The sequence below is a fragment of the Shinella sp. BE166 genome, from assembly GCF_051201095.1.
Lineage (GTDB): Bacteria > Pseudomonadota > Alphaproteobacteria > Rhizobiales > Rhizobiaceae > Shinella > Shinella lacus.
The window spans coordinates 1-115,343 of sequence record NZ_JBPEHL010000001.1; the positions used below are offsets into that span (position 1 = coordinate 1).

The 115,343-nt window shown below is 64.1% G+C and carries 98 protein-coding genes and 1 pseudogene (1 of these 99 running past the window's edge); 48 read left to right on the plus strand and 51 right to left on the minus strand.

All coding sequences use genetic code 11. The features are described 5' to 3' along the window. Positions 1-93, plus strand: a pseudogene (locus J2Y63_RS00005) (electron transfer flavoprotein subunit beta/FixA family protein); the annotation flags it as partial. A 23-nt stretch (positions 94-116) separates the two neighbouring features. Further along, on the plus strand, positions 117-1,046 hold the full coding sequence (locus J2Y63_RS00010) for an electron transfer flavoprotein subunit alpha/FixB family protein (protein WP_435264348.1): 930 nt from the start codon (positions 117-119) through the stop codon (positions 1,044-1,046). Between the two features lie 9 nt (positions 1,047-1,055). On the opposite strand, the gene J2Y63_RS00015 is transcribed toward J2Y63_RS00010, so the two are convergent. Continuing rightward, positions 1,056-1,670 (minus strand): GntR family transcriptional regulator, encoded by a 615-nt coding sequence (locus J2Y63_RS00015; RefSeq protein ID WP_435265013.1) that lies wholly within the window; start codon positions 1,668-1,670, stop codon positions 1,056-1,058. Positions 1,671-2,057: 387 nt separating this feature from the next. Here J2Y63_RS00015 and J2Y63_RS00020 point away from each other — a divergent pair, with 387 nt between their 5' ends. Genes J2Y63_RS00020 through atzF form a run of 8 tightly spaced genes read left to right on the plus strand, consistent with a single transcriptional unit; the run spans position 2,058 to position 10,349 of the window. Then, positions 2,058-3,188, plus strand: a complete 1,131-nt coding sequence (locus J2Y63_RS00020) for a BMP family ABC transporter substrate-binding protein (RefSeq protein ID WP_435264349.1) — start codon at positions 2,058-2,060, stop codon at positions 3,186-3,188. A gap of 19 nt (positions 3,189-3,207) precedes the next feature. After that, positions 3,208-4,335 carry an ABC transporter permease gene (locus J2Y63_RS00025; RefSeq protein ID WP_435264350.1) on the plus strand — a complete coding sequence of 376 codons (1,128 nt, stop codon included), beginning with the start codon at positions 3,208-3,210 and terminating at the stop codon, positions 4,333-4,335. Then, positions 4,335-5,255 carry an ABC transporter permease gene (locus J2Y63_RS00030; RefSeq protein WP_435264351.1) on the plus strand — a complete coding sequence of 307 codons (921 nt, stop codon included), beginning with the start codon at positions 4,335-4,337 and terminating at the stop codon, positions 5,253-5,255. The genes J2Y63_RS00025 and J2Y63_RS00030 overlap by 1 nt, the downstream gene beginning before the upstream one ends. Before the next feature lie 28 nt (positions 5,256-5,283). Then, on the plus strand, positions 5,284-5,982 hold the full coding sequence (gene biuH, locus J2Y63_RS00035; protein ID WP_435265014.1) for a biuret amidohydrolase: 699 nt from the start codon (positions 5,284-5,286) through the stop codon (positions 5,980-5,982). 2 nt (positions 5,983-5,984) lie between these two features. Further along, positions 5,985-7,532, plus strand: coding sequence for an ABC transporter ATP-binding protein (locus J2Y63_RS00040; protein ID WP_435265015.1), 1,548 nt, complete (start codon positions 5,985-5,987; stop codon positions 7,530-7,532). After that, positions 7,532-8,200 carry a cysteine hydrolase family protein gene (locus J2Y63_RS00045; protein WP_435264352.1) on the plus strand — a complete coding sequence of 223 codons (669 nt, stop codon included), beginning with the start codon at positions 7,532-7,534 and terminating at the stop codon, positions 8,198-8,200. The genes J2Y63_RS00040 and J2Y63_RS00045 overlap by 1 nt, the downstream gene beginning before the upstream one ends. Beyond that, positions 8,193-8,540 carry a cupin domain-containing protein gene (locus J2Y63_RS00050; RefSeq protein ID WP_435264353.1) on the plus strand — a complete coding sequence of 116 codons (348 nt, stop codon included), beginning with the start codon at positions 8,193-8,195 and terminating at the stop codon, positions 8,538-8,540. The genes J2Y63_RS00045 and J2Y63_RS00050 overlap by 8 nt, the downstream gene beginning before the upstream one ends. Before the next feature lie 3 nt (positions 8,541-8,543). Beyond that, positions 8,544-10,349: an allophanate hydrolase gene (atzF, locus tag J2Y63_RS00055; protein ID WP_435264354.1), complete on the plus strand. Its 1,806-nt coding sequence runs from the start codon at positions 8,544-8,546 to the stop codon at positions 10,347-10,349. Positions 10,350-10,384: 35 nt separating this feature from the next. Here atzF and J2Y63_RS00060 read toward each other — a convergent pair whose 3' ends face one another. The 12 genes from J2Y63_RS00060 to J2Y63_RS00115 all read right to left on the minus strand — a co-directional run bounded on the left by J2Y63_RS00060 (position 10,385) and on the right by J2Y63_RS00115 (position 24,096). Next, positions 10,385-11,080, minus strand: coding sequence for a GntR family transcriptional regulator (locus J2Y63_RS00060; RefSeq protein WP_435264355.1), 696 nt, complete (start codon positions 11,078-11,080; stop codon positions 10,385-10,387). A 104-nt stretch (positions 11,081-11,184) separates the two neighbouring features. Continuing rightward, entirely contained in the window at positions 11,185-12,513 is a 1,329-nt protein-coding gene (locus J2Y63_RS00065; RefSeq protein WP_435264356.1) for an aspartate aminotransferase family protein, read from the minus strand. Between the two features lie 2 nt (positions 12,514-12,515). Then, complete coding sequence (locus J2Y63_RS00070; RefSeq protein ID WP_435264357.1) at positions 12,516-13,682, minus strand: phosphotransferase; 1,167 nt, start codon at positions 13,680-13,682, stop codon at positions 12,516-12,518. A gap of 48 nt (positions 13,683-13,730) precedes the next feature. Further along, positions 13,731-14,522: an SDR family NAD(P)-dependent oxidoreductase gene (locus J2Y63_RS00075; protein ID WP_435264358.1), complete on the minus strand. Its 792-nt coding sequence runs from the start codon at positions 14,520-14,522 to the stop codon at positions 13,731-13,733. Between the two features lie 9 nt (positions 14,523-14,531). Then, positions 14,532-15,614 (minus strand): ABC transporter ATP-binding protein, encoded by a 1,083-nt coding sequence (locus tag J2Y63_RS00080; protein WP_435265016.1) that lies wholly within the window; start codon positions 15,612-15,614, stop codon positions 14,532-14,534. Positions 15,615-15,627: 13 nt separating this feature from the next. After that, positions 15,628-16,056 carry a diol dehydratase small subunit gene (locus tag J2Y63_RS00085; RefSeq protein WP_435264359.1) on the minus strand — a complete coding sequence of 143 codons (429 nt, stop codon included), beginning with the start codon at positions 16,054-16,056 and terminating at the stop codon, positions 15,628-15,630. A 123-nt stretch (positions 16,057-16,179) separates the two neighbouring features. Then, on the minus strand, positions 16,180-18,321 hold the full coding sequence (locus J2Y63_RS00090; protein ID WP_435264360.1) for a propanediol/glycerol family dehydratase large subunit: 2,142 nt from the start codon (positions 18,319-18,321) through the stop codon (positions 16,180-16,182). 1 nt (position 18,322) lies between these two features. Continuing rightward, a complete protein-coding gene (locus J2Y63_RS00095; protein WP_435264361.1) occupies positions 18,323-19,240 on the minus strand; it encodes a carbohydrate ABC transporter permease in 918 nt (305 codons plus the stop codon). A gap of 82 nt (positions 19,241-19,322) precedes the next feature. Then, positions 19,323-20,624: an extracellular solute-binding protein gene (locus tag J2Y63_RS00100; protein WP_435264362.1), complete on the minus strand. Its 1,302-nt coding sequence runs from the start codon at positions 20,622-20,624 to the stop codon at positions 19,323-19,325. A 61-nt stretch (positions 20,625-20,685) separates the two neighbouring features. Continuing rightward, complete coding sequence (locus tag J2Y63_RS00105; RefSeq protein ID WP_256115264.1) at positions 20,686-21,507, minus strand: carbohydrate ABC transporter permease; 822 nt, start codon at positions 21,505-21,507, stop codon at positions 20,686-20,688. Positions 21,508-21,739: 232 nt separating this feature from the next. Then, the gene (locus J2Y63_RS00110) at positions 21,740-23,224 is read right to left on the minus strand and encodes an FGGY-family carbohydrate kinase (RefSeq protein ID WP_435264363.1); all 1,485 of its coding nucleotides are present in this window, start codon (positions 23,222-23,224) and stop codon (positions 21,740-21,742) included. Further along, entirely contained in the window at positions 23,221-24,096 is an 876-nt protein-coding gene (locus J2Y63_RS00115; RefSeq protein ID WP_435264364.1) for a DeoR/GlpR family DNA-binding transcription regulator, read from the minus strand. The genes J2Y63_RS00110 and J2Y63_RS00115 overlap by 4 nt, the downstream gene beginning before the upstream one ends. Before the next feature lie 310 nt (positions 24,097-24,406). Between J2Y63_RS00115 and J2Y63_RS00120 the strand changes: the two genes are divergently transcribed. The 4 genes from J2Y63_RS00120 (at position 24,407) to J2Y63_RS00135 (ending at position 29,590) form a co-directional block, all read left to right on the plus strand. After that, positions 24,407-25,213 (plus strand): BtpA/SgcQ family protein, encoded by an 807-nt coding sequence (locus J2Y63_RS00120; protein WP_435265017.1) that lies wholly within the window; start codon positions 24,407-24,409, stop codon positions 25,211-25,213. Positions 25,214-25,371: 158 nt separating this feature from the next. Then, positions 25,372-25,872 (plus strand): NUDIX hydrolase, encoded by a 501-nt coding sequence (locus tag J2Y63_RS00125; RefSeq protein ID WP_435265018.1) that lies wholly within the window; start codon positions 25,372-25,374, stop codon positions 25,870-25,872. Between the two features lie 102 nt (positions 25,873-25,974). Beyond that, on the plus strand, positions 25,975-27,237 hold the full coding sequence (locus tag J2Y63_RS00130; protein WP_435264365.1) for an MFS transporter: 1,263 nt from the start codon (positions 25,975-25,977) through the stop codon (positions 27,235-27,237). A gap of 151 nt (positions 27,238-27,388) precedes the next feature. Beyond that, a complete protein-coding gene (locus tag J2Y63_RS00135) occupies positions 27,389-29,590 on the plus strand; it encodes a methyl-accepting chemotaxis protein (RefSeq protein WP_435264366.1) in 2,202 nt (733 codons plus the stop codon). A 70-nt stretch (positions 29,591-29,660) separates the two neighbouring features. On the opposite strand, the gene J2Y63_RS00140 is transcribed toward J2Y63_RS00135, so the two are convergent. The 7 genes from J2Y63_RS00140 to J2Y63_RS00170 form a co-directional block, all read right to left on the minus strand. Then, positions 29,661-30,767 carry a hypothetical protein gene (locus tag J2Y63_RS00140; protein ID WP_435264367.1) on the minus strand — a complete coding sequence of 369 codons (1,107 nt, stop codon included), beginning with the start codon at positions 30,765-30,767 and terminating at the stop codon, positions 29,661-29,663. A gap of 91 nt (positions 30,768-30,858) precedes the next feature. After that, positions 30,859-32,790: an SWIM zinc finger family protein gene (locus J2Y63_RS00145; RefSeq protein WP_435264368.1), complete on the minus strand. Its 1,932-nt coding sequence runs from the start codon at positions 32,788-32,790 to the stop codon at positions 30,859-30,861. A 3-nt stretch (positions 32,791-32,793) separates the two neighbouring features. Beyond that, positions 32,794-33,933, minus strand: coding sequence for a VWA domain-containing protein (locus J2Y63_RS00150; RefSeq protein ID WP_435264369.1), 1,140 nt, complete (start codon positions 33,931-33,933; stop codon positions 32,794-32,796). Further along, positions 33,930-37,880: a DUF4132 domain-containing protein gene (locus tag J2Y63_RS00155; protein WP_435264370.1), complete on the minus strand. Its 3,951-nt coding sequence runs from the start codon at positions 37,878-37,880 to the stop codon at positions 33,930-33,932. The genes J2Y63_RS00150 and J2Y63_RS00155 overlap by 4 nt, the downstream gene beginning before the upstream one ends. Positions 37,881-37,902: 22 nt before the next feature. Beyond that, positions 37,903-40,233, minus strand: coding sequence for a DUF5682 family protein (locus J2Y63_RS00160; RefSeq protein WP_435264371.1), 2,331 nt, complete (start codon positions 40,231-40,233; stop codon positions 37,903-37,905). Next, the gene (locus J2Y63_RS00165) at positions 40,205-41,290 is read right to left on the minus strand and encodes an ATP-binding protein (protein WP_256115251.1); all 1,086 of its coding nucleotides are present in this window, start codon (positions 41,288-41,290) and stop codon (positions 40,205-40,207) included. The genes J2Y63_RS00160 and J2Y63_RS00165 overlap by 29 nt, the downstream gene beginning before the upstream one ends. A gap of 215 nt (positions 41,291-41,505) precedes the next feature. Continuing rightward, positions 41,506-43,398 carry a sigma-54-dependent Fis family transcriptional regulator gene (locus J2Y63_RS00170; protein WP_435264372.1) on the minus strand — a complete coding sequence of 631 codons (1,893 nt, stop codon included), beginning with the start codon at positions 43,396-43,398 and terminating at the stop codon, positions 41,506-41,508. A gap of 226 nt (positions 43,399-43,624) precedes the next feature. Between J2Y63_RS00170 and J2Y63_RS00175 the strand changes: the two genes are divergently transcribed. Both J2Y63_RS00175 and J2Y63_RS00180 read left to right on the plus strand, forming a co-directional pair. After that, positions 43,625-44,677 (plus strand): NAD(P)-dependent alcohol dehydrogenase, encoded by a 1,053-nt coding sequence (locus J2Y63_RS00175; RefSeq protein ID WP_435264373.1) that lies wholly within the window; start codon positions 43,625-43,627, stop codon positions 44,675-44,677. Between the two features lie 93 nt (positions 44,678-44,770). Next, entirely contained in the window at positions 44,771-45,064 is a 294-nt protein-coding gene (locus tag J2Y63_RS00180) for a ribbon-helix-helix domain-containing protein (protein WP_435264374.1), read from the plus strand. Between the two features lie 74 nt (positions 45,065-45,138). Here the strand turns inward: J2Y63_RS00180 and J2Y63_RS00185 are convergent, their stop codons facing one another. The 4 genes from J2Y63_RS00185 to J2Y63_RS00200 are packed head-to-tail and all read right to left on the minus strand — an operon-like array spanning position 45,139 to position 47,215. Beyond that, positions 45,139-45,318: a hypothetical protein gene (locus J2Y63_RS00185; protein ID WP_435264375.1), complete on the minus strand. Its 180-nt coding sequence runs from the start codon at positions 45,316-45,318 to the stop codon at positions 45,139-45,141. Positions 45,319-45,330: 12 nt separating this feature from the next. Next, complete coding sequence (locus J2Y63_RS00190; RefSeq protein ID WP_435264376.1) at positions 45,331-46,431, minus strand: hypothetical protein; 1,101 nt, start codon at positions 46,429-46,431, stop codon at positions 45,331-45,333. Between the two features lies 1 nt (position 46,432). After that, positions 46,433-46,732: a hypothetical protein gene (locus J2Y63_RS00195; protein ID WP_435264377.1), complete on the minus strand. Its 300-nt coding sequence runs from the start codon at positions 46,730-46,732 to the stop codon at positions 46,433-46,435. Positions 46,733-46,759: 27 nt separating this feature from the next. After that, positions 46,760-47,215, minus strand: a complete 456-nt coding sequence (locus tag J2Y63_RS00200) for a hypothetical protein (protein ID WP_435264378.1) — start codon at positions 47,213-47,215, stop codon at positions 46,760-46,762. 487 nt (positions 47,216-47,702) lie between these two features. Between J2Y63_RS00200 and J2Y63_RS00205 the strand changes: the two genes are divergently transcribed. The 7 genes from J2Y63_RS00205 to J2Y63_RS00235 all read left to right on the plus strand — a co-directional run bounded on the left by J2Y63_RS00205 (position 47,703) and on the right by J2Y63_RS00235 (position 55,645). Further along, entirely contained in the window at positions 47,703-49,376 is a 1,674-nt protein-coding gene (locus J2Y63_RS00205) for an aromatic/alkene/methane monooxygenase hydroxylase/oxygenase subunit alpha (RefSeq protein WP_435264379.1), read from the plus strand. An 86-nt stretch (positions 49,377-49,462) separates the two neighbouring features. After that, complete coding sequence (locus J2Y63_RS00210) at positions 49,463-50,548, plus strand: NADH:ubiquinone reductase (Na(+)-transporting) subunit F (protein WP_435264380.1); 1,086 nt, start codon at positions 49,463-49,465, stop codon at positions 50,546-50,548. 49 nt (positions 50,549-50,597) lie between these two features. Continuing rightward, positions 50,598-51,656 (plus strand): aromatic/alkene monooxygenase hydroxylase subunit beta, encoded by a 1,059-nt coding sequence (locus tag J2Y63_RS00215; RefSeq protein WP_435264381.1) that lies wholly within the window; start codon positions 50,598-50,600, stop codon positions 51,654-51,656. Positions 51,657-51,673: 17 nt separating this feature from the next. Next, a complete protein-coding gene (locus J2Y63_RS00220) occupies positions 51,674-52,042 on the plus strand; it encodes an MmoB/DmpM family protein (RefSeq protein WP_256115241.1) in 369 nt (122 codons plus the stop codon). A gap of 71 nt (positions 52,043-52,113) precedes the next feature. Beyond that, positions 52,114-53,136: an amidohydrolase family protein gene (locus J2Y63_RS00225; protein ID WP_435264382.1), complete on the plus strand. Its 1,023-nt coding sequence runs from the start codon at positions 52,114-52,116 to the stop codon at positions 53,134-53,136. A 5-nt stretch (positions 53,137-53,141) separates the two neighbouring features. Continuing rightward, on the plus strand, positions 53,142-53,939 hold the full coding sequence (locus J2Y63_RS00230) for an iron-sulfur cluster assembly protein (RefSeq protein ID WP_435264383.1): 798 nt from the start codon (positions 53,142-53,144) through the stop codon (positions 53,937-53,939). 77 nt (positions 53,940-54,016) lie between these two features. Beyond that, complete coding sequence (locus J2Y63_RS00235; protein ID WP_435264384.1) at positions 54,017-55,645, plus strand: molecular chaperone GroEL; 1,629 nt, start codon at positions 54,017-54,019, stop codon at positions 55,643-55,645. A 49-nt stretch (positions 55,646-55,694) separates the two neighbouring features. Here the strand turns inward: J2Y63_RS00235 and J2Y63_RS00240 are convergent, their stop codons facing one another. The 7 genes from J2Y63_RS00240 to J2Y63_RS00270 form a co-directional block, all read right to left on the minus strand. Then, positions 55,695-57,671: a sigma-54-dependent Fis family transcriptional regulator gene (locus tag J2Y63_RS00240; protein WP_435264385.1), complete on the minus strand. Its 1,977-nt coding sequence runs from the start codon at positions 57,669-57,671 to the stop codon at positions 55,695-55,697. A gap of 149 nt (positions 57,672-57,820) precedes the next feature. After that, a complete protein-coding gene (locus tag J2Y63_RS00245; protein WP_435264386.1) occupies positions 57,821-58,300 on the minus strand; it encodes a hypothetical protein in 480 nt (159 codons plus the stop codon). A gap of 247 nt (positions 58,301-58,547) precedes the next feature. Then, positions 58,548-59,348, minus strand: a complete 801-nt coding sequence (locus J2Y63_RS00250; protein WP_435264387.1) for an inositol monophosphatase family protein — start codon at positions 59,346-59,348, stop codon at positions 58,548-58,550. 18 nt (positions 59,349-59,366) lie between these two features. After that, a complete protein-coding gene (locus J2Y63_RS00255; RefSeq protein WP_435264388.1) occupies positions 59,367-60,428 on the minus strand; it encodes an ABC transporter ATP-binding protein in 1,062 nt (353 codons plus the stop codon). After that, the gene (locus J2Y63_RS00260; protein ID WP_435264389.1) at positions 60,425-62,647 is read right to left on the minus strand and encodes an ABC transporter permease; all 2,223 of its coding nucleotides are present in this window, start codon (positions 62,645-62,647) and stop codon (positions 60,425-60,427) included. Before J2Y63_RS00260 ends, J2Y63_RS00255 begins: the two co-directional genes overlap by 4 nt. 135 nt (positions 62,648-62,782) lie before the next feature. After that, positions 62,783-63,808, minus strand: a complete 1,026-nt coding sequence (locus J2Y63_RS00265) for an ABC transporter substrate-binding protein (protein ID WP_435264390.1) — start codon at positions 63,806-63,808, stop codon at positions 62,783-62,785. A gap of 116 nt (positions 63,809-63,924) precedes the next feature. Then, entirely contained in the window at positions 63,925-64,947 is a 1,023-nt protein-coding gene (locus J2Y63_RS00270) for an ABC transporter substrate-binding protein (RefSeq protein ID WP_435264391.1), read from the minus strand. Between the two features lie 220 nt (positions 64,948-65,167). Between J2Y63_RS00270 and J2Y63_RS00275 the strand changes: the two genes are divergently transcribed. The 3 genes from J2Y63_RS00275 (at position 65,168) to J2Y63_RS00285 (ending at position 70,068) form a co-directional block, all read left to right on the plus strand. Further along, positions 65,168-65,908, plus strand: coding sequence for a response regulator (locus tag J2Y63_RS00275; protein ID WP_435264392.1), 741 nt, complete (start codon positions 65,168-65,170; stop codon positions 65,906-65,908). Beyond that, positions 65,905-68,001: a two-component system sensor histidine kinase NtrB gene (locus J2Y63_RS00280; protein WP_435264393.1), complete on the plus strand. Its 2,097-nt coding sequence runs from the start codon at positions 65,905-65,907 to the stop codon at positions 67,999-68,001. Before J2Y63_RS00275 ends, J2Y63_RS00280 begins: the two co-directional genes overlap by 4 nt. Before the next feature lie 330 nt (positions 68,002-68,331). Next, positions 68,332-70,068: an ABC transporter ATP-binding protein/permease gene (locus J2Y63_RS00285; protein ID WP_435264394.1), complete on the plus strand. Its 1,737-nt coding sequence runs from the start codon at positions 68,332-68,334 to the stop codon at positions 70,066-70,068. A 9-nt stretch (positions 70,069-70,077) separates the two neighbouring features. Here the strand turns inward: J2Y63_RS00285 and J2Y63_RS00290 are convergent, their stop codons facing one another. The 5 genes from J2Y63_RS00290 to J2Y63_RS00310 are packed head-to-tail and all read right to left on the minus strand — an operon-like array spanning position 70,078 to position 77,070. Beyond that, positions 70,078-71,586, minus strand: coding sequence for a mercuric reductase (locus tag J2Y63_RS00290; RefSeq protein ID WP_435264395.1), 1,509 nt, complete (start codon positions 71,584-71,586; stop codon positions 70,078-70,080). 2 nt (positions 71,587-71,588) lie between these two features. After that, positions 71,589-72,878 (minus strand): glucoamylase family protein, encoded by a 1,290-nt coding sequence (locus J2Y63_RS00295; RefSeq protein ID WP_435264396.1) that lies wholly within the window; start codon positions 72,876-72,878, stop codon positions 71,589-71,591. Between the two features lie 32 nt (positions 72,879-72,910). After that, the gene (locus tag J2Y63_RS00300; RefSeq protein WP_435265019.1) at positions 72,911-73,588 is read right to left on the minus strand and encodes an ROK family protein; all 678 of its coding nucleotides are present in this window, start codon (positions 73,586-73,588) and stop codon (positions 72,911-72,913) included. 14 nt (positions 73,589-73,602) lie between these two features. Beyond that, positions 73,603-74,604 carry a phosphogluconate dehydrogenase (NAD(+)-dependent, decarboxylating) gene (gnd, locus tag J2Y63_RS00305; RefSeq protein WP_435264397.1) on the minus strand — a complete coding sequence of 334 codons (1,002 nt, stop codon included), beginning with the start codon at positions 74,602-74,604 and terminating at the stop codon, positions 73,603-73,605. A 51-nt stretch (positions 74,605-74,655) separates the two neighbouring features. After that, positions 74,656-77,070, minus strand: coding sequence for a glucan 1,4-alpha-glucosidase (locus tag J2Y63_RS00310; protein ID WP_435264398.1), 2,415 nt, complete (start codon positions 77,068-77,070; stop codon positions 74,656-74,658). 154 nt (positions 77,071-77,224) lie between these two features. Between J2Y63_RS00310 and J2Y63_RS00315 the strand changes: the two genes are divergently transcribed. Continuing rightward, entirely contained in the window at positions 77,225-77,575 is a 351-nt protein-coding gene (locus tag J2Y63_RS00315; RefSeq protein WP_435264399.1) for an AraC family ligand binding domain-containing protein, read from the plus strand. Positions 77,576-77,581: 6 nt separating this feature from the next. Here the strand turns inward: J2Y63_RS00315 and J2Y63_RS00320 are convergent, their stop codons facing one another. From J2Y63_RS00320 to J2Y63_RS00350, 7 genes are all read right to left on the minus strand, one after another. Continuing rightward, positions 77,582-78,418: a sugar phosphate isomerase/epimerase family protein gene (locus J2Y63_RS00320; RefSeq protein ID WP_435264400.1), complete on the minus strand. Its 837-nt coding sequence runs from the start codon at positions 78,416-78,418 to the stop codon at positions 77,582-77,584. Continuing rightward, positions 78,415-79,710, minus strand: coding sequence for a DUF6005 family protein (locus J2Y63_RS00325; protein ID WP_435264401.1), 1,296 nt, complete (start codon positions 79,708-79,710; stop codon positions 78,415-78,417). Before J2Y63_RS00325 ends, J2Y63_RS00320 begins: the two co-directional genes overlap by 4 nt. Next, positions 79,707-82,694, minus strand: coding sequence for an IucA/IucC family protein (locus J2Y63_RS00330; protein WP_435264402.1), 2,988 nt, complete (start codon positions 82,692-82,694; stop codon positions 79,707-79,709). The genes J2Y63_RS00325 and J2Y63_RS00330 overlap by 4 nt, the downstream gene beginning before the upstream one ends. Beyond that, positions 82,678-84,465, minus strand: a complete 1,788-nt coding sequence (locus tag J2Y63_RS00335) for an IucA/IucC family protein (RefSeq protein ID WP_435264403.1) — start codon at positions 84,463-84,465, stop codon at positions 82,678-82,680. The genes J2Y63_RS00330 and J2Y63_RS00335 overlap by 17 nt, the downstream gene beginning before the upstream one ends. 492 nt (positions 84,466-84,957) lie before the next feature. Next, positions 84,958-85,803, minus strand: coding sequence for a hypothetical protein (locus tag J2Y63_RS00340; protein WP_435264404.1), 846 nt, complete (start codon positions 85,801-85,803; stop codon positions 84,958-84,960). A gap of 119 nt (positions 85,804-85,922) precedes the next feature. Continuing rightward, entirely contained in the window at positions 85,923-86,228 is a 306-nt protein-coding gene (locus J2Y63_RS00345; protein WP_256115215.1) for a hypothetical protein, read from the minus strand. Between the two features lie 80 nt (positions 86,229-86,308). Then, the gene (locus tag J2Y63_RS00350; protein ID WP_435264405.1) at positions 86,309-87,217 is read right to left on the minus strand and encodes a LysR substrate-binding domain-containing protein; all 909 of its coding nucleotides are present in this window, start codon (positions 87,215-87,217) and stop codon (positions 86,309-86,311) included. 112 nt (positions 87,218-87,329) lie between these two features. Between J2Y63_RS00350 and J2Y63_RS00355 the strand changes: the two genes are divergently transcribed. The 9 genes from J2Y63_RS00355 (at position 87,330) to J2Y63_RS00395 (ending at position 95,815) form a co-directional block, all read left to right on the plus strand. Then, positions 87,330-88,082 (plus strand): SDR family NAD(P)-dependent oxidoreductase, encoded by a 753-nt coding sequence (locus J2Y63_RS00355; RefSeq protein ID WP_435264406.1) that lies wholly within the window; start codon positions 87,330-87,332, stop codon positions 88,080-88,082. A 23-nt stretch (positions 88,083-88,105) separates the two neighbouring features. Further along, positions 88,106-88,561: a nuclear transport factor 2 family protein gene (locus tag J2Y63_RS00360; RefSeq protein ID WP_435264407.1), complete on the plus strand. Its 456-nt coding sequence runs from the start codon at positions 88,106-88,108 to the stop codon at positions 88,559-88,561. A 187-nt stretch (positions 88,562-88,748) separates the two neighbouring features. Further along, positions 88,749-89,927 (plus strand): PfkB family carbohydrate kinase, encoded by a 1,179-nt coding sequence (locus J2Y63_RS00365; protein ID WP_435264408.1) that lies wholly within the window; start codon positions 88,749-88,751, stop codon positions 89,925-89,927. Positions 89,928-89,964: 37 nt separating this feature from the next. After that, positions 89,965-90,738 carry a glutamine amidotransferase gene (locus J2Y63_RS00370; protein ID WP_435264409.1) on the plus strand — a complete coding sequence of 258 codons (774 nt, stop codon included), beginning with the start codon at positions 89,965-89,967 and terminating at the stop codon, positions 90,736-90,738. A 12-nt stretch (positions 90,739-90,750) separates the two neighbouring features. Further along, complete coding sequence (locus tag J2Y63_RS00375; protein WP_256115209.1) at positions 90,751-91,521, plus strand: ATP-binding cassette domain-containing protein; 771 nt, start codon at positions 90,751-90,753, stop codon at positions 91,519-91,521. Positions 91,522-91,560: 39 nt separating this feature from the next. After that, entirely contained in the window at positions 91,561-92,547 is a 987-nt protein-coding gene (locus J2Y63_RS00380; protein WP_435264410.1) for an autoinducer 2 ABC transporter substrate-binding protein, read from the plus strand. A gap of 29 nt (positions 92,548-92,576) precedes the next feature. Then, on the plus strand, positions 92,577-93,542 hold the full coding sequence (locus J2Y63_RS00385) for an ABC transporter permease (RefSeq protein WP_435264411.1): 966 nt from the start codon (positions 92,577-92,579) through the stop codon (positions 93,540-93,542). Next, the gene (locus J2Y63_RS00390; protein WP_435264412.1) at positions 93,539-94,495 is read left to right on the plus strand and encodes an ABC transporter permease; all 957 of its coding nucleotides are present in this window, start codon (positions 93,539-93,541) and stop codon (positions 94,493-94,495) included. The genes J2Y63_RS00385 and J2Y63_RS00390 overlap by 4 nt, the downstream gene beginning before the upstream one ends. Positions 94,496-94,498: 3 nt before the next feature. Beyond that, entirely contained in the window at positions 94,499-95,815 is a 1,317-nt protein-coding gene (locus J2Y63_RS00395) for a M20 family metallopeptidase (protein ID WP_435264413.1), read from the plus strand. Between the two features lie 6 nt (positions 95,816-95,821). Here the strand turns inward: J2Y63_RS00395 and J2Y63_RS00400 are convergent, their stop codons facing one another. The 6 genes from J2Y63_RS00400 to J2Y63_RS00425 all read right to left on the minus strand — a co-directional run bounded on the left by J2Y63_RS00400 (position 95,822) and on the right by J2Y63_RS00425 (position 102,965). Then, on the minus strand, positions 95,822-96,955 hold the full coding sequence (locus tag J2Y63_RS00400) for a hypothetical protein (RefSeq protein WP_435264414.1): 1,134 nt from the start codon (positions 96,953-96,955) through the stop codon (positions 95,822-95,824). Beyond that, on the minus strand, positions 96,952-98,196 hold the full coding sequence (locus J2Y63_RS00405) for a lysozyme inhibitor LprI family protein (protein WP_435264415.1): 1,245 nt from the start codon (positions 98,194-98,196) through the stop codon (positions 96,952-96,954). Before J2Y63_RS00405 ends, J2Y63_RS00400 begins: the two co-directional genes overlap by 4 nt. A gap of 22 nt (positions 98,197-98,218) precedes the next feature. Next, positions 98,219-99,625 (minus strand): caspase family protein, encoded by a 1,407-nt coding sequence (locus J2Y63_RS00410; RefSeq protein ID WP_435264416.1) that lies wholly within the window; start codon positions 99,623-99,625, stop codon positions 98,219-98,221. Between the two features lie 260 nt (positions 99,626-99,885). Beyond that, positions 99,886-101,652: a uracil-xanthine permease family protein gene (locus J2Y63_RS00415; RefSeq protein WP_435264417.1), complete on the minus strand. Its 1,767-nt coding sequence runs from the start codon at positions 101,650-101,652 to the stop codon at positions 99,886-99,888. 163 nt (positions 101,653-101,815) lie between these two features. Further along, entirely contained in the window at positions 101,816-102,430 is a 615-nt protein-coding gene (locus J2Y63_RS00420) for a TetR/AcrR family transcriptional regulator (RefSeq protein WP_435264418.1), read from the minus strand. A 100-nt stretch (positions 102,431-102,530) separates the two neighbouring features. Then, positions 102,531-102,965, minus strand: coding sequence for a pyridoxamine 5'-phosphate oxidase family protein (locus J2Y63_RS00425; RefSeq protein ID WP_435264419.1), 435 nt, complete (start codon positions 102,963-102,965; stop codon positions 102,531-102,533). A gap of 237 nt (positions 102,966-103,202) precedes the next feature. On the opposite strand from J2Y63_RS00425, the gene J2Y63_RS00430 reads away from it, so the two are divergent. Both J2Y63_RS00430 and J2Y63_RS00435 read left to right on the plus strand, forming a co-directional pair. Further along, the gene (locus J2Y63_RS00430; RefSeq protein ID WP_435264420.1) at positions 103,203-104,078 is read left to right on the plus strand and encodes an SDR family NAD(P)-dependent oxidoreductase; all 876 of its coding nucleotides are present in this window, start codon (positions 103,203-103,205) and stop codon (positions 104,076-104,078) included. 52 nt (positions 104,079-104,130) lie between these two features. After that, positions 104,131-104,934 carry an MBL fold metallo-hydrolase gene (locus J2Y63_RS00435; RefSeq protein WP_435264421.1) on the plus strand — a complete coding sequence of 268 codons (804 nt, stop codon included), beginning with the start codon at positions 104,131-104,133 and terminating at the stop codon, positions 104,932-104,934. A gap of 87 nt (positions 104,935-105,021) precedes the next feature. Here J2Y63_RS00435 and J2Y63_RS00440 read toward each other — a convergent pair whose 3' ends face one another. Together J2Y63_RS00440 and J2Y63_RS00445 are read right to left on the minus strand one after the other, a co-directional pair. Continuing rightward, a complete protein-coding gene (locus tag J2Y63_RS00440) occupies positions 105,022-105,987 on the minus strand; it encodes an SDR family NAD(P)-dependent oxidoreductase (protein WP_435264422.1) in 966 nt (321 codons plus the stop codon). Between the two features lie 60 nt (positions 105,988-106,047). Further along, the gene (locus tag J2Y63_RS00445) at positions 106,048-106,809 is read right to left on the minus strand and encodes an SDR family NAD(P)-dependent oxidoreductase (RefSeq protein WP_435264423.1); all 762 of its coding nucleotides are present in this window, start codon (positions 106,807-106,809) and stop codon (positions 106,048-106,050) included. Between the two features lie 126 nt (positions 106,810-106,935). Between J2Y63_RS00445 and J2Y63_RS00450 the strand changes: the two genes are divergently transcribed. From J2Y63_RS00450 to J2Y63_RS00495, 10 genes are all read left to right on the plus strand, one after another. After that, entirely contained in the window at positions 106,936-107,535 is a 600-nt protein-coding gene (locus J2Y63_RS00450; RefSeq protein ID WP_435265020.1) for a TetR/AcrR family transcriptional regulator, read from the plus strand. A gap of 5 nt (positions 107,536-107,540) precedes the next feature. Next, a complete protein-coding gene (locus J2Y63_RS00455; RefSeq protein WP_435264424.1) occupies positions 107,541-107,975 on the plus strand; it encodes a GFA family protein in 435 nt (144 codons plus the stop codon). A 110-nt stretch (positions 107,976-108,085) separates the two neighbouring features. After that, a complete protein-coding gene (locus J2Y63_RS00460; protein WP_435264425.1) occupies positions 108,086-108,307 on the plus strand; it encodes an AraC family transcriptional regulator in 222 nt (73 codons plus the stop codon). 6 nt (positions 108,308-108,313) lie between these two features. After that, positions 108,314-109,249 (plus strand): IclR family transcriptional regulator, encoded by a 936-nt coding sequence (locus tag J2Y63_RS00465; RefSeq protein ID WP_435264426.1) that lies wholly within the window; start codon positions 108,314-108,316, stop codon positions 109,247-109,249. A gap of 134 nt (positions 109,250-109,383) precedes the next feature. After that, positions 109,384-110,157, plus strand: a complete 774-nt coding sequence (locus J2Y63_RS00470; RefSeq protein ID WP_435264427.1) for an enoyl-CoA hydratase/isomerase family protein — start codon at positions 109,384-109,386, stop codon at positions 110,155-110,157. 51 nt (positions 110,158-110,208) lie between these two features. Beyond that, complete coding sequence (locus J2Y63_RS00475) at positions 110,209-111,735, plus strand: AMP-binding protein (protein ID WP_435264428.1); 1,527 nt, start codon at positions 110,209-110,211, stop codon at positions 111,733-111,735. 49 nt (positions 111,736-111,784) lie between these two features. After that, positions 111,785-112,888 (plus strand): Zn-dependent alcohol dehydrogenase, encoded by a 1,104-nt coding sequence (locus J2Y63_RS00480; protein ID WP_435264429.1) that lies wholly within the window; start codon positions 111,785-111,787, stop codon positions 112,886-112,888. Between the two features lie 26 nt (positions 112,889-112,914). Further along, on the plus strand, positions 112,915-114,348 hold the full coding sequence (locus tag J2Y63_RS00485; RefSeq protein WP_435264430.1) for an NAD-dependent succinate-semialdehyde dehydrogenase: 1,434 nt from the start codon (positions 112,915-112,917) through the stop codon (positions 114,346-114,348). An 87-nt stretch (positions 114,349-114,435) separates the two neighbouring features. Then, on the plus strand, positions 114,436-115,131 hold the full coding sequence (locus J2Y63_RS00490) for an acetoacetate decarboxylase family protein (RefSeq protein ID WP_435264431.1): 696 nt from the start codon (positions 114,436-114,438) through the stop codon (positions 115,129-115,131). A 54-nt stretch (positions 115,132-115,185) separates the two neighbouring features. After that, on the plus strand, positions 115,186-115,343 hold the start of the coding sequence (locus tag J2Y63_RS00495; protein WP_435264432.1) for an SDR family NAD(P)-dependent oxidoreductase. The gene runs 604 nt beyond the window's last position; only the first 158 of its 762 coding nucleotides appear in the window; it begins with the start codon at positions 115,186-115,188; its stop codon lies beyond the right edge, outside the window.

The window sequence follows — 115,343 nt, forward strand, 5'->3', positions numbered from 1 at the left end:
ACCGAGGAGCCGTCCGGCCGCAAGGCAGGCGTCAAGGTCAAGAGCGTCGCGGAACTCGTCGACAAGCTGAAAAACGAAGCCGGCGTGCTGTAAGGCAGGAAAGGGAGAACATCATCATGGCCATTCTTCTTCTGGCAGATCACGACAATGCCCACCTTTCCGACCAGACGGCAAAGGCGCTGACGGCGGCAGGCAAGATCGGTTCCGACGTGCATGTGCTCGTCGCAGGCGCCGGTGCCAAGGCAGCAGCCGAGCAGGCGGCGAAGCTCGCAGGCGTGACCAAGGTCCTCGTTGCCGAGGATCAAACCCTTGCCAACAATCTCGCAGAACCGCTGGCAGCGCTCATCGTGTCGATTGCCGGCAGCTACGAGGCAATCGTCTCGGCTGCGACCTCCGTCGGCAAGAACGTGCTGCCGCGCGTGGCAGCGCTGCTCGATGTCGCGCAGGTCTCCGAGATCATCGAGGTCGTCTCCGCCGATACGTTCAAGCGTCCGATCTATGCGGGCAATGCCATCCAGACGGTCCAGTCCACCGACGCCAAGAAGGTGATCACGGTGCGCACGGCGTCCTTCGCTGCCGCAGCCGAGGGCGGCAGTGCTGCCATCGAGAGCGTCTCGGCCGCGGCCAACCCCGGTCTCTCGACCCACGTCAAGGACGCGTTGTCCTCGTCGGATCGTCCGGAGCTGACGTCTGCGAAGATCATCATCTCGGGTGGCCGTGCGCTTGGTTCGTCTGAAAAATTCCAGGAAGTCATCCTTCCGGTTGCCGACAAGCTCGGTGCGGCGGTCGGCGCTTCCCGTGCTGCGGTCGATGCCGGCTATGCGCCGAACGACTGGCAGGTCGGGCAGACGGGCAAGGTGGTCGCGCCGCAGCTCTACATCGCCTGCGGCATCTCGGGTGCCATCCAGCATCTCGCCGGAATGAAGGACAGCAAGGTGATCGTGGCGATCAACAAGGACGAGGAGGCACCGATCTTCCAGGTCGCCGACTACGGCCTCGTCGCCGATCTCTTCGAGGCGCTGCCGGAGTTGCAGAAGGCGCTCTGACCGCCGCCCCTAATCCGCAGCGAAGACGGTGCTGGCGTCGCTGACGATCGACACATGGGCGTAGGCGGCTTTTCCGGCTGCCTCGCCGTCTCCGCGCAGGATCGCGGTGACGATGTCCTGGTGCTCGCTGTAGGATTTGGAGAGGCGGCCGGGGAGACGGAACTGCGCCCTTCGGAACGGGGAAAGGCGCGCGCGGGTCTGCGTGACCAGTTCGAAGACATGGTCATTGTGCGCGCCATTGTAGAGCCTGGTATGGAACTCGACATTATAGGCGGCATAGTCCTCTTCGGCGCCGTCCCGTACGAGCCGCATGGAGGCGTGGTGCGACAGTTCCAGTGCGCGCCGCTCGGCCACCGTCATGCGCCCGGCGGCGAGGCGCGCGCAGACGCCCTCCAGCTCCGCCATCGCCTCGAACATCGAGGATAGATAGCCTCCCGATACCTTGGTGACGACGGCGCTGCGGTTCGGCTGGCGTTCCACCAATCCCATGGCGCCGAGCTCCCGCAGGGCCTCGCGCACGGGCGTGCGCGACACTTGAAAGCGCGCGGCGAGCGAAAACTCGTCCAGTTTCTCGCCGGGCTGCATCGTGCCGGTCACGATCATGTCCGCGATCGCCTTCACCATCTGTTCGACGGTGGTTCCGGCGCGTACGACCTGTCTCTGCCTTTTCTCTGCCACGCGCGAATCTTTCCTCGATCTGCATACAGATGCATTCCCGTTGAGCGGCTGTCAAATATGGCAATTAAGTATATGATTAGAATAATGATTATTTCAAAAGACTTTGGGGGTTGTCTATGAGGCTCGACAAGAGACGATTAAATTTTAGCCATTTAATAGCATGCGTCTGAAAAATAATCACGCAAGCCACAAAACTGCATGCACTTTTCGCAGCGCTGGATCCGATCCCAAAATAAATCCATTTCAAACAATGGTTTATGAATCTGGCATAGGCGTTGCATTGCTTTCTTGCATTGCCAGACCTGGCTTCCATTCCTCGCAAGGAGCATTCCGATGACCAAACTCCTTCCTTTTTCCCGCCGCGATTTCCTCAGGACCTCCGTCATGGGCGCCGCCGTCGTCGGCCTTGCGCCGTCCGGGCTGTTCTCCCCCGCCATGGCGCAGGCGGCCCTTACCGTCGGCTTCATCTATGTCGGCCCCAAGGATGACTATGGCTACAACCAGGCCCATGCCGAAGGCGCCGCCATGCTCAAGAGCATGGAAGGCGTCACCGTCGTCGAGGAGGAAAACGTGCCGGAAACGGTCGACGTCCAGAAGACGATGGAATCGATGATCAACCTCGACGGCGCCGGGCTGCTGTTTCCCACCTCCTTCGGCTATTTCGACCCCCACATGCTGGACATGGCGAAGAAATATCCTGACGCCCAGTTCCGCCATTGCGGCGGCCTTTGGAAGGAGGGTACGCATCCGGCCAATACGGGTTCCTATTTCGGCTATATCGGGCAGGGCCAGTATCTGAACGGCATCGCGGCCGGCTACGCATCGAAGAGCAAGAAGATTGGCTTCGTCGCCGCCAAGCCGATCCCGCAGGTGCTGCAGAACATCAACTCCTTCCTGCTCGGCGCGCGCTCGGTCGACCCGGCGATCACCTGCCAGGTGATCTTCACCGGCGAATGGTCGCTTGCCGTCAAGGAGGCCGAGGCGACGAACGCGCTGATCGACCAGGGCGCCGACGTCATCACCTGCCATGTCGACAGCCCCAAGGTCGTGGTGGAGACGGCGGCCGGTCGCGGCGCCTTCATCTGCGGCTATCACGCCAACCAGAGCCCGCTCGCACCGGAAAAATACCTGACCGGCGCGGAATGGGCCTGGGGCAACGTCTATACCGACTTCGTCAAGAAGGCGCAGGCCGGCGAAAAGCTCGGCAATTTCGTGCGCGGCGGCCTGAAGGACGGTTTCGTCAAGATGAGCCCGCTCGGCCCGGGCGTCTCCGAAGAAGCGCGCAAGACCTTCGATGCCACGCTTGCCGAGATGATGGGCGGCAGCTTCTCGGTCTTCAAAGCCGGCATCAAGGACAACAAGGGCAATGTGGTGGTCGCCGAGGGTCAGGCCTTCGCGGAGGACGCGATCGAGCTCGAAAGCATGAACTATCTCGTCGAAGGCGTCGTCGGTTCGACCTCGTAAGCCGGGCGGAGGCGACGTCATGACGATCGAAGCCAACATGCCCATCACACCGCTCTCGGAGCGGGCCGGACAGATCCGGCCCCTCCTCGAATGGCTTGCGCGGCGCGCGGAGCCGCTGGCAATCGCGCTCTTTGCGATCCTCGTCGGCCTCGCGCTTTTCTCGCTGTTCATCGCCTTGCTCGGCAAGTCGCCGGTGCAGCTGTTCCAGCTGATGTATGCCGGCGGCTTCGGCAGCTGGTTTTCGGTGCAGAACTCGTTGAGCCGGGCGGCACCGCTTCTTCTGACGGCGCTCTGCGTCGCGCTTCCGGCGCGGCTCGGCCTCGTCGTCATCGGCGCGGAGGGGGCGGTGGTGCTGGGCGGCGTCGCGGGGGCGGCGATCGCGCTCCCGATGATCGGCACGGCGCCGCCCTTCGTCGTTTGGGTGGCGATGGGGCTGGCCGGCATGGCGGTCGGTGCGGTCTGGATCGGCCTTTCCGGTTTCCTGCGCCATTATCGCGGCGTCAACGAGACGATCGCCTCGCTGCTGCTCGCCTACATCGCCATCGCGCTGATGAACCACCTGATCGAAGGGGTGCTGCGTGATCCGGCGAGCCTCAACAAACCGTCGACGACGCCCTTGCCGGCGGAATACATGCTTGGCAACATTCCCGGCATGGACGTGCACTGGGGCCTCGTCATCGGCGTCGTCGCCTGCATCGTCTCCTATATCCTCATCGAGGCGACGAGCTTCGGTTTTGCGGCGCGCATTGCCGGCGGCAATGTCCGGGCAGCGCAGATCCAGGGCCTGCCGGTCGGGCGGCTGATCGTTGGCTTCACGGCGATCGCCGGTTCCTTCGCCGGGCTGGCCGGCATGATCGAGGTGACGGCGGTGCAGGGCAGCGCCAATGCGTCGCTGGCCGCCGGCTATGGCTATACCGGCATACTCGTCGCCTTCCTTGCGCGGCACAATCCGCTGGCGATCATTCCCGTCGCGATCCTGCTCGGCGGCATCGACGCCTCGGGTGGCCTGATCCAGCGGCGCATGGGCCTGCCGGATGCCACGGTGCTCGTGCTCCAGGGCACGCTCTTCGTCGTCATCCTGTTTTGCGAAACGCTCTACGGGCGCTTCCGCCTGTTCAACCCCGATCTCTGGAAAAGGAGCGCGTGATGGAGGATATCGGTCTCTGGGGCGTTCCGCTCGCCATCCTCGCCGGCGCCATCCGCGTCTCCACGCCCTTCATCTTCGTCTCGCTCGGCGAGGCGATCACCGAGCGCTCCGGCCGCATCAATCTCGGGCTCGAAGGCACGCTCGTCTTTGGCGCGATGACCGCCTATGGCGTCGCCGTTATGACGCTGTCGCCCTGGCTCGGCGTTCTGGCGGCCATGGCGGCGGGCGCGGTCTTCGGCCTCGTCCACGGCTGGATCTGCAAGTTCCCCAAGGTCAATGACATCGCGATCGGCATTGCCATGATGCAGTTCGGCCTGGGGCTCGCCTTCTTCCTCGGCAAGCCTTTCATCCAGCCTTCGGCGCCGAAACTGCCGTCCATCCCCTTCGGCGGCTGGTCGGATGTTCCGCAGGTACAGGCCGCTCTCAACATCAATGTGCTGTTCCTGATCGGCGCGGCACTGGCTGTCTTCCTCTGGTGGGCGTTTCGCAACACGCGGATCGGCCTCATCCTGCGGGTGGTCGGCGACAGCTCGGATGCCGCGCGCGCCATGGGCCTCAACCCGGATACGGTGCGCCTGCTGGCGACGGCCGTCGGCGGCGCGCTCGCGGCGATCGGCGGGGCCTATCTGTCGCTGTTCTATCCGGGCTCGTGGAACGAGGGCATCTCCTCCGGACAGGGCCTGATGGCGATGGCGCTCGTCATCTTCGCGCGCTGGAACCCGATCGGCTGCTTCCTCGCCGCCATGCTTTTTGGCGGAGCAGGGGCGCTCGGGCCGGCGCTGCAATCGGTCGGCGTCACGCAGGGCTACTACCTATTCTACGCGGCCCCCTATGTGCTGACGCTCGCAATCCTCATCGCCACGTCCTCGCCGACACGCTCGCTCGCCGGTGCCCCCGGCGCACTCTCGATCACCAAATAGGAGCGACCCCATGAACAGCCTCGCCCCCATGCCCGCCGACACCGAGACGCTGTCCTTCATCGAAGGCGACCCCTATCCCTGGCCCTATAACGGCAAGCTCCGGCCCGACAACACCGCCCTCATCATCATCGACATGCAGACCGACTTCTGCGGCAAGGGCGGTTATGTCGATCACATGGGCTATGATCTGTCGCTGGTGCAGGCGCCGATCGAGCCGATCAAGGCTGTGCTCGCGGCCATGCGCGCCAAGGGCTACCACATCATCCACACCCGCGAGGGCCACCGCCCGGACCTCGCGGATCTGCCCGCCAACAAGCGCTGGCGCTCGCGGCGCATCCATGCCGGCATCGGCGATGCGGGACCGTGTGGCCGCATCCTCGTCCGCGGCGAGCCGGGCTGGGACATCATCCCGGAGCTCTATCCGCTGGAAGGCGAGGTCATCATCGACAAGCCCGGCAAGGGCTCGTTCTGCGCCACGGACCTCGAACTCATCCTCAATCAGAAGCGCATCGAGAACATCATCCTGACGGGCATCACCACGGACGTTTGCGTTTCCACCACCATGCGTGAGGCGAACGACCGTGGGTTCGAATGCCTGCTTCTGGAGGATTGCTGCGGGGCGACCGACCACGGCAACCACCTCGCGGCCATCAAGATGGTGAAGATGCAGGGCGGCGTCTTCGGTTCCGTCTCCAATTCGAAAACGCTGGTGGAGCAGCTGCCATGACCATGCTTGTCGGCAATATTCCCCCGTTCAAGACCGTGCCCGCCGTCGGCATCGAGACGGTCGGCATGACGATGCGCTTCGGCGCCTTCACGGCGCTGGACAATGTCTCGATCAAGGTGCCTGCCGGCACGTTTCATGCCCTGCTTGGAGAAAACGGCGCCGGGAAATCCACCCTCGTCAAATGCATCATGGGCTTCTACCACCAGACCGCCGGCCAGTTGCAGGTGGATGACCGCGAGGTGGCGGTCGCTTCGCCGCGCGATGCGGCGGCGTTCGGGCTCGGCATGGTCTACCAGCATTTCACGCTGGTTCCGTCGCTGACGGGGGCCGAAAACCTCGTCATCAACCGCACCGACGTTCCGGCCGTCATCAACTGGGCGAAGGAAAGGCAGGCGCTTGCCGCCTTCATGGAGACGATGCCCTTCACCATCCCGCTCGACCGGCCGGTCAGCGAGCTTGCGGCGGGCGAAAAGCAGAAGCTGGAGATCGTCAAGCAGCTCTATCTCGGCCGTCGTTTCCTCGTGCTCGACGAGCCGACCTCCGTTCTGACCCCTGCCGAAGCCGACGAGATGCTCGGCCTCGTGCGCGGCATGACGGAGCGCGGCGAACTGACCGTGCTGATGATCAGCCACAAGTTCCATGAGGTGACGAAATTCGCCGATGCGGTCTCCGTGCTGCGGCGCGGCAAGCTGACGGGCACGGGCCTCGTCTCGGACCTTTCGACCGCCGACATGGCGGCCATGATGATCGGCGACGTGAAGCTCGCCGAACTCGACACACGCCTGCCAGTCAGCGACGGCGCCAGGGCCGTCCTCTCCGTCAGCAAGGTGCGGGCGCCGGACCGCACGGGCCTCAAGATGATCGATATCGAAAACCTCGTCGTGCGTTCCGGCGAGATCGTCGGCATTGCCGGCATTTCCGGCAACGGGCAGAAGGAACTGGCAGAAGTGCTTGCCGGTCAGCGGGCGGCGGAGACGGGCGAGGTGACCGTCAAGGGTCGGGCCTATGGCGCGACGCGGCCGGAGACGCGGGCGAACAATGTCCGCTTCATTCCGGAGGAACCGCTGGCAAACGCCTGCGCGCCGCGCATGACGGTGACGGAGAACCTCGCCTTCCGCACCTTCGATGTAGCAAAGGGCGGCAAGGAGGCGATCTGGCTCGACGGGCGCGGCATGAAGAAGCGGGCGTCGTCGCTGATCGACGACTTCAAGGTGAAGACGGCATCGCCCGCCTCGCCGATCGCCGCCCTGTCCGGCGGCAACGTGCAGCGTGCGGTGCTTGCCCGCGAACTCACCGGCGACGTTGACCTGCTGATCGTCTCCAATCCCTGTTTCGGGCTCGACTTCTCGGCCGTCGCCGAGATCCGCGCGCGCATCATGAAGGCGCGCAATGCCGGCGCGGCGGTGCTGCTGATGTCGGAGGATCTCGATGAGCTGATGGAAATGTCGGACCGCATCATGGTGATGTCCGACGGCAAGCTCGTTTATGAGACGCCGGCGCGCGAGGCCGACATTTCCGTCATCGGGGCGCATATGGCGGGGCATCATTGATGGCGGAGATCAGGGCAGAGCCGTTCGCGTTCCCGCTGAAGAAGGACGCCGTGGCGCTCGTCGTCATCGACATGCAGCGGGATTTTGCGGAGGAGGGCGGTTTTGGCGCGAGCCTCGGCAATGATGTGTCGCGGGTCACTGCGATCGTGCCAGATGTCAAGCGGCTGATTGCGGGGTTCCGCGCCGCCGGACTGCCGGTCATCCACACGATGGAATGCCACCGGCCGGACCTCTCCGACCTGCCGCCCGCCAAGCGCAACCGCGGCGCGCCGAAACTGCGGATCGGCGATGAAGGCCCGATGGGCCGCATCCTGATTGCCGGCGAGCCGGGCACGGCCATCCTGCCGGAGCTTGCGCCAGTCGCGGGCGAGGTGGTGATCGAGAAGCCGGGCAAGGGTGCCTTCTACGCGACACCGCTCAGCGATCTCCTCGCTGAAAAGGGCATTGCCCAGCTCGTCTTTGCTGGTGTGACGACGGAGGTCTGCGTGCAGACCACCATGCGCGAGGCGAACGACCGGGGTTATGAATGCCTGCTCGTGGAGGAAGCGACGGAGAGCTATTTTCCGGAATTCAAGGCCGCGGCCATCGCGATGATCCGCGCGCAAGGCGCGATCGTCGGCTGGACGGCGAAACTGGACGACGTGCTGGAGGGAATAGCCGGTGCCTGAGACGACCCGCGAAAACCTAACGTCGGGCGGCTGGAAGGACCTTGAATTCGGCCCCTTCCGCGACGGCGTGACGATCCACTGGATCAAGCCCTTCGAGAACGACCAGCCCGGCGTGGCTCTGCTGAAATACGAGGCCGGCGCGGGCGTGCCGCGTCACCGGCATGAGGGGCTGGAGACGATCCTGGTGCTGACCGGAACCCAATCGGACGAAGCTGGCGACTATGGCGCCGGGTCCTATATCGTCAATGCCATCGGCACGGAACATTCGATCTGGAGCGACACGGGATGCGTGGTGCTGATCCAGTGGGATCGGCCCGTGACCATACTGGAAGCGGAGTAGAGCATGAGCATGGACCAACCCTTCGACATCGCCTCGCTGCACGAGGCCTATGCGGCCGGGCTTGCCGTCGATGTCGTGATCGACCAGGCCTATGCGCGGATCACTGCCGCGGACGACCCGGGGATTTTCCTGCATCTTGCCGAAATCGACACCGTGAAGGCCGCAGCCGCCGCGCTCGGCCCGTTCGATCCCGCCGCAAAACCGCTCTGGGGTATCCCCTTCGCCGTCAAGGACAATATCGACGTCGCCGGCATGCCGACGACCGCGGCCTGCCCGGACTATGCCTACATGCCGGACGCGGACGCGACCGTCGTTCGACTCCTCAAGGCTGCCGGCGCGCTCGTCATCGGCAAAACCAATCTCGACCAGTTCGCAACCGGCCTCGTCGGCGTGCGCACGCCCTTTCCGGTGCCACGCAACGCCATCGATCCGACGCTGGTGCCGGGCGGTTCCAGCTCCGGCTCGGCGGTCGCAACTGCGCGCGGCATCGTCTCCTTCGCGCTCGGCACAGACACGGCCGGTTCGGGCCGCATTCCGGCAGGCCTCAACAACATAATCGGCCTCAAGCCCACGGTCGGCGCGCTTTCCACCAGCGGGGTCATCCCCGCCTGCCGCACGCTCGACTGCGTCTCGATCTTTGCGCTCACCGTCGACGATGCCTGGCGGGTCTTTTCGGTGGCGGCGCAGGCGGACGCGACCGATCCCTATTCGAGGACGATCCCGGCGATTGGCTACGGTGCTTCCCCGCCGGTGCTGAAGATCGGCGTTCCGGCGCTGGCCGACCGGCAGTTCTTCGGCGACGACGCGATGGCGGCGGCCTATACAGAGGCGTTGTCCAAGCTGTCAGCCATGGGCCATCAGCTCATAGAACTGCCCTTCGCCGACTTCTATGCCACCGCGAACCTGCTCTACGAAGGCGCCTGGGTGGCGGAACGTTATGCGGCGATCCAGCCCTTCTTCGACGCCCACGAGGCAAGCCTTCATCCGGTGACACGCAAGATCTACGGCGGCGCCAAATCGCTTTCCGCCGCCGATGCCTTCAAGGGCTTTTATGCCCTACAGGCGCTGAAGAAGAAGCTGGAGGCACTGATCGCCTCGGTCGACCTGCTGTGCGTCCCGACAGCGCCGCGGCACTTCACGCTGGCCGAACTCGCGGCAGAACCAATCCGCGAAAATTCCCGCCTCGGCACCTACACGAATTTCGTCAACCTGCTCGACCTCTGCGGCATGGCCGTGCCGACCGGCAAGCGCACGGACGGACTGCCGGCCAGTATCACGCTGCTCGGGCCGGCCGGCAAGGATGGCCTCGTCGCTTCCCTGGCGCGTGATCTTCATGAACGCAGTGGGCTGGCGCTCGGCGCCACCGCATGGCGGCTCCCGAAAGCCGAGCCCGGCCTGCCCACCTCTCCGGAGGACCGGATCGAGCTCGTCGTGGTCGGTGCCCATCTCTCCGGCATGCCGCTCAACGGCGAGCTCAAGGCACTCGGCGCCCATTTCCTGCGGGAAACCCGAACGACCGCAACATACCGCCTCTTCTCGCTTGCCGGCACGGTGCCCCCGAAGCCCGGACTGCTGCGCGTCTCGGACGCCGCCGGCGGCTCCATCGACGTGGAGGTATGGAGCCTGTCACCCGACGCCTTCGGCCGCTTCGTCGCCGCAATTCCCGCCCCGCTCGGAATCGGCACGCTGGCCTTGGAGGACGGAAGCTCGGCAAAAGGCTTCGTCGTCGAAGCTTCCGCCGTCACGGACGCCCTCGACATCACGGCCCACCGCGGCTGGCGCAGCTATTTGCAAGAAATAACGGCCTGAAAATCTTCAAACGCCGTTGCACGTGTGGCGATCTGTCATAGACGGAGCGAGCCTAGGAGCACGCGATCATCCTTCGACGCCAGCTCCTGAATGCGTGGTTCCAGCACCTCGGCCGCGCTGGCGATATCGGCGACAATATGCTTGCGAACGCCGGCGCCATCCCTTGCCCTCAGGCTTTCGAGAATGAGCACATGTTCGGTGTTTGCGACGGACTCGTAGACAGGATCGCTGAACAGTTCCAGGAAGTAAGGGCCGACTTGGCCCCAGACGTCCTGGATCATCTGCAGCAAGCGTGGTGAATTCGCGCTCTCGTAGATCGCGAAATGGAACTGCTGGTTCAGGTTCACGTAGGCCGAGATATCTTTGGCCGAGATGGATTTCTCGATGTCGAGAAGCACCTTCTCGAGAGCCCGTATCTTCTTGTCGGTGATGTTGGCAGCCGCCAGTTCGGCGGCCAGCCCTTCGAGTTCACGACGGATGCGGGCGAGCTCGAGATACTTCTCGACATCCCATGCCGGGACGGCAACCGAGCGGTTCGGCAAAAGGACGAGCTGACGCTCGCCAACCAGCCGCTGGAGCGCTTCGCGGACCGGCGTTGTCGAAATGCCATAATATTCGGCGAGGGTACGGGTTACCAGGACATCGCTCGGACGAAAATGTCCGGCGATGAGCGAGCGCTTGATTTCATCGTAGGCGCGCTCATTCAGGGTCCTGTTCTCGATCTTTCCCATACAGCTCTCCGATATCGGGTGGCCAATATCAAAAAAATCCCCCTCCAGCTAGCTCCGCCCGATATGCAATGGAAGTTGCAGGCGAACCGGCGCTATTCGAACCGCTAGCGGTCGTCGCTCGATGCCTTCAAGGCGGTCTCGACCGCTGCGAGGAAATGGTCGGCATCGTTCTGTTTCATGACGAGTGGCGGGCGGATCTTGAGGATATTCGCACCCGGGCCGGTAGCGCTGATCAGGACGCCGTTGCGGCGAAGGTGGTTGACGAGCGAGGCGGCAAGTCGGGCATTCGGTGCACGGTCTTCCGCGGGCAGGACGCATTCGACAGCCAGGAAGAGGCCTGCACCGCGAACATCGGCTATGTCGTCCCGGCCGGCGACGAGCGCTGCCAGCCCATCCTTGAGTTGGCGGCCGATATCTCGCGCATTGGCTTGCAAGCCCTCGTCTTCGATCACATCCAGCACGGCCATTCCCGCGGCGCAGGCCACGGGATTGCCACCGAAGGTGTTGAAATAACGGGCCTTGATGCCAAACTCCGCCACGAGATCCGGCTTCAGCGCGACGCCCGCGACCGGAAAGCCGTTGCCCATCGGCTTTCCCATTGTGACGATGTCCGGCACCACGCCGTGACGCTGGAAGCCCCAGAAGGTTTCACCCGTACGGGCAAAACCCGGCTGCACCTCGTCGGCAATGAACAGGCCACCCTCCTTGCGGATGAGATCGACGGCCGGCGCCAGGAATCCGGCCGGATCGGGATAGAGGCCGTCGCTCGAAAAGATGGTGTCCACGATGAAGGCCGCAGGCTCGATCCCATCTTCGCGCATGGCGGCGCTGGCGGCCGCGAGATCGGCTGCGAGCTTGGCGCCCTGCTCGGCCGGAGGAACGAAAAGGGCGTTCGGGGCGGGGATGAACCGCACCCGCCCGCTGCGCTGCCCATGGTTTCCGAGTGAGGGAGAGATTTCCGCAACGGCCTCCGTCAAACCATGGTAGGCGAGGCTCGTCACGATGACGCCCTGCCGGCCGGTGAAGGCGCGGGCTATTCTCAAGGCGAGGTCGTTCGCCTCCGAGCCGGTGCAGGTGAACATCATATGGCCGAGTGCGGACGGCATCGTGGCGAGTAGCCGTTCGGCATAGTCGACCACGCCATCGTGCAGGTAGCGCGTATGCGTGTTCAGCGTGCTGGCCTGGCGCGAGATCGCGTCGACGACCTTGGGATGGCAATGTCCGACCGAGGCGACGTTGTTGTAGGCGTCGAGATAGGCCCTGCCGTTCTTGTCGTAAAGCCAAACGCCTTCGCCGCGAACCAGGTGCAGGGGCTCCTCGTAGAACAGCCGGTAGGCTGGCCCGAGGGCTTTCTCCCGGCGCTTGATCAATCCCAGATCTTCGGGATCAAGCATGCCGACGCGGGTGGGGTCGAATGCGTTCACCATGCTCATGGTCAGTTGTTTCCTGCACTTGCCGTTAAGGTGCCTCGCGCCGCAGCACGCGCCAGGGCGTCGTTCGTCGCGGAGGGGTCGAGGGAATCGAGGATCTCCAGGCCGCGGCGCGATGCGGCGGCATTGCGAAGGATATAGGCTGCGTTTTCCGGGTATTTCCGTGCACGCCAGGACGTGATGGCAAGCGTGGTGGCATGGCGCAGGCGGATCAGATCCGGAAGCAGGTCCAACTCCTCGGGTTCAAGGGAAAGGACCGAGGCGTAGCCCGCGACCAGATCCTCAACGGGCTTAAGCGAGCCGGTTTCGCCGATGAGATGGTAGGAGCAGGCAATGGCGAGATCGCAAACATTCGGTGTCGTCACCATGTCACCAAAGTCGATGACGCCGGTGACACGCGCGGCATGCGGGCCGTCGACGACGATGTTGTGCGGGTTGAAGTCGTTGTGCACCGTCTGCGCACGCAGATGCGGCAGGCGCGGCCCAATCTCGGCGTCGAAACGTTCAAGCAGCCGGGCGACCCTTGCCTTCAGCGCCGGCTCTTCGACGGCCTCGAGCATTGGCCGCAGCCTGCCGGCATGCTTGATATCCCATTGCAGGAAGCGGCCGCTGGAAGGGTGGAAGAAGCCGCGCAGCGCCCGAGTGAGCCGTGCAAGGGTGCGGCCGATCTCGAAGTGCAGGCCCGGCAACGGCTCGGCAACACTTAGCATTGTGCCTTCGATATAGGACATCAGGCGCACGATGTGACGGTCGCCGAACGGACCGTCGATGAGAACCCAGGCAGAGCCGTCTTTTGCCGCGTGGATACGCTGCACGGGCAGGCCCGGATCGACCGCCGCGATATGCATCAAGGCTGCGGTCTGCATGCCGGTCTCGGCCCTGTCCTCCATCGAGTTGCTGACCTTGAGCAGAGCCTGCTCGCCGCCGGGAAGCTGGATGTGAAAGTTGGCGTCCCGCTCCGAGGAAAGCATGCGGACCTTGCCGTCCACACCGTAGAACTGGCGAGCGAGATCGGCCGCATCGCCTGGGCTGATCCTGGGGCCGGAGCTCGCAAGCAGAGAGTGGCCTTCCCCGCCTGCCCTGTCCGGCGCGCGGGCCGGATCCGTCGTGGCGAGGACCGGAGGCAGTGCGCTGCTCTCACCGCCGGCGGCCCGATTGATTTGACTTTGCAAGAACGATTTCCTTCATTTGGCGCCTCTCATCGATTGGCACCGGGATCTTCACACCGACGAATTGCTGCCACCGGCCAGGCATTCACCACCGTCCACCACGAGCGCATGGCCCGTGATGAAGGCCGAGCGGTCGGAGCACAGGAAGAGAACGGCCTCGGCGATCTCCTCGGGGCGGCCGAAGCGGCCCATGGGAACCAGATCGCGCACGACCTTTTCGAGCGCCGCCCGGCCGCCAAGCTGGGTTTCATAAGGTCCGTTGAACGAAGTATCGACCCATCCGGGGCAGATCGCGTTGACGCGAATGCCGTCCTTTGCATAGTCGAGGGCGATCTGCTTGGTCATGGTGATGACCGCCGATTTCGTCGTGATATAGGCAAGCATCCCCTTGTCGAGGAAGACGCCGGCATTGGACGCCGTGTTGAGGATCACGCCGCCGCCTTGCGCACGCATATGAGGCAGTGCGGCGCGGCAAGCTGCAAACTGGGCGACCACGTTGACCTCATAAGACTTGCGCATATCGTTGCTGTCGATTTGTTCGAGCGCGCCCGCCACTTGGATGCCGGCATGGTTGTGCAAGATGTGCAATCCGCCATGTGCCTTCACCACGTGATCCAATAACGACGCGACGGCCGCTTCGTCCGTCACGTCGAGGGCATGCGCCTGCGCCAGCCCGCCGTCGGCGGCAATGCTGGACGCCGTCTCCTCGGTGCTGGCCACATCGCGATCCGTAACCACGACGCGCGCACCGTGCGCGGCGAGGATCCGCGCGGAAGATCGCCCGATGCCGGATCCAGCCGCCGTCACCAGAGCGACCTTGCCGTCGAGAAGGGGTTTGGCCATGGCTGTCTCCTATGTCCGCAGTGTCAGTTCGCTGTCTTTGTCGAAGAGGTGCAGGGCGAGAGGGTCGGCGTAAATCCGCCGTGTCTCTCCGCGCGCAGGCTGCGTACCTGGGCTCAGCCGGATCGTGACATCGCGCCCGGCGACCTCGCCGATGACGTAGACTTCGGCGCCGCAGGGCTCGATGAGCGACACGGTCATCTGGAAAGCCGGCGCGTTTTCCGAAGGCGGATTGAGATGGAACGCCTCCGGGCGAATGCCCAGCAGAATGTGGCGTCCGTCCCGTGCGCCCAGCCCTTGGAAAGCCTGTGGCAAATCGAAGGATGGGCCGTTCTCAACGACGATCTTGCCATCACGGATGGTCGCCGGAAGCACGTTCATGGCAGGTGAGCCGATGAAGCGGGCGACGAAAATCGATGCGGGGCGATTGTAGAGGTCGTCGGGACTTCCGATCTGCTCGATCTTGCCGTCGCGCATGGCAACGATCCTGTCGGCAAGCGTCATCGCCTCGATCTGGTCGTGGGTGACGTAGACCACCGTCTGCTTCTCTTCGAGATGCATCCGCTTGATCTCGGCACGCATCGTCGTGCGCAGCTGGGCGTCGAGGTTGGAAAGCGGTTCGTCGAACAGATAGACCGCCGGTTGGCGCACCATCGCGCGGCCCATCGCCACCCGCTGGCGTTGGCCGCCGGAGAGATCCTTCGGTTTTCTGGCGAGAAGATGCTCGATATGCAGGAGTTTTGCCGCGCGCTGCACCTGGTCGGAAATCTCACCGGTCGGGACACCTGCGAGCTTGAGGCTGAAACCCATGTTCTCGGCAGCCGTCATGTGAGGGTAGAGAGCATAGGACTGAAAGACCATTGCGATATCGCGGTTTTTCGGCGAAAGCCGCGTGACATCGCGGTCGCCGATCCTGATTTCGCCCTTACTCGACGCTTCAAGGCCTGCGATCATGCGCAGCAAGGTCGTCTTGCCGCATCCCGACGGGCCGACAAGCACGACGAATTCACCATCCGCTATCTTCAGGTTCAGGTCTTCGATGATGTTGACTGTTCCAAAGCTCTTCGACAGTCCAACGACTTCCACTTGGGCCAAGGTCGTCCCTTTCCTAAAATCTCTTTGAGAACAGGCCGCGCCGGTCATAGACATCGGCCGCTTCCTCGATCAGCGTGGCGATGCGTTCGGCACCGAATTCTTTCCGCAGCGCCTGTGCCCGCTCGCGAAGCACCGCCGGGGAGCTGGCGCGACCAGGTCGCAGAAGTTCGTATGTGCTGAGCAACAGGTCCTGCGGTACGGCCACGAGTTCGGCGGCGCGCTCGAAATTCTCCGCCAGCTTGTCGCGCCCGGATGCCCGCGCGATCCCGGCCTGCAATCTAAGGATTTCCGGCGTGATGGCGAGGTCTGCAGCGCCAACCCGGCCCTCCAGTACCGCCTCCAGGGTGAAGTCTTTGAGAGGAAGGCCGGTCGTGGTCCTGACGAGTTCGGGTGCCTTCTCGGAGAGCGGATAGATATCGGCGTGGTTTTGCGGCTGGTTCATGCGTTGCGCTCCGGTGTCGCAAAATACTGGTCGACCGGCTCGGCGCCGGGCACCGTCATCTCGGTCTCGATTGCGTAGAGAAGTGCGACCTTCGTGTGGAACCGGGCGCTGAGCGCCTGCCCGTCATTCGTGACGATGACCGGCTCGGGAACCTCGCCGCGCTGCGTTCTGGCCCATCCGTCGATAGTGCTCGATCGTCACGAGGGGCGCGTTGGAAAAGAGCTCCAGGTTCAGGTGCGGCAGCCGGTCACGCTGGTGAATGATCGCGGTGCCTTTGGCCTGGATGCCGATGCCGTAGCCCGAACCCGACAGGCGCGCTGCCGTCAGCCCTAGAAACGACGTGTCAGCGGTGTGCATAATGCGAACCACCCGAGGCAGTCCGCCGCCGGAGAGAATGCCGGAGTAGAGCGCGTCCAGCACATCGGTGACTGCGTGGCCCGCTGTCGTCTGATGCAGCCGCTCGCCGAACGCGGGACTGATGCCGATGATGACTTCGTGCGGATCGCGGCCCTTTTCCGCCCGGCCGATGCCATAGAGCGTCGGCGTGCCGGTCGGCGCCTCGTGGCGGCCTTCTGCCTTAAGCACATGTTCGCGATTGATCGTGCCGCGGATCGATTTGATCCGGTTCCATTTCTCCGGGCTCATACGGTAGCCCGTCCCCGGTCCCGTATAGTTGTTCGGTTCATTGACGGCGCTGACGACCTTGCCGTCTCGGATCACCGCTGATGTCTGGAGGTAGTCACCGCTCACGCGCTGGCGCAGCATGACAAGGACGTTCTCCGCCAGCCGCTCGTGGCCGCGCTTTGCCAGTGCCCGAATGATATCGAGGGCCGTCAACCCGCGAGCAGCGATGCTGTTGCTGATTGCAAGCGTCGTTGCCGGCGAAAACGTCTCGGTCTCGTTAGATCCCGAGGCATGGACAACGCTTTCCTTCATGGCCTGATCGGCCTGAGCGAGCCCAAGCTCCTCCAGCACATCGCTCAAGGCATCGACGGCCTGGCGGCGGAGCTGAAGGGCGTCATCCTCCATGATGGGCACGAGGCCCCCATCTACCTGAAAATCGCGCTGGAGGACGAGGTAGTCCTCAAGCTCCTCACTGTTGAATAGCGAGGGGTTGAACGAATTGTCATAGGCTTTTATCGAGCCGAAACCCGATGTGATGAGATCGGAGCCGGCAAGAAGGTAGGGCGTGATCTTGGCCCCGACGCGAATTTCCGATTCCGAGATCCGGGTATCGTTGCCGGACGCGCATTCGAGCCCGAGCCAGACGGCGAGCAAATTCTCGGCCAGGAGTTCATGGACGCCCGCCGGCATCGAAGCCGTGAGCGGCGCGCCGTCGATGCCGCCGTTCTGCGTGCCCTGCACGCCCATCGCCCGCTGGAGGCAAAGGCAGCGCGCTTCGAGATAGAGCACGGAGCGCTTCTCATGGAACCCCATGAGGAGCTCCGACGACGCGCCCGATGTGCAGCGCGCCTTGATGCCGCGCGAGGCATAGGCGGCCGTCAGGAAGGCTTTTGACCAGGGCGTATCGTCGCCATCGACGAAGGATCGCTCGGTGCCGTAGACCGAGACGGTTTCCGCATAGGTCGCAAGGCCCGCGAGGCCGATCTTCAGCTCTTCCGCCTCCTCGATGGAGCATTGGAAGAGCGTACTTCCCCGGCCGGCTGCCGCCCCCACGGTGCAGGCGAGCGCATTCGCCCAAGCATTGCCCGCCACCCGCATCGTCGTCTCGATTTCGTCGAAGCCGAGCGCGACGGCGATCGCCGCATCCGCCGCTAGCTGCAGCGGGTCATCCTTTGCATTGGTAACATGCGCCTGGTTGCCGGGGCTGTGTCGCTGGCGCATTTTCGAATAGGCGAATGTGGTCTCCAGCGCGTTCAGGTGACCCAGCACATCGGTGAGCTTGGCTGGCGTCATGCCCCGCGCAAGATGTTCCAGACGGGCGCGTGGCACGTTGATGTCCACCAGCATGCGCGCCACTTGCGCGCTGTCCATCGCCATGGCTTCCGCCGCGACGGTGGGGTCGATGTGGTGATGGGCGATGAATGCGTCGAGGATGTCGAAATCCGCAGCAAGACGCCCGTCCATCTCCAGCACGGAGCCATCCGGTGCAAGCCGCAGGCTCGGGCTTGGATCATAGGGACTGTGGAAGACGGCGAAGCCATCCTCCGGGTTCTCGTCTGCAAAGCTGTCCAGCCTGAGCGGCCGCGCATCCCATTCCTCGAAGCGGTGCCAGCGGCGCTTGCCGGTTGAATTCTCTTCCATCTTACCTCTCCCTCAGTATGCGCAGCAGGACGAGCGTGAGCGCAACGACGGCAATAAGCAGGATGAACGAGACGGCCGCGGCTTGCCCGATATCGAGAAAGCGGAAGCCCAGGCGATAGGCGTAGAAACTGATCGTTTCTGTCGTCTTTCCGGGGCCGCCCTGGGTGAGGATATAGATGAGGTCGTAGCTCTTTAGGGCCGTGATCATGCGGATCAGCAGCGTGACAAGGATGACGGGTCGAAGCGTCGGCAGCGTGACGTGCCGGAGGATCTGCCAGGCATTCGCGCCATCGATCCGTGCCGCCTCAACCGGATCCTGCGGCAGCGACCGCAAGCCGGCATAGAGCATGATCAGCATCAGCGACGTCTCGGTCCAGGCATCGACGAAGATGACGGTCGCGAGCGCCAGGTTCGGATCTCCGAACCAACCCTGTGCTGGGATGCCGACGAGGCTCAGGAGCCAGTTGATAATCCCGAGATTTGGATTGAACATCAACCGGAACATCAGCGCGACGGCGACCGGCGTCATCAGCATGGGAAGCATCAGGATGACGAGGTAGAACTCGCGAAACCGCAGCCAGGATTGATTGAGCATGAGCGCCAAACTGAAGGCGATCAGGAACTCGATCACCACCACGCTGACCGTGAGTTTCATCGTGACCCATGAGACGCCCGCAAACTCCCGTCCCATCAGAAGGACGTAGTTGCCGAGGCCGATAAAGGGTCCCTGGCCATAGGTCACGATATACTCGTGCAGGCTGAGGTAGAACGAGTAGAGCAACGGCGCCGCGACGACCAGCATCATGACGAGAATGGTCGGCGTCATGAAGACGAACTTGTAGAAACCGAGGGAAAGTTCGTCGCCCTTTCGAGCGAGGTGTGGCGCCCGCAGATTCATGGAGGTGGTCGCAGATTTCATGTCATCATGATCCAGCTACAGTCAGACCGGCCCGCCGCCAGTTCGAGCGTGGCGGCGGGCGTGAGCGCAGGCAGAGCCTGGCTTACTTCAGGAGCGGATCGCCTCGGGTAAGCGCCGCAAGCTTGTCTTCCGCATTGGTGATGGCCGTCGCGGGATCGGTGCCGTTCGCCAGCACGTCGCCCATCACTTCCGCAAACACTTCGACAAGCTGGGTCGCACGCGACATGACCGGAAGGCCCTTCGCATGGGCGAGCGCGTCACCGACCGCTGTCATCGCCGGCCACGCCTTGATGAAGTCGGCGTTTTCATAGATCCAGGTCTGCGTCGGCTGGCCGCCTGCGATACCGCGCTTCAGCGCGATGTCCTTGGATTCCACCCACTTGATGAACTCCCAGGAGCAATCCGGGTTTGACGCATTGCTCGGAACGGCCCATCCCCATGCACCAAGCAGACTGTCTTCGCCGGGCATCCTGGCAAACCCGATCTTGTCTACGACGAGCGATTCCTTCGGATCCTGGAGCGTCGGCATCAGGAAGAGGTAGGTGATCGCGAAGACCGCCTTGTCCTGCTTGAGGGCATTGGCGACGTCGTCGAAGTTGGCGCCCAGGGCGCCGGGCTGCGCGGCATTGTTGATCAGATCCGCGTAGACGGTGACAGCCTTGATTCCTTCGGGGGAGTTCAAGGTCGGCACCCAGTCCTCGCGATTGTAGAAATCGGCACCAAGCGAAAAGACGTAGTTCGTTGCTTCCATGACGACGGGGTCCGCGCGCTGGCCGGACATGGCAGCGCCCGCCTTGCCCGTGAACTTACCCGCCCATTTCGCAAGCTCCGCATATTCCTCGAGCGTTTCCGGCAGGCGCCAGTCGCGGCCGAACTCGGTCTTGTAGGCCGCCTGGAATTCGGGCGCTTCCACGATGTCCTTGCGGTAGAGAAGGCCCATGGCATACTGCCAGAACGGCAGCATATAGGTCGTTCCCTTGATCTTGCCGTTGATATCCATCAGCGCCGGGAAGTAGACGGACGTATCGACGCCATCCTTGGCGATGCGTTCGTCGAGCGGTTGGATCCATTTTGCCGTGACGAATTCGCCGACCCAGTAGCTGTCAACGACGAGGACGTCGTAGGCTCCGGACGAGGCCGTGAGGCTTGGGACCAGCTTTTCATGCATGAGCGAGTAGTTGACGGCCTCGATGTTGACCTTCGCGCCCGAAAGTGCCTCAAATTCCGGGGCGACCTTCTGCAGCGCGACGGTGTCTGGAACCGTTTCGAGCAACATGTTCAGGGTCACGTCCTTGCAAACCTCTGCCGGATTGGCGAAGGCGGACGTGGCACCAAGGACGCAAGCGACCGTGGCCAGCAGGCTGGCTTTATAAAACCGTGACATAAACGTTCTCCATCTGAAGGGGGTTGCAGAGCTTTTTGCTCCGTTCTGTCTTGTTATTCGTTCATCCTTTGACCGCGCCCGCATTGAGCCCCGCCACCAGGAACCGGCGGACTGCGAAATAGAGGAGCGCCATGGGAAGCATGGCGAGGATGGTGGCGGCACTTACCGCGCCGATTGCCGTTCCCTGCTGGGTCACCAGACTTGAGACCGCAACCGGCAAGGTCTTCGTCTGCTGGCCGGTGAGCATCAGGGCGAAAAGGAACTCGTTCCAGCAAAGCACGAAGCTGAGGATCGTCGCGGCGCCGATGCCGGGCAGCATCGCCGGAACCACGATCCGCACGAAGGCCGTCAGCGGCGTGCAGCCGTCGATGAGAGCTGCCTCGTCAAGCTCCCGCGGCACACGCTTCATGAAGCTCAGCAGCAGCCAGACGACGTAGGGCAGGTTGAATGCGAGATAGGCGAATATCAGGCCGAGGCGCGAATCCGTCAGGCCGATATTCTTGAAGATCAGAAAGAAAGGGATGACGAGGACGATCGGCGGCATCATCTGTGTCGCGAGGATGATCATCGGCATGGCGCTGCCGCCAGCCCTGTACCGATCGATCGCATAGGCCGCCATCGCCCCGATGATGACCGCCAACAGCGTCGACGTCGATGCGACGACCATGCTGTTCAGGAAGAACTTCCCGAATTCCATCTCCGTCAGGATCGTCCGATAATTGTCGAGTGTCGGCGTGAAGAAGAGCTCCGGCGGCAGCTTGTAGGCGATGACGCGATCGACGAATGAGGTCCTCAGAACCCAAAGAAGCGGCAGCAGAATGACGGCGCTCGCGAGCCCCAGAACGAGGTGCGTCAGGATCTTCACGTACAAGGGGGGTTGCATGTCGATCGCTCGTTTCTTGTTATAACATGCAACATGTAACGACGGAATTTTTGCAGTGTCAAGGCGCGATTAAGCCTGATCATTCGTGGTTTCGAGAAAATCCGTCATTCTCTCGCCGAGCACATACTCCACGTTGTCGCGCCGGTCCTTATGCGATCAAACGTCGTCGGGAATGGCGCCGAGAACGAGCTAGCGACGCAGTTCCATCTCAGCCGGCGTCAACGGCTGATCCTCATGATTGCACGCTTTGCAGGCGGCGGTAGAGGTCCCGGAAGGCGGCGTAGCCGCGGTCGTATGTTTCGCGATTGCCGGGGGTTGGGTTGAACACTGTGTCCCTGGTGGTGAAGGCGGCGATGCCATTCCATTCTGCGGCGCCGAGGCCGACGGCGGCCACCCATGCTGCACCGAGGCAGGAGCCGGGATGTCCGGTGAGGCGTTGCAGCGGCTGGCCGAGAACGTCGGAGACGACGCCCATCCAGACGGAGGATTTCGCTCCGCCATCCGAGACAAGAAAACGGCTGGTCCGATGCCCTGCCTCGTTGAAGGTTTCGATATGGTGGCGGATTGCATAGGCATAGGATTCCAGCACCGCGCGCCAGATATGGCCGAGATCGTGCGAGAGCGTCAGTCCGTTCAGCGAACCCCGTGCCCAGGGATCGTGCAGCGGGGTCTTTTCTCCCAGCAGATAAGGCAGGAAGGTCAGGCCCATAGCCCCGGCCGGGCGGTCGGCGGCCATTGCATCCAGCGCCTCGTGGCGCGAGCCGTTCAGGGGTTCGATTGCGCCGGCAAACGTGTCGACAAACCAGTTCAGCACGGACCCGCCGGTTGACATGCAGCCGTTCGGCATCCAGAGGCCGGGGACCAGATGGTAATCGAGAAAGAGGCGGGGATCGGGACGGAGCACGTCGGTCGCCGTCAGAATGTCCACGGCGCCGCCGAATTTGAGAAGCACGTCGCCATTGCTCACGACGCCCGCCCCGAGGCAGGACGCGATCATGTCTGCCGCGCCGCCAACCACCGGCGTGCCTTCTGCAAGCCCGGTCTCGTGGGCGCATGCTGCGGTGACCCGGCCCAGAACCGCCGAAGACCTGATCAGCGGCGGGAGCAGGTGCTTGGGGATTCCGGTTCCTTCTGCCTGGGCGAGATCGATCGCGCCGCTTGCAAGATTGATGATGCCGGCCTCAAGCGCCCAGTTCTGTTCGACAGCCGCTTTGCCGGTCAACCGGAAATTGATGTAGTCGTAGGAGCCGAGCAACGTCTTTGCCCGCGCCAGCACCTCCGGCTCATGTCGTGCGATCCAGCGGATCTTGGCACCGACAAGCTGTTGGTTCACGCCGCAGCCGGCCGCCGCGAGAAAGGCGGCCTCGTCGATTTCTCGTCGGATATCCTCGACCTCGGCTCCGGCACGGGCATCGCTTTGCTGAATAGACCGGCGCAGCGGACGCCCTGCATCGTCCAGCAGCACGGTTGCGGGGAGCATTCCCGCCACGCCGATTCCTGCTATGCGCGTGGCCTCGATGCCCGATTGGGCCAGCAGGTCCGGGATGATCGCGCAGCAGTTTTGCCACCACTGCTCCGTTTCCTCTTCGGCCCATCCCGGTTTCTCGGAGTAGAGTGTCACCGGCCGCGAAGCGAGCGACAGGATGTTGCCTGCGGTATCGACAAGGATGCCGATGGTCGAGGTGGTGCCGATGTCGAGGCCAAGAAAAACGGTCATTCCAGGGATCGTTCCGGAAGGTGCGAGGGATCGGCGAGGAGCACGCGTACGCCCGCCGAGGCCAGCACGGTGGCCAACTCCGGCGGCGGCGGCGCATCGGTGATCAGCGTCGAGATTTCAGAAAGCGTGGCGATGAGAACTGTCGAGATCCGGCGGAACTTGCTGCTGTCCATCAGCAGCACACGCTCGGCCGAGCGCTGAAGGAAGACGGACTTTACCGCCGCCTCCTCGGGAGAATAATCGAAAACGCCTTCGGCCGTCATGCCCGAGGCGCCGAGCAGCACGACGTCGAAATAATAGCGGGAGAACCCGTCCACAGCCTCCTTGCCGGTCAGCGACATTTCCTCGGCGCGGATCAGGCCGCCGCTCATGTAGGTGGCGATGCCGGCCCGTGCCATGGTCATGCCGACGTGAAGGCTGTTGGAGAAGGCGCGCAGTTGCGGGTCGGGTCCAGCCTTTACGATGGCATTGGCGGCAGCCAGAACCGTTGTTCCGAGGTCGAAGGCGATCGCTTTGCGCCCGGCGACATGGCGGGCGGCGGCCTGCGCGATGCGGGCCTTGCGCTCGGCGTTCTGGCGCGTCCGGGCCTCGAAAGCCGGCTCGGCATCGTCGATCACCTCAAGCGGCCCGCGTTTCAGCCCCACCGCCCCGCCGTGAACACGTTCGAGCAATCCGTCGCGCTCCAGCTCCGCCAGGTCGCGGCGCACGGTCATGTCCGAAATGCCAAACTCCTGCGCGATATCCGTGACCGAGATCGATCCGCCTTCGTTCAGTCTTTCCAGAATACGGGCCAGACGCGCGCGCGCCGGCGCTCGTGTGCGCTCTCGCGCGGACGAAGGGGAGGTGGCGATCTTCTGTTCGGGCTGCGTCATCTGTGTGCCTGTCTCAAGGTCTGGCGGGGCGTTTTGTTTACCAGCGGGTAGCACATCTATCAGGCGTTCTCCCAGGATTTCCGGCGTTCAGTGTGGGAAGTCGGCACGTATCGAACATAATATAACACATTTTTCGACTATTTCGAACATAATAAAACATTTTTGTTGCGCACTGAAAAGATTTTTGTTTGGTTATGTTCAAATGGATATCGACAGGCAGGCCGGACTGACCGAATGCCGGAAAAGCGGATCCCTTTCCCCTGCAATCATCGCCGCCCGCGCCTTCGGCTGGCGGACAACGGAGTGTATAATGACGAAATTCGCCCAGCTTTTTCCCGGCATTAAACCGGTCATCGCGATGGTTCATTTGAACCCGATGCCCGGAACGCCGCTTTACGATGCCGATGCCGGGATCGAAGGCATCTACCAGGGCGCCTTGAAGGATCTGAAGGCTTTGCAGGCAGCGGGCGTCGATGCCGTAATGTTCGGGAATGAAAACGATCGTCCCTATGAACTGAAAGTCGATATCGCCACCACCTCGGCCATGGCCTTCGTGATCGGGCGTCTTGTCGAAAAGATCGAAAAACCCTTCGGCGTGAATGTGCTGTGGGACCCGGACAGCACCGTCACCTTGGCCGCGGCGACCGGCGCATCGTTCGTGCGCGAGATTTTTACCGGCACCTATGCCTCGGACATGGGGCCGTGGACCCCGAATGCCGGCCGCGCCATGCGGCGTGCGCGGCAACTCGACCGCAGGGACCTGGTCATTCTCAACAATGTCTCGGCGGAATTCGCGGCCTCGATCGACAATCGTCCCCTGGCGGACCGGGCGCGTTCGGCCGTTTTCTCGTCGATCCCGGATGCCGTTCTGGTCTCGGGCGCAATCACCGGGGAATCGGCCAAAATGGTCGACCTGCAGTCGGTGAAGAACGCCCTGCCGGATACCCCGGTGCTTGCCAATACGGGCGTAAAACATGCCACGGTGATCGATGTGCTGAAGGTCGCCGATGGTTGCGTCGTGGGCTCCTCGCTCAAAGTCGATGGCCATACCTGGAATGCCGTCGATCCGCAGCGGGCGAAGGCGTTCATGGACATCGTGCGCAAGGAGCGTGGCTGACATCACGGCCCGCCGGCAATTCTCCTGCCTGCACGCCGCTGCAACTTGTCTTCGCCCGCATCGTTCGCGTATGGAATGGACAACCCCGCTCTCGTCGCCTTGCCCCTGCAGGTGCGGTAAAGTGGCCGAATTGCCCCGCGGATGAGGAGCCCAAAGCGATCAAGAAGGCGAAGGCGCCGAAGGCCGCCAAATCCAAAACGCTTTTGCAGAAGCTCGCCGAAACCCCCGAGAAGCTGTTTTCGGGGGCGTTTCGCCAGCAATATGGTGCCCTGTGTTTTCGCTATGTGCCGGACGGATCGGGTTTCGAGCTCCTGGTCGTCACCTCGCGCGACAGCGGCCGGTGGATTATTCCCAAAGGCTGGCCCATGAAAGGCAAGAAGCCGTTCGAGGCGGCGGCGATAGAAGCCTTGCAGGAAGCCGGCATCAGCGGGAAGATTCGCAAGAAACCCGTCGGCTGCTACACCTATCTGAAACTGCTGGACGACGGTGACGTCGCCCCTTGCATCGTCGATGTCTTCCAGATCGAAGCGACGGCCTTCGCCGAGAAGTTCAAGGAAAAAGGCGAGCGCGCGATCGCCTGGGTCACTCCGGACGAGGCCGCGCGCCGCGTGCGCGAAATCGAACTCAAATCGCTGCTTATCGAGTTCAAACCGCGTTGAGGTCTTGATCTGCTGTTCACGCCGCGCCGCTCCAAAGCGGATGATCCTTGACGGCAGTCCAAGAACGTTCAGTGTGCAGACTGAGTCGAGGAGAGACCAAGCATGGCATTATCGGGAAAGCAAATTGGGGCGCCAGGGGACCTTGGCTCCGGCGAGGTCGATTCCGCTTATGCATGGCTGCGGCTGGCACTCACGCTCGTTCTCGGCACTGTTGCCTGCGTCGGCAACTGGTCCGTCGTGGTGCTGCTGCCGACCCTCCAGATCGAGTTCGACACGGTGCGCGGCGGTGCCTCGCTGCCCTATACCTGCACCATGCTGGGCTTTGCCTTCGGCGGGGTGGCGATGGGGCGCCTGGCCGATCGGGTCGGCATCGTCCTGCCTGTGTTGCTTGGGGCATTCCTGCTCTGCATCGGCTATGTCCTGGCTGCCTTTACCAGCAATATCTGGCAATTCGCCGCTCTGTCGGTGGTGATCGGCCTTGGTTCGGCTGCCGGTTTTGCGCCGCTGATCTCCGACCTCTCTCATTGGTTTCGCAAGCACCGGGCACTGGCGGTCGCTTTTGCTGCCTCGGGCAGTTATCTCTCCGGCGCGGTGTGGCCGCTGATCATCGAGCATTTTCAGGCGACGCAGGGCTGGCGGGCGACCCATATCGGCATCGGCCTCTTCATCCCTCTGGTGATGGTTCCGATCGGTTTGTTGCTGAAGCGGCGCGTACAGACCGCCAGCTACGCCCAGGCCGAGGCCGCAACCGAAGCGGCGCGCAACGAGCTCGGCCTGAAACCGAACGTGTTGCAGGCCATTCTCGTCGTCGCCGGCTTTGCCTGCTGCATGGCGATGTCGATGCCGCAGGTCCATATCGTCGCCTATTGCGGGGATCTCGGCTATGGCGTGGCCGTGGGCACGCAGATCATCGCGCTGATGCTCGGGCTCGGCGTCGTCAGCCGCCTGGCTTCAGGGGTCGTGGCGGACAGGATCGGCGCAGGCCCGATGCTGATCCTCGGCTCGTCCATGCAGGCGGCGGCGCTGCTGCTCTATCTGTTCTTCGACAGCCGGTCGTCGCTCTACGTGATCTCCGCCCTGTTCGGGCTGTTCCAGGGTGGCATCGTGCCGATGTATGCGGTGATCATCCGCCAGTTCTTGCCGCCGCGCGAGGCCGGCATCCGCATCAGCCTGGTTTTGATGGCGACCGTGCTCGGCATGGCCTGCGGGGGGCTCGCCGCCGGCTATATCTTCGATGCCACCGGCTCCTACCGTCTCGCCTTCCTGCACGGCTTCCTTTGGAACATCGTGAACCTTCTCCTGGTGAGCTGGCTGATCTTCGGGCCGAAGCTGCGCCAGTGGAGAAGGGAGGCGATGGCGAGCTGAAACGGCTCGTCGGCTACAAGAAATTGCGATGCATTTTTCGCCTGGAAGAATTTACTCAAAATTGAAGGATTACTCCCCATCAGTAATGCAACTCAAGTTGTGCCAAGGTGGGGATTCAATGCCTGAAGTCGAGATTAGACGTCCTCTGTGGATGACGATCACGGCCTGCGGTTTCGCAGCCGTTCTGTTTTCCAGTGTCGCGATCGGAGGCACGGCGTGGTATCGGCAATCGATCGCGACCAAAGACGCCTTGCAGCGCGAAATCGCGAGCGACCTCGCCCTCATCGAAACGGACATGGCGGCCCAGCGCAAGGCCGCATCCGCCCTCGCGCTGATGGTTGCGGGCGAGCCCGAGGTTGCCGACCTGATTACCAAGAACGCTCGCGACGAGATCGTCGCCCGGCACGCGCCGACCTTGCCGGCCGTCGTGCGTGACGGCGGCCTGCAATTGATGACGTTCGTCAATGCGAATGGCGAGGCCGTCGCCCGCATCCACACGCCGGACAAATTTGGCGACGACATGAAGGGGCGCCGCAAGACCATCGTGGAGGCGCTGTCCAGCGGCAAGCTCGTGGCGGGCATAGAGCCCGGCCGCACGGCCGTCAGCATGTTCGCTTCGGCTCCGGTCATCAGCGGCGGCCAGACGGTCGGTGTTGTCGACGTTGGGACCAGCCTGGTGAACGCCTATTTCGAGCCGCTTGCGAAACGGATCGGCGGCGCTGTCGTGGTCCATATCCTCGTCGATGGCAAACTGGAAAAGCAGGCCTCGACCACGGATTCCGTGTTCCTGTCCGACGACGACCTGAAGGCCGCCTTCGACGGGGAGGCGCTTGAAAAGCAGGTTGTGTCCAACGACGCGACATTTGTCGTCAAGGCGGTGCCGTTCAACAATTATTCCGGTGCCAAGATCGGTATCCTGGAGATCGCTTCCGACGTCAGCTCGATCGTTGACGAAGGAAAGACGGCCCTGTGGATGACGGTCATCGGCACGGGCGTGGTTTCGCTGCTGTCGCTTCTCGGCTTCCTTCTCTTCGCCCGCTCGCTGGCCGGCACGCTCGGCCGCCTGACGGGAACGATGACGAGCCTGGCTGCCGGCGATCTCACGGCGACCATCGAAGGCGATGCCCGTCGCGACGAACTCGGCGCGATGGCCCGCGCCGTCAAGGTGTTCAAGGACAATGGCCTGAAGACGCGTGACCTGGAACGCCAGGCGGAAGCCCAGCGCAGCGAGTCCGAGGAGCATCGGCGTCTTGCCGCCGAGCAGGATCGCGTCCGCGGGGACGCGATGGCGCAGGCGACCAACGGCCTTGCTTCCGGGTTGCAACAGCTTGCCTCCGGCAATCTCGGCATCCAGCTGAACCAGCCGTTTACTGAGGAGTTCGAAAGCCTGCGCAGCGACTTCAACCGTGCCGTCGCGCAGCTGCGCGATACGATGGCCGCGGTTGCGGACGCGACCGGCTCCATCGACAGCGGATCGCGCGAGATCAGCCAAAGCGCCGATGATCTTTCCAAGCGCACCGAGCAGCAGGCTGCCTCGCTTGAGGAAACGGCCGCGGCGCTCGACCAGATCACGACCAATGTCGGCAATTCCTCCAAGCGCGTCGACGAGGCGCGCACGGTCGCCATTCAGGCGAACCAGAGTGCCCGGCAGTCGGGGGATGTCGTTGCGAACGCGGTCGATGCCATGGGCAAGATCGAGCAGTCTTCGAACCAGATTTCCAGCATTATCGGCGTCATCGACGACATCGCCTTCCAGACCAACCTGCTGGCGCTGAACGCAGGCGTCGAAGCCGCGCGTGCCGGCGATGCCGGCAAGGGCTTCGCGGTGGTCGCACAGGAGGTCCGCGAACTCGCGCAACGCTCCGCGACGGCCGCCAAGGAAATCAAGGACCTGATCCGCAATTCGTCGGCCGAGGTTGGAAACGGCGTTCATCTGGTGAGCCAGACGGGCGAGGCGCTGCGAACGATCGAGGGCTATATCGTCTCGATCAACCAGCACATGGACGCGATCGCGACCTCGTCGCGCGAACAGTCTATCGGGCTGACGGAGGTCAATACGGCCGTCAACCAAATGGACCAGGTGACCCAGCAGAATGCGGCAATGGTAGAAGAAGCCAATGCCGCCGGCGCCACGCTGGCCAATGAAGCGACGCGGCTGCGTGAACTGGTCGGACAGTTCCAGTTGGGAAGCGGTGCGTCCGCAGGTCACTCCGCGCGGCGGGCTGCACCCGTCGCCAAGGCCGCTCCATCGCACTCACCCGCCCGCAACATGGTCAACCGCATCGCCAGCGCCTTCGGGACAAAGGGTTCGGCCGCCGTGGCAGTCCAGAACGACTCCTGGGAAGAATTCTGAGCAGGATGAGCTGTGCGTTTGTCGAAGCCCATGACGTTTTTCATGGGCTTCGACGCGTGTAGTGGTTTCGTCATTTCCAGCTCTGATAATCAGCGGCAGTGCATCCGAATGGCGCCGGTCCATCGCCGAAGCGTTTTTGCAGCTCGCCGCAACCCCATCGGTTGAGCGCCTCGGGCATCATGTTGTTGATGTCCATGCCGGGCGAATTGTACTGTGAAGGTGCGCTCGTGACGTACCAGAGCCAGTAGCCGAAGATGCCGGCGACGAGCAGAATCAGCACGATGAGAAACAGGCCAATGCGCCGTGCCAGGGACATTCCCTTGAGCGGCGCCGCGACAGGTCGTGCGACCGCCGGCTGACCAGCGCTCGATGCGGCTGCTGCCAAAAGCGGTGCGAGCGCATCGGCGCGCTCCTGGTCGGACATGTCGATCCGCTCCAGCCGGTCGTCGAGAAGAACGGGCAGGGCGGTGTTGCCGTGCCAGACCGCCAGTGCCACCGCGTTGTTGCCGGCATCGCCTACGATGATCGGCTCCTGCCCGGCCTCGAAACGGGTATAGGCCACGCGTTTCGTTTTCCGCTCGCTCAGTCTGTCCGCATAGGTGACCGACAGGCGCTTGCGCTTGTTGTCGATGGCGGTGATCTCGACAGGGATGGGCGTCAGGAGTGCGGGGTGCCGCAATTGTGCGCGCACACGCAGGATGCGCAGGGCCAGGAAGATCATCGCCAGCGACCCGCCGCCCAGCAGGATGGCGAAGGCGGAAAGCGTGATGATCCGGTTCCACAACATGTCGAGACCGAGGCTGATCGTGGCGAGATCCGGCTGGTCCGCTGAAATCACGGCGCCGGTCTCGTAGTCGCCGGTGTGGAAATCGACGAACATCACCTCGACGTCTTTTTCGTACCGCTGGCCGTCGTAGTCATAGGTAAGATCGACCTCGCAGGTGGTGAAGACGGCTTTGCGCGTCGTGCACTTGCCGTTGATATCGGCATTCTGGAGGACAAGCGGATTCTGGCTGATCTTGTAGTCGCGAAGGATGCCTGGGCCTTCGGTCATCACCATGAACACGGCAATCACGAGCAGGATCGGCGTGGAGAAATAATAGGCGAGCGGCGTGGAAATGGCCCCGCGCTTGATGGTGAGAGCGCGGGCTGGAAGCGTGATGGTTGGAAATGTCATGATCTGCCTGGAAATTGTTTCGCTTATGGTGTCGGCAAGGTGGAGACGGCGGGACAAACCGATAAATTCGCGAGCAAAGACATCTCTCTAGTCACTCGATACGGTCGCTGGAGGTCGTTTGGTTCCATGCGCGGCTTTCCTGCACTGTCAGAAGCCAGATCGCGGCACGGCAAAACTCGGTGTGGTCCGCTGCCGGCGCTTGTCTCCAAAGGGAAAGCCGCTCGGCCATGGCGCGGTAGCCGGCGCCGTCAAGCCGGGCGTGGAGCGAGGCGGCGAGGGCATCGACGGCACTTCGCGCGCGGCTTCCGGCGTGCAGCACACCGCTGAGGAGCCGCTCGGTCTCGTCCAGCAGGTCAGACCGCGCATCCATCGCCGCAGGGATCACGCTATCCTGCTCTTCGGCGACATCGAGATCGGGAACGATGAAGCGGTCGGCCGAAAGCGACCATGGCGTGCAGACGAGCGCGCCGCTTTCCATTCTCACCGGCCCTGCCACTTGGCGGAGCGCGCCCCACGCGCCGTCGAGCGCGGCAGCCAGCACGCCGGTCGCACCGGGAGCGCCGGCATCGAATTCCCGCTCCAGATAGAGCGTGCCGCCGTCGCCCTTGAGGCGCACCGCAGCCTCCCATATCTGGCGTCCGGGCGCCCACGACTGGCCGAGGACGGCCTCCACCTCGAAGACATGCACCGCATCGCAGAGCCTGCGTGGCCGCAGCAGCGCGATGGGACGGGCGGAAAGCGCGTCCGCGAGATCAGCAAGCCTGGTCGTGGCGAGCGGCCGGGGGAAAGCGAAGACCGCGTCGCGCGGCATGACCTGCGTGCGCCCGCCGCTGCCGCTGCCGACGCCGAGCAGGCCGTCCGCACGGCGGCGCGCGACGCTGGTGAGGATCTGCCCGCGGCCAATGCCGGCGACCGGCAGGCCCGGCGCCATCTGCCGGCGCACCACCGAGGCCTGGAAGGTGTCGCGGTCGGCGGGCAGCGGCGAGAAGAGTCTCTCGATCAGCATGGTGGCGCCCATGTCGCTGTCGGCAAGCAGGATGGAGGCGCGGATATCCGTGCCCTCCTGCCGGAGCCGGGCACCGAGCGAGACGAGGCGCGATTTGCCCATGGCGGTTTCAAAAGGCTCGCCGATGCCAAGCGCGCTGGCGGCGTCGCCGGCCCGCGTGCGGGCGTACAGCTCTGCGGCAAGCCGGAGCACGGCCCGCTCGTCGTAACGGGCGCTCCTGCGTTCATAGGCCTCGATCTGTTCGCGCAGTGCGCCGAGAACGAGAAGCATCTGTGCCGCGCCGAGCGCTTCGGCATGGCGGTGCGCGGCCGCGAGCGATTGCTCATAGGCAGCCGGTCCGGCCGTGATGCCGGCCTCGATGAGGCGGGAAACGACCGCGTCGCACGCTTCGCGGAGCTTTTCCCTGGAGCCGCCGCTGTCCGCCGCGCGCCCGCCGCCGATCGTCGTTTCCCTGCCGCCGTCGGCGGCCCGGAAGGCGCGGATTGCCAGCGCGATATGCGCGCAGCCCTGGCCCTCCACGCAGTCGCAACGGGCATAGGACAGGTCGTCCGGCACGAGGAAACGCACGCTTGCCATCGGCAGGTGCGCCGTGGGTGTCTGTCCGTATTCGAGCCGCACCGTGTGGCGGGACGCCATGAGGCGGGAGAGTTCCGCTTTCGTCGATTGTGCCAGCGTGGCCTCGAAGACGTCCGGGTCCCGCGCGGCGGGGTTCCAGTTTGGCGTTGCCGGCGCATCCGAGCCCGTCGCTTCCGCCCGATAGGCGACGGCCAGCATGATGCGGTGGCGGCACACACCCGAGGACGGGCAGGTGCAGCTTGCATCCGCGAGGCCCTGGCCGGGGGAGAGACGGGTCAGCGTGCCGTCGGAAAAGCGGGCTTCGATCGTGCCGTCGGCCGCTTCCGCGATGGCGGGTCCGCTTCCGGCGGCAAGCTCGCGAACGGCCCGCTTGACGAGGCCCGCATTGGAAAGCTGGACCAGCCCTTCGTCGGTCAGCGCGATCAGGTCGGAACGGGCCATGCGCTAGCGTCCGATCTTTTCGGCGAGCCAGCCGGCCAGCTCGCCGGGTGTCATCGCGCCCACTTCCGCCCCGGCGGCAACCAGCCGGCGCGCCATCTCGCGATCGTAGGCGGGGGCCGCTTCCGAATCGAGCGCGGCAAGGCCGAGCACCAGGGTGCGCTGGGCGGTGAGCGAGGCGACACGCTGTTCGAGCATGGCAGGGCTTGCGCCCTCGTAGAAGTCCGAGATGAGAACGACGATCGCCCGCTCCGGCTGTTCGATGAGGCCGGCCGCATAGGCGACGGCGCCTTGAATGTCCGTGCCGCCGCCGAGCTGCACCTTCATCAGCAGCTCGCACGGATCGTCCACATCCTTCGTCAGATCGACGACATTCGTGTCGAAGGCGACGAGGTGGGTGCGAACGCCCGGCAGCCCCCAGAGGCAGGCGGCGGTCACCGCCGAATGGATCACCGAATCCAGCATGGAGCCGCTCTGGTCGACGAGCAGGATGATCTGCCAGGTCTTCATGTGCCGCTGGTTGCGGGCGAAGAAATGCAGCCTTTCGACCGTCAGTTTGCGTGTTTCGGGATCGTAGTGCTTGAGATTATCCTTCACCACCCGGCGGAAATCGAGGTCGCTGGCGATGCGGAACCGGCTGTGACGCCTCCGATCCACCACGCCGGAAAAGGCGAGCGTCAGTTCGCGGCTGAGCTTTTCCATCAACTGGCGCACGACCTCCTGCACCAGCTTGCGCGCCAGCACCAGGATGTCGGGCGACATCAGGTGCTTGGTTCGGAGCACCGCTTTCAACAGCGTCTCGTTCGGCTCGGCGCGCGCCAGCACCTCCGGGTTCGTCACCACGTCGTCGATCGCATAGCGCTCGATGGCGTCGCGTTCCAGCCGCTCGATGGTCTCCTTTGGGAAGAGCCGATGGATGTCGTTGATCCATTGCGGCGTCGTCAGCGCAGAGCCGCCGCGCCCGCCCTGGCGCGCGATGTTGCGCGTGCCGTCCTCCTCCTCGCGCCCGTAGAGCCAGTCGAGCGCCGCGTCCATGGCAAGCGTCTCGCCGGCAAGCGCGCCGCCAGCGGAGCGGCACGCCCCATCCGCCGCCTCGCCGAGGACGAGGCGCCACCGTGTCAGGGCATCGAGCGCCGGCACCGTCATTTCACCGCCGTTTCCGCAAGCAGCGCCAGCCCACGCAGCATTTCGCTCGCCGTCACTGGATCGAGTTCACCGAAGGTCCGGGTGCCGCCCTTGTTGCCATATGGCTGCTCCAGCGAGAGTTTGCCGAGGGTCTGGAGCTTGTCCTCGAAGTCTGCCGCGCCGGCGAAGAGGCCGTCGCTGAAGTAGAACATGGCGTCCTTCGTCGTGCCGTCCGCGAACCGGACCGGCCGCTCCAGCCACCAGATGCAGCCTGAATCCTGCGGCGAGCCGAGCTGCCAGCCACGGGACGCCATGCCGCGAATGCGGGCCGATTCCACCTTGAGGTTTTCGAAGCGGTCGATCTCGCGCGTCGTCTTCTCCGCCTCGCTCAGCGTGTGGATCTCGCGGCCAAGCTGCGCGAAGGGCTGCGATATCTCGTAATCGCCGAACAGCGCACCCCAGGCATCGAGCCCGCCTGCTGGCAAATGCAACGGATGGACAAGCCCGATGAAGCCCGGCGCGCTCGCCGAAAAGTCGAGATCGAGCGTGTCGTCGGCGGCATCGGTAACGGAAAGATCGTCCGAGACCCGGAAGACCGTCGTCGGCACGGTGCGCGGATCGCGGTCACCATAGATGCCCCAGACCAGGCGCTGGGTGAGATGGCGGATCAGCGGATGGCTGGCGAAGAAGGTCCAGAAGACATCCGGGGCCACGCGCCGCGAAGTTGACAGCATGTTTTCCAGCCGCGCGATCTGGAGGCTCGCAACCGCGCGGGCATCCTTCTTCAGGGCCGCCCATGTCTTGACGGCGGTCGCGGAAAGCTCTCCGTCGTCCGATTTCGCGGGCTTCGGCAGGTCCTTCAGCCGCTTTCCGGTTTCGTCCTTCACCCAGGGCTTCAGGAACTCGTCGAAACCGACGCGGAAGCGGCGGGGACCGAAGTCGAGGTCCATGCCGCCGCGCTCGTCGAGGTCGAGGTCCGGCGCCAGCCGGTCGGCCAATTCTTCCGGTGTCAGGTCGCGTGCTTCGGCGAGGACGGCGATCTTTTCGCGCGCCCGCTCCTGGAGGCCCTTGAACTTCAGCTTCTCGGCGATGCCGTTGAGGTTCATCAGGGCGACGTCGGTGCCGATATCGGCCAGAACGTCGAGGCCGGTCACGGCACGCTGGTGGGCGGATTCGCCCGGCCACTTGCGGATCAGCCGGGTCAACTGGCGGGCGCATTCATCGTCGCCCAGCCAGCCGATCGCCCGCAGCGCCCAACCGTCCTTGCCCGGCGCACCCTCCGCCAGCCAGGCGGAAAACAGGTCCCAGGAGAAGCGGGCAAGGCTGTCGGCGGTCGCCGCGTCCTTGACGACGTCGATGCCGGCATAGATCGCCTCCGGCGTGGAAAACGACACCATTTCCGCAAGGGCGGTGACCGCCTCGTCCGGAAACGCGCCGCCTTCCTTCAGAGCCGGGCGGGCAAGAGCAGCGGGCTTGAACCAGGCGGGCAGCTTGGCAATGCGCGCCGGATAACGGCCGAGCGGGTCGCGGTCCAGAACCTCGGCGAGCGCCTTGTGCACATCGGCGGACTGCGCCTCGTAGGTGCGGGCGATCGTTTCGATTTCTTCGCGTGTCTCCGCCCGGTCGGCAATCAGCCAGCGCAACGTATGCTCCGCGGCGTCGCGTGCCGCGCCCTTCCTGCCGACGGCGTCAGGGATGAGCCGTGTGATCGCCGTCTGGCGATGGCTCCGCAGCCAGTGCATGGCCGGCAACCGTGCCTTCTTGAGCTTGAGGAGCGCGCGGGCGGCAAGCGGGGCGAGCTCCGCCGCATCGACGTCCTTCACCTTGTCGAGCATGCCGATCGGGTCGCTTTCGACCTGGCGCAGCAGGCCGGGAAGCGCCCTTTCGCCGAAGCGCGCCATCATGCGCGGATAGACATCGCCCATGAAATAGCTCGCCAGAACGCCCGGGCATCCCCAGAGCGTCATCGCCAGCCCGTCGGGCTGCTGCTCGACGGCATCGATCAGCGTGTTCCATCCGCTCACGGTCAGCGCATAGGAACGCGCACTGTGGATTTCGCTCACGCGCTGCGCGACGAAGGCGAGCACCTGCTCCTCGTCATCGCCGGGCTGCGGCACCGATAGCGACCGCGGCACCTTGTACCAGTCGGAGAGTTCCTTCGCCTCGAACTCGCGGATCGCCGCGATCAGCTCCTCCGTCGTCTTGACGATGCGGGCGCGCGAATGGCGCCAGCGGTTTTCTTCCGGGAGGGGCTCCTCGCGGTGATAGCGGAAAGGTGTTGCGACCGGCTTGAGATCCAGCACCGTGTCTTCGTTCCTGACGGCCTTCTTGCGCCACGGCGGGTCCTTCAGGACCGCTGGCAGGCTTTCGGCCGCGGCAAGTGGCACATTGTTGGTTTCAAGCAGCCGTTCCAACTGGGTGAGCGGCCGGCCGCTGCCGGCCCAGGCCTTCAGGGTTTGTGCCGGATATTGCTTGATGAGGTCCATCACCCGGGCGCGGACAACCGGTTCGTTTCGTCCCGCGGCGAGCGTTACGAGATGCTGGCGCAGGCCGAGCGCCGGATTGGCCGCCATCGCCTCGTCGAGCGCAGCGCGGATCCACTTTTCATGCAGATAGGGCAGCAGCACGGTCAGCGCCGTATCGTCGCCGGTGGCGAGTATGATGCGGGCCAGCGTCGTGCGCTGTGCTTCGTAGCCATAGTGGAGCATCCAGTCGAGCATGGGCAGCGGCGTTTCGCCGTAATGCCGCACATTGGCGATGATGCTGGCCGCGATGTCCGAGAGCGGGACGTCCAGATAGGTGAAATACATGAAATAGGAGCGCTTTGCCCGCCATTTGCCCGTCGCGGACGGCGGCGCGTCGACGATCAGCGGCACCATGCAAAGCCACGCACCGATATCCTCGCCGCTGGCGGCAGCCTGGTTGAGGACGGAGAGCGGCGTGAGGTCGTGTGTGACCGGCCGGTCATCGCCCAGGACGAAGGCGTAGATGGTTTTCTTCATCCAGTCCTGCTCCGCGTGGTAGGCCGGCGTCAACAGGCCGATCGCCTGTTCGTAATCCTGCTGCGGCAGCGACGTCAGCACATCGCGCAGGGCAAGGTCGAACGGCGCGCTCCAGGAGGAGGTGTCATAGCCGTGGCGGCCCTTGCGGACATTGCCGATGGAGGGCAGCACGGCTTCGATAAGGGCCTCGACGCCGCCCGTGCCGACGAGCCAGAAGAAGAAGGCGCGCAGGGTGAAGAGGCTCGCCGCCCGCTTGTCCTCGCGGCCCTTCTGCCCCATGACCAGGCCGTCGCTCGCAAGAAGGATCTGCGAGATCCATTTCTGCGCCTCCGCGGGATCGAGGCTCGTCGCTGCCTTTCCGGCAAACTTCGATTTCAGCCAGCCGACGGCGCCGCCGGAGGCAGGGTCCTTCGGGCCGGTCTCGCCCATCCTCTCCGAAAGCCAGGCTAGGGCCTCGACACCTTCCTTGCGAACAAGCGGCTTGATGCTTTGCAGGTCGGTGACGAGCTGCGCCCAGGCACCCGCCGGGTCCAGATGTGGATGCGGACGTGAGCGGGTGGCGAGCGGCTCGCCAAGCAATGTTTCTAGCTGGGTTTCGTCCAGATGGATCTCCGGTGGAGCCGGCTCCGGAGTGCTCTCGTGAGGCGTCTCGGCGACCGGCTTTTCCTCGATCTCGGCTGCCGCTGCCGGCGCGGGCTTTTCCGTCTTCGCTTCGGCGGGTTGGGGTTTCGGTTGAGGGGCGGCGGGCGCGGCCGCACCGTTTGCCGCCAGCACATAGCCCTTGCCGGTCTTCTCCTTGACGAGCTTCTTCTTTTCCTTCTCGGCGTCCTCGGCGCTGTCGAAGTCCTTGTCCTTCGTCTGGCCCTGCGTCCCGATCCGCCCGAAACGCACCGTCAGCCGGTTTCCTGCGACGGCGGCTTCCCAGAATTTGGAGGAGGTTCCCTCGACGAGTTCGTAGCGTTCCATGCTGTCTATCCTCATCTCATCATCAAACCAGCCCGGCATCGGCAAGACGCCGGGCGACGATTGCTTCGAGTGCCAGTGCCGCCGCCTGGTCGGTGGCATGTGCCGGCTGGCGCATCCATTCCAGCGCCTGGATTTCCGCCTGCGCCTCGCTTGCGCCGTGGGCGCGAAGGATGACGCGCGACAGCCGCTCCCGCTCGCGCGGCGGGAAAAACGCGAAGGCCTGCCGAAGAGCAGGAAGCGCTGTCAGGAAGGCATCGTCGTGCCAGCCGTCGATCAGGGCGCGGACGGCATCGATGACGGCCGTGTCGGCAGCAATCTCCTCGCGCGCCAGCGCAAACAGCCCTGACAGGAAGTCGCCGAGCTGGTCGGGCCGGCTGAAACGGTGCATGCGGCCGGCGACATCGTAGGCGCCGGCTTTACCGCAGGCCACGAGCGTGCCCAGGGCCGCGCCGGCAATGGCAGGCGCCGTTTCCGCATTCGCCAGGCACCGGCCGAGCGTCGCCAGAAAGGCGTCGCGCTCGATGTCGAGGTCCGGGCAATCGCGCAGCATGTCGCGGCAGGCCGCGAATGCCGGGACGGCGCGCAGGCCCTCCTCGTCGTTGTGAATGGACTCTGCGGTCTGCAGCACCTTGTCGAAGACGGCCTCGCACAACTCGCCGAGTGCTTGCTGCGCGGCGACGCCGAAAATCTCGCCGAAACGATGCAACTGGACGGCCAGACGGCCCGCCGCGCCGATGGCACCCATGTCGTGCGAAAGCGCAATGCCTTGCGCGAGCTGTGCGGTCAGGTCGTTTTCGAGAACGAGCAATCCGGCAAACAGCGCGTCGGCCAGGCAAAGGGAGAGGATCTTGAGGTCGCCCCCGGCTTGCGCCGCGCGGTCGCTGAGGAGGGCGGCGGCGGCCATCGGCAGCGTGCCGCCCCAGCGCGAAGCCTCGATCAGCATGCCTTCCGCATCGCGATGGAGGACCAGCCGGAAGGTTTCCCGCGGGGCGGCGGTGCGGGGCGCCAGCGGACCTTCAAGCCGTTCGAGACCGGGCATGCCGAGAAGCCGCAGCGCGTTCAGCGTGTGGGCGCGCTCCCTGTCGGCCGCGATGCTCCAGTCGAGTTCGATCCGGCGGGCGCGATGATCGGGCGTAAGCCCCGCCTCTGCCAGCCGGATCTCGATGTCGGTGATCAGCGGCGGCCGGCGCGTTCCGGGCGCCAGCCGGCCGCGGCGTTCGCCGGTCAGCGCCTTCAGCATGGCAACGAGGGCGGGATGGGTGCCGGCACGCACAGCGCCGTCGCGGGTCCAGGCGGCGGGCTGGTCGAGCCCATCCTTGACGAGGGTCGCGAGCGCCGCGTCGAGCAGATCCGAACGCAGCCTCGCACGGTGGCCGCGTGCCATGGCGAGCGCCTGCGCATGGGTGTGCCAGGCCACCCGATCGGCGGTGGAGACGACCTGTCCGGCGGCCCGCATCGCCTGCGCGATCGCGTTTTCCGCCCAGTCGGCGGCGGCATCCAGCCCACGGGCGAAAACCTGTTCGTAATAGGCGGGAGAGGGCATGCCGGAGGCGTAGCCGGTGAAGCGGTCGAGCCGGCGGTAATCGTAAGGCACAAGGTAGCTTCCGGCGCGCTCGTCGCCGGTCGGGGCCGGGACGGCGGGCCGTTCCCCATCCGCCTCCCTTGCCAGCCGCCGTATCGCCTCGGCATGCCAGCCGCCGCAGACGAGGACCACCTTGCGGTTTTGCGCCTCCTTCAGCGCCCAGGCGGCATGGGCGGCCATGAAGCGCTCGCGGGCAAGCTCCTGCGGGTCCTCGCCGCCCTCCGGGCGCAGCAGGTCGAAATAGCGGTCCAGTCGGCGCTCCAGTTCGCCGCTCGGCGCCTGTTCGGCCAGCGCATCCCAGACGGCATCGCGGCCATCCTCGCCAAGCGCACCGGCCACGGCAGCCTCGGCCGCGGCAGCACGGCGGCCATGCGGGTCGGCATAGCGGTTGGCCCGTTCGCCGAAATCCGGATGCCAGGCCGGCAGGTCGCAGAAAAGGGGCGTCGCGCCGATCTCCCACGATACCTGCAAGGCCTCCCATTCCGGCGAATAGGCGCAGAAGGGGGAGTAGGAGGCGTAGCTACGGTGCCGGCTCGCGTGATAGCTGAAGATCGCAAGCGGCAACTGGTGTTCGAGCCGGAGATCGGCCAGATGCGGATTGAAATCCGCCGGCCCCTCGATCAGCACGAAGGCTGGACGGTGGCGCGCGATGGCCTGGCGGACCAGGCGCGCGCAGGCAGGCGAATGGTGCCGGACGCCGATCACGACGAGCCGTTCCTCCGCTGCCGGTGCGGCCTTGCGCTCAGGGCGTGAGAAGATGCCGAGCCGCATAAAACGCCTTCCAAGCTTCGCCGGACCGCTTCGATACCTTCTGCTCCAGATAGCGCCGGAGCTTTGTGAGATCTTCCGCATTGTCCTTGGCGGCGGTGCCGGCAAGGCATTCGATGATGTCTTCGGGCCGACCCCGGTCGCCACGCATGTAATGGCCGCGCACGCCGACGGCGTGGGCGACGCTGACGGCCTCCGCGGTGCTCATCACGGAACTCAGCCGCTCCATGCCCCCTTCGGCCGAAAGACCGTCGCGCAATTCGCGAAAGCAGGTGACGAGGACCTCCAGCACGTCGTCGTCGGGTGCGGCCGGCACGCCGGAGCGCGCGAGCAGCTTTGCCGCCTCGCGCTTGACCAGCGCCAGTTCCTCGTCCGCGTCGCGGATGGGGAAGACCGTTTCGAAGTTGAAGCGCCGCTTCAGCGCCGCCGACATTTCATTGACGCCGCGGTCGCGGGTGTTCGCGGTGGCGATGACATTGAAGCCGTCGCGGGCGAAGACCATGCCGTCTTCGCCGGAAAGCTCCGGCACGGCCATGACCCGGTCCGAGAGGATCGACAGCAGGGTATCCTGCACTTCCAGCGGGCAGCGGGTGATTTCCTCGAAACGCACGATCTTGCCGTCCGACATGCCGCGATGCAGGGGGGCCGGAACAAGCGCGCGCCGGCTCGGCCCCTCGCTGACGAGGAGTGCATAGTTCCAGCCATATTTGATCTGGTCCTCGGTGAGCGATGCGCCGCCCTGGATCGTCAGCGTCGAATCCGCGCCGATGGCTGCGGCAAGCAGCTCCGAGAGAAAGCTCTTGGCCGTGCCCGGTTCGCCGATGAGGAGAAGGGCGCGGGAGGTGGCGAGCGTGACCATCGCGCGCTCGATGAGCGCGGGGGAAGCGACGAGCTTGGCGCTCGCCCCATCGCCACCGAGCACGAAGGATTTGACGGCGCGCAGCGAAAGCGCCCAGCCGGGCGGACGCGGCCCTTTGTCGGTGCGACGCAGGGCGTCCAGTTCCTCTCGATATGCGATTTCGGCAGGGGGGCGTTGGATGGCGGCGGTCTGTTGAGGCATGCGACAGATCGGTCCTGTTCTGGCGGGCTGCGTCGAAACGGGATCAAGGCCCGCGACTGCCTGAAGGGTAGCCAAGGGCAATGTATTGCGCCTGGGTTACGTTTCAAGGCGCAGTTTTCTTCGTACGTTAATGAAAAATTCGAGCTTAGTGCGCCGCCGGTTCGCCTTCGTGAGTATAGTCGTTATTTAGGTATATTTTAAATTAGCGGCCATTTTTATATTTGCTGAGGCGATGCTTCCACGGTCCGCACATGCTTGTAGACCGTGGTGCGCGACAGCCCGAGTTCCCGCGCCGTGCGGGAGATGTTCTGCTGGGTCTTGTCGTAGACCGAGCGGATTTCCTGGCATTTTGCGCGGCTGAGCGGCCTGTCCCGACACTCGTCGCAGCAATCGCGGGCAAGATCGGGGACGAGGCTGGCCTCGTCGAAGCAGCTTTCATCGATGTAATCGGCGCAGCGGCGCACCAGCGCGCGTTGCAGGACGGTCCTGAGCTCTCGAATATTGCCCGGCCATTTTCGCTGCGAGAGCGTGGCGATCGCCGCATCGGTCACTGGCGTTCCGGGTGCCGTCTTCTCCATGAGGTGGCGCACGATGCTTGCAAAATCGGTGCGGCTGCGCAGCGGCGGCAAGCGGATGGAGAAGGCGTTCAGGCGGTAATAGAGATCCGCCCGGAACTGCCTTTGCGCCACCATGTTTTCCAGGTCACGATTGGTGGCCGAGACGATCTGGACATCGACCTTCTGCGTCCTTTGCGCGCCGACGGCGCGGATTTCCATGCTGTCGAGAAACCGCAGCAAGGAGGTCTGCGCCGCCAGCGGAATATCGGCGACCTCGTCGAGGAACAGCGTGCCGCGATCGGCCATGCGTGCCAGCCCGATGGAGCCTTCGGCGCGCGCATTGGTGAAGGCGCCGCGCTCGTGGCCGAAGATTTCCGCGATGAACAGCTCTTCCGGTACGGCGCCGCAATTGAGCGCGACGAACTCGCCCTTGCGCGCGCTGACCTTGTGGACATGCTGCGCCATCAGCTCCTTGCCGGTGCCGGTTTCTCCGGTGATGTGCACGGGCATGCGCAGCACCGCCGCCTCGGCGAGATCGCCGAGCGATCGTTTGACGGCCGGATCGTGCGAAACGAAGTCCGGCGCGCTTTCCTGTCGGATGAGGGCCGGCATCGATGGCGACGGGCGCTTCCCCACCGGGGCATCGTGCTCGCCGATCTGCCGGCAGACCATGAAGACGCCGCTGCCCGCCCGGTCACGGATCCGGATGACGCCGCCCTTCAGGAGACCGTCCACCGCCTGGCCGAAGCCGGCTTCGAACAGCATGTCGAAATGATTTCCCAGCAGGGCTGGCAGGCCGTCCAGCAGGGTCTTGCCCGGGCGGTTGATCGATAGGATTTCGCCATCGAGCGAGACCGAAACCAGGCCGGCGGAGAGCGTGTCGAGATATTCCACGCGCGGATGGAAGGCGAAGACGAAGCTTTTGGAGTGGCTCTGGTAAAGGAGGCCGTTTTCGATCTGGGCGGCGGCCATGCGGACGAGGGCATGGGTGTGCTCCTGCCGGGCTTCATGGGCGCAGGAGGCGTCGAGCAGGCCAAGGACCTTGCCGTCCGAACTGAAGATCGGGGCGGCCATGCAGCTCAGATGGCCGTGGCAGGCGAAATAGTGCTCCCGGCCATAGATCGCCACCGGCTTTTCGACGAGAGCAGCAAGCCCCAGCGCGTTGGTGCCGCGCTCGCTTTCGTTCCAGATGCTGCCGGGAATGATCGCGCGGCCCGCCTCGCTGTCGGCGAAGTGCTGGTCGCTGATCGTATCCAGCACGACGCCGTCCGCGTCACCCAGCGCGATCATGAAATTGGAACCGGCGATCTGGGAATGCAGGAGTTGCATCTCGGCCAGTGCCAGCAGGCGCATGGCGGCGTTCGCCTCGCGCCGCTGTTTCACATCGGCAAAGGCGACGACGTTGTGGCGTGGCGTGCCGCGAGGGTCGAGGTCGAAATCGCGGCATCGCTGCCAGCTGTCGGCCACGACGGGATGCAGCGTGCCGATGGGAAAACGCTCTCCCTTTTCCAGCGCGCTGCGCGCGCGGTCCATTCCCGATAGATGCTGCATGTCTCCTCCTCATGCATCATTTCAAGCAGGGTAACTGCTTGTCGCGCGCCTGCGCAATGAACAGAAACTGGACAGGCCCGCTGTCCACGCCGTTCAGGCGGTGAACAGTCTGTGCGTCGTTTATCCAGATTATCCTTTTGATATTGCTTGTATTATCCATGTGGCATGGCGCTTGCGAATACTCCCCTGCAACGGGCACTGGCCCGCCGAAGGAGGAGACATCAGCATGAAGGCGCAAGTTCTGACGCAATATGACGACAAGCTCGAAACGGGACGGTGGGTCTCGCTTCAGGATGTCCCCGACCCGACGATCAAGAAATCCACCGACGTGATCGTGCGCATCGGCGGGGCCGGGGTCTGCCGTACGGACCTGCACATTATCGAGGGCGTCTGGCGCCCGCACATGGACCCGAACGGCAATGCGCTTCTGCCGCTGATCATGGGGCATGAGAATGCGGGCTGGGTGGAAGCCATCGGCAAGGAGGTCGAGGGCATCAAGGTCGGCGATCCGGTGATCGTGCATCCGAAAATCTCCGGCGGCACCTGCCTTGCCTGCCGGCGCGGTTTTGACATGCACGGCCCCGGAAAGTTCCCCGGGCTGGACTGCGACGGCGGCTATTCCGAATATCTCTGCACCTCCGAGCGCAACATCGTGCCGCTGCCGAAGACGCTGGCGCCCAAGGAGGTCGCGCCTTACGCGGACGCCGGCCTCACCGCTTACCGCGCGGTCAAGAAGGCGACCCGCCATCTGCTGCCCGGTGAATCCGTCGTCGTCATCGGCGCCGGCGGGCTTGGCCATATCGGCATTCAGTGCCTGAAGGCGATGTGCGCGGCCGATGTGATCGTCGTCGACATTTCCGACGCTTCGCTGGCGCTTGCCGGCAGGATCGGCGCCGACAAGCTGGTCAAGGCCGACGGCAACGAGGTGGAAGCCGTGCTCGAACTGACCGGCGGGCAGGGCGCCGAAGCCGTCATCGACTTCGTCGGCGAGAAGGGCACGACGCTGAAGGGCCTGAAGATGACCCGGCCGATGGGGAGCTACTATGTCGTCGGCTATGGCGAGGACATCCGCATTCCGACCGTCGACATGGTGATTACCGAGAAGAACATCATCGGCAATCTGGTCGGCACCTGGGCGGAACTGACGGAGCTGATGGCGCTCGCCGACCGCGGGCTCGTCGATTTGACGACCGTCGAATACCGGCTTGCCGATGCCAACCAGGCGCTCAAGGACCTGCGCGACGGCAAGATCCACGGGCGCGCCGTGCTCATCCCCTGACATGCCGATCAGCCGCAGACCTTCTCCCGCTCCCTGCCGCGACAAACGGCGGGGAGCGTCTGTTGGAGGCGCGAGGAAGCGAAGGAAGAAACCATGATGTGCAGGGTATTGACGGACCAGAGCCCGCGACGGTTCGCGAAGGTCAGCCGATCGGTGCGGATTTCGGGGCACTCGACCAGTGTCCGCCTGGAGACGGCCTTCTGGCAGGTTCTGGAAGGCATAGCGGAGACGGAGGGGCTTTCGACCTCCAAGCTGATTTCGCAGCTTTACGCCGAGGCGATGGAACTGCCCGGCGGCATCTCCAACCTGGCCTCCATCCTGCGGACCGTCTGTCTCCTCTACCAAGAGGAGCGCCGGGGCGGGATCGAGGCCGCAAACCGGGCCTGACGGCCGGCATCGGCAGACAAGCAACATCCGCTGATCCCGGCCCCGCCGGATCGGGCCGTCGCGTTGCGCGGCGCTCAATTGTCCTTGCGGTCGGGTTCGACACGGCCCTCGGCGATCCACCGCGCGCCGAGCACCAGCGCACCCATGCTGAAATCCTTGCCGTGCGCGGCGATCATCTCCTCCGACAGTTTGGCAATCCGTTCGAAAAAGGCGTCCTTGCTTGTGTCTTCATTCGTGCGTTGTTCTGCTTTCATGATGTCCTCCTGCTATTTGAAGATTTCGTTGGGGAAGGTGATGATGGCGGCGTTGCCCAAGGCGTCGCCCGCCGCCAGATAGCGGCCACCCGCCGACCATTGCAGCGCCGTGACGGGGCCGCCGATATCGCGGATGGTGAGTTCCTCGGGTGATCCAATCTCGGCGACGGCAATCCTGCCGTTTGCGTAACCTGCTGCAACCAGCGCCTTCGCCGGATGCGCCGCCACGGCCTCCACCATGACGAAGCCCGCGCGTCCCGTTGCAAGCGCCTTGGCAGGCGCCGCCGTCATCGACCAGCCGGCGATGCGATAGGCTCCGGACGCGACAACCGTGTTCGTCGCCTCGCTCCAGTCGACCGTCCCGACCGGACCCGGAAAATCGCCGAACACGATGCTCTCGCCGGTTTCCGCATCCAGCAGACAGAGGCCGCCGGTTTGTAGCCCGCAGACGAGCCATCGGCCATCCGCGCTCCATTTCAACGACAGCGGTGGTGATGAAAGGCCGGTTTCCCATAGCGGGCCGGAATCATCGTCGATGTGCCGGATGCTCAGCCTGTCCGGGCCGGCAAGCGCGATCAGTCCGCCATCGTCCGATATCGAGACGAGCACGGGTGCCAGGTCGCCGAGATCAATCTCCCGGGTCGATTGCGCCTCGCCCGGCTGCAGGCGTAGCCGCCGCCTGACGACCACCGCCGTCAGGTCTGCCGCGTGGTTATGGGCGAAGGCGGAAACCGGGGTCCTGTCGGACAGGACCTTTCCCGTAATCTCGCCGGAACGTGTGACATGGAGAAGTTCGCCGCTGCGGGTCGAGACAAGGAAGGTGCCGTCCCGATAGGCCGAAAGGGCAGCACCCTCCTGGATACGGGTGCTGATCAACGGCGAGGGCTTGCCCTTTCGCGGCGAGATCGTCGTCTGGCCGTTGTCGATCGCGATGCGCGATTCCGGCGGTTCGTTGTCGCCGATGCGGGCGAGGGCGACCGCGCCATCGGCGGAGCCGATCGCCAGGATCGTGTCGTCCTCGTTGAAACAGAGCTGGCGGATCGCTGCCTGGCGCTGCCAGTTGCGCGCCAGGAGATCGAACAGGGTGACGTTGGGAATGGTCTGCTGGTTCATTTCATCCTCCCTTTGCGGCCGCGATCAGCGCGTCCAGTGCGGCGACCTCCCGTTCCGCCGCAGCGATGTCTTCCGCGCAGTCGGCCTGTTCCTGGCGGATCGCCGCGGCGCTCTCCTCCTGGTCATGCAATTCCTGCACCAGTTGCCCGTTTGCGGGATCGCGGCCGATTGCCAGCTCAAGGCGCAGGATGTCCATTTCCACCCCGGAGACCGCCTGGGTCAGCTTCAGGGCTTTCGCGGTCAGCGCCGATACGGTGCCGACGAGATCGACGCGGCGGCGCATGAGATCGAGAGCGGACATGGAAAACCTCCTGAGTGTGACGGGTGTTCAACGGCGGGCGGTGCCGCCGGCCTCCGGTGCTCTCCAGGCTTCCAGAATGGTCGGCAGGTCCGGTAGCTGGGTCCTGAACTGCTGTTCGGCCATGGAAACGTGGCTGCGCAGCTGGTCCCAGACATCGACGCGGATCAGCATGTCGCCGGTCAGCTGCTCCATCTCCCCGACGCGGAACTGCCGGGAAAGCGAGACGCCGGAGAAGACGAAATCGCGCAGCATGAGCGCGTGTTTTTCCGCAAAGGCGTGGAGCATCGGATGGGTTTCCGGCGTGATGCCGGCCATGGCCAGTTCCTGCAGAATGAACTGCTGGAAGTGGTTCTGCATCAGGTGCTGGCTCTCGCCCATGAAGCGCATCGAGAAAACGAGATCCCGCGGCATGAGCTGCGCGAGCGCAGTGCTGACATCCTCGCCTTCGCTTATTCCCGCGATCGGATCATCGTTGTTTGCCATGGCTGTCTTCCGAATTGAGAAGGAAGTGGTTTATATAGGTAAAGAATAAAATCATGTCCAATATTGTTTTCCCGAGCCTTTGAATGAATTTATGCTGCATGTGCTAAGTATTGAAGGCGTTACATGTTGTAATTTACACTTGTAAAATAACGTTACACTTTTGATTTTCCGATCGCGTCGAGGCGCGGATTGGCGGGTGTTTCCAAACTGGCACGGGCCTTGCAACGTCTATTTCACAAGAAGCCATCGCGCTTGAAGCGACGCCAGAAGAACGAAGGAGTGGGGGATACAGGTTCGCAACAGTCCGTGTTCGGAGTGACTGGGCCTTTCCCCCAATAACCTTTGCCGTGATCCACTTGAATGGTCGGACCTTGGTCGCGCCCCGGGCGCCACCCTTTGCCGTGCCATGTCAACTTTCGCTTGCGGTGCTGATGGCGCCGTTCCAGCCGGAGCCGGGAGGCTCGCGGTTCAAACACAGTGGAGGCTAATGACGATGTCGTCTTTGACGCTCAACAAGATTACTTCGCAGCGCGGCATATCCGTCGGCGAGGCGACGAAGAAGATTTCCGACCTCGGTTGGAACCCGACCTATGTCCAGGAAGCCATGACGTTTCCGACGGACTACAAGATCACCAAGGCGCCGCGCGATCCGATGAAGCAGGTCCTGCGGTCCTATTTCCCGATGCAGGAGGAAAAGGACAACCGCGTCTACGGCGCGCTCGATGCGGCGCTGCGCGGCGACATGTTCCGCAACGTCCAGCCGCGCTGGGTGGAGTGGATGAAGCTGTTCCTCGCCATCATTCCCTTCCCGGAAATCTCGGCCGCCCGCTCCATGGCGATGGTGGCGCGCATCGCGCCCGGCGAGGACCTGCGCACCGGCTTCACCATGCAGATGGTCGACGAGTTCCGCCACTCGACCATCCAGATGAACCTCAAGAAATGGTACATGGAGAACTATATCGACCCGGCGGGCTTCGATATTACCGAGGAAGCCTTCGGCAAGTGCTACGCCACGACCATCGGCCGCCAGTTCGGCGAAGGCTTCATCACGGGCGACGTGATGACGTCGGCCTGCATGTACCTGACGGTGGTCGCCGAAACGGCCTTCACCAACACTTTGTTCGTAGCCATGCCCTCGGAAGCCGCCCGCAACGGCGACTACGCGCTGCCGACCGTGTTCCTGTCCGTCCAGTCCGATGAAAGCCGTCATATCGGCAACGGCCACTCGCTGCTGATGGCCGCCCTGAAGGAGCCGGAGAACCACCTGCTTCTGGAGCGCGACCTGCGCTACGCCTTCTGGCAGAACCACGCGATCGTCGATGCCGCCATCGGCACGCTGATCGAATACGGCACCACCAACCGCGACAAGAACAAGGAATCCTACGCGGAGATGTGGCACCGCTGGATCTTCGAGGACTATTACCGCACCTACATGCTGCCGCTCGAAAAATACGGCATCAAGGTCCATCACGACGACGTGCACGAAGCCTGGAACCGCATCACCAAGAAGAACTACGTGCACAAGGTCGCCCAGTTCTTCACGGTCGGCTGGCCGCTGAACTTCTGGCGCATCGAAGCCCAGACCGACAAGGACTTCGAATGGTTCGAGCACAAATATCCGGGCTGGTATGCCGAATTCGGCGACTTCTGGAAATGGCATGCCAAGCTCAGCAAGCGCGGCGAGAAGATCATCACCTTCAACGAGGACGTCGGCTACGTCTATCCGCATCGCTGCTGGAGCTGCCTGGTGCCCTGCCTTATCCGCGAGGACATCGTGGTCGACGAGATCGACGGGCAGATCCACACCTTCGCCCATGAACTGGACCGCTGGACCGCCGTCGAGGCGTTTTCCGACGAATACCAGGGCCGGCCGACGCCTGCCATGGGCCGCTTCAGCGGCAAGCGCGAATGGGAAACCGTCTATCATGGCTGGGATCTCGGCGATGCGATGAAGGACCTGAACTTCATCCGCTCCGACGGCAAGACGCTCATTCCGCAACCGCATCTGAGCTTCGACGCCAAGGACATGTGGACGCTGGACGATATCCGCGGCCACACCATCCTGTCGCCGCTGACCCTGCTTCGCGAAATGTCGCCGGCCGCCCGCGAGCAGCACCTCGCCGAGTACCGCGCGGGCTTCAAGATCAACGCCATCAACTGAAGCCTTTTCACCGGGTTACGACCCGCGGAGGCCGGTTTCGGCCGGCCCCCGCAACAGTCCGGGATCGGGAATTGGGAGGTTCCAGCATGGCAGAAGCTCAAAAACGACATCAGGAAGCACACAAGGTCCGCCTCGAGCCGGTCGGCGTCGAGTTCGAGGTCGAACATGGCGAGACGGTTCTCAACGCCGCGTTCCGCCAGGGGATCGCGCTGCCGCACGGCTGCAAGGAAGGGCAATGTTCCGCCTGCAAGTGCGTGCTGCTCGACGGCGAAGTCGAGATGCTCAAATACTCGACCTTTGCGCTCAACGACATGGAGAAGGATACCGGCCACATTCTGTTGTGCCGGTCGATCGCCTATTCCGACATGGAAGTCGAACTTCTCAATTACGACGAGGAGGTTCTGGCGAAATCGATTGCCGTCAAGACATTCAGCGGCCGGATCTCCGCCAAGGAGAACCTGACCCACGATATCCGCGGCATCGAGATCGAGCTCAGCTCCCCGATGAAGTTCTGGGCGGGGCAATATGTCGACATCACGGTCACCACGGAAAAAGGGGAGACGATTACGCGCTCGTTCTCCATGGCAAATACGCCGCACGAAACCCAGAAACTCTCCTTCATCATCAAGAAATACCCCGAAGGAAAGTTCTCCGGAGAGCTCGATTCCGGAGGCATCCGCGTCGGAGCCGAGGTCACCGTCGTCGGACCCTACGGAACCTGTTTCCGGCGGGAGGAGCGACAGGGAGCACTAGTGCTGGTCGGTGCCGGTTCCGGCATGTCGCCGGTCTGGTCGATCCTCAACGACCATGTGAAGAGCGGCGAGACGCGTCCGGTCTACTTCTTCTACGGCGCCCGCACGCCTGACGACCTGTTCTATCTCGACCGGATAGAGGCGCTCCTCAGCGCCTATCCGGACGTCACCTTCATCCCGGTCCTGTCCCATGCCGACGAGGCGAGCGGATGGGAGGGCGAGCGGGGTTTCGTGCACCAGAGCGTCGACGCCATCCTTAAACAGCTCGGCATCGACGGCGAGGGCGATGTCTATGCCTGCGGCCCGCCGCCGATGATCGACGCCCTGCAGCCGGTTCTCTTCATGAACGGCTTCGAGCTGGAGCGCATCTTCTTCGACAAGTTCACCACCTCGTCCGGCGCCACCACGCCTGGCCACTGAACGGACCCGGGAAGTCCGAAAACCACCTGCAACAAGGGAGTGAGAAACTATGACAGCGACAGCGACTTCAATCGGATCGGGTGCGGCGGGTTCCGCGGTCTTTGCCGATTCCGACAGCCGGAAATACCGCTACTACGATCCCAAGGGCCAGCGCGCCACGCATTACGAGGACGTGACCGTCGACGTCCAGCCCGATCCGGAACGCTACCTGATCCAGGACTGGATCATCTCGTTCGCCGATGGCAAGGGCGCTTACGTCAAGGACAACACGGCGGCGAAAAGCTCCAACTGGCATGCCTTCCGCGCGCCGGACCAGGAATGGGAGCGCACCCACTACCAGCGTCAGTCGAAGATCGAGACGATGGTGCAGAGCGTCATCGCCAACGCCCGCCGGGCCGGCGCGCCGAAAACCTTCGACAAGACCTGGGTCAAGATTCTGCAGGCGCATCTGGGCGCATGGAAACATGCCGAATTCGGGCTGGGCACCTCGCTGATGCAGGCACAGCGCTACGGCTACACCCAGATGATCAACAACGCCACGCTGACCAACTCCTCCTACAAGCTCCGGCTCGCGCAGGACATCACGCTCTATCTCGCCGAAATCGGCATGGATATTCCCGGCTGGGACGACGAACTGGGCAAGAAGCACTGGCTGGAAGACAGCGTGTGGCAGGGCACGCGCGAAGCCATCGAAACCATCATGGGCGCGACCGACTATCTGGAACAGTATTTCGCGATCAACATCGTCTTCGAACCGCTGGTCGGCGAACTGTTTCGCTCCGGCTTCCTGATGCAGGCGTCGGCCGCCAATCACGACTTCATCACCCCGCCGGTGGTGTCGGCCGCGGAAGCCGACTACGAGCGCAACCTCGCCAACACGATCGACCTCATCTACCTGCTCGCCAATGACGAGGTCCATGGTGCCGCCAACAAGGCGCTGTTCCAGGGCTGGATCAAGAAGCACGGCGCGCTCGCCGACAAGGCAGCCATCGGCCTCCAGCCGATCTGGTCGATGCCGCATTCCAAGCCGATTTCCTTCCAGGACGTGCGGGCCTCTTCTGAAGAGCGCATCGCACAGATCCTCGGCGAACTCGGCCTGAAGCGCTAATCAAGGGAGAATTCAGCATGTCTACAGCAGCACGCGACGCGTCGCAGTCCAACATCTTCAAGGCGATGAAGGACATCACCTTCGAACAGACGATCTCCCACCAGTGTGGCGTCACCATGAACGATTCCGTCGAGGCGCGGGCCATCGCCGAGTTCATGGGCAAGAAGCCTGGCGTCACCGTCACCTACCAGCCGGCGATGATCCGCATCGACGGCAACGGCAAGCTGATCTTCAAGATGGACGACATCAGCGAATATCTCGGCCGCGAAATGACCGCGGAAATCTTCGAGGTGAACACCTCCACCCACTACGGCCGGATGGTGCGTATCGACGACAACGAGGTGATCCTGTTCGGCGATATGGACGAGGTCTTCGAATACATCTGACGACCCCTTGACCGGCGCGTCGCGATTTCGGTGCGCCGGATTGCTCAACACATTCGTTTTGGAGGCAGACAATGTTCAGGACACCGGAAGGCAAGGAAATCTTCATCGTCGACGGCCACACGCATTTCTGGGACGGGAGCCCGGAAAACCAGCGCAACATTCACGGCAAGCAGTTCGTCGAATGTTTCTACGCCTATCACACGGCGCTCAGTCCCAAGGAACAGCTCTGGGAAAAGAGCAAGTTCGAGAAATACACCGCCGACGACCTCTATCACGACCTCTTCATCGACGGGCCGGACGACGTGGCGATCGTGCAGTCGACCTATCTGAAGGATTTTTACAAGAACGGCTTCAACACGGTGGAGAAGAATGCCGAGATGGCCAAGCGCTATCCCGAGCGCTTCATCGTCAACGGCTCCTTCGATCCGCGCGACGGCGAAAAGGCGCTGGAATACATCCATTTCATGAAGGAGACCTACGACATCAAGGGCGTGAAGATGTACACGGCCGAGTGGAACGGTGCCTCCAAGGGATGGAAGCTCAACGATCCGGATGCCTACCGGTGCTTCGAGCTGTGCGAAAAACTCGGCATCAAGAACGTGCACGTCCACAAGGGACCGACCATCCTTCCACTCAACAAGGATGCGTTCGACGTGCATGACGTCGACTATGCGGCGACGGATTTCCAGAACCTCAACTGGATCGTCGAGCATTGCGGCTTGCCGCGCCTCGACGATTTCTGCTGGATCGCCGTGCAGGAAACCAATGTCTATGGCGGCCTCGCCGTGGCGCTGCCCTTCATCCATTCGCGGCCGCGTTATTTCGCCGAAGTCATCTCCGAACTGCTGTTCTGGGCCGGCCCGGAAAAAATCCTGTTTGGGTCGGATTACGCGATCTGGACCCCGCGCTGGCTGGTCGAGAAGTTTTGGGCCTTCGAACTGCCCGAGGACATCAAGCAGGAGCGCGGCGTCGATCTCACGCCGGAGATCAAGGAAAAGATCCTCGGCCTGAATGCGGCCCGCCTCTACGATATCGACATCGAGGCCAAGAAGGCGGCACTCGCCAATTCGCCCTTCAGCGTCGCGGCGGAGTAGGGACGATGACGCCGGTCCGTATGTCCGCAGCCCGCCGGAGCGAGGAGCTCTGGCGGCGTCTCGAACAGGTGAACGACCCGGAACTGGACGAGCCGGTCACCGCCATGGGGTTCGTCGAGCGCGTTCTCATCAAGCTCGACGGCAGCGTGGAGATCGATTTCCGCCTGCCCACCTACTGGTGCTCGCCGAACTTCGCCTTCCTGATGCTGGACGGCGTGCGCCAGGCGCTCGATTCCCTCTCGTGGTCGCCCGCCTACCGCGTGACGCTGCACGATCACATGTTCGCCGAAGAGGTGAACAGGGGCATCGCCGAAGGGAAGGCCTTCGGTGAGATCTTCGGCGAACTCGCCGGCGATCAGGATCTTGAAAGCCTGCGCGCGATCTTCCGGGCGAAGGCCTTCAAGCGGCGCCAGGAGGCCGTGTTGCTGGGCCTGCGTCAGCAGGGCCTTACGGATGGCGAGATTGTCGGCATGGACCTGTCTGAATTCGATGCCGCAGGCTTCGATGCCGGCGAGGCGGCAAAGCAGAAGCCGCGCTATCGGGAGGCGCTGCTCGGCTGCTGGCCGGACAGGCGGCCGGACGATGCGGCTTTCGTTACCTGGGAGGGTGACCGGATCCCGGTGGATGCGCTCGGTGCCTATCTCGCCGACCTGCGCAGCGTGCGCATCAACATGGAGTTCAACGGCGCGCTTTGCCGGGGACTGAAGCACACGCGATACAAGGAAATGGACGTGATCGACGGTGAGCCGACGCTTGTCGACTTCATCATGGACCGCGTGCCGGCTCCCGCGCACGCGACCTGAAACGCCTGCACTGAAACAACGCCTTTCTGCAAGAGGCGCCAAATCAACAAACCGCCCGTAAGGCGGAAGGAGGACCTATGCCCAAGATTCTGCTCCACAATTCCGACGCCCGGCGCGCGCTCGCCCGCGGCGTCGGCAAACTCGCCGCCGCCGTCGAGCCGACGCTCGGCCCGAAAGGCATGAACGCCATGATCGACCGGCCGCTCGGCACGCCGATGGTCACCCGCGACGGCGTCAGCATCGCCTCCGAGATCGAACTGCACGATCGCTTCGAGAATATGGGCGCGCAGGTCGTTCGCGAAGTCTCGATGCAGACGAACGAAATCGCCGGCGACGGCACGACGACCGCCATCGTGCTGGCCAATGCGCTCGTCCAGAAGGGCATAGAGGCCGGCGAACGCGGCGCCAAATCCGTCGATCTGTGCCGTGGCATCGATCTTGCGGTGGCACGGGTCGTGGACGCGCTGAAGGCGAGCGCCAAGCCGGCGCGCAACGGCAGCCTCGCCGCCGTCGCCAACATCGCCGCCACCGACCCGGCGCTCGGCGCGCTGGTCGCCGAAGCCTATGAGCGCGTCGGTACCAAGGGTGCGATTTCGACCGAGTTCAGTGTGACGACCGAAACGACGCTGGAGGTCGTGGAGGGCATGTCGTTCGAGCGCGGCTATCTTTCCCATCACATGGTCACCGACCAGGAGAAGATGGAGGCGGTTCTCGACCGGCCCTATATCCTGATGACGGACCTGAAGATCAAGGATCCCCAATCCCTCGATGCCGTCCGGCGCCTTGCCGACGCGGCCCGCCGGCCGCTCCTGATCGTGGCGGAGGAAGTCTCGCCCGAGGCGGTGCTCGCTCTTCTTGGGAAGCAGGAGACCGGCAAATATCTCGTCGTCCATCCGCCGGAATACGGCCATTGGCGCAAGGGCATGATGGAGGATCTGGCGATCCTGACCGGCGGACGCGTGATCGCGCGCGACCTTGGCGGGCGTATCGAGGACGTGACCGTCGAGGATCTGGGCACGGCCGAGCGGGTGAGAACCAGCGCGTCCTACACCACTGTCGTGCGCGGCGGCGGCAACGAAGCGGCGATCGCCGCGCGGCGCGCCCAGGTGCAGCGTCAATTCGAGGCGGCGCCGCCGAATATCGAGCAGGACAAGCTGCGCGAACGGCTTGCAAAACTCTCCGGCGGCTCCGCCATCCTCTATGCCGGCGGCGTGACCCCCGTCGAACAGAAGCGGACCATCCAACTGATCGAAGATTCGCTGCATGCGGTGCGCGCGGCGGCCGAGGAGGGCGTGGTCGCGGGCGGCGGCTCGGCGCTGGCGCAGATCGCCCCGGTGCTTGACGCGGTGCTGGCAACCGTCAGCGGCGATGTCGCCGAAGGGGTGAAGCTCGTCCAGTCCGTCCTGTCGCGTCCACTGTGGCGCATCGCCACCAATGCGGGCGGCGATCCGGATGCCATCATCGCGGAGGTGACGCGGGTCAACAGCGGATATGGCTACAATGCCGCGGTCGGCAAATATCAGAACATGATCGAGGCCGGCATCATCGATCCCGTCCGCGTCACCTATACGGCGCTGCGCAATGCCGCCTCCGTCGCCACGCTGATCCTGACCACCGAAACCCTGATCGGTGACCTGGAAGAAGACGAGGATCCGACCGAGGGGCCGGCGCTCGGCGGCGGCGCGGAGAAACTCGGCCGCGCGTGACGGATGGCGTGACACCCTGCGGCAAGCGATTGCCGCAGGGTCTCCTTATTCAGATGAAACCGCGCTTGATGCCGAATTGCTCGAGCTTGCGGTAGAGCGTCGGCCGTGACACGCCGAGGCGTTGGGCAACCTTGCTGAGATTGCCGTGTTCGGCCCTTAGAGCAGAGCGGATTGCCTGGCGTTCCGCATCCTCCAGGCTGAAGACGGCGTCGGTTGCATCCGTCTGGGGCGTTGTCCGGTCCTGCGCGGGCTCGGTCACATCAGAGGGCAGATCCTCAAGACCCACCAGCCCGGTGTTCGAAAGCAGGTGTAGCCGTTCGACGAGGTTGCGCAGTTCGCGCACATTGCCCGGCCAGCGATAGGCGAGCAGGGCGTCCAGCGCCTGGTTCGAGAAGCGCAGCGGCGGGCTTGCCCTGCGATCCGCCAGTTTGCGATTGAAATGCTCGATCAGCAGCAGACTGTCGCTGCCGCGGTCCCGCAGCGGCGGAACGCAGATGGAGACCGTGCTGATCCGGTAGAACAGATCCTTGCGGAAGCGGCCGTTTGCGACCTCCACCTTGAGGTCGCGGTTCGTGGAGGCGACAAGCCGCACGTCGACCGGCCGTAGCCGGCTGTCGCCGAGCCGATTGACCGCCCGCTCTTCGAGCACGCGCAACAGGAAGGGCTGCATGTCGAGCGGCATCTCGCCGATTTCATCGAGGCTGAGGACGCCGCCGCTGGCGAGCTCGAAGACGCCGGGCTTGCCCTCGCGGGAGGCGCCCGTGAACGCGCCGCCGACATGGCCGAACAGCTCGCTGCCGAAAAGCTCCTTGGTGACGGCGCCGCAGTTGAGCGCGATGAAGGGACTGTTTGCCGATTTGCGGCTGGCGGCGTGGATGAGCCGGGCGAAGAGTTCCTTGCCGACGCCTGTTTCCCCTTCGATCAAGAGCGATGTGACGTCTTCCGTCTCGCCGATCTTGCAGGCGATATCGACGGCCGCGCGCAGGGCCGGGCTTTCCCCGATAATGAGCGCGCTTTCGTCCTTGACCTGTTGTGATGCAATTCTGCTGCCGATCGCGACCGTCCTGCCGTCGTCGCTCTTCGGAAACACGAAGGCCGCGCCGCGTACGTCGCCATCCAGCTCCAGCGGGCAGATGTGGCAGGATTGCATATCCTTGGGCAGCGTGGTGACGATGCTGTCGAGAAAGCCGGAGTTGCTCAGCTCCGGCAACCGACAGCTCTCCGGACCGCCGCGGATCATGTCGCCGAACCGCTTTCTTTCCGCAGCCGGCACATTGCTGCTGTAGATGGCGCGGCCATGGCGATCGATGATCATGACGCCGTCGTTCGAACGATAGCGGCTCGCCGACGCGATGAAGGCCTCAAGCAAGCGCGTCCGCTCTTCGTTCTGCGCGTCTGCGAGCGCCTGCTCGATTTCCCGCGCGGCCGCGGTGACGAGGGCGATGTTGTGCGGCCGGAAAATATCGGGATAGCCCGACAGGTCGACGACCCCGATGACCTTGCCGTCATAAGGATCGCGAATGGGCGCCCCGGCGCAGGTCCAGGCTTTTATGCCGGCGCAGAAATGTTCGGCGGCATGGACGAAGACCGGCTCCCCGGTCCAAAGGGCCGTCCCAATGCCGTTGGTTCCGACAACGTCTTCGGTCCATTTTCCGCCGACGCCCAGATGAATGTCCATCCCGTCGGAAATGGTCTTCTTGTCGCCGATGACGTCGATCAGGACGCCTTCACCGTCGGCGAGCATCAGCATCGCGCCCGTGCCGTCCAAAAGCTTGCCGATCGCCCGGAAGGGGCGGCGGGCGGCGGCCAGCAGCTCCGGCCTGCTTCTCGCAAGGGCTTCGACCGCATCCTTGTCCGTTTCGATCGGCGCCTCGTTTCGCTGGGCGTCGATACCGCCCGTGGCGCAGCGCTGCCAGGAATCGTTGATCGTCGAGCGCACGGGTAGGGAGGACCGGTTCGAAGGGTTCCTGCCCTCCAGCAGCGATTCCCACGCGCGCATCGTGACGCGCTCGTCGTAGGCGGACATCAGCATCACATCGCCGGCCGCGGGAAGGCGGCCCTTCGCGGAATGTCGCGGCGTGTTTACATCTCGGTTCATACGGCTGTTCACATTCCACGTTCGAGGGAACTTGACGCCAAAACGGGTCTACGCGGATGGAGGCGTGCGCCTCGTCCTCACGTCTCGGGAGGAATGCCAAGCCGCAGGCCGATATCGGCCGCCAGGTCTGCGGTTCCGTAGGACGCCCCGACCGGAACGTCATTCATATCCGACAGCGCCTCGGCCATCGTCTCATCGAGTGGTGCAATGAAACCATTGGCCTTCGTCGCCAAGGCGAACATCGTGACGCCGTCCTGGCTGCGAAGATCGCCAAAGTGGTGCAATTGCCGCCCGGTGCCGACATCGACGGCGATCACGCGGCCGTTGGCGGTCACGCGGATTTTCGGTTCCGGTGCGTGGACCGGTGCCGTCCCGCCGATATGGATGATGAGGCCTTCCGCCTGCGGGCCGATCTTCGGCTTTTTCGATTCCGAGTAGAGGCCGCCGCTGAAGTGATCGGCGAGTTTCGTGATGACGCCGCGGTTCTGCTCTATCAGCCGTCTGACTTGCGCGTCCTCCCGACGCGGTCCGTCCTGCTTCGAAAATATCTCGACCATGAACCCTCCCAGATTCAGTCAAAGCGCATTTTCGCACTCGATTATGGCAAAAGGGTACCACATTTTCACACCCCTACCAGCGGGCAATATAGCCTATACGGAGTCGAGGAGGTGGTATCGGGCTGCTGCATGGCCAGATTGTTTTCAGGGCGTCGCGCGGCCGCGGCTGGTCGGCATGTGTTTACGCCGCCGACGGGGCGGCGGCGCGCAAGTTGCAGCAGGCATTGCTATCGACGGATGAGAAGCGTCAGGCCAGTCCTGCCAGTTTTTCGAGCTCGGCCCGCGCGCTCAGTCCGGCGGCGACGACCGGTGCGCCCTTGGTCAGCCCCTCGCCTTGCGTCGGGAAGGGGTGATACCAGCCGCCGGCCTCCTTCACGAGGCAGTAGCCTGCAAGGCAATCCCAGGCGTGCATATAGGGTTCGTAATAGCCGACCAGCCGGCCCGCGGCGACATAGGCGAGCATCAGCGCGCCGGAACCGTTGCGCACGAAATTGCCGCCGGCATGGAGCAACTGGCTGACGATGTCGCCCACCCTTTCCGGCGTCACATAGCTGTTGGCGCCGATGCCGGTCATGGCGTTCTGGATCGTGCGGGAGGGGTCGAGCGTCAGCACCCTGCCATTGAGCTTGGCGCCCTTGCCGCTTGCTGCCGTGTAGAGTTCGTTGTGGCAGGGTGCGCCGATGACGCCGATGACCGGCGTATTGTCGTGCAGCACCGCGATCGAGACGCACCAGTTCGGCATGCCGTTGACGAAGGGCGCGGTGCCGTCGATCGGGTCGACGACCCAGGTGTAGCCGGAGGTTCCCGGCGTATGGCCGAATTCCTCGCCGAGGAAGCCGTCTTCCGGGAACGTCGCCTCGACGCGCTGGCGGATCAGTTGCTCGACGTTGCGATCGGCGATCGAGACGACGTCCTGCAAATCGCGCTTGGTCTCGATCACCAGGGAATCGCGCCGGTTGAAATAATCCAGCGCCATGGCGCCGGCCTCCTGGGCGATGGCCTTGGCGAGGACGAAGCGTCTGTCCAGTCCGGTTTCTTGCGATGTCATTCCATATTCCTTGCAATATCAGGCGTTGATGAGGGCGATGCCGCGGGTCTTGAAGCCGAGCGTGGCGTCGGAGGCGGCGGGAAGGATGCGGTCGACGGCGTGATCGACGATGAAGAGCGTGCCGACGTCGGTTTCGACCTCGTATTCGACATGGTCGCCGAGATAGGCCGAATGCAGGATGCGGCCGGCAAGACCCGGTCCCCGCCCTTCGGCGAGCGTCACGGCGCCGGGGCGCACGGCGAGGCTTGCGGCCCCGAGCTTGGCCCTGCCGGCGGGCACGCGATGCTCGACGCCGCCGACGCGGATCTGTGCCTCGTTGCCGTCGATGCCGAGCACCTCGCAGGCAATGACATTCGCCTCTCCCATGAAATCGGCGATGAAGGAAGAGGCCGGCGTTTCGTAGAGTTCGCGCGGCGCGCCCGACTGGGCGATCTCGCCGTCCTTCATGATGATGATGCGGTCGGAGACGGCGAGCGCCTCGTCCTGGTCGTGCGTGACATAGACGGCGGTGAAGCCGAGGCGTTGCTGTAGTTCGCGGATTTCCGTGCGCACCCGGCGGCGCAGGCGCGCATCGAGGTTCGACAAGGGTTCGTCGAGCAACAGGACCTGCGGCTCCAGCACCAGTGCGCGGGCGACGGCGACGCGCTGCTGCTGGCCGCCGGAAAGCTCGGCCGGCAGGCGCTGGCCCATGCCGGCGAGGCCGACGAGCGCCAGCCCTTCCTCCGCTCTCTCCCGCGCTTCCTTACGCGAAAGGCCAGACGATTCGAGGCCGTAGGCGACGTTTTCGAGCGAGCTCATATGCGGAAAGAGCGCGTAGGACTGGAACACCATCGAAACGTCGCGCTCGTTGGCGGGCAGCATGGTGACATCCTTGCCGCCGATGAGGATTTTCCCCGCTGTCGGATGTTCGAGGCCGGCGAGCATGCGCAGCGTCGTCGTCTTGCCGCAGCCGGAGGGGCCGAGCAGGGTGACGAGCGTGCCCGGCTCGATGGTGAGCGAGAGGTCGGGAATGGCGGTGAAGGCGCCAAATGTCTTCTTCACGTTTTGGAAGACGACGGAGCCGGCTTTCGGGGTGATCATGCGATTTTCTCCTGATGGGAGGAAGCGGATGGGGTGATGCCGGCGACGCGGTTTTCGCGCCGGAGGCGGCGTTCGCCCACGAGAAGCTGGAAGCCGCTGATGACCGTGATCATCACGACGATCAGCATGGAGGAATAGGCGATCGCCACGCCGTATTCGCCATTTTCGACGAGACCGACGATGTAGGAGGTCGCCATGTTGTATTCTGCGCTGACGAGGAAGATGACGGCGCTGATCGAGGTGATGGCGCGCACGAAGGAATAGACGAGGGCAGCGGTGATGGCGGGGCGGAGCAGCGGCAGGATGACCTTGCGGATCGTGCGGAAGCTGTTGGCCCTGAGCGTCAGCGACGCCTCGTCCAGGCTTTTGTCGAGCTGGCTCATCGCCGCGATGCCGCCGCGCACGCCGACCGGCATGTTGCGGAAGACGAAGCAAGCGATCAGGATCAGCGCCGAGCCGGTCATTTCGAGCGGCGGCAGGTTGAAGGCCATGATGTAGCTGACGCCGATGACCGTGCCGGGAATGGCGAAGCTCATCATGAGGGCGAATTCGAAGGCGTTCTTGCCGGCGAATTTCTGGCGCACGATGATGTAGGCCGTCAGCAGGCCGACGATGGCCGTCAGCGGTGCGGAGATCAGCGCGATCTCCATCGTCGTCCAAAAGGAGTTCCAGGCGACGCCCGTCCAGGCAATCCCGTTGTCGAAGCTGATGGAGAAGGCCTTTGCGTAATGGTCGAGGGTCAGCGAATTGTCGAGCCCCCAGGTCTTCACGAAGCCGCCGACGAGGATCATGCCGTAGATGACGAGCGTGAAGAGGCCCCAGGGTATGACGAGAGCGTGGACGCCGATCGAGACGCCGCGGGGGAGCGCGATGTGCGCGCCGCTGTCGCCCTTGCCCGTCACCGTCGCGAAGTTCTTGCCGGAGAGCCACAGGCGCTGGGCAAGGAAGGCCGAGAGCGTGAAGCACAGGAGGACGGTGGCGAGCACGGCGGCGCGCGACGGATCGTTCTGCGAGCCGACGACGGCGAAGAAGATTTCCGTCGAGAGCACGCCATGGCTGCCGCCGAGCACCAGCGGATTGCCGAAGTCGGCCATGCTCTCGATGAAGCCGATGAGGAAGGCGTTGGCGAGGCCCGGTTTCATCAGCGGCAGCGAGACGCGCCAGAAGGTGCGCCAGCGGTCGGCGCGGAGCGTCTGAGAAGCCTCCTCCATCGACGGGCTGACACCCTCGACGACGCCGATCAGCACGAGGAAGGAGATCGGCGTGAACGACAGGACCTGCGCGATCCAGATGCCGGTGAGGCCATAGAGCCAGCGGCCGGGCTCGATGCCGAAGAGGTCGGAAAGGCCCTGCGTGACGACGCCGGCGCGGCCGAAGAGCAGCGTCAGGGCGAGGCCGATGACGAAGGGCGGCGTGATGATCGGCAGGATGGTGAGCAGGCGCAGGCCCTTCTTGTAGGGAAACCGCGTGCGGGTGGCGACGAGTGCGAAGGCGAGGCCGAGCAGGGTCGAGCCGAGGCCGGTCATGATGGCGAGCCACAGCGTGCGCCACGCCACGCCGCAGCGCGCGCCGCCGGTGAGGCAGCCGAGGCTCCAGATGCCGGGATCCTGCATGTTGCGGATGAAATTGTCCGGGTTGAACGAGCCGTCGAAGTCCTGCACCGCGCCGATGAACATGCTGCCGATCGGGTAGAACACGAAGACCGCGACGAGGAAGACGAGCAGCGAGATCGCGCTGACGACGAAGGCATCGCCCTTCATCACGCCGCGCTCGGCAAGACCGAAGGCAAACAGCAGGACGAAGGAGACGGCAGAAAGAACAGCGCCCGCGCCCATCGACGACTGGCCGTCGGAAAGCGGCCCGAAGAGCGTTTCGCTGATCGTCCATGTCCAGCCGGCAAAGCTGATGGCGAGGCCTTGCAGCGAGAGGAACAGCACGCCGATGGCGCCCACCCATGCCAGCACGGCGCCGCGGCGCATCGGGTCCGCCATGCCGCGCGCCACACCGGCGATGAGGAGGAGAAGCACGGCACCGGCAAGCCAAAGCCGGCCATGCAAGGCGATCTGCAGCAGGTTGGGTGCCGCCTCGGAAGAAAGGGGAAAACCGGCGAGCCAGCCGAACCCGAAGAAGCCGCCCTCGATCCGATACCAGGGCAGAAGGGTCAAAGCGACCGCGCCCAGGATCAGGACCATGTCCAGCCTGCGATTGCCATGCGTCATGGCCGACCTCGCTGTTATTGCTGTTTGGGGAAAGGCGGCGCCCGGAGGAGACGGGCGCCGCCGCTTAGAGCAATTCCAGCAAAAGTGTGCAGCGGTTTTGCGTTCGGAATTGCGTGAAAACAAAGAGATAGAGCGTCAGTTGGCGACGGCGCCGACTTCACGATCCCAACGCTCCAGCAGCGCCTTGCGCTTTTCCGGGTCGCCATAGGTCTTGAAGTCGTAGTCGATCAGCTTGATGTCCTCGAAGCGCGGGGCTTCCTTGGGGATTTCAGCATTCTTGTTGGACGGAAGCTGGAAGGATTTGGCATCCTTCATGCGCGATTGCACTTCCGCGGTCAGCGCCCAGTCGTACCAGATCTTGGCATTGTCGAGGTTGCGGGCGCCCTTGATGATCGACATGGAGCCGATTTCGTAGCCAGTGCCCTCGCAGGGCGTGATCGACTTGACCGGGAAGCCTTCCGAGGTCTGCGCCACCGCATCGTGCACGAAGACGATGCCAAGCGCCGTCTCGCCGCGCGCCGCCGCCTTGACGGGTGCCGAGCCGGACTTGGTGTATTGCGAGATGTTGTCGTTGAGCTTCTTGAGGTAGTCGAAGGCCGGGTCCTCGCCCATGATCTGCACGAGGGAGGCGAGCGCCGTATAGGCGGTGCCCGACGAATTCGGATTGGCGATCTGGATTTCGCCCTTCAGTTCCGGCGCCAGCAGGTCGGCCCAGCAGACCGGCTCCTTGAAGCCCTTCGACTTGAAGATCTCCGTATTGTAGCCCCAGCCGAGCGCGCCGGCATAGACGCCGACCGTCTTGTAGCCGGAGCTTTCCGCCTGGCTCTTCGCCCAGTCGTTCAGCTCGTCGAGCTTCGGCGACTTGTATTCCAGCGTCAGGTTTTCGGAGGCGGCCTGAAGATGCGGGTCGCCGGTGCCGGCCCACCAGATATCCGTCTTCGGGTTGCGGGCTTCTGCGCGCACCTTGGCATAGGTCTCGCCGGAGGACAGGCGAACCATGTTCACCTTGATGTCGCTGTGCGACTTCTCGAAATCGCCCTTCATCTGCTCGCAGATGACGACATCTGCCGAGCAGATGAGGTTGAGTTCGCCGGCCGCCTGTGCCGGCAGGGCGGCAAGTGCCGTGCCAGCGAAGAGCATGAGGGAAAGGGTCTGTTTCATGGGGGCATCCTCCTGTTACCTGGTTTTGGATTTTTGGCGCGAACGAGACACGGCGCGGCCATCGGCCTGCCTGTGAGCGGCGCGTTCACGAAGTTCGGATCGTGGTTTGTGGGCGGTTAGTTCGTCGCGGATATCACCGCGTCGAACCGTTCGAGCAGCCGACTTCGTTCTTCCGGCGAGCCGAAGGTGGCGAAGTCGTAGTCCACCATCTTGATGAGCGAAATATCGGGGGCCGCCAGCGGCAGGGCCGATTTCGCATTGGACGGCACCTGGTTCTGGCCCGATGCCGCGCCCGTGCCCTGTCCTTCCGGGCTCAGCGCAAAATCGACGAAGCGTTTCGCCTCTTCGATATGCTGCGCACCCTTGACGATGCTGACGGCGCCGATCTCATACCCCGTGCCTTCGCAGGGCGCGACGATGATCAGGGGCGAGCCTGCCTGCTTCTGCGTGACGGCATCGTGCATGAAGGAGATGCCGATCAGCGTTTCGCCGCGCGCGGCCGCCTTGACCGGGGCGGAACCCGCGGTCGTGTACTGATCGATATTGCGGTTGAGCGCGGCGAGATAGCGGAAGGCTTCCTCCTCGCCGAAGAGCTGCACCAGCGTCGCGAGCGTCGTGAAGGCGGTGCCGGAAGAGTTCGGGTTGCCGCTCCGGATGCGGCCGCGATAGGCGATGTCCGTCAGGTCCTTCCAGCAGGTCGGCGCCGGCAGCTTCAGTTCGCGCAGCAGATCGGCATTGTAGGCAAAGCCGAGCGCCCCGGCATAGATGCCGGCGGAGCGGCCACCGGACATGGCGAAAAAGTTCTGCGCCCAGGGCAGCATGTCGCGCTCGTGCGCCGGCTGGTAGGGTTCCAGCAGGTCTTCCGACCCGCCCTGCAAATGGGTGTCGCCCGTCCCGCCCCACCAGACATCGACGGTCGGGGCGGCCTTTTCCGCGCGGATCTGGTTGAGGATGTCGCCGGTGCTCTTGCGGGTCATCGAAATGTCGAGGCCGGTCTTTGCCTCATAGGCCGTCTTCATCGCGGCGCACCATGCCTCGTCGACACCGCACAAGACGGTGAGCGATGGGGCTGCCGCGCCGGCCGCGGCGCTCATGAGCCACAAAGCCACGCCCGCGCTGAAAGCGGTGATGCCTTTCACGATGTTCCTCCCTTTGGAACGACGAACGTCCCAATCTCCGCAGTCAGGATGTCACATCTGCCGCGCGCCGCAATCGAAGAATGGTTACCGTTCTTACAGCCTGGAGCGCCACCGGCCGGGCAAAAATGACAAAGGTTACAAATGTGACAAGCCGCATAACGCGAGCCCGCTTTGAAGATTGTGACAGGCCTGCCTATGATGCGCGCGGGAGGACGTGCATGTGTTGAATGAGAGGATCAGGATTCTGATCGTCGAGGACGATCCGGACATGGCGGAGCTTATCTCCGATCTGGTGGAGGCGGAGGGCTGGACGCCCCTGACCGCGCCATCGGCAGAGGAGGCCATGGGCGTGCTGGCGCGCGAGACGGTGCATCTGGTGCTCGTCGACCATAACCTGCCAGGCACCTCCGGCCGCACCTTCGCGCAGCGTCTGCGTGCGCAGACCAATGTCGGCATCGTCATGGTGACGGCAGCGGGCAGTGCCGCGGACCGGGTGCTGGGGCTGGAGACCGCGGCGGACGACTATGTCGTAAAACCCTTCGAGCCGATCGAACTGACGGCACGCATCAAGGCCGTGCTGCGCCGGACGATCCCCTCGCTGAAGCCGGAACGAGAGACTGAGCGCGAGCACGAACCGGCGGCGCTGAAGCTGGGCGACTGGTCGGTCGATATCAAGAACCGCCGCGCCGTCTGCCTCACCGATCCCGCCAAATCGCTGACCAGCGCCGAATTCGCCCTGCTCGAAATCCTTGCCGAGACCCCGAACATACCCGTCAGCCGGGCGCATATTCTCGATCGGCTCGGCGCGGAAAGCGAACGCTACATCGACCGCAATGTCGACGTGCTCGTGCTGCGTCTTCGCCGCAAGATCGAGCGCAATCCGGATCTGCCGCGCCACATCCAGACCCGCCGCGGCAAGGGTTATGTGCTGAGCACGGACGATGGTGAGCTTTCGCCGTGATCAATCGTCCCTTCCTCTCCTCGATCGCCTTTCGCCTGCCCTTTGCCATCGCCTTCATCTGCGTGCTCGTGTTCAGCCTGGCGACCATCGCGGTCTACGGCCTGCAACGGGCGCGCGAGGAAATGGCGGCCTATGGCCTGCAAGCCTTTTCCAGCCTCGCCAAGGCCTCGCTGGTCTCGCGGCAGGTCTCCGACCTCGTATCGAGCGCGCCCTTCCTGATGAACGCGACGTCTCCCTACCGGGTCTCCAGCGAGAGCCGTGCTGTCGTCGCGCAGGTCGATGTGCTGCTGCGCACCATGCAGCCGGAGCGCGAAGGCACGGCCGTGAAAGGCTTTGCGGGCGCGCGCATCGTCGAACTGCTGGAGACCATCCGCACGCAGACGACGATGCTCGCGGCCGACGCGGAAGCGGCCCAGCAGCACAAGGCGGAGGCGGCGGCCGCCCTCGGCGAGATCGCGACGGGCAGCGGCATAACCGAAACCGATTTCCGCCGGCGGCTCAACGGCATCGTGCAATCGGCCTCCAATTCCGACAGTCTTTTCCAGCTTGGTGAGCTGCGTCGCCGCTATGTCGCCGAAACCGCGCCGCGCCTCGACCGTGCGTCCCCGGATGCGCGGGTTTCCGCGGCCGAGCTCATGCCTTACGAGCGCGTCTTCGAGGCGCAGACCCGCTATCTGCTCGAAATGTTCGCCATCCGCGCTGCCGTGGCGCGGCTGCATTCCGTTTCCCGCGATCTGTCCCATGCGACCGAAACCCAGAGCGAGGCCGTCGCCCGCGGCCTCAACGAGGACCTCGTCTCGACCTCGGATGCGCTGAGCCGCCTGCTCGTCATCGTTGCCTTCGCCTCCCTGCTGGTGCTCGTGATGGCGATCTTCTCCATCCGCTCGGTCATGCGCGTCTCGCGCGGCATCGTGGCGCTTTCCACGGGCATGAACGCGCTGGCGGAAGGGCGCAAGGATGTGGATGCACCCGCCTATAACGGGACGGAGACGGAGCTGGTGCGGCTGCTCGAAGCCTTCCGCGCGTTTCGCGAAAGCGTGGAGCGCGTCTCTCGGCTCCGGCGCACGGCGGAAGCCGCTGCCCGCACCATACGCTCCACCTTCCGCACCATGAACGAAGGCATTGCGCTGTTCGACCCGCGCGGCCGGCCGATCACCATGAACCGGCGCGTCATCGAGCTTGTCGGCTGGTCGGGCTCGGCGCGAAAACTGCCGCTGCGCAAATTCGTGGCGCCCTTGCCGGAGATCGATCCTGCACTTCTGCCCGCCGAGACCGATGCCGGCCTGCTCGGTGCGCGATCCGTTCTGCGCCATCGTTCCGAGGCGGGGCGGGTGACGGAGGTGTCGCTGTCGCGCCAGCCGGATGGCGGCATCGTGCTCCTGGCGCGCGACATTACCGACCTCGACCGACAGGAGGCGGAAGCGGCCAGGATCCAGCGCCTCGACGGCATCATGCGCATGACCCACCAGGTGAGCCACGAGGTCGGCAACATGATCGGCATCATCACCGGTAGCCTCGGCCTTCTCGAACGCGAGACCGGTTTCAACGACCGCCAGAAGCGCCATCTCGCCCGCATCCGCAAGGCCGCCGACCGGGGCCGTTCGCTTGCGGGCAGCATGCTGTCTATCGGCAGCCAGCAGCCGATCCATCCCGGCGCGGTGGAGATCGGCGCGCTTTTGCGCGGCATGGCCGATGTGCTGGAGATCGCCATCGGCGAACACCGCCGCCTGGCCTTCGACATCGCAGACGACCTGCCGACGGTGCAGCTCGACGCCGCCCTCTTCGAGCAGTCGATTCTCAATCTCTGCCTCAACGCCGCCGCCGCCATGCCCGAGGGCGGGACAATCCTCATCCGCTGCATGGGCATCGAAACGGGCATTGCGGTTTGCGTCATCGACGATGGCATCGGCATGTCGGCGGATGCTGTGGACAAGGCCTTCGAGCCCTATTTCACGACGCGCGACGAGGAAGGAGGTGCAGGCCTCGGCCTCGCGGTCGTCTACGGCTTCATGCGCCAGAGCGGCGGTGACGCACGCATTCGCTCCACAGTCGGGAAGGGAACGACGGTGGAACTGTTCTTTCCAGCCGTCTGAGCGAACGCAGTTCCTGGTGGAAGGAGACGTCGGGGAATTCTGCATGCGCGATTTCGCCTGTGGTGTAGACGGACGAGCCACGCCGAAGTGCGTGCCGGTGACCGGAAGCAGCCGGCAATTCTGCATCGGCATGTTGCCGATTGAATGGACGCTCCCTATGTCGGGCTATAGTCTCGCCGCAGTGTTTCAAAGGAGCTCAACGATGATCCAGGCCGGTGGCGCTCTCCCGGTTCATTCAAGGCTTGGTCAAGTCAGGTTTCCTTGGGCTAGAGACAGGCGCAAACCGCGCGGGAGCGGGTCCTGCGGCCCCTCGACACATCGGTGACAGGCATGGCTGATCTGAATCCGGCGCGTGACGGGGCCGAGGAACCGCGACTGCGCCAATATTTGGCGACCATGGCGGCGGCCTTCCACGGCTCGCCGCTGCGCGGCGTCCTGGTGCTGCTGGCGGCGGGCATCCTTGTGGTCATTCTTGCCACGGCTTACGGGCAGATTGTCCTCAATCGCTGGAACCAGCCGTTCTACGACGCCCTGCAACAGCGCAACATGCCGGCCTTCCTCGCCCAGTTGCTGGTCTTTTTCGAGATCGCTGGCGCGCTGCTTGTTCTCAACGTCGCGCAGCTCTGGCTCAACCAGATGCTGCACCTGAAGCTCCGGGAAGCGCTGACGCGCGACATGATCGACGAGTGGCTTCGTCCCGGCCGCGCCTTTCGCGTGGCGCGACGCGGGCAGATCGGCATCAATCCCGACCAGCGGCTGCACGAGGATGCGCACCGGTTGAGCGATCTCTCGGTCGATCTGGGCGTCGGCCTGTTGCAGGCGGGCGTCCTGCTCTTGAGCTTCGTCGGCGTTCTTTGGGCGCTGTCCTCCGGCTTCGTCTTCCACCTGTGGGGCGACGCCTTCCTGATCCCCGGCTACATGGTCTGGGCCGCGATCCTGTATTCGGGAACCGCGTCATGGCTCAGCTGGATGGTCGGCCGACCGTTGATCGCTCTCAATGGCGACCGCTACGCGCGCGAGGCGGACCTGCGCTCTTCGCTGATGCGGGTGAACGAACAGCTCGCCGCCATCTCGGTCGCCTCCGGCGAGGTGGACGAGGCGCGGCGCCTTCAGCGGGACCTCGCCGCGGTCATGGCCGCAACCCGCCGCATCGTCTTCGCAATGACGCGCCTTGCCTGGGTCACGTCGGGTTATGGCTGGGTGACGATCGTTGCGCCCATCATCATTGCCGCGCCGGTCTATTTCGGCGGCGACATGACCTTCGGCGGGCTGATGATGGCCGTCGGCGCGTTCAACCAGTTCCATGCCTCGCTGCGCTGGTTCGTCGACAATATCGGCTCGATCGCCGACTGGCGCGCGACGCTCGGGCGGGTCGCAGCGTTCCGGCTCGCCCTGATGGACGCCGAGACGGCCGACGGAACGGCGGACCGCATCGCTTTCGTCCCGTCGCCCGACCCTGTCATCGTCCTCGACAATCTGGAAATCGACGTGCCGTCGGGGCCGGTGCGGCTGTCCGAGCCGCATGTCGAGGTTCATCCCGGGGACCGCGTGCTCGTCACCGGAGCGCTCGGCGCCGGCAAGACGCTCCTGACGCACACGATTGCCGGATTGTGGTTCTGGGGCAGGGGCAGCATCAGCCTGCCGCGCGACGGCGGCATCGCGTTCGTGGTGCGCGATCCCTACATGCCGGCCGGTACGCTGCGCGCGGCGCTTTGTTATCCGCGCGACGCCGATGCCTACTCGACCGAGGAAATCCTGGCCAGCCTGCAACGGGCGGGGCTTGAACGCCTGTCGCCGTCGCTGGACCGCATCGCCCGCTGGGAACACGAGTTCGGCAATGACGAGCGCCGGATGCTGAGCATCGCGCAACTGCTCCTTCACCGTCCGGGCTGGATCGTGATCGACGATATCGGCGACCTGACCGATGGCGACAATGGCGAACGGGTCGCCTCCATCTTCCGCGACGAACTGGCGGGTGCGGCGATCATCGCGATGGGCACGGGAGAAGGGCGCGTCGACCTTTTTTCGCGCACCCTGCGGCTCCTGCCGGTGACGGCCGGAGGATAAGCCAGCGGATCAGGCCGATGCCTCTCCGGCCTCGGCCTGCCGGGCCATACGGTCGACATCGCGCCGGTAGGCCTGCGCCGCAAGCATGATCGCCCCGGACTGTGCCGGATAGGTGTGGACCACCTCGGCGAGCGCGTTCATGCCGATGCCGGTGCTCATGATGACCGCCATTTCATTGATCATCTCGCTCGCCCGCGAGGCGACGATGGTCGCGCCGAGGATTTTATCGCTGCCCTCCGCGACGTGGATCTTGACGAACCCGGCCTCCTGCCCGTCCGTGACGGCGCGGTCGACATCGGTCATCATCACGGTATAGCTCCGGATCGGAATCGATTGCCGGCGGGCTTCCCAGACATGCAGGCCGATATGCGCGATCTCGGGGTCGCAGAAGGTGCACCAGGGAATGACCGAGTTGTCGTGCCGCTGCCGCCCCTGCATGAGCGCATTCTGCACCGCCATGCGCGCGGAGGATTGCGCGGCATTGGCGAACTTCAGCGGCAGGCAGACATCGCCGGCGGCATATATGTCGGGATTGCTGCTGCACAGGAAATCGTCGACCCTGATGCCGCAGTCGGGATCGAGTGCCACGCCGGCCGCCGCTAGGTCGAGGCCCTCGACATTGGGCAAGCGCCCGGCACAGACAAGGATTTCATCGGCCACGATCTCGCCTTTCAGATCGTAATTGAGCGTCTCCAGCACCTTGGCGTCACCCTCGCGCCGTGCTCCGACGACGGTGGTGTTCAGGCGGATGTCCATGCCGTCGCGCGCCATGGACCAGGACAGGATCTCGGCCGCGTCGCGCCCCTCCCGGGGCAGGAATTTCGGACTTTTCTGCACGATCGTCACATGCGAACCCAGCCGGCAGAAGGCTTGCGCCAGTTCGCAGCCGAGCGGCCCCCCGCCGATGACGACAAGGCGTTTCGGTAGCGCCGTCATGTCGAAAACCGTCGCGCTCGTTCGATAATCCATCCGGTCGAGGCCCGGAATATCGGGGATTCTCGGCCGCGCGCCCGTGGCGATAAGCGCCTTCCTGAAGGTCAGGCGGGTGTCGTTGACGAGGAGCGCATTCGCGTTGGCGAACCTGGCGGCACCGAAGAAGATGTCCACGCCGAGGGCTGCGAGCTCATGGACCGAATGATATTCCGCGATCCGTGTCCGTATCCGGCGCATGCGCCCCATCACCGCGGCAAAATCGAGAACAGGTTCGGTCGGGATCGGCACGCCGAAGCCGTCGGTCTCCCGCATCAAATCATAGGCCAGCGCGCTGCGGATGATCGACTTCGATGGCACGGACCCCGTATTCAGCGAATCTCCGCCCATGCGATCACGCTCGATAAGAGCGACGGAAAAGCCGCGCTGCGCCGCGCATTCGGCCGCCGCCAGGCCCGCCGGCCCGGCGCCGACGATGACGAGATCGTAGACGCTTTTCGGTTCGGGATTGGTCCAGTCCCGCGGCCGCACGCGCCTGAGGAGGAGGCTATCGTCATCGGGCTTTGCCCGTGGTGCATTGCCTTGCATGTCTATAACCATCCGCCCTTGAACCCGGCCCGCGCGAGGCCGTCACGCACATATGTGCAGCGCCGCATGATTTCCCAGATCAGCCCCGTGCGATGATTTTCGATCGTCATCGCGAGCAGGCCCTGGTCGAGCCCGTACCATCCTTCCGAAAGCCACCCCTCCGGACCGCAGCGCAGTGTCGGGTTGAAGCCGCTGGAAAACCGGTCTTCTCGGCAGACCTGCGGATAGGTTTCGAGGAGGTGGCGGGTGCCGGCGAGCGCGGCGTCGGGGGTAAAGGGCAGCGTTGCCAGCATCGCCCAGGGCGAGATCGTGCCGTCGTCCGGGCCATAGGGCACGCCGCGTGACATGTAGCCGTAGAACCGGCGATCCCTGCCGCTCTGGCGCAAGGCCGGCACCGATGGGCCATCGCCCGCCGTGACACCCCAGAAATCGCGGGAATAGCCCGCGAATTCGTATGGATTGCGCTCACCATAGTCGCGATGGATGGCGATCGTTCTTCTGGTGTTCTCGAAATAGTCGCTGTTCTTCTCGCGCATGAACGCATCGCGGATACCGCGAAAGTCGATCCAGGCATGCGAAAACAGATGCGTGAAGAGCGGGCCGGAATAGAGCACGTTCCTGTCCATGAGGTTTTCCCACTGGTAGGTCAGGCTCCATGTCTCGTAGCACGCGGACGTCAACGGGAAGGTCGGCGAGCCAAACCCAAGCACGTACAGGATCAGCGCCTCGTTGTAGCCTTCCCAGCCATAGTGGAGAAATCCGCATTCCGGTTTCCAGCCCTGCGAGAGGCCGGCGGTTCCGTTCTGCGCCCAGTGCCAGTCGACACGACGGTAAAGCGCGTCGGCATGGTCGCGGATCTCAGTCTCCTCGGTGTTGCCGCCGTCGAAATAGCCCCCTGCCACGAGGATGCCCGCCATCAGCAGCGCGCTATCGACAAGCGAGAGTTCGCATTGCCAGACGCGCTTGCCCGTCCTCATGTCGAGAAAGTGGTAGTAGAAACCCTTGTAGCCGGTGGCGTCGGGCGCCTCGTTTTGTGTGCTCAGGGCAAAGAACCGCAGCACCTTGAGCGTGCGGGCCGCGGCCTCGGCGCGCGACATCCACCCGTTCCGGACGGCGACGGGATAACAGGACAGCGCAAAGCCGACGACGGCGATGCTGCAGGGCGATCCCGGGCGGGATGTATCCGCGACAAGGCCGGTATCCTCATCTGCATAGTCGACCAGATAGGAAAAGGCCGCGCGCTGAAGCCGGGTGACCAGTGCCTCGTCCGAAAGTAACCTCACGCCGTCCATAAAGCTGTCCTGAAAATGAAGAATAAAAACCGTTACACGCGTAGGGAAGGGTCCTTCCAGATCCGGAAACCGCCGGTGAAGGCACGGGTGTTGTCGCCACGCAGGCAATTTGGCGGCAGCTCGTGGAGATGTTCGACATTGCCGCCGCCGATGACGACATAGCCGGGCAGCAGAGCGGCCCGCAGGCGCTCCGTTACCGCGAACACCGCCTTGCGCCACTTCTTCTTGCCGCGTTTTTCCAATACCGGTTCGCCGACATGGTCCTCGAAGGTCTTCCCGTTTTTATAGGGCAGGTGGCCGGCCTCCATCGCATGGCAGACGTTTTCGATGATCATCGCGGTTCCAAGCCCGGTGCCCAGGCCGAGGAAAAGCATGCGGCCGCCCTCGTAGCTGCCGATCGCCTGCATCAACGCATCGTTGACGACTTTGGTCGGCTTGCCGAAGGCCTGTGCGAAATCGTGGCCCGCCCAGCCAGCGCCCAGATGCATTGGATCCTTCAGAGGCCTGTTGTCCGCTACCGGCCCCGGATAGCCGATGGAGACCACGTCATAGGACCATCCCGCGGCAAGGGATTTTACCGCCTCCACCATCTGGACCGCGGTCATGGTCGCGCCCGATTCGACACGCCGCTCCTCATCTCCGACGCTGGTCCTGATCTTCACATGCGATCCGCCGACGTCGATCGACAGAACGATCGGATCTTCGGTCATCTCCTGCAACGCAATCAGTCCTTCTTCTTCTCGACATGGCCGCCGAAGGCGAAGCGCATGGCGGAGAGGAGCTTGTCGGCGAACTCGGATTCGCCTTGCGAACTGAAGCGGTCGAAAAGCGCCGACGAGAGCACCGGCGCCGGCACGCCCGTGTCGATTGCCGCTTTCAGCGTCCAGCGCCCCTCGCCGGAATCCGAGACGCGTCCGCCGAATTTGGCAAGCGCCGGGTCTTCCTTCAGGACGCCCGCCGTCAGGTCGAGCAGCCATGAACCGATCACGCTGCCATGCCGCCATACTTCGGTGACGGCGGCGAGGTCGATGTCGAACTGATAATATTCCGGATTCTTGAGCGGGCTCGTTTCGGCGTCCGCCTCGCGCTTGCGCTTGCCGGCATTGGCGGCTTTCAGGATGTTGAGGCCCTCGGCATAGGCCGCCATCATGCCATATTCGATGCCGTTGTGGATCATCTTGACGAAGTGGCCGGCGCCGCTCGGTCCGCAATGCAGATAGCCGGAGGCAGCAGTGCCCGCCGCGGGTGCCGCGCCATCCTCCGCGCCGGGGGCAAGGCTTGCGAAAATGGGGTCCAGATGGCGCACTGCCGCCACCGGGCCACCGATCATCAGGCAGTAGCCGCGGTCGAGACCCCAGACGCCGCCGCTGGTGCCGACGTCGACGAAGCTGATGTCCCTGGGTGCAAGCTTGCCGGCAATATCGACGGCGTCCTGGTAGTGGGAGTTGCCGCCGTCGATGATGATGTCGCCGGGCTGCATCAGGCCCGCAACCTGATCGGCGATCCTGCCGGTGATTGCGGCAGGCAGCATCAGCCACACGCAGGCGGGCTTGGAAAGCTTGGCAACGAAATCTTCCAGCGCGTTCGCGCCGGTAGCACCTTCAGAAGCGAGCGCCGCGACGGCTGCCGGATTGATGTCGTAGACCACGCATTCATGGCCGTCCTTCATCAATCGCCGCACCATGTTGGCGCCCATGCGTCCCAAACCCATCATGCCGATCTGCATAGCAACGTCCTTTCTGGAAGAGATGGCGTGTCCGCCGGAGGCCTGTCTGTCTTAATCTGGCGCGATGATGATGGCGAAATTCATGCCTTCCCAGCGCCCCGTTTCCACCCAACGGAAGGTGAATTCGACGCTGGCACCTTCCGCGAGCCCGGAGGTGGGGATTTCGACGACGTGGATGCCGAAGGCATTGCCGCTCGTCGCGCTGTCGTTTGCGGCCGCCCAGCCATCCGCGCTCCAGCGGACGGTGGCCGCGGCCAGCAATTCGATCCGCAGCAGCTTGCCCTGGGGGATCGTGCGGATCTTGTTGTTGAAGCGCCAGGACCGGAAGGGCGCGGTGGTCCTGTTCCGGATATAGCGTTCCGGTCCTTGTGGCGGCATGTCGAAAACCTTGCCGTCGCGAAGGGAACGCAGGAGCTTGATATATTCCGCATGCGCCCAAACGAGCGGCATGGCGCTGCCGGAGGGGCGGCCCCGCCGCAATTCCCGTTCCGGCATGTCCGCACCGTCCCAGACCTGCTCCGGCAACAGCCCGCCGGTGCCTGCCGATGCGGCGAAGGTCCCCAGCAGGTCCAGGGAGGATTGCGGGCGGCCAGCGGCGAGTTCGTAGTGCGCCCGCTCGCCCGTCAGCAGCGGCCATGGCCTGCCCTGGCCCGTCCCATCGAAGGGGTCGCCATTGGCATGCTCGCCGTAGCCGTCATCGGTGTAGCGATACCAGACCGGTCCTTGCGGAAGGTCGGCGCGAAGACGGGCGTCGATGACCGTCACGGTGTTGACGATCCGCGGGTCGTCCGCCGCCCGCAACCCGAAGCGAACCAGCGCCAGCGCATCCGGGCTGACGATCAGGTCGGGCGCCCGGTCGGTGTCGTCGGGCGGGCGGTTCTTGATCGGCACGAAACCGTCCTTGGGAGAGGCGGCATCCGCGAGATCGGCCGGCGCGATGCGGACATAGTAGCCGTCGACGCCGAGTTCGGCGCAGGTGCGGGTGCCGCTGACATAGGTCCATTTCTCGATCTGGTCGTTCCAGCAATCGGCGGTCTGCCGGGCGAAGCGCGCAGCCTCCCCCTTGCCGCAGGTATCCAGAATGTCCGCGGCGGCGAGCAGTGCGGCAATTTCGACGGCGAGCGTGAAGGGTGAGTAGCCGCTATCCTCTTCCCACCGGTCTTCGCCGGTGACCGGCCCGTTGCGGACGAGGTAGGCGGTGGCGCGTTCCACCATGGGGAGATAGGACGCCAGCGGTTCGCCCGAAAGGCAGCCCATGCGGTGCAATCCGTCGGCAAGCAGCAGGGGGAAGCCGCACTCGTCCATCTGGATGCCGTCCCAGTAGGTCGTTCCGTCGAGCCAGGCGTTTTGCGGCCAGTGACCGTCGGCTTCCTGTATGGTGCGCAGATAGGCCAGGATCTGGAGCGCATCGTCCGTCAGGCCGGCAGCCAGGAAGCCGCCCGCCGTTTCGACCAGGTCACGCGGCCAGACGAGATGGTAGCCGCCGAGATCGTCGTCGCCCTTGCTGGAGCCCCAGGGAATCGAGAGGCTTGCGACCGCCGGACCGGGAAAGCCGAGCGACCGGTGGGTGCCGAGCACGGCGGTGCTGGTGCGGTAGAGGTTCGGGCCTTTGTGGCCAGGCCCATCGAGCGGCAACAGGCCCTTCTGCCAGTCGCGCCATCCCGCCACATAGGCGGTGGCAGCGCCTTCGTAGCCGTCGTTGAGGCTCGCAAGGGCGTTGTAGCCCGCTTCCTCCGGTGTGGGGCCGAAGGACAGGGCGATCACCGCGACGTCGTCATCGGCCGTAAAGCCTATTTCTCCGGTCAGCGCGACATTTCCGTCCGTCGCGTTTTGGTATTGGGGACCGAGCCGGCCCGACACCGACAGTCGCCGCCAGCCGTCCGAAACGCCGACATAGTCGGCAGAGGCCTCCCGCCACGGCAGGGAGCATGCGAGCGCGAGCGATTGTCCGCGGCCGGATGCGAACAGCATGCGCACGCCCTTATACGCGCCGATCCAGGCGGAATTGCCCATTCCTGCGTTGACGAGATGCGGCGCCAGCAGCGCATAGACCCGGTAGTCTTCGGCCTTGCCGGCCAGCGGCGTGAAATGGATCTTCTGCAGGACGGTCGGCCGTTGCGGATCGACGAGAATACGCTTTTCGATCCGGTAGGCGCCGTCGAGCGCGGTATTGGTCAGGTGGAAGGCGGGGACGCCATCCTGGAACCAGGCGACATCATGCGCGGCGTGGCGCTTCTCCTCGGAGAAATAGCCGTCGTCGCGCGTGACGATCAGGCCGAGATCACGCGTGCAGGCATGGTCCAGCCGCGGATGATAGACTTCGTTGAGAATGCCGTGGCTGACGGTGAACCAGGTGCGCGAAGCAGCCGAAAGGGCCGTGCCGACGCCGCTCTTCGCGCTGGACGTCCATCGGGCGGCAATCCCCGGCGCGCCCGGTGCCGGCGCCTCGCTGACGGGCTTCTCCAACGTTCCTCCACCCTTTGCCACCGCAACCTGACGGGCGGAGGTCTGGCAACCCGAGTTATGTCGCGTTTTCGCCGCGACGGCAACGGTGCCTGTAGCAATGGCCTTGGCGCGTTCATCAACTGCACTACCTCCCAAGAGACAAAGGGAGAGAGCGATGAAGGTTCAGAAGTTCAGTATTGCCGACGCGACCCTGGTTCGGTCGCCGGGGCAGGACGCGGATATATTCGTCGGGAACCTGGTGGATGAGAGGCACGGCGGGCCTATCACCGTCGGCTATGGCCGCTATGCGCCCGGCCAGACCCTCACCGAGACGATGGCCGTCGATGACGTCATGATCGTTCTGGAAGGCCGGCTTGCCGTTTCCACTGGTGCCGGCACGGTCACGGCGGGGCCGGGGGAAATCGTCTACATGCCCAAGGGTGAGGCGGTGACGATCACGACAGACGGAGAGGACGCGCTCACCGCCTATGTGACATATCCCCATTGGGCGGAGGCGCACGAATAAAGTCGGCTAGCTTGCCCGCAATCTCAGGCCGGGGGCGGCAGTTTCCGCCAGCACCCGGCGGTCGTGGCGCAGCACCTCCATGCAATCGGCGCCGAACCATTCCAGCGAGGCCTCGACGGTCTCGTCGCCCGAAATGTCTTCCAGGAAGGGCTGGTAGTCGACCGTGCCTTCGAAAAGCCGGGTCATGCCCTCGCGCCGGCCCGCCGGGGAATAGACATTGGCGGGCTCGAAGACCGCGAGGTCGCTGCGCGTGCTAATGTTCTTGAAGTGATAGTGGCGCACATGCGGTCGGATCGTGCGGTGGAAGGCCACGGGATCGTCGCCGCCCTCCCAGACATGCAAAGTATCGAAATTGATGCCGAAGGCGTCATGGCCGACCTCCTCGATCAGCCGCAGGGTCGAGGCACCGCAATCGGCGAGCGTGTTCGGGTGGGTCTCGGCCAGCAGCGACAGGCCGTGATCCTCGGCGAGCGCCGAAAGCTCGCTAAGCCTTGTCGCGATCAGGCGGCGTTCGTCCTCGCTGGTCGCCGCACTGCCCTTGCTGCCGGCGAAGGTGCGGATTTTTCGTGCCTGCCAGCGGCGGGCGAGGCGGATGAGCGCGAACATGCGCCGGCGCAGCTCGACCGGATCTGCTTCCAGCGGCAGGTAGTCGCTGAGCATGGGCACGTTGAGCCCCAGCCCCGCCAGCCAGTCGCCGTCGCGGTCCGTGCGGTGTTCGAGGCTGCGGGCGTGCACGCCCCAGAGCTCTATGCCGTCGAAACCATTGGTGCGGGCAAAGGCGGCGATCTCGTCGAGCGAGATCAGGTGATGGCGGAAGGTGATCGTGCAGAGCGAAAGTCTCATTGGGCCACCTTCAGGGCTTGGCGGTGAATATCGGCGGGAAAGCGTGAGGCGCGCCAGAGGTCGAAGATTTCGGCGAGCTTGTGCTTCAGCTTGAATTCCTGCGCGTCGGCCTCGTCGATGCGCTTGAGGACGGCGGCGGCGAGCGCCGGGTCGGCCGTCTGGCCGAGCTTCATGCAATCGTAGTGCAGCGACTTCAGGAGCTGGATCAGCGTCTCGATCTCGTCGCACCACGGGTCGAATTGCGCCGCCGGCAGCTTCAGGGCGCGCCAGAAATAGGCGAAGCCGTGCTCATAGGCATATTTGCGGATGGTGATGATCGGCAGCTCGCGCACGGCAAGCGGCAGGTCGGCGAGCATCAGGCCGCTCTTTCCCGTCAGATGCGCGCGAACGATCTCGCGAAGGCGATCGGCAAGCGGATTCGCGTGCGGCTTGAAGCAGGCCTCGAAATAGTCGCGCACATCGGCGTCTTCCGGCGGCCGGGCCGTGCTGGAATCGAAGGCATAGCCCCCGGCGGCCGTCGGCTGGCGCACGGCGTTGAGCACCGTGTCGCGGGCGATCTCGCCCTCCCAGCGGTAGTCCGGGTCCAGCACGCGGAACAGTGAAGGGTCCTCGTGTTTCTCCAGCATCAGGAAGTGCGGGAAGGGGTTCTGGTTGAACTTGTTTTCGCGCTCCGGCAGGTGGAACATGTCGAGCATCACCATCACGCTGCCTGCGGCCGACCGGTTCTCGATGCGGTCCAATAGGGTCACGACGTTCTCGTCCTTGGATTTCGCATGGTCGTACCAGTCCTCGACCGTGACGCCGTAAAGGCGTTCGTACCAGCGGTGGAAGAAATCCTGGGTGATGCCGGGGGCGTGGTAGAGGATCTGGTGGCGGTCGCTGACGGCGAATTCCGTGTCCCAGATGCCGAAATAATAGGGCCGGTGGTCGAGCCCGCGGCGTTTCAGACCGTCGCAAACGCAGCTCACGAAGCAATGGACCTTGATGTCGTAATCGAGCTCGCCATGCACGCCTTCGCCGGTGGTGACGGTCGGTGCGGCGGGCGCCGCACCGCGGGCGAGCAGGGCGGCGAGGTCGGCGACGGTCGAAATATCCTGCCGGTTGATGATTTCCTCCGGCACGCTGACGCCGAATTCCAGTTCGAGGTTGAGGAAGATTTGCAGGACCAGCACGGAATCGAGATAGAGATCCTCGTTGAGCCGGGCATCGGGCGCGAAGGCCTGCATGTGCGGATGCGCCATGTGCTCGGCAAGCACCGTGCGGATGGCGGCGATGATATCGGCCTCGCTCATTCGGCGGCCTCCTTGTTCGGGGTGAATTCGCCGGCCGCAAAACGCGCCGCCACGTCGCGGCGGCTGATCTTGCCGTTCGCCTGGCGCGGCACGGCGGGCACCTGCAGGATTTCGGTCGGCAGCTGGTGGCCGGCGAGGCGCTCGGCGCACCAGGCGCGCACCGCATTCGGCGCCACGTCCTTGCTGGCGGAAAACAGCAGGCCGACCCGTTCGCCGGCAAAGCGATCCTCGCGGCGGAAGGCGACGGCATCGGTGACGTCGGGCATGACCATCACCGCATCCTCGACATCCTTCGGATAGACGTTGAGGCCCGACACGTTGATCATGTCGTCGAGGCGGGAGATGAAGACGAGCATGCTGTCCGCCCGGCGATAACCGAGATCGCGCGTCTCGATGCGCTTGCCGCCGCCTGCGACCACGATCTCGCCGGGCGCGTCGATGCCGGTGCCGGTCTCAAGGGCGAGATGCGGCAGCACATAGCCCATGTCGCCCGCGGAGGTGAGGTCCGGGTTGATGGCGATGCAGCCTGATTCCGAGCAGCCATATTGCTGGAACATGTGCGTGGTCTTCGAGCGGATCGCCGTGAACCAGGCGTCGGGCAAGAGCGTGCCCGAGGTCATCAGCGCGTGCATCTTCTCCCCCTCCGGCGTCAGCCGCGCCAGCGTGTGCAGGATCGCGGGGGAGGAATAGAGCAGCGGACGCTCGGTCTCGCGCAGGCGCCGCAGCAGGTATTTCGGGTTGGCCGCGTTGACGATGACGGGCGCCTGGCCGCGCTTCAGCGCAACCAGAATGCCGCAGATGAGGCCGTAGGAATGGGTGGTCGGGCAGGCAATGACCGGCGTCATGTCCTCGGGCGCGCGGAATGCGCGCACATAGGTCTCCACCTCGGCGTCGATCTCCGCCCAGCTGCGCGCGATGCATTTTGGCGCGCCTGTCGTGCCGGAGCTCATTTGCAGGAGCTGGCCTTCGCAGGTGACGATGTCGGCGAGCCGCTCGGGCGTCACGCTGTTATAATAAAGCCGGTCGCAGCCAGCATTCTGCGCGAGTTTCAGGGCCGCAGCATAGGGCGTGCCGGGATGGATCGGCAGCACGCTGCCGCCGCGGGCGCGGATGGCGAAGAACAGCGCCAGCCAGTCGGCCGTTTCCGGGAAGCAGACGGCGAGGCGGCCGATGGGTTCGCGGTCGAGCCCGGCAGCTTCCGCCATGGCGTCGACGAGGGTCTCGAACGCGCTGCGCTCATAGGCGCGGTCGTCGATGTGCAGCATGAGGTCTCCTTTCCTCGCCCGGGCGGGGGCGAAGGGATTGGGAATGTCGTGGTGATATTCGGGCGCGGCGGCGAAGAGTTTTCGCGTGACGAGTGATTCCGCACGGATGCTTGCCGCGGCGTGGCCAAGCCGGGCCTGCCGGGCGGCAAGGCCGTGTTCGGCGGCATAGGTTTCGAGCCGCCTGCCGATCTTGTCCCAGAGCGCGGCTTCGGGCGTGCCGTAAGCCGTTTCGATCAGATGCGTGAGGTCGGTGAGGTTGTGGACGAAGAGCGTGTCCGTCACCAGCATGCGCAGCATGTCGAGCTGCTCGGTCCAGTAAAAATCGTCGGGTTCGGCCGTCGCGTATTCCGGATCCATCGCTGGGAAATTTGGTTCCAGGCCCGGCTCGCGCAGGAAATGCCGGGCATATTCCATGCTTTCGTGGAAGTCGCGCAGGATGAGGCGCACCGGCCAGCCGTCGCGGTGGACGAGCAGCATGTTCTGCGCATGGGCCTCCACGGCGATGCCGTGGCAGACGAGCAGATGCCAGACCGGCAGCACGGCGACCTCGACCAGCCGTTCGAACCAGGCAGAAAGGCCGTATCGGGCAAGCCACGGCGCGATGAACGGCTTGCCATCCGCCTCGATGACGCCAAGCGCATTGAACGGCACGATGGCCTCGCCGGGCGCCAGCGTTGCCTCCGCGCTGTCGCGCCAGATCGCGGCGATCTCGCCGGCGAGCGGCCCGTGCCGGTCGGCGATGAGGCCGGCATATTCCTTCAGGATCGTCAGCGGATAGCGCTCCGCGAAGAGCGGATCGCCTTCGACGACGCGGCCGATCCAATCCGAAATCGCGGGCGCGGTGCAGACCGAATGCGGCGTCAGGATGCGGCGCGATGAGGTGTTGACGATGCCGAGCGAGAGCTTGACGCTTGCCCGGTGCGGGGCGTCGAGATTGTGCAACGAGCGGATCGACTGGCTGGCGAGATAGCGGTCGCCGGCCGGCCCCAGCATGTGCACGTCGCCCTTGGCCAGCCATTCGGCCAGACGGTCGTCCTTCAGGTGCTGCCATTGCCAGGGATGGATGGGAACGAGGCCGAACCCCCCTTGCGAAAGGCCGAGTGCGGCGCGGCGCGACTGGAGATCGCGGAATGTCTCTTCCCCCAGTTCCAGGCTCCAGAAGGCGTCCTCCGCCATCGGCAGGGCGTGGCGCAGGTGCCTGCGGGCGACAAGCAGCCAGAGGAGTTGGAAGGGCTGCGCCGCTTCCGGCCCGTAGGCGCGGTTGTCGTCAAAGGAAAAGCCGGCGCGCGCCTTGTAGCAGGGATGGTAGGGGTGCCCCTCGTCCAGCGCTGCCTCGATGCCGGCGAAGGAGAGGCCGCGGCGGTCGCGGGCGGCGATGTTGGCCCGGCTCCAGCTGGCGAAGGAGACGGTCAGCTCCAGTTCCGACAGGAGTTTCTGTCGGTTGCGTTCCGGCCCGGGCAGGGCGCCGAGCAGCACGGCCATGGAAGCGGGCATCCACGCGCCGTCGTCACCGCGCATTTCGACCGATGCCGGCGCGATGCGCGGACGCCCGAAGGGGCCGATGTGGCCGCGGCAACGGTAGTCCCGTCCGCCGAGCTGCCAGGCCAGCCGGCCTCCCGCGTCTTCGATCGTCACCAGCCGCTCGAAAATCAGCGCGGCGACAAGCTGGCGCAGCACGCGGTCGCGTGGCGCAGCCGGGTTCTCAAGAGGCAATGGCATGGACCTGCCTCTCGATCGCGGCCTGTTCGCCGTCCCACAATGGATTGCTGATACGGCGGTAGAGCGAGCTCGTATCGTGCGCCTGAAGCTCATCGACACCGAAGAGCCGCGCCCGCAGGTTCGCCTTGGAGGCGATGGTCGGTGCGTGGAGCAGGCTTTCGGCAAAGCGCCGCCCGGCGCCGGACATCACCATCGCAAGCGTTGCGAGCCGGCGGCGCAGCAGTGAAAGCAGCGCTTCCTCGCCCGCCAGCCTGTCATGGCCCATGCGGCTGATGATGGAGAAGATCTGGTTGACGATGGCGTAATAGGCGAAGCGGTCGCGGATTTCGGCCTCGTCGAAATAGAGGCCGTCGATCCGTTCGGTTTCGGGCACGAGGGCGGCGAGGGACGCGCGATCGCTTTCGGCGAGGTAGAAGCCCTGGTTGTCGCGGTAGTAAAAGGCCGAGGGAAAGCCGGTGGAGACGTCGACAAGGCTGTTCTGCTGGTGCGCTTCGAGCGCGATCCCGAAGTCGTCATAGAGGCGCAGCAGCGGTTCGAGGGCATGGTCGAGGTAGCGCTCGAACCAGGCCGTGGCGACCCGGGAGAGGCTTTGCGCCGTGGCACCCGCCAGCCGATGCACGATTTGCGAGAGAAGCGAGGCCCGGCCGGGCAGGGGGTCGGCGGTCAGCGCCGCGATCGTCGCGATGCCCCTGTCGCGGCCTTGCACGAACGGGTTTTCGCGCAGGATGATCTCGAAACCGCTCTCCTCGCGGCCCGGCAAATCGAGCGTGATATAGGCCGGATCCTGGATGATGCCGAACGTGCCATAGCGTGCCGCGATGCCCGCCCGGTCGACCAGTTTGGCGATCGCGACGCCCGCCTCCAGTTCGTGCCGGCGGTTGATGCGCAACGAATTGGTGATGCGAACCGGGAGCGAGAATTTCAGCATCCAGGGATGGTCCGGACTATAGACGGTGCGCACCGACGACGTGGCGGAAAAAGCCGGTCCGAAGCTGCCGAGCGCCCGCAGGCTGCCGCTCTCGATCAGCCCCTGGATATCCGGATCGAGCATCAGCGCGTCCGCCTGGAGCGGGTGCATGGGCACCAGCGTTTCGCCCGCTCGCAGCCGCTCCTCCGCAAGGCCGGCCGAAACCATCGAACGCACGATGGCCGCGGCCGTTTGCGCCCGCGCGCTGTCCTGGCGCACGAGATGATCGGCGGCGGCGAAATAGGCCAGGCGAAAACGCCCGGAATATTCCGGCGCATAGGTCTCCTGCTGCCAGAAGGTCATGCCCTGCCGGCTTTTCGGCGTCGGGTGCAACCAGTGGCCGTAGACGATGGACTGTTCGGCCTCCAGGAAGGTGAAGCATTCGGCGGAAAGCGGCCGCGCGACCTCGATGTTCTCCGCCGTGTGCTGGTAGCTTTGCAGCACGCGCAGCATGAGGCCGAGTTCATAGGCCCGCGCGCTTTCGCGCTGGCTGCCTTCGAAAAGGCGGCAGGCGTCCTGCACCAGCCAGGGCAGGGCGCTCATCGGTTCGACGCTGCGCCATTGCGGATCCGTCACCGGCCGGGTCCACAGGGTGCCGAAATGGCAGGGGCCGCAGGCCGAGCGCGAGGTGATCTCGGCGCGCAGGATGATGCGCGCCGCCGCCAGCGTCCACTCGATGCCCTCGACGGTGCGGCCGTCGCCGTCGACATGGCGGACGGCCATGCCGGGATTGATTTCGCGCAGATAGCAGTTGGCAAAACTCTGGAAGCTTGCCCTTTCAGCGATCAACTGGGTAGTATGCATGCTTCACCTGGTCTGTTTACAGGATGGCCATGGCAGGAAGGGTGCCGGAAAGGTTCGTCGGCTAGACAGGCGGCGCGGCAAGGCCCTGGGCGGTCGTGTGGGGAACGTGGACGCGCGTGGAGACGCGATAATCCCGGGCGTGGCTTTTCGTTTCGCGTGGTTCTTGGTCGGTCGAGCGTGAACGCATCTTCCCTCCGGCTGTTAACTGAAACCGCTTCGCCATCGGCGCACAGATCGTAAGACGACGAACCTCCCAATTTTTTTCATGCGGCAGCGAAAACAATCAGCCGGCTGGCGCACCTCCATTTTGGTGGATTGGTGGCGTGATTGGCCACGGGTTTAGCCATGGTCTCAATGACAACTGGATTATCCGGCAGAATTTACGGTGCGGGCGTTCGAAAACCGACGAGGAAAATACCGATCGTGTTTCGAGCCATAACGTTGCCGACGCGGCGTTGCACTACAAGCGCGACCAAATGGAATGCGGCGATCTCATTCCATCCGCTGGAGCTCTTTGGGAACGCGGTAGGCGGCCCCTTCATACCGCAGGCGGTATTCGCCAGCGGTCGTCTGCTTCTTGTCGATGCATTCTCCATCCTTGTCCGGCGCGCTGATGGTCGTCGTCTTTTTCTCGCTGACGACGATGTCGGCGAACGCCCTTTGCGCAGAGGGGCTCATCGAAAGTGTACGCGCCGTATCGTGAAACTCGCCTGCGCAGTTGGTATCCCATTCTCCCTGGCCCTCGGCGACCACGATATTGTCCAGCACGGGTTTGAGCGCATCGTCGTCGAGCAGAAAGAGCCAGAGGGCCGTTTCGCCAAAGGGATTGGGGCGTGAACTGCCCTGAAGCGAAAGGCGCAGCCCGAAGGCTGTCTTGCCGGGAGCGAGGTGATAGCGCGCGGTATCGAAGGCGACACTTGAGACGAAAACGGCATCGTCGGACATCAGCTTCGGAAGCCGCAGGCGTGCCTTCAGATCAAGGCTGTCGCTATCGACGACGAGCAGTTCGATATCGCCTTCATTGCCGTCGTCCGATTGTTCGCGCATGAGCGGCACGGCGACCAGCGTAAGTTCAGGCCGCGCCGGCCAAATCCGGCAGATCATCGAATGCGGATCGTCACCGCTGTCCGTCGGAAGCTTGATGGTCTCGCCGCCGGCCTCGAAAAGACCGTCGGAGGTGCTTTTCGCGGAAGGATAGGCTTTCTGGATGATGCTGGCGCCGCGCGTGCCGCATTCGTTCTGACTTGCCAGAGCCACCGGCGCGCTGAGGGCGACAATGCCGGCTGCGAGTGTCAGCAGCCCGAAAGGCCGAGCAAAATTCGTTGTCGGAAGTTTCATGCCATGCCTCTCAGCCGATCGAACGCTGGGGCATGGGATAACACATCCGAGCCGTGATCCGGTAGGTGGCTGGTCTCAGGCTCGCCAATGTTTCGTTGCCGCATGGCGGAGCGGGCTCGTCAGATTCCCGACCCGTCGAGCTGCTGGGCGTCGTCGCCTTCCCAGGGGGAGGGTGTGGAGGCGCGGTTGGGATTGGCCGAGGGCATCGGCATCCAACACTTCAGCTCCGGCTCGGCATATTCGACGATACGGCCGGGTGAGGAATCGGAGGCGCGCCAGCCTTCTGCGCCGAACTGGTCGCCGTTCGACCAGTAGGCGACGTCGACTTCCGCCGGTCCCTGCTCGGACGAGCGGACCGTGACGAGGATCCGGCTGCCGTCTCTCGGCGCGCCCGCCATGTGGCGCCAACGGTCTGGCTCATCCATCGTTTTTCTCCTGCCTCACTGCTGGTTGAAGTGTCGCCTCGCCATCGAAGGCGGTCAACCCAAACTTTGCGCAACCGATCTCATCGCGGATGCCGGACCAATGCGTCGCGCGGGAACCCGGCCGCGAGACTGTCGATGAAGCTGCGGACGGCCGGGGGAAGCCCGCGGCGTGTCGTGAAGACGAGGTGGACCAGACCTTGAACGCCGCGCCAGGCGGGAAGGACGCGCACCAGAGACCCTGCTGCGAGCGCCTCTCGGCAGGTATGGTCGGGCAGAAGTGCGATGCCCAGGCCAGCGATGGCCGCCGCGCGGATAGCGGAAAAATCGGCGCATCCCATGCGCGGCGTGTGGCGCATCACATGCGTCCGGCCATCATCGGTTTCGAGATGCCAGTCGACCTCGACCTGCTCGTCGCTGGTCGCAAGCGTCGGAAGGGCTGACAGTTGATCGAGGTCGGCGATCCGGCTCGCCAGTTGCGGCGCGGCGACGAGGATGCGGATGGAATTGCCGAGCGAACGCATCGTCAGGGAGGCGTCGCTGTCCAGCGCCGTGCGGACGCGCAGCGCGACATCGATCCTTTCCTCGATCAGGTCCACGGCCCTGTCGACGGCGACGAGTTGCAGGTGCACCTTCGGGTATCGTTCCAGAAACTGGGCCACGACCGGGCTGACCGATTCTACCAGCCCGGTCGGGCAGCTCATCCGGATCAGGCCGTGCGGCTCGGAATGAGCCTCGGCGACGATCGTTTCGGCGCGTTCGGCCTCCGCCAGCATCGCGCGGCATCGCTCGTAATATTTCTGGCCGACATCCGTGACGCGGAAACGGCGGCTTGACCGCTCGATGAGCCGGACGCCGAGGCGCTCCTCCAGGCCGGCCACCCGTCGACTCAGCTTCGACTTCGGCTCGCGCAGCGCGCGCCCGGCGGCGGCGAACCCGCCATGGGCGACAACTTCGGCGAAATACACGAGGTCGTTCAGATCCGTTCGCATGCCAGCGTTCCTCTTGTGGAACGATGGGTATCACATTTGCCGACTATTCGCATCAGCGTTCTGTGCGCACCTTGTTTTCATCAGCAACGGGCTGAAACAAAGGAGCAAGACAATGACAAACAGGTTCGAAAACAAGACCGTCGTCGTCACCGGCGGCACCAGTGGCATCGGTCTGGCCACCGCGAAGGCATTTGCTGCCGAAGGCGCTTCGGTCTTCATCACCGGGCGCCGCAAGGAAGCGCTGGACGCCGCCGTCAAGGAGATTGGCGGCCGGGTCACGGCCGTCCAGGGCGACATGAGCAAGCTCGCCGACATCGACCGTCTTTATGACGCCGTCCAGCAGAAGCACAGCCATATCGACGTGGTGTTCGCCAATGCCGGCGGCGGCGAATTCGCCCCGCTCGGCGCCATCACGGAAGAGCACTACCAGAAGACCTTCGACACGAACGTGAAGGGCGTGCTGTTCACCGTGCAGAAGGCGCTTCCGCTGCTGCGCGACGGCGGCTCGATCGTGCTGACGTCGTCCACCACCGGCGTCTCCGGCACGCCGGCATTCAGCGTTTATTCCGCCACCAAGGCGGCTGTGCGCAACTTCGCCCGCAACTGGATCCTCGATCTCAAGGATCGTCGCATCCGCGTCAACGCGATCAGCCCCGGCGTAACGGAAACGGCCGGCCTCAACGAACTCTTCGGTGGCGGCGACGAGGCGGACGGCACGAAGACCTACCTGGCCGGCCTCATCCCCGCGGGCAGGATCGGCCAGCCCGAGGAGATCGCCAAGGCCGTCCTGTTCCTGGCCTCGGACGAAGCCTCCTTCGTCAACGGCGTCGAGCTCTTCGTCGACGGCGGGCAGGTCCAGATCTGAACGGCGAGGATAGGAGAGCTGCCATGTCCCACGACATCGCCACGCTGCTGATGCGCAATCTCCTGGACGTGTTCGGCGAGGGCGATGCCGCCCGCCGCCGGGCCGTGGTCGACGAGATCTTCCATGAGGATGCCGTCTTCGTCGAGCCGCACGGCATCTATCGCGGCCGCGACGAAATCTCCCGCATTGCGGGCGTGATACGCGCCACCCATCGACGTTTCGATATTCGCCCGTCGCTCCGGCCGAGGAGTTGCATGGGCTGGCCGGACGGTTGCAGTGGGTTGCCGGCGATCCCGGCGAGCCGCCTGCCTATGCGGGCACCGATTTCGTCGTGGCCAGTGACGGACGGATTGCTGCCGTCTATCTGTTCTTCGACGGAGAACCAGATCCGACGGGCGCGCCGATCGTGGCGTGACCGCTTGTCGAAACCGTCGCCGGATATGAGCGCGTCCGGCGACGTCCTGACGCGCTCGCTATAGTAATCGGGCGCTAGAAATCGGATTTTGAAATAAATTCAAAAATAAGCTCCTTGCCGTATAAAATTCCCTGTTCGTGGCTTAAATTTCAGTTCTTCGGTCCAGTTTGTAGGCTGATTTGGAATATAATTCTGTTGTCCTCGGTCTACTCCAGCTCTAGCGTTGAAGCGCTTCAATTGGATCGACCGCCATGCAACGCAAGCGTCCAACCATTGCTGATGTCGCCCATGCCGCCGGTGTTTCCATCGGCACGGTGTCGAATTTCATCAATGATACGGCGACGATCAAGCAGGCGACACGCGAGCGGATCGAGAAGGCCATTTCCGACCTGATGTACCGGCCGAGCGCGATCGCCCGGTCGCTTCCCGGCCAGACCCTGCGCAAGCCCGGCCTTGCCACATTGCCCCGGCTGCTGGTCGTCGGCCGTGTGAGCGTCGACTTCCTGTGCCGGGTCGATGTGCTGCCCCACCGCGACGATCGCATCACGGCCCAGCATATCGAGAAGGCGCTCGGCGGTCCGGCGGCGAACCTTGCCGTGGCGGCCGCAGCGGTCGGCGAGCCCTATGCGCTCGATGTGGAGCTTGCGACGGCCGTCGGCGACGATCCCGAAAGCGACTGGGCGCTGGCGTCCCTCTCGAAGCTCGGCGTGCATGCGCTGCCGCTACGGCGCACCTTCAACAGCCGCCTCTCGCAGGCCGTGGTCATCATCGAGCGCAACGGCAGCCGCACCATCATCAGCGAACCGTTCGAGCTGAATGAGGTCGACCTGACGGCCAACATGGACATCCAGCGGGAGACACGGCCCGCCTGCCTGCATATCGAGGGTTTCCACTACGAGAGCATGACCGGCTCCATCGCCCGCTTTCATGAGGCGGGGTGGAAGGTCAGCCTGCATTCGGCCGGCCTGCCGGCGAGCGTGCGCACACCGGATGCCTTTACCGCGATGATCCAGTGCATCGACCTCACCTTCATCAACGACGTGACGCTGCGCGAGATCTTCGGTTTCCGCACGCCGATGGCGACGATGATCGAGCAGACGCACGCCATGCTGTCGCAGATCCGCAAGCGCGGCGACGTGGTGCTGACGCTCGGCGAATTCGGCGCGGTCGTCTTCCGCAAGACCGGGGCGCCGCAGATCGAGGTTCCGGCCTTACCGGTCGACCGGGTCGACGCCACCGGCGCGGGCGACAGTTTTGCCGGCATCTTCCTCAGCCTCTGGCTGCATGGCGCCTCGCTGGAAGACGCCGCGCGCTATGCCGCCATTGGCGGCAGCCTCACCACGACGGTGGAGGGTGCCCAAGGATACATCGCGAGCTTCGCGCAGTTGGAAGCGGCCCGCGCGCCCGAACGGGAAAAGATGGCCCGGTGAAACACACCGGCGCTCTGTCGAGAACAGGAGAATGGATATGACGAAGACCAAGGTGCTGTTGGTGGGGGAGAGCTGGGTGAGTTCGGCGACCCATTACAAGGGTTTCGACCAGTTCGGCAGCGTGACCTTTCATCTGGGCGCCGAGCCGCTGGTCGCGGCGCTGAAAGACAGCGAATTCGACCTTCACTACATGACCGCCCACGAGGCCGTGGAAAAGCTGCCGTTCACGCTCGAAGGCCTCTCGGAATATGCCGTCATCATCCTGTCGGATATCGGCGCGAATTCTTTGCTGCTCCATCCCGATGTCTGGCTGCATGGCAAGACCATTCCCAACCGGCTGAAGCTCCTGCGCGACTGGACGGCGGCCGGCGGTGGGCTGATCATGATCGGCGGCTATTTCAGCTTCCAGGGCATCGACGGCAAGGCGCGCTGGCACCGCACGGCAGTCGAGGACGCGCTCCCCGTCACCTGCCTTCCCTATGACGACCGCCTGGAAATCCCCGAAGGTTTCCGCCCCGTCATCAACGCCGACCACGCGATCTTTGCCGGCATCGATGGTGAATGGCCGGTGCTGCTCGGCGCCAACGAAGTCGTTGCGCGGGAGCGCGACGATGTCGAGGTGCTGGCATCACTTCCCGACGATCAGGGCGGGCATCCGTTGCTGGTGACCGGAACCTACGGCAAGGGCCGCACCGTCGCCTGGACATCCGATATCGGCCCGCACTGGCTCCCGAACACCTTCGTCGAATGGCCGGGTTACGCGAAGCTGTGGAAGAACATGCTGGGCTGGGCCGCCCGGCAGGCATCGTAAGGGGTTGCCGACATGACCGCACCCTTTCTCGCAGCAAGAGGCATCGCCAAGCGTTTCGGCGCCCTGACGGCGCTGTCCGGCGTCGATCTCGACATCAATGCCGGCGAGGTGCTGGCGCTTCTCGGCGACAACGGTGCGGGCAAATCGACCTTCATCAAGATCCTCGCCGGGGCGCATGCCCAGAGCAGCGGCGAGCTATTGGTGGAAGGCGCGCCGGTCTCCTTCGCCTCGCCAAAGGATGCGGCCTCCTCGGGCATCGCCACGATCTTTCAGGAGCTGGCGCTCTCGGAAAACCTGTCGATTGCCGAAAACGTCTTTCTCGGCCGCGAGCTGAAGCGTTCGGTCCTCGGCATTCCGTTCCTGAAGCGCGGGGAGATGCGCAAGCGGGTGGATGCGCTGCTGACTGAACTGGATGCCCATATCTCCGATCCGGAAGCGCCGGTCGGTAGCCTGTCGGGCGGCCAGCGGCAGGCGGTGGCCATCTGCCGGGCGCTCAACCTGAACGCCAAGCTGGTCATCATGGACGAGCCGACGGCGGCACTCGCGGTGGCCGAGACCCGCAAGGTCCTGTCGCTGACCCGGCGGCTTGCCGAGCGCGGCTGCGCGGTCGTGCTGATCAGCCACAACATTTCCGATGTCTTCGAGGTCGCCGACCGCATGGTGGTGTTCCGCCGCGGGCGCAAAGTCGCCGAAAGGCTGCGCGCCGACACCAATCCCGAAGAGATCGTTTCGCTGATAACGGGCGCCCATCCCGACGTGCGGGCGCTGGAAAGAACAAACTAAAAAGCACGTCCAATACGTCCAGAGAGGTTCAAAATCGCCATGCTGAAACAGATCAAGACCATGCTGACGGTGTCCGCGGTGTCGCTCGCCGTCGCAACCGCCGCCTTTGCCCAGGACAAGCCGAAAGTCGCCTTCGTCCCGCAGCTGATCGGCATTCCCTACTTCAACGCCATGGAGGCTGGTGGAAAGAAGGCGGCCGAGGAACTCGGCGTCGAGTTCATCTATAGCGGCCCGGTTGACACCAACCCGGTCGACCAGTTGCAGATTGTCCAGAACCTGATCGATCAGGGTGTCGGCGCCATTTCGGTCAGCGTGCTGGATGCCTCCAGCATCGCCCCCGTCGTCGAGGCGGCGACTGCCAAGGGCATCAAGCTCTTCACTAGCGACAGCGATGCGCCCGATAGCGGCCGCGCGGTCTATGTCGCCCAGGCGACCGACGAGGGGCTTGGCAGCACGATCATCGACGAGCTGGTCGGGCGCGTCGGCGAGGATGCGAAGATCGGCATCGTCTCCGGCGAGGCGACGGCCTCCAACCTGAATGCCTGGATCGGCTTTATGCAGAAGCAGGCGGCCGCGAAGTATCCCAAGCTGCAACTGCTCGAACCGCAATATGCCGGCGGCACGGCGCAGCGCGCAGCGCAGATCTCCGGCGACCTGATGGCGGCCAATCCCGATATCAAGGCGATCATCGCGGTCGCCTCGACCACATGCCCGGGCGTCGCGCAGGCGATCGAGACCGCCGGCAAGATCGGCAGCGTCATTGGTGCCGGCTATTGCAGCCCGAACACCGCTCGGTCCTATCTCAAGAGCGGCGCGTTCGGCTTCACCGTCCTGTGGGATCCGGCACAGCTCGGCTACCTCACCGTCTGGGCTGGAAAACAGCTCATCGACGGCAAGGCCTTCGAGGCGGAGAACACGGTTCCGGGCTTTGCCCAGCCGGTCACCTACGATGCCACCACGGGCATCCTGCTGCTTGGACCGCCGGCCGTCTTCACGGCGGAAAACGTCGACAAGTTCGACTTCTGAAGCAGCGTGAAGGGAGGGTGCGACCGGTGATGAACGGTGTTTTGACAAGGAACGGTCGGGAGTGGTCGCTATTGGCCGCCTGTATCGTGGCGATCATCGTCTTCTCCGTCGCATCGCCCTATTTCGCGACGTCGGGCAATGCCGCGACCCTGCTGCGCAACAGCGTCGAGCTTTTGCTCGTGGGTCTCGGCATGACCCTTCTGCTCGCCATGGGCGGTATCGACGTCTCCGTCGGCATCGTCATGGGACTGGCGGCAATCGGCGTCGGGCGGGCGCTCGGCGCAGACCTGCCGGTCGGTGTCACGGCGCTGGCGGGACCGGTCATCGGCGCCGGCCTCGGCTTGGTGACTGCGGCCGTCGTGGTGCTCGGGCGCGTGCCGGCCATCGTCGGCACGCTCGGTCTGCTCGGGGTCTATCGCACCGCGATCTTCGTGCTGCTCGGCGGGCAATGGCTGTCAGGCCTGCCGACCGGCCTCACCGACGTCCTGGCAGCCACCTTCCTCGGCATCCCGGTCGCAGCCTTCCTGATAGCGCTCGCTTACCTCGCTGTCTGGCTGGCGCTCCGGCGCACACCCTATGGGCTCCACCTGCTGGCGATCGGCAATTCGGAGGAGAAGGCGCGCCTGTCCGGCATTCCGGTGGTGCGCGTGCGCTTCGCCACCTTCATCGTCAGCGGCGCGCTGACGGGGCTCGCCGCCACCTTCTACGTCGCCAACTATCGCAATGTGGAAATGACGATCGGCACGACGCTGGCGCTCGATGCGATTGCCGCAGTCGTGCTCGGCGGCACGAGCATTCTCGGCGGCAAATGCAGCCTTCTCGGCACCGTGCTCGGCGTGCTCCTGCTGCGCATCCTGCAAAACGGCCTGCTTCTCGTCGGCGTGCCATCGCTCTGGCAACCGGTCCTGACCGGTGGGCTGCTGATCGGCGTGCTCGTGCTCGAAGTCGCCGCCGGCCGCCTGTCCTTCCCGCAAACCGGATGGGTGCGCAAATGACCCGCCTTCGCACGCTTCAAGGTCCGGCCCTCACGCTGAGCCTGCTCGCACTTCTCTGGGTCGTCGTGCTCGTCATGTTGCTCGCGCTGAAGCCTACGGTCTTCAGCCTTGGCACGATGACATCGATCATCCAGTTCTCCACCATCCTGGCGCTCGTCTCCCTTGGGCAGGCGCTGGTCATCATGGCGGGTGGCGCCGGCATCGACCTTTCGGTCGGCGGTATCGTTTCGCTATCCGCGATCGTCGCCATGCTGTTCGTCAAGCTCGGCCTTCCGCCGGTGCTGCTGCCGGCCGCCTGCATTCTCATCGGCACGTTTCTGGGCGCTTTGAACGGTATCCTGGTCACGAAGCTCACTCTCCTGCCGCTGATCGCGACGCTCGGCACCTTCTTCATCTATTCCGGGCTGGCGCTGGCGCTCACGGGTGGGGCTGCGCAGTCCGGCGTACCGGCCTGGCTGCTCGGCTGGGGGCGCGGCACGCTGGCCGGCATCCCCCTGACCTTCCTGACCATCGCCCTCCCGGCCTTCGCTATAACGGGCATCGTCCTCGTCTGGACCGCCTGGGGGCGCTGGATCTACGCCATGGGCTTCAACGAACGCTCGGCGCGGCTGGTCGGCATCCCGGTCGATCGCGCGCGCCTCATCCTCTATGCCGCAAGCGGCGCGCTTGGCGGGGCGGCGGCCCTCGTCTCCGTCGCTTGGCTCGGCAGCGCCCGGGCGAATATCGGCCAGAACCTGGAACTGGAATCGCTGACGGCGGCCATGCTCGGCGGCATCGCGATCACGGGCGGCCGGGGTGGGGTCGGCGGCGTGCTTGCGGCCGTCATCCTGCTGGTCACGCTCAGGACCGGGCTCTTGCAGCTCAACGTCAATACGGTCTGGCAGGTGGGTATCGTCGGCACCCTGCTGATTTTCGTGCTCCTTGCCGATCGCCTTTCGCAACACTGGAGATAGTTCATGGCGTCCCTTGAAGAAACCATCGCCGAGCGGGTCGAGGCCCAGGCCGACCGCATCGTCGAAACCCTGAGCGCTCTCGTCGCCTTCCCCTCGATCGTCAAATCGAACCCGAAGGAGGCCGGTCCCGGCGAACGCGATTGTCAGCTCTATCTGCAGGGCCGGCTGGAGGCGCTGGGCTTCACCACCGACCTGTGGGACCCGGATGGCCCCGCACTCTACGCCAAGTACCAGGGCCGCCCCGGCGCCAACAAGGGTCGTACTTTCGAAGGCCGGCCCAATCTCGGCGGCGTCCTCAAGGGCACCGGCGGCGGCCGCTCGATCATGCTGACGGGCCACATCGACGTGGTGCCTCCGGGTGCCGCACAACACTGGGCGACCGACCCCTTCGAACCGGTCCTGAAGGACGGCTTCGTGCATGGCCGCGGAACAATCGACATGAAGGGCGGCGTCGCCTGCATGCTGATGGCGGTCGAAATCCTGAAGGGCCTCGATGTGCCGCTTTCCGGCGATATCGTTTTCACCACCGTGGTGGACGAGGAGATCGGCGGCATGGGCTCGCTCGCCATGGTCGATCGCGGCTTCCATGCCGATGCCGGCATCATGACGGAACCGACCGCCAACAAGATCGCCCCCCTTTGTCACGGCATCCTGTGGGGCAAGATCATCATCGACGGCATTGGCGGCCATGCGGAACTGACGCCGAATGCCTGGTATTCGGGCGGTCCGGTCGACGCCGTTCAGCTCTGCCGGCAGATGCTCGACGGCATCGACATCCTCAACCGCCGCTGGATGTTCGATCCGAAGAAGAACCATCCGCTGATGGACCAGCCGAACCAGATTATCGTGACGCAGGTGAGCGCCGGCGAACACCCGTCTTCCATGGCCGGTCGGGCGGAAATCATCATCGACGCCCAATATCTGCCGAGCGAGAAGGACGAGTTCGCCCTTGGCGGAAACGTCAAGCGGGAGATCGAGGAACACGTCTTCAACGTCTGCCAGGTCGATCCCTATCTTCGCCTTCACCCAGCGCGGGTGGAATGGATCCTCGATGCCGATTGCGCGGAAATCCCGGCCGATAATCCCTTTGTGCAGACGTTCCAGGAGGCGGTGAAGGCCGCAAACCTGTCTCCGACCCTCTCAGGTTTTGGCGCCCATAGCGACATCGGCCTGCCGAGCGGGCTTGGCAACACGCCCACAGTCAATTTCGGGCCGGGCGACCCGGCACAATCGCATCAACCCAACGAACGCGTCTCCGTGCGCGACCTGGTCGATTGCACGAAAGCCATAGCGCTCGCCGTCGAACGCTGGTGCAGGTGATGGAATTCAGCGGATTTCCAGGTCCATCACCATGCCGAAGACCGGCACATTGCGGGCCGACCAGCCGTCGCCATCCGCTGTGAGGCCGAGTTCCGAACATAGCCTGTTCTCGCCGCCCGACGGGTTTGACGTCTGCTGGTGCATGCCGGTGAGGAAGGATTGGGAAAAGCCGTCATCGAAGGGAGCGGGTGTCAGGCAGGCGACAGCTTTGTAGAAACGGTCGCGATGCTCCGGGTTCGTTGCCGAGAAAGATTGGAAAACGCCGCGCAGCCCATCGAGCTTTGCCTGGCAGAATGCCGCCATGTCAGCGTCGTAGCGGCAGCCGAGTTCGGTGGAATATTGCACTCGGCACTGCGGGTCGGCGAGGTTCTTGAGGCAGGCCGGCAGCCGCCCTGCGAAGGCTTCGGCCTCGTTCTTGTCCCAGTTGTTGTCGGCGGGGCTGCCCTCGATCGTTTCCGGCGACTGGTGCAGCCGCGCGCCGGTCTCGGGGTCGTAGCGCAGCATGTCCCATTCGGCGGCGATGAAGCCGGACGTCAGCGGCCCGAACCCGCTCACCTGGCGGATCTTCGCCTGGAAATCGCTGACATCCTTGCGGAAGCTCCAGTCCTGCACCTTGCGCGGTCCGGTGGCGAGCGCCACGCGGTCGGCAACGGTGCGCATCGGCGGCACGCCGAGCCGCAGCATGACCCATGCATCGCGCTGGAACGCGCTCTGCTGCACGCGTCGTTCGGACCAGCTCTTGTCCGCAAGGCCCGCTTCCGCAACATCGGGATCCAGCAATTCGTCGAGCCGCGCCTCGGCCATCGCCTGGCGGCAGGCCTCAGGGCCTGCGGGATTCGCGCCGGCAAGCGCGCATTGGCGCTCGCTGAACGTTTCCCAGGCGGCCTGCGATGCGGCCAGTTGTGAGCGTTGTGTCTCGGCCTTTTCCTGCGCGATCTTGCCGGTGGCGGCGAGGTCCGCGACATGGGCGTCAAGCTGGCGAAGGGTGAGGGCGAGCGCTTCCGCTTGAGCGGCGGATCGCCAGGCCGCGCACCGCTCCGGCGCCACAGCGTGTTTCTCGCAGTCGGATACCTCCTGGGCAAGCGCCGGGGCAGCCATCGAGACCATGGCGACGAACAGGCCGGTTGCAAGACGGCTCATAGGCCGGCCTCCTCAAGGGCTTTGACAACGCGTTGCAGGTGATCGGCATAGTCCGGGTCGCGTGCCGGATCGGAGACAGCGGCATCCTCGCGATATTGCGAGAACGCGCTTTCCACGGAGAGGGCGTAGAGTTCGGTGTCTCCAGAGCCGATCGCATTGTTGTTTTCGTCGAACGTCCAACCGACGAGTTTGCTGCAAAGTGCGGTTTCGCGCTCGGGCAGCGTCTCGATATCGACCGTCTTCACCTGCGCATCGCCGCCCGCCGGCTGGGCGATAAAGGTGAGCTTGCTGACGGTTTCCGCATTGTCCGGCGCGAAGACCGCAAGACCCGCACCCTTGCCGCCTTCCGCGATGCAGCCCGCCATGCCGTAGACCGAATGGGACTGGAAACTGGAGAACAGCGACGCCGTGCGGCCATCGCGCTGATAGCCGGCGGCGATGGTGCGCTTGATATCGAAGACGCTCTGGCAGGCCTTGGCGACGGGCGGATCCAGCCGGCAGCCGAGCTCTATGGAATAGTTGATGCGGCAATCGGCCTTGCCGAGGTCGCGCATGCATTCGGGGAAGCTGGCGGCGAGCGCTTGCAGGTTGGCGTCGCTGGCGCTGATCGGTGCGCTCTCGATGAGGGGCTGTCCGTTTTCCGGGTGGTATCGCCAGGCGTCCCAATCCGTGGCGATGGCCTTCGCGGTCTCCGCTTCGAAGCCGCGCGCCGCCAGCGCCTTCTCGACCAGCGTCGCGCCGTAACGCTTCTTTATGTACCAGGTGTAATCGCCGAAGCCGAAGGCGCGGGGGGAATATTGCGAGTCGGCGAGCGTGTCGAAATCCGGTTCGAGCCCGCCCTCCGCCTGCGCCTCGCCTTCTTCCGGCGGCACGATGCCGAGAAGCCCGTCGAGTTCCTTCATCCGCTGCCAGGATGTCCAGCGCAGGCATTGCAGGCCCTGGATGACCCCGACGATGCCCTCTTGCCCGGCGAAGTAATCGCAGGTTGCCTTGCGATAGGCGAGCCAGGCTTCCTGCGCGGCGCGCACTGCGTCCGGTTCCGAGGAGGCGGCGAGCACGGCGGCAAGCCGGCTTTCCACCTCGCCGTCCAGCCCGCCGCCCATGGCCGCCAGGCAGGCTTCGATTTTCAGGTTGCCGGTATCCTTGCATTCCGCCGGCGTCTCGAAATTCTCGACGATCCCGCCGGCCGCTGCCGGTTCCGCGAGCGCGCCGAGAAGCATAGCTATGAAAAGGCGTTTCATCGTCTTCTCCCTTCGCAGACCGTCAATGGCATCGGAACCCCGCCGGCACGGCGTCATAGATCTTGAGCGCGTGGATCGTTTCGAGCGTCAGCCCGCCTGACTTGAGCCGCGCCTGCCGCTGGAAGGCCCCGACCGCGTCGGGCAGTTGTTCCGGGCTGGCGACGTTGATTCCCGTCTGCGTCAGCGCTTGGGTCAGCGCGGTTTTCCCGTGGTCGGAGAGGTAGGGCATCAGGTCCTGCGAGGTGAGCGTCGATCCGGCTTCGAGGTCGCCGAGATCGCGGGCTCTCGAAATCAGCTGGAGCGCGTGCGCCACATCCGGCTTCGCCATGCCGCATCCGGCGAGATACATGATGCCGAGCGCGTTGATGGCGGCCGGGTGGCCCTTGTCGGCGGCTGCCTGATAGTGCTCCAACGCCTCGGTCAGGCGCTCGGCCTTTTCCAGGGCGCGGGCGAGATTGTGCTGGAGCCGGGCGCTTTGCGGTTCGCCGGCAACGGCTTCGAGGCAGGCGGGCACGGCCTTCACGGCGTCGATATCTTCGAAGGTGATGCCCTTGAGGCCGACGAAATTGCGCGCGTCGACCGCAAGCCGGTCGCACTCCGTAATGCTCGGCGGGCGGAAGAACAGCGTGCGGCTGGTCTGCACCAGATATTCGGGCTTCTGCACGCCGTTGGTGCTGGCCAGCACGTCGCCCGCGGCAAGGCGGAACATTTCCGACACTTCCAGCCCGGGCTGGTCGATGAAGCGCAGCAGGCTTTCGGTATAGGGGCTGTGCTCGCCGCGGCCATCGGAGGCGACCTGGCCCGCCGCCGTGGCAAAGGCCACGACGCGGAAATATCCGGCACTCGCTGCCCCGGCCACCGGCTTGGGCAGATCGATCCGGGCAAGTCCGCGCGATCCGCCGGCGCCGTGCACCAGGCCGCTGAACGGATTGTCGCGGCAGGCATCGAGTACGATGATCTTGGCCGCATCCGGCTTTGCCTTCGCCTCGATGGCCGCGAGGATCGTATCGACTGCTATGAGGTCGTCCCGCCGTCCGTTGCGGGCGAGGTCGACCGGCACGATGAAATTGCGACCATCCAGCTGGAGGCCGTGGCCGGCATAGAAGACGAAGATCACGTCGGCGCTGGAAAGGTCCTCGGCAAAGCGGCGGATCGTCTCCTGCAGGGCATCCTTCGGCTGGTCGATCGCCGTGTGCAGGCGAAAACCGAGGCCGCCGAGTTTTTCGGCCATCGCCTTGGCATCATTGGCCGGGTTGGCGAGCCGGCTTGCCGATTGGTACGTGGCGTTTCCGATAACGAGGGCAACACCATCGAATGCGCCATGCGAGGCGGACACCTGCGCTCTGGAGGTCGATGCGCCGGCAATCAGAAGCAGGAATAGCGCGATGATAAAGTGGAGACCTGCATGTCTTTCGGGGCGTCCCAGCATGCTTTCTGCTCCGCATTACGCGCACCCGGTTCGCAGGCGCGCCACCTCGGTCCGCTCATCAGGCTGCCTATAGAAACCGAAAAAATGCGAAGAGGCAATCGACGGAGCAGCCCTTCGGTCGGTCGCGATGGACATTTTAGGAGATGGGTCGATCAGCGTGCCGACATGATTTCCGGGATCATGCGCTGCGCCACCGGGCGCAGACGCTCGGCCTCCATCGTCAAGAATGAACACGTCGATGCGGCCTTGAGAGCCGCTCCCTAGTGATCGAAATGCAGCAAAACGAAAGCCTGGCCGTTCCGGGTGCCGACATTCGTGCGATCGGCGAGGCGTTGGACGAGAACCGCGGATACGTTCGCCATCGCACGCGCCACGGCGTCGTCGTCCGCTTCGAGCCAATCCTCGATCTCCGGCGCCTCGACGCCGGCGAGCACCAGCGGCGGGCCGCTGTGCAGGATCTCCACGTCGAAGTTCAACTCGTCGAAACGGGCGCGAACGGCCACTGCGCGCCGGTCCTCTCCGGCGGCCGCAATGAGTTCCGTGGCCTCGATAGCCGCCAGCGCTGCCCGGCTGACCACGTCGCGACGCGCTGCCCATATGCCGCCCTGTTCCTCGACGAATTCGGTGACCGGGGTGATGAGGTCGGCTTCCTCACCCAGCTCGCGCTGGGCCACCATTGAGGTGCCGATGCGAAACAGCAGGTTGAGCACGATCGCCACGAAGCCCGCCATGACGAAGCCGCTGCCGACGAAATGGCGCGCCGAAGCCGGAACGCTTTCGGCAAGCTCAGGGATGAGCATGACCGTCAGGCCGACAAAAAGCGACAGCCCGATCATGAAGATGCTTCGGCTGTCGATGGCACGAGACGTGGCAAGCTCGATGCCGGAGACGATGAGGAAGGCGGCGGCGTAGACCTGGATGGCCCCGATCACCGGAGTGGGAATGATCGTCAGCGCCAGCGTGGCTTGCGGCAGCAAACCGACGATGGCGATAGCCGCGGCCGCGACGATGCCGATCCAGCGCGAGGTCGAGCGGGTGGCGTGGCTCAAGCCGATATTGGCGGAGGAGGCGCCGGTCGGCATGGCGCCCAGCAATCCCGACAGCACGTTTCCGATGCCGTTCGCCATCACGCCGCCACCGGCCGTCTTCATGTCCGGCCGGTGCCAGTCTGCGTCGTCCATGCGGTCGACGATGACGGTGCTGGCGAAGGTGTCGAATTGTCCGAGAAGGCCGACGACCACGATGACGGCAAGCAAGGCAAAATCGAAATTGAACACGGGTGCCGGGAGCACGGGCAATGCGAGCACCGGCGCGGTGGCGAACAATTCGAGCCCGGTCAGCCGTCCGCACAGGGCGGCAACGACAACGCCGGCGACGATGCCGGCGGCGAGGCCGAAAAGCTTCATCTTGCTGCTGCCCCACACCGACAGCACAACGACCGTCGTCAGCGTGACGCCGGCGATCAAGGCGCTGAGCGGATCGACCTGGAAGCTTTCGCTGATGCCCAGAGACTGCCGCGCGGCCCCTTGAATGAGCGACAAGCCGCCCATGCAGACGACGACGCCGAGCACCGTCGGCGGAAACAGCGCGCGCAGATGCGGGATGAGCCGGCTGAGCCCCATCGCCGGCAGGCCCGTGGCAAGGCCCAGCATCAGCATGCCGCCGACACCGTAATCACGCAGCACGACGGCGACGAAGGGCACCATGATCGGGCCGGGGATATGCACGATCAGCGCTCCGGCGCCAATGCGCCCGCCCCACGCCTGCAGGAAGGTCGCAATCGCCATGCCCAGGATCGAGCAGGTGAGAAAGGTCTGGGTCTCCGCCACGGACAATCCGCCGAGCTTGGCGGCGGCCAACGCGTAGGTCGACAGCGCGATGGCCATCACCGCATGCTGGCCCGCCAGCGCCAGAAGCGCGCCGCGCGGCAGCGCGTCGGAATTGGCATAGACGATGTCTGAAGGTTTGCGTCGTGCGCGTGCGGCAGGAAGCCTGAAGTTTTTCAGGTCGAATGCGGATGAAAACATAAATTCTCTGCTTGCATGGGAAAGAACAATTCTTGTCACATTCACCGATAGGGCGTGTGCTGACAATGTCTCACGGCCACCAAGCTCGCCCAATATAGGGGCGTTCTGCCCGCTGCTTCCGTCCATCCCCTCCAGCCGGCGCCGGTCCCGGAAAAAGCCGCCTTCAGCGATGGCTTCTTGCGATCATCGCGATGATGGTATCGTAAAGTTCCGCCTGCGCCTGTTCGGCCGTGATCTCGCCTGTCGTTGCGGCATTGGACAAGGCATCGGCCGACCCGAGCATGGCCCAGAAAGCGGCACGCGAGATGCCCTTGGAGCCTGTGAAGGGCGCGAATATCTTCCGGCACTTCTCGATGAAGGCCAATTGATAGTCCCACTTGACGGTCGCCAACTCGGGCGACCCGGCGAGTCCTGCCAGTACACCGGGAATCTCGCGTCCCTGGGACAGGACGCATTCGACATAGGACGAGGCGATGACCCGCGCGATCGCCTCCAAGGTCGGCGCACTGGCCTCGATCGCAGCATCGATCACCGCTGTCTGGCGCAGGTCGAAATCCTGATAGAGCGCAGTCAGCAGGCCATTTCGCGTCCCGAAATGGTCGTAGATCACCGGCTTGGTAACGCCAGCCTCCGCAGCCATGCGCGGCAGCGTTAGCGCGTCAGTACCTTCCTCGCGCACGATCCTCCATGCCACGTCCAGAAGCTGGTGCAGCCGATCCTCTCGGCTCAGCCGTACACGCTTCGCGGCAGCCGGCGGTTCTGTGGATGTGTCCGACATGGTATATACCAAAAGTAACCTACTTGAGGTATATGGGCGCGCTTCTTCGAACGCAAGCCGTAACTATGCGGGAGACGAAGCCTGCGGCTTTCCTGTGTTTTCACAGCGGGATGGTGCCGTTTTCCTCACCGTCCCAATATTGAACACGCGCACCCCGGACATTGATCAGCACCAGCCCCGGCGTTTCCGCTCCCTGCGCAAACCAGCGTTCGAGGTCAGGCACCCAGTGCCGCTCGAATTCGGCCTTGTCGCGAATGATGCGGGCCTCACCCTCGATGGAGATGAACATCCCGGGTTTGCCGAGCAGGCTGGGCGGCTCCGTAAAGGAAAGGGAAACCTGCGGATCGCGGCCGATATCGGTGACCTTATTCGTATCCTCAAAGGAGAAGAACCAGGAGTCGCCGTCGTATTCGACATCGCCGTTGCTGCTCATCGGCCGGTTGGAAATCGCACCGGACGCGCCATGCGTCGACATCATGCAAAAATCGATCTTCTTGAGTTTGCGGGCAATGTCGGGAAGCGTTGTCGATGACATGGCGGTGACCTTCGCAAAGGAACATGGACGAGACGGATCGAACAGGGAATGGGGTGAGACGTCGAAAGTTCCTTTGGATGGTCAGGATGGGAGCAGCGCGTTCGGGTCGAGAACGGCGTCATTGAGAGTATCCCACCAGTCTCTGATCGGATCTGCATATCCATGAAGGCGGGCAGGGGACAGAGTTTGCAGCGGCAGACATGCCCTGAAAACTCGTCAGCTCTTATGGAGTGAATCATGCATACCGAACACGAATTGGGAATCAGCAGGCGCAATATGGTGCTTGGAGCGTCCGCCGGAATTGCTGCAATGGCAGTCGCTTCGGGCGCCGTGGCCGCTCAAGAAACGCGCCGCGACAATCAAGACACGAAGGGAGAACTGGCTGGCAAGCGCGCCCTTGTGACGGGCGCCTCGCGCGGGATCGGTGCCGCGATCGCTTTGGCGCTCGCAGACAAAGGCGCGGATGTCGTTATCACCTATTTGAAATCGACCGACAAAGCCGCCGCGGTTGTCCGGGCGATTGAAGAGAAGGGCGGGCGCGGTATGGCCATTCAGGCCGACAGCGGCGACTCGGCGGCCGTGAAGCGCTCGGTCGAGGAAACGGTAGCAGGGCTCGGTGGCCTCGACATCCTGGTCAACAATGTCGGCAACGCCCGCTTCGGGGCATTCACCGACCTGACGCTTGCCGACATCGATACGCTTCTGGCCGTCAACGTCCGTGCGGCGGTGCTGGCCACACAGGCGGCGATCCCGCATCTCGGGCAGGGCGGACGCATCATCACCACGGGTTCGAATGCCGCAGAACGCGCCCCGTTCACCGGCATTGCAGGATATTCGCTGACCAAGTCCGCGCTGCTCGGCTTGACGCGCCACCTCGCCCGCGAACTCGGCCCGCAAGGCATCACCATCAATCTGGTTCAGCCGGGACCGACGGATACCGACCTCAATCCGGACAACGGCAGTGAACTGGCCCTCATGAACCGCCGGCTGACATCGCTCGGTCGCTACGGCGAGCCGGCCGATATAGCGGCCGTCGTGGCTTTCCTGGCAAGCCCCGCTTCGAGCTTCATGACCGGTTCGGTCGTCACGGTGGATGGCGGGTACAACGCCTGAAGAGCGACGACGTGCATGCGGGGACGCCTTGCGCGCCTCCGCATGCGGCTAGTTGAAAAACACGGAAAAACAGGTGATTGAGATGGATTTGACACGACGTCGCTCCCTGCAAATCGGACTTGCGTGCCTCGCCTCCCTGCCGGTCGCCGGACTGTCTTCGTCGATGGTGTGGGCCGAGGAAGCGGGTGACAGATACAGGACGGACAACGGCGAGATCGTCGTCGTTCCGATCGGGGACGCGAGCTTCGTCCTGACCGTGCCCGGCCTGGTGATCTACAACGATCCGGCCGGTGGTCGGGCGTTGTTCGCGGGCCAGCCGACGCCCGGATTGGTGTTGATGTGCCACGAACATATCGACCATTTCGACCTGGCCACCCTGCAAGAGGTCATCGGCCCCGAGACAAGGTTGGTGGCCAATCCGGCCACGGTCGAGAAGCTTCCGGCGGAGCTCAAGGCGAGGGCAACGGCGCTGGCGAATGGTGGGATAACAACGGTCGGCCCCGTCCATATCGAGGCGATCCCGGCCTATCATCTGGTGCCGGAATACATGCGCTATCACCCACAGGGCCGCGACAACGGCTACGTGCTGACCGTCGACGGCCGCCGCATCTACATATCCGGCGATACCGACGCCACGCCGGAAGTGCGGGCGCTGAAAGACATCCACATTGCCTTTCTGTCGATATCACCCTGGACTTTGACGCCGGAGCAAGGCGTCTCCGCCGTCGCATCGTTCAAGCCGGATTTCGCCTATCCGTACCACTACCAAAGTGTCCGCGATCGGGATGCTTTTGCCGAGGGCGTTCGGACCAGGGGCGGGCGCACGACGGTCGTTGTGCGAAACTGGCATGGTTGACCGGAGGATCGCCTGATCGATCCGGATCAGGCGCCATATGTGGGGGTGGGATGACGAAGGAAGCCCTGGTCATCCCACGCCTTTCGATCAGGCAGCGCCGATCAACTCTTCGCTTTTCGCCCAAAGCTGCCTGGCCCTGTCGGCATCGAGCGCATAGGACCGGACACCGCCTGCAAACGGGTTGGGCGTGTCATTGATCGGCGTGATCGCGCAATCTTCGAGATAGTGTCCGCCGATCTCGTCCTTGTCGGCCACGACTGCGGCCCAGACCGAGGTTGCGGCCGCCTGCGCGATTTCCTTCAGCTCTGCCGGTGCAAGGCCCGCATCGGCACGCGCTTTGCCAACGGTCGCAAAGAGGCCCTGCAACTCTTCCTGCGAGAAATTGCGCGGGAGATCCGTCAGGCTGTTGCCCGGCATCACCGAGGCCGCCCGGACGCCGCGACCGCGATGCCGCCTGTCGAACTCCACCGCGAAGAGGGCATTGGCCGTCTTCGACCGCCCGTAGGCGACAAAAGGATCATAGGCCTGTTGCGCGAAGTTCGGATCGGCCAGGTCGATATCGGCAACGCGATGCGCCTGCGACGACAGCACCACCAGGCGCCCGCCATCGACGAGCAGCGGCTCGATCCGATTGATCAAGGCGAAATGACCGAGATGGTTGGTCCCGAACTGGACGTCGAAGCCATCGACCGTATGACCGAACGGCGTTGCCATGACGCCGGCATTGGCGATAATGGCATCGAACGGCCGCCCGTCCGCCAACAGCGCGTCCGCGCAGGCGCGAACGCTTTGCAAGGATGCCAGATCGAGCGCGATCAGCTCCAGGCTGCCACCGCCCTGGGAGGCGGCATCGCGAGCCGCGGCGGTGGCCGTCTCTGCCTTGGCGAGGTCCCGGACCGCCGCGACGACGCTGGCGCCATGGGATACCAGCGAGCGGGCGGTCTCCAGCCCGATGCCCGACGATGCACCCGTCACGAGGAACCGCTTTCCCTTGAGGTCGACGCCGGAAAGCACCTCGTCGGCGGTCGATTTTGCACCAAATTTCTCAGTCATTTCCTGTCCTTCGATTGGGCTTGTGAAAATTCGGATCTGCTTCGCGCGTCTCTTCGACGCTCAGATTCCAAGGCCGCCGGCCATGTTTATCGTCTCGCCGGTGATGTAGCCCGCATGGGGTCCGGCGAGAAAGCAGACGGCCTCCGCCACTTCTTCCAGGGTTGCAAAGCGACGGATCGGATGCAGGTCCAGGAAGGCGTCGAGGGGAGGGAGCTCGCCGGCCACGTCCTTGTTCATGTCCGTGGGCATGGCGCCCGGCTGCAGGACGTTCACCGTGATATTGCGGGGGCCGAGGTCGCGCGCGATGCCCTTCGCATATCCGATCAGCGCTGCCTTGGTTCCGGCATAGTCGGCGACACCCTTGAAGGGCACATAGGAGCCGAGGAGGGAGCCGATGAAGATGATCCGGCCACCGTCCGTCAGCCTGGACGCGGCTGCGCGGGTGTTGGCGATCGAGCCCAGGACGTTGACCTGCCACTGTCGATTGTACTTTTCCTCGTCGAGGTTGGGATCGTCCACCAACTGGCCCTGGGTGGCGATGCCGGCATTGTTGACCAGGATGTCGAGCTTGCCGAATTCGGCGATCACCTTGTCGATCAGCGGCCTGGCGGAGGAAAGATCAGCCTGGTCGCTCTTGATCGCAATCGCGCGAACACCCTTCGCCTTGAGCACCTCCACGACGGCCTCGGCTTTTTCGGCAGAGGCCGCATACGTGATCGCAACATCTGCCCCCTGACGGGCAAACGCTTCCGCCGTGGCGGCACCGAGGCCGCGCGAACCGCCCGTGATGAGCACGACCTTGCCTTCAAATATCTTCGTCAAAACATATTCCTTCCTGACGTGGACCGTTAACGTAACAGTCATTACGATAACGATTGGTATGAAATATTGACGATCGCTGTCAAGTGGTTTATTAATGCTCGTTATGAAAAAGGCCGGATTGAACTAATGGGACGCCATCGCGAATTTGACGTCGAAAAAGTGCTCGATGCAGCCCTCTGCGTGTTCTGGCGCAAGGGCTATGAGGGGGCGTCCTATGCCGACCTGACGGAGGCTGCCGGCGTGGAGAGGCCGGCCCTCTATTCCGCATTCGGCAACAAGGAGGCGCTCTTTCGCCGAGCGCTGGAGCGTTACTACGAGCGATATCTGGACTACATTCCGGATGCCCTCCAGCTCCCGACATCGCGTGAAGTTGCTGAGCGCATGCTCTACAGGGCCGCCGACCTCAACACCCGCTATCCGAGCCATACGGGTTGCCTCAATATCAACGGCGCCCTGGCCGTATCGGACGAGGCGGAATCCGTGCGGCAGGCACTGATAGACGTTCGCGCGGCGGGTGAAGTGCAGTTTCGAGAACGCTTCGAACGGGCAAAGGCCGAGGGCGATTTGCCGGAGACGGCAAAGCCTGATGCCCTTGCCGCCTTCCTGATGGCGGTACTCCACGGCATGGCCGTACAGGCCAAGGCCGGCTTCAGCCGCGACGTGTTGGAAGCCGTCGCCGAGCAGGCGCTTTCCACCTGGCCTGCTGGTGGCCTGCGGCAAGGATGACCGCTATGCCCGTCGAGGAGCCTGCCAAAATCCGCAACCTCGCTGGGTCGTGCCAGTGCGGATCCGTGACCTATGAGGTCGCGGACGCGTTCGTCTTCGCCGTAAATTGTCATTGCTCACTCTGCCGACGCGCGACAGGCGCGGCGTTCAAGCCTCTTGCCGGCATAGAGCGCGAGAAGTTGCGCATCACGAATGGAGCGGACAAGATTCAAATCTTCGACGCGGGTAGCTGGCATGACGAACGATGCAAGGCGTGCGGCTCGTTCCTCTTTGCCGTCGTACGGGACGGGGCGTTTGCCCATGTCGCCATGGGAACCTTGGTCGACACTCCATCGATACGGCCAAGCGCCCATGTGTTTGTCGGCTCCAAAGCGCCGTGGTTCGATATCACGGACGACCTGCCGCAATATGACGAAGGCATCATCGTCAAGGAAAACTGAAGCCCTATTTCTGGGTTGATCGGTGCACAACTAGTTGATTGGGCTCTTCTCAAAATTTATGTGCCAATCACTACAAAATGATGCTTTCGGCTTTTGGATGTCTAGCACCGATGATGGCGCCGAAGTTTCAGGAAGGACGCCGCAGTCTCTCCGGAGCCAATACCATCACGGCGGTGGCCTATGATGTGGGCTATGAAAGCATCTCACAGCTTAACCGCGACTACCGCCGCCTGGTCAACCTGACGCCAAGCGACGATGCGGCAACCCTGCGTGCCACGCTGAGGCGTGAGCCCGACCAGGTTCAACCGTTTGCTTCCTCCAACGGAGGTTGAAAGCGAGTGCCCCAGACCGCACGCGCCGTCGGCCGGCGCGTGGAAATGGAAGGTGGACTTGCCGATACCGGGAGGCCGGGTTACACGGGACGGGTTCTGCCATGCCGCCTCCCGGGCGTCGAAGCGATTGCCAAGGTGACGAGCTTGTCCTCTGATGACACGAAGAATCCCGACGATGCCGATCCGCTGATGGTGCGGTCGGTGGAGAAGGCGTTCCGGGTGCTTGAAGCCTTCGACGGCACGAACCGCAGCCTCAGCCTCGCGCAGATCGGCGCCAATGTTGGGCTCGACAAGAGTGCAGCGCAGCGCTTCACCCACACGCTGAACAAGCTTGGTTACCTCCAGAAGGACCCGGTGACCAAGCGCTTCGAGCTCAGCCTGCGCAGCCTCGAAATGGCGCGTCATTTCATCACCGCCAATCCGCTCGTCAACCAGGCCATGCCTTATCTCCTCCACCTCAGCCGCGAGACGGAGGAGGCGGTGAACCTGACGCTGCCGGATGGCGCGGAGATCGTCTTTGCCGCCCGCTTCATGAGCCGGCACATGCTGAACACCGATGTCGTCGTCGGCACGCGCATGCCTGCCTTCTGCACGGCGCCCGGCCGGGCGATTCTTTCACGGTTGCCGCTCGCGGAAGCCCGGTCGCTGCTCGAACGCTCGCCGTTACAGGCCTTTACGCCGCAGACGGTACACACGGTCGAGGCCCTTGTCGAACGGCTGGAAACCGCGCGCAATGTCGGATACGCGACGACCTGGGGCGAGTTCTTCCCCGGCGATCTCTCGGTCGCCGCTGCCGTCCTTGACCAGACCGGGCGTCCGGTCGCCGCTGTCAATATCGGGGTCTCCAACGCGCGTTATACCCCGGAAAAGGCGGAGGAGATTTTTGCGCCTCTGGTAGTCGCTGCGACGCGCTCGATCTCGCAGGCATCCTCCACCTTCTAGCCACTCGATTTTCTACGTTTTCCACAACCCGACGGGCGTCCGCCGGTCGATTTTACACGTCGTGAAAAATTCCGTTGACAGTTTCATGTATTGCAATACGATACAAAGTATCAAAATACGATACGATGGACATCATGACAAACTTCATCCTGACGGAACAGCGCGGCGCGTGCCGTGTGATCACGCTTAACCGCCCCGAGGTGCTCAACGCCTGGCATTCGCCGATGCGATCCGCTCTGATGGACGCGCTGGAGTCGGCCGAGCAAGACGCGTCCGTCGGCGCGATCATCATCACCGGGGCCGGCGAGCGCGCCTTCGGCGCAGGGCAGGACCTGAACGAGACCAAGACCTTCGATCCGGACCGTGCAGAACTGTGGATCGGCGAATGGGAGCGGCTCTACGATCGCATCCGCAGCCTTTCCAAGCCGCTGATCATGGCGCTGAACGGTCTTGCGGCGGGCTCGGCCTTCCAGGTGACGCTGCTCGGTGATTTCCGCATCGGCCATGATGGCGTGAAGATGGGGCAGCCGGAGATCAATTCCGGCATTGCCAGCACGACCGGGCCCTGGATCATGATGGAAATGATCGGCCTAGCACGGACCACCGACCTGACGCTGAGCGGCCGCATGATGGAGGCGGCCGAATGCGTGGCGATCGGCCTGATCAACCGCATCGTTCCTCGTGATCAGGTGCTCGAAGCGTCGCTGGCGCTGGGCGAAGAGCTTGCCGCCAAGCCGCGGCTTGCCATGAAGCTCAACAAGCAGCGCTTCCGCGAAGTCACCGAAGCCCGCTTTCGTGATGCGCTTGCGGCGGGCGTGCGCAACCAGCGCATCGCCTATGAGGATGGTGAGCCGAACCGCATGATGGAGCAGTTTCTCGCGTCGAAAGGGAAGGCGAAATCCGGCTGAGCCGGACACTGGACCAGCCTTTCAAATTCAATGATTTTTCAGGACTGTAGCGTGGAAGACCAAGGTTTCATTTCTCGCCTGCCGGCCCGGGCCGCTGCTTCGCCCGATGCCATCTATGCGACTTTCGACGGCGAACCGATCACATTCGCAGACCTGCACCGCAAGTCGGATAGCGTGGCGGTTGAGCTGCGCCGCTTGGGGGTCGCGAAGGGCGACCGCGTGGCGCTCATGCTGCGCAACAGCCCCGACAGCCTCGCCGTGCTTTTCGCCATCGCCAAATGCGGTGCCGTCTGGGTGCCGGTGAATGTGCAACTGCGCGGCGACGGGCTGAAATACATCCTGGAACATTGCGATCCGCGCGTCGTCTTCGCCAATCGCGATCTCTTCCCGAACATTCTGGAGTGCGGTGCCGACACGAATGCGTTCCAGCTTATCGCCGAGACGGGGGATGGGGGCTCATTGGACAAGCTTGCTGGCGGCGATCACGTCTTCAGCGAGCAGTTGCCATCAGCCGACGATCTCTTCGCGCTCAACTACACATCCGGCACGACGGGCCGCCCCAAGGGCGTCTGCGTCACGCATCGCATGCTGCGCTACGCGTCGGAAGGCGCCATGCTCTGCTCGGATGCGCGCGATGGCGACGTCTTCTTCGTCTGGGAGCCGCTTTATCACATCGGTGGTGCGCAGCTTATCCCGATCCCGCTTCTTCGCGATGTCACGCTGTCCATGGTGCAGCGCTTCAGCGCCAGCCGGTTCTGGGATCAGGTCCGCCAGTGCGGCGCGACGCAGATCCACTATCTCGGCGGCGTCCTGCAAATCCTTTTGAAGCAGCCGGAAAGCGAACGCGACCGGGATCACAGGGTGCGTGCCGCGTGGGGCGGCGGCTGCCCGCGCGATATCTGGCGCGCCTTCGAGGAACGCTTCGGCATGCCGCTTCGCGAGTGCTACGGCATGACGGAATCCTCCAGCATAACCACCTTCAATGCCAGCGGCGTGCTCGGCTCGGTCGGCACGCCCGTGCCGTGGCTTTCGGTGGAAATCCTCGATGAACAGGGTTCGCCCGTGGCGGCGGGCGTACACGGCGAGATCGTCGTCCATCCGCGTCAGGCGGGCGCGGTCTTCGCCGGCTATTTCCGCAATGAAGAGGCGACCGCCAAGGCGCTGAGGCCGGATGGATTCCACACCGGCGACCTCGGCATGCTCGACGCGGACGGAAACCTCTATTTCCTCGGACGCTTGACGGATAGCGTGCGCGTCAAGGGCGAGAACGTCTCGGCCTTCGAGGTGGAACATGTCGCGGGCAGTCATCCGATGGTCGAGGATTGCGCGCTGATCGGCGTCAAGGCGGAGATCGGCGAGCAGGAAATCAAGCTGTTCATCAAGCCGAAAGAGGGCGCCGATATCAATTATTCCGCCTTTTCCGATTGGCTTGCGCAACGGCTGGCGCCGTTCCAGAACCCACGCTACCTCGCCGTGGTCGAGGATTTCGAGCGCACGCCGAGCCAACGCATCATGAAGCACCGGTTGCCTGTCTCCGTCGACGGTAGCTGGGACAGGCTGCACGGGACCGGTCGATGAAGCCCTGCAAAACCCACACAACCGCATACTCCGAGGGGAGACAGTCAGTATGAAGGCCGCCGTTCTCTACACGTTCAACGAAGACCTCGTGATCGAAGACGTACCGATTGCCGATCCGGGTGACCGCGAAGTGCTCGTGCGCATCATCGCGACCGGCGTGTGCCACAGCGACCTCAGCGCCGCGAAGGGCAAGTCGCGGCCGAGGCTGCCGATCATTCTTGGCCATGAAGCGGCCGGCATCGTCGAGCGCACCGGTTCGGCCGTCTCCAAGGTACAGAAGGGCGACCATGTCATCCTCTCCTGGGCGCCGAATTGTGGCGAGTGCTTCTATTGCCACAAGCGCCTGCCGACCATGTGCGACACCTATGGCGATGCGGCCGGTGGTGGCACGCTGTGGAATGGCGCGCGCCGCCTTGGCAGCGCTGAAAAGCCTGTCAACCATTTCACCTGCGTTTCGAGCTTTGCCGAGCTCGCCGTGGTGCCGGAATCCGGCTGTTCGAAGATCGAGAAGGATATTCCCTTCGAGGTGGCCGCCCTTGTCGGCTGCGCGGTGACGACCGGTTTTGGCGCGGTGGTCAACGATGCGCGTGTCGAGGCCGGCGAGGTCGTGGGCGTGATCGGCGTCGGCGGTGTCGGCATCAACGCCATCCACGCGGCGTCGGTTGCTGGCGCGGAGGCCGTCGTCGCCATCGATATCAATCCGGAGAAGGAAGCGGTCGCCCGTTCCTTCGGTGCCACCCATTTCCTGAATTCGGCGACGCAGGACGTTGCCGCCGAACTCAAGGCGCTGAGCCGCGGCCGCGGCCCGGACAGCATCATCGATTGCACCGGGCGACCGGCCGCCATCGCGCTTGCCTATGACAGCGTCCGGCTTGGCGGTTCGGTGATTTCCGTCGGCATCGCCGCAAAGGGCGAAATGGTCTCCCTGCCGGCCTCCACGCTGCCCAACACCCAGAAGCGCATCATCGGCAGCAACTATGGCGGCGGCGTGCCGGAGCGGGATTTCGAGCGCATCCTCGGCCTCTACCGCGCCGGCCGTTACGATCTCGACCGCCAGGTCGGCGCGCGCGTGCCGATCGAACAGATCAATGAGGCCTTCCGCTGGCTGGAGCAGGGCGTGCTGGCGCGCACGCTCGTGTGCTTCGACCGTTGACCACCAGATTTTGAGTGAGACAGACGATGTATCCCGATACCCAACTCTTCATCGCCGGCGAATGGACCCCTGGTGCGAGCGGCGAGACGCTGCCCGTGCTCAACCCGGCGACCGGCAGCGAAATCGGCCGCGTCGCGAAGGCGACGACGGCCGACATGGATCGCGCACTTGCTTCGGCTGCTGCAGCCTTTGAAACGTGGCGCAAGACGATGGCGCGCGACCGCGCGAAACTGCTGCACGCGGCGGCGGATAACCTGCGCGCCCGCATCGAGGACATCGCGCCGATCCTCACCATGGAGCAGGGCAAGCCGCTTGCCGAAGCGCGTTCCGAACTGCGCAATGCCGATGACGTCATCCGCTGGTTCGCGGAGGAGGCCATCCGCTCGTATGGCCGCATCATTCCGGCCCGCAAGGCCGGTGTGCAGCAGATGGTGGTGAAGGAGCCGATCGGCGTCGTCGCGGCCTTCACGCCCTGGAATTATCCGGTCGCCCAGGCTATCCGCAAGATTTGCGCCGCCCTTGCCGCCGGCTGCACCGTCATCCTCAAGGCGGCCGAAGAGGCTCCGGCCTCTTGCGCGGCGATGGTCCGCGCCTTTGCCGATGCCGGTTTTCCGGATGGGGCAATCAACCTTCTCTACGGCGTGCCGTCGGAAATCTCCGAATACCTCATTCCGCATCCGGTGATCCGCAAGGTCTCCTTCACCGGCTCCACGCCGGTCGGCAAACACCTGACGGCACTCGGTGGCGCCCATATGAAACGGGTGACGATGGAGCTCGGCGGACACGCGCCCTACATCGTCTGCGCCGATGCGGACTTGCCGTCCGCCGTTTCCATGCTGGCCGGGCACAAGTACCACAATGCCGGACAGGTCTGCATCGCACCGACGCGCGTGCTGGTCGAAGAGCCAGTCTATGACAACGTCCTAGAAGACTTCGTCACCGCGGCGAAAGCTGTGCGGGTGGGCGATGGCCTTTCCGACGGCATCGACATGGGTCCGATGGCGAACGCTCGCCGGCTCGACGCCATGGACCGCCTGATCGGCGATGCCGTGGCCAAGGGCGGCCGCCTGCTGACCGGCGGCAGCCGCATCGGCAATGCCGGCTTCTTCTTCGAGCCGACGGTTCTGGCCGACGTGCCGCAGGATGCCGCGATCATGAACGAGGAACCGTTCGGCCCGGTGGCGGTTGTTAATCGCTTCAAGACGGTGGACGACGCTATCGGGGAGGCCAACCGGCTGCCCTTCGGCCTTGCCGCCTATGCCTTCACGCGCTCCCAGCGCAACGCCCAGCGTTTCAGCGAAGACATCGAGACAGGCATGCTGTCGATCAATGATTACGGCCTCGCCTATGCGGAGGTTCCCTTCAATGGCGTGAAGGATTCCGGCTATGGCTCGGAGGGTGGGCCGGAGGCCCTGGAGACCTTCCAGACGATCAAGTTTGTTTCACAGACGAATTTATGACGATCACATCAATGAAAATCTTGACAGATATTTTCATTGATGTGAAATTCAAGATGAAGCGAACATACAGGAAAGACTCCAATCCCCATGTCCCAGCAGGCCTATTCCCTTCCGCAGCGCTCGCCCCTCTACCAGGCGCCGCCGTTTGATTACAAAGCCTTCAGCAAGGTCAGCGTGTTCTGCCGTGTCGACGAGGCGGCGATCCGTGCGGCCCTGCCGGCGCAGTTCGAACTGCGCGGCGATGTGATCGAATTCTTCATCATGGACGTGCCGGCGGGCGGCTCGCTCGGCTCCTATGCCGAAGGCGGCATCGTCGTGCCGATGAGCTACCAGGGGCGTCCGGGCGGTCACGTGCTCTATGAGATCGTCACCAATGACGACTCGATGGCTGTCGGCCGCGAGGTCTGGGGTTACCCGAAGAAGATGGGCGAGGTCGCCTGGGCCGCCAGCGAGACGGCGGTAAAGGCGAAGCTTTCGCGCCGCGGCACGTCGCTGATCGAGATCGACTTCAAGGCCGACGGCCCGGCCTTCGAAAAGCCCGCGCTGCACCCACGTTTCCAGACTCGCATCATTCCCTCGCCGGAAAGTGCCGCCGTCGAAACGCAGATCATCGAGAACTCTCTGGGCCAGTCCGAAACGATCCGCCAAGCGCTCGGTACGGCCGAGATCAAGATCGGCGGCAATGCTAACGATCCGTTCTCCGATTTCGAGATTCGCGAGATCGTGGGTGCGGAAATGATCGTCGCCAACTTCGTCCTCGCCTTCGGCAAGATCGTCGGCTGAAGCGCCGGATTATAGGGAACCGTACACATGATGTGTGCAAAAGCGCCCGAAAGGATGTTCAGACTCGATGAAAAGCGGGTCTTCATCACCGGTGGCGGTGGGGGCATCGGCCGTGCAGCGGCGCTGATGTTTGCCGCCTTTGGGGCGCATGTCGTGGTTCTCGATAGGGACCTTTCGGCGGCGGAAGCCGTGCGCCGGGAGGTGGCGGAGGC

Excerpts from the sequence above, each read along its gene's own strand:
- gnd (WP_435264397.1), bottom strand. The coding sequence starts at position 74,604 with ATGCAGATCGGCATGATGGGTTTGGGACGCATGGGCGCCAACATGGTG.
- J2Y63_RS00230 (WP_435264383.1), top strand. The coding sequence starts at position 53,142 with ATGACGCCGGTCCGTATGTCCGCAGCCCGCCGGAGCGAGGAGCTCTGG.
- J2Y63_RS00245 (WP_435264386.1), bottom strand. The coding sequence starts at position 58,300 with ATGGTCGAGATATTTTCGAAGCAGGACGGACCGCGTCGGGAGGACGCG.
- J2Y63_RS00030 (WP_435264351.1), top strand. The coding sequence starts at position 4,335 with ATGGAGGATATCGGTCTCTGGGGCGTTCCGCTCGCCATCCTCGCCGGC.
- J2Y63_RS00160 (WP_435264371.1), bottom strand. The coding sequence starts at position 40,233 with ATGCGGCTCGGCATCTTCTCACGCCCTGAGCGCAAGGCCGCACCGGCA.
- J2Y63_RS00110 (WP_435264363.1), bottom strand. The coding sequence starts at position 23,224 with ATGACCGTTTTTCTTGGCCTCGACATCGGCACCACCTCGACCATCGGC.
- J2Y63_RS00165 (WP_256115251.1), bottom strand. The coding sequence starts at position 41,290 with ATGCCTCAACAGACCGCCGCCATCCAACGCCCCCCTGCCGAAATCGCA.
- J2Y63_RS00415 (WP_435264417.1), bottom strand. The coding sequence starts at position 101,652 with ATGTTTTCATCCGCATTCGACCTGAAAAACTTCAGGCTTCCTGCCGCA.
- J2Y63_RS00120 (WP_435265017.1), top strand. The coding sequence starts at position 24,407 with ATGACGAAATTCGCCCAGCTTTTTCCCGGCATTAAACCGGTCATCGCG.
- J2Y63_RS00135 (WP_435264366.1), top strand. The coding sequence starts at position 27,389 with ATGACGATCACGGCCTGCGGTTTCGCAGCCGTTCTGTTTTCCAGTGTC.
- J2Y63_RS00090 (WP_435264360.1), bottom strand. The coding sequence starts at position 18,321 with ATGGAAGAGAATTCAACCGGCAAGCGCCGCTGGCACCGCTTCGAGGAA.
- J2Y63_RS00155 (WP_435264370.1), bottom strand. The coding sequence starts at position 37,880 with ATGGAACGCTACGAACTCGTCGAGGGAACCTCCTCCAAATTCTGGGAA.
- J2Y63_RS00365 (WP_435264408.1), top strand. The coding sequence starts at position 88,749 with ATGCAACGCAAGCGTCCAACCATTGCTGATGTCGCCCATGCCGCCGGT.
- J2Y63_RS00190 (WP_435264376.1), bottom strand. The coding sequence starts at position 46,431 with ATGAACCAGCAGACCATTCCCAACGTCACCCTGTTCGATCTCCTGGCG.
- J2Y63_RS00260 (WP_435264389.1), bottom strand. The coding sequence starts at position 62,647 with ATGACGCATGGCAATCGCAGGCTGGACATGGTCCTGATCCTGGGCGCG.
- J2Y63_RS00285 (WP_435264394.1), top strand. The coding sequence starts at position 68,332 with ATGGCTGATCTGAATCCGGCGCGTGACGGGGCCGAGGAACCGCGACTG.
- J2Y63_RS00420 (WP_435264418.1), bottom strand. The coding sequence starts at position 102,430 with ATGTCGGACACATCCACAGAACCGCCGGCTGCCGCGAAGCGTGTACGG.
- J2Y63_RS00195 (WP_435264377.1), bottom strand. The coding sequence starts at position 46,732 with ATGTCCGCTCTCGATCTCATGCGCCGCCGCGTCGATCTCGTCGGCACC.
- J2Y63_RS00350 (WP_435264405.1), bottom strand. The coding sequence starts at position 87,217 with ATGCGAACGGATCTGAACGACCTCGTGTATTTCGCCGAAGTTGTCGCC.
- J2Y63_RS00220 (WP_256115241.1), top strand. The coding sequence starts at position 51,674 with ATGTCTACAGCAGCACGCGACGCGTCGCAGTCCAACATCTTCAAGGCG.
- J2Y63_RS00440 (WP_435264422.1), bottom strand. The coding sequence starts at position 105,987 with ATGACTGAGAAATTTGGTGCAAAATCGACCGCCGACGAGGTGCTTTCC.
- J2Y63_RS00115 (WP_435264364.1), bottom strand. The coding sequence starts at position 24,096 with ATGACGCAGCCCGAACAGAAGATCGCCACCTCCCCTTCGTCCGCGCGA.
- J2Y63_RS00250 (WP_435264387.1), bottom strand. The coding sequence starts at position 59,348 with ATGACATCGCAAGAAACCGGACTGGACAGACGCTTCGTCCTCGCCAAG.
- J2Y63_RS00315 (WP_435264399.1), top strand. The coding sequence starts at position 77,225 with ATGAAGGTTCAGAAGTTCAGTATTGCCGACGCGACCCTGGTTCGGTCG.
- J2Y63_RS00330 (WP_435264402.1), bottom strand. The coding sequence starts at position 82,694 with ATGCCATTGCCTCTTGAGAACCCGGCTGCGCCACGCGACCGCGTGCTG.
- J2Y63_RS00335 (WP_435264403.1), bottom strand. The coding sequence starts at position 84,465 with ATGCATACTACCCAGTTGATCGCTGAAAGGGCAAGCTTCCAGAGTTTT.
- J2Y63_RS00460 (WP_435264425.1), top strand. The coding sequence starts at position 108,086 with ATGATGGCGCCGAAGTTTCAGGAAGGACGCCGCAGTCTCTCCGGAGCC.
- J2Y63_RS00395 (WP_435264413.1), top strand. The coding sequence starts at position 94,499 with ATGGCGTCCCTTGAAGAAACCATCGCCGAGCGGGTCGAGGCCCAGGCC.
- J2Y63_RS00410 (WP_435264416.1), bottom strand. The coding sequence starts at position 99,625 with ATGCTGGGACGCCCCGAAAGACATGCAGGTCTCCACTTTATCATCGCG.
- J2Y63_RS00105 (WP_256115264.1), bottom strand. The coding sequence starts at position 21,507 with ATGCAACCCCCCTTGTACGTGAAGATCCTGACGCACCTCGTTCTGGGG.
- J2Y63_RS00015 (WP_435265013.1), bottom strand. The coding sequence starts at position 1,670 with ATGGTGAAGGCGATCGCGGACATGATCGTGACCGGCACGATGCAGCCC.
- J2Y63_RS00095 (WP_435264361.1), bottom strand. The coding sequence starts at position 19,240 with ATGAAATCTGCGACCACCTCCATGAATCTGCGGGCGCCACACCTCGCT.
- J2Y63_RS00290 (WP_435264395.1), bottom strand. The coding sequence starts at position 71,586 with ATGCAAGGCAATGCACCACGGGCAAAGCCCGATGACGATAGCCTCCTC.
- J2Y63_RS00360 (WP_435264407.1), top strand. The coding sequence starts at position 88,106 with ATGTCCCACGACATCGCCACGCTGCTGATGCGCAATCTCCTGGACGTG.
- J2Y63_RS00385 (WP_435264411.1), top strand. The coding sequence starts at position 92,577 with ATGAACGGTGTTTTGACAAGGAACGGTCGGGAGTGGTCGCTATTGGCC.
- J2Y63_RS00345 (WP_256115215.1), bottom strand. The coding sequence starts at position 86,228 with ATGGATGAGCCAGACCGTTGGCGCCACATGGCGGGCGCGCCGAGAGAC.
- J2Y63_RS00235 (WP_435264384.1), top strand. The coding sequence starts at position 54,017 with ATGCCCAAGATTCTGCTCCACAATTCCGACGCCCGGCGCGCGCTCGCC.
- J2Y63_RS00020 (WP_435264349.1), top strand. The coding sequence starts at position 2,058 with ATGACCAAACTCCTTCCTTTTTCCCGCCGCGATTTCCTCAGGACCTCC.
- J2Y63_RS00225 (WP_435264382.1), top strand. The coding sequence starts at position 52,114 with ATGTTCAGGACACCGGAAGGCAAGGAAATCTTCATCGTCGACGGCCAC.
- J2Y63_RS00150 (WP_435264369.1), bottom strand. The coding sequence starts at position 33,933 with ATGACGGTGCCGGCGCTCGATGCCCTGACACGGTGGCGCCTCGTCCTC.
- J2Y63_RS00300 (WP_435265019.1), bottom strand. The coding sequence starts at position 73,588 with ATGACCGAAGATCCGATCGTTCTGTCGATCGACGTCGGCGGATCGCAT.
- J2Y63_RS00210 (WP_435264380.1), top strand. The coding sequence starts at position 49,463 with ATGGCAGAAGCTCAAAAACGACATCAGGAAGCACACAAGGTCCGCCTC.
- J2Y63_RS00490 (WP_435264431.1), top strand. The coding sequence starts at position 114,436 with ATGTCCCAGCAGGCCTATTCCCTTCCGCAGCGCTCGCCCCTCTACCAG.
- J2Y63_RS00400 (WP_435264414.1), bottom strand. The coding sequence starts at position 96,955 with ATGAGCCGTCTTGCAACCGGCCTGTTCGTCGCCATGGTCTCGATGGCT.
- J2Y63_RS00185 (WP_435264375.1), bottom strand. The coding sequence starts at position 45,318 with ATGAAAGCAGAACAACGCACGAATGAAGACACAAGCAAGGACGCCTTT.
- J2Y63_RS00075 (WP_435264358.1), bottom strand. The coding sequence starts at position 14,522 with ATGGCCAAACCCCTTCTCGACGGCAAGGTCGCTCTGGTGACGGCGGCT.
- J2Y63_RS00295 (WP_435264396.1), bottom strand. The coding sequence starts at position 72,878 with ATGGACGGCGTGAGGTTACTTTCGGACGAGGCACTGGTCACCCGGCTT.
- biuH (WP_435265014.1), top strand. The coding sequence starts at position 5,284 with ATGCCCGCCGACACCGAGACGCTGTCCTTCATCGAAGGCGACCCCTAT.
- J2Y63_RS00265 (WP_435264390.1), bottom strand. The coding sequence starts at position 63,808 with ATGAAACAGACCCTTTCCCTCATGCTCTTCGCTGGCACGGCACTTGCC.
- J2Y63_RS00455 (WP_435264424.1), top strand. The coding sequence starts at position 107,541 with ATGCCCGTCGAGGAGCCTGCCAAAATCCGCAACCTCGCTGGGTCGTGC.
- J2Y63_RS00140 (WP_435264367.1), bottom strand. The coding sequence starts at position 30,767 with ATGACATTTCCAACCATCACGCTTCCAGCCCGCGCTCTCACCATCAAG.
- J2Y63_RS00340 (WP_435264404.1), bottom strand. The coding sequence starts at position 85,803 with ATGAAACTTCCGACAACGAATTTTGCTCGGCCTTTCGGGCTGCTGACA.
- J2Y63_RS00180 (WP_435264374.1), top strand. The coding sequence starts at position 44,771 with ATGATGTGCAGGGTATTGACGGACCAGAGCCCGCGACGGTTCGCGAAG.
- J2Y63_RS00215 (WP_435264381.1), top strand. The coding sequence starts at position 50,598 with ATGACAGCGACAGCGACTTCAATCGGATCGGGTGCGGCGGGTTCCGCG.
- J2Y63_RS00470 (WP_435264427.1), top strand. The coding sequence starts at position 109,384 with ATGACAAACTTCATCCTGACGGAACAGCGCGGCGCGTGCCGTGTGATC.
- J2Y63_RS00045 (WP_435264352.1), top strand. The coding sequence starts at position 7,532 with ATGGCGGAGATCAGGGCAGAGCCGTTCGCGTTCCCGCTGAAGAAGGAC.
- J2Y63_RS00065 (WP_435264356.1), bottom strand. The coding sequence starts at position 12,513 with ATGAGCATGGTGAACGCATTCGACCCCACCCGCGTCGGCATGCTTGAT.
- J2Y63_RS00380 (WP_435264410.1), top strand. The coding sequence starts at position 91,561 with ATGCTGAAACAGATCAAGACCATGCTGACGGTGTCCGCGGTGTCGCTC.
- J2Y63_RS00405 (WP_435264415.1), bottom strand. The coding sequence starts at position 98,196 with ATGAAACGCCTTTTCATAGCTATGCTTCTCGGCGCGCTCGCGGAACCG.
- J2Y63_RS00085 (WP_435264359.1), bottom strand. The coding sequence starts at position 16,056 with ATGAACCAGCCGCAAAACCACGCCGATATCTATCCGCTCTCCGAGAAG.
- J2Y63_RS00175 (WP_435264373.1), top strand. The coding sequence starts at position 43,625 with ATGAAGGCGCAAGTTCTGACGCAATATGACGACAAGCTCGAAACGGGA.
- J2Y63_RS00320 (WP_435264400.1), bottom strand. The coding sequence starts at position 78,418 with ATGAGACTTTCGCTCTGCACGATCACCTTCCGCCATCACCTGATCTCG.
- J2Y63_RS00130 (WP_435264365.1), top strand. The coding sequence starts at position 25,975 with ATGGCATTATCGGGAAAGCAAATTGGGGCGCCAGGGGACCTTGGCTCC.
- J2Y63_RS00450 (WP_435265020.1), top strand. The coding sequence starts at position 106,936 with ATGGGACGCCATCGCGAATTTGACGTCGAAAAAGTGCTCGATGCAGCC.
- J2Y63_RS00025 (WP_435264350.1), top strand. The coding sequence starts at position 3,208 with ATGACGATCGAAGCCAACATGCCCATCACACCGCTCTCGGAGCGGGCC.
- J2Y63_RS00355 (WP_435264406.1), top strand. The coding sequence starts at position 87,330 with ATGACAAACAGGTTCGAAAACAAGACCGTCGTCGTCACCGGCGGCACC.
- J2Y63_RS00060 (WP_435264355.1), bottom strand. The coding sequence starts at position 11,080 with ATGGGAAAGATCGAGAACAGGACCCTGAATGAGCGCGCCTACGATGAA.
- J2Y63_RS00325 (WP_435264401.1), bottom strand. The coding sequence starts at position 79,710 with ATGAGCGAGGCCGATATCATCGCCGCCATCCGCACGGTGCTTGCCGAG.
- J2Y63_RS00200 (WP_435264378.1), bottom strand. The coding sequence starts at position 47,215 with ATGGCAAACAACGATGATCCGATCGCGGGAATAAGCGAAGGCGAGGAT.
- J2Y63_RS00480 (WP_435264429.1), top strand. The coding sequence starts at position 111,785 with ATGAAGGCCGCCGTTCTCTACACGTTCAACGAAGACCTCGTGATCGAA.
- J2Y63_RS00100 (WP_435264362.1), bottom strand. The coding sequence starts at position 20,624 with ATGTCACGGTTTTATAAAGCCAGCCTGCTGGCCACGGTCGCTTGCGTC.
- J2Y63_RS00240 (WP_435264385.1), bottom strand. The coding sequence starts at position 57,671 with ATGTCCGCCTACGACGAGCGCGTCACGATGCGCGCGTGGGAATCGCTG.
- J2Y63_RS00485 (WP_435264430.1), top strand. The coding sequence starts at position 112,915 with ATGTATCCCGATACCCAACTCTTCATCGCCGGCGAATGGACCCCTGGT.
- atzF (WP_435264354.1), top strand. The coding sequence starts at position 8,544 with ATGAGCATGGACCAACCCTTCGACATCGCCTCGCTGCACGAGGCCTAT.
- J2Y63_RS00255 (WP_435264388.1), bottom strand. The coding sequence starts at position 60,428 with ATGATCACCCCGAAAGCCGGCTCCGTCGTCTTCCAAAACGTGAAGAAG.
- J2Y63_RS00430 (WP_435264420.1), top strand. The coding sequence starts at position 103,203 with ATGCATACCGAACACGAATTGGGAATCAGCAGGCGCAATATGGTGCTT.
- J2Y63_RS00375 (WP_256115209.1), top strand. The coding sequence starts at position 90,751 with ATGACCGCACCCTTTCTCGCAGCAAGAGGCATCGCCAAGCGTTTCGGC.
- J2Y63_RS00010 (WP_435264348.1), top strand. The coding sequence starts at position 117 with ATGGCCATTCTTCTTCTGGCAGATCACGACAATGCCCACCTTTCCGAC.
- J2Y63_RS00040 (WP_435265015.1), top strand. The coding sequence starts at position 5,985 with ATGCTTGTCGGCAATATTCCCCCGTTCAAGACCGTGCCCGCCGTCGGC.
- J2Y63_RS00145 (WP_435264368.1), bottom strand. The coding sequence starts at position 32,790 with ATGGCCCGTTCCGACCTGATCGCGCTGACCGACGAAGGGCTGGTCCAG.
- J2Y63_RS00370 (WP_435264409.1), top strand. The coding sequence starts at position 89,965 with ATGACGAAGACCAAGGTGCTGTTGGTGGGGGAGAGCTGGGTGAGTTCG.
- J2Y63_RS00170 (WP_435264372.1), bottom strand. The coding sequence starts at position 43,398 with ATGCAGCATCTATCGGGAATGGACCGCGCGCGCAGCGCGCTGGAAAAG.
- J2Y63_RS00425 (WP_435264419.1), bottom strand. The coding sequence starts at position 102,965 with ATGTCATCGACAACGCTTCCCGACATTGCCCGCAAACTCAAGAAGATC.
- J2Y63_RS00390 (WP_435264412.1), top strand. The coding sequence starts at position 93,539 with ATGACCCGCCTTCGCACGCTTCAAGGTCCGGCCCTCACGCTGAGCCTG.
- J2Y63_RS00205 (WP_435264379.1), top strand. The coding sequence starts at position 47,703 with ATGACGATGTCGTCTTTGACGCTCAACAAGATTACTTCGCAGCGCGGC.